Source organism: Cellulomonas sp. ICMP 17802, assembly GCF_041295535.1.
Lineage (GTDB): Bacteria > Actinomycetota > Actinomycetes > Actinomycetales > Cellulomonadaceae > Cellulomonas.
In genome coordinates, this window is the sequence record NZ_JBGFQZ010000001.1 from 219657 (window position 1) to 330600 (window position 110944).

A 110944-nucleotide genomic window follows, 5' to 3' on the forward strand; every position below is an offset into this window, starting at 1 on the left:
CCTCCGTCAACGACGCCGCGCTGCACGGCCTCCCCTCCGACTACGTGCTGGCCGACGGCGACGTGCTGAGCATCGACTTCGCCGCGCAGCTGCAGGGCTGGGTGGCCGACTCCGCGCTCACCTTCCAGGTCGGCACCCAGACTCCCGAGGTCACCGCCCTGATCCAGACGACCGAGCGCGCGCTCGACGCGGGCATCAAGGCGGCCCGGGCCGGCGCGCGGATGGGCGACATCTCGTCGGCGATCGGCACCGTCGGGCGGGCCGGCGGCTACGGGATCAACGCCGACTTCGGCGGGCACGGTGTCGGCCGCACCATGCACGAGGACCCGCACGTGCCCAACCTCGGCCGCGCCGGCACCGGCCTCAAGCTCAAGCCGGGCCTGGTCATCGCGATCGAGCCGTGGTTCATGGCCGGCGGCGACGAGTACACCATCGACCCCGACGGCTGGACCATCCGCACCGGCGACGGCTCCCTGGCTGCGCACGCCGAGCACACGATCGCCATCACCCCGGACGGCCCCCTGGTCCTCACGGCCCGCGACTGAACCTCCGCCGGCTGGATGCTGGCCCGGCCCGCCACGTGCCCAGACCGACGGATCGTCACCGGCCCGGCCTCGTCCCCCCGGCCCGACCCGCCGCCAGCCCGGCCCGCCTGACCGCGTCCCACGGGTGAAACGTTCCACAACGTCATGAGTAGCCTCAAAGGCACTCTTGACGGCACTAAAGACATGCTCGACGCGGTTGGGGCCCCCGGACTGGGAGCCGACGAGCGGTCTCGAGACCGAGCACGACCCGTGGACGTCGCGGTCGTCGTGGTCCGTTCCCTGTTCTTGACGGCGGACTTAGATTGGCTCGGTCCGGCAACGCCGTCGGATCCGGCACGAAAGAGGGCTCTGATGTCCGCGCTCGTCGAAACCGCTCCGCTCATCGGTCACGTCGTCGGGGGTCAGGTCACGACGCCCGACGGGTCCCGCACGCAGGACGTGTACAACCCGGCCACGGGTCAGGTGTCGGGTCGCGTGCTCCTCGCGGAGCAGGCGGACGTCGACGCCGCGGTCGCGGCGGCGGTCACGGCGGCGGAGAGCTGGTCGCAGGAGCCCGTGGCCAAGCGGGCCGCGGTGCTGTTCGCGCTGCGGGAGCAGATCATCCAGCACACCGAGGAGCTCGCGGCGATCATCACCGCGGAGCACGGCAAGGTGCTGGCCGACTCGCACGGGGAGATCGCCCGGGGGCTCGAGGTCATCGAGTACGCGTGCGGCATGCCGCAGCTGCTCAAGGGCGAGTACACCGACCAGGCGGCGACCGGGGTCGACGTGTTCTCGTTCCGGGAGCCGCTCGGCGTCGTCGCGGGGATCACGCCCTTCAACTTCCCCGCGATGGTCCCGCTGTGGATGTCGCCGATGGCCATCGCGACCGGCAACGCGTTCGTGCTCAAGCCCTCCGAGCGCGACCCGTCCGCGTCCCTGTTCCTCGCGCGGATGTGGAAGGCGGCGGGCCTGCCGGACGGCGTGTTCTCGGTGGTGCAGGGCGACCGGGTCGCGGTCGACGCGCTGCTCACGCACCCCGACATCGCCGCGGTGTCCTTCGTCGGCTCGACGCCGATCGCGCAGCACGTGCACGCGACCGCCACGGCGCACGGCAAGCGCGTGCAGGCGCTGGGCGGCGCCAAGAACCACGCGGTCGTGCTCGCGGACGCCGACCTCGACCTCGCGGCGACGCACCTCACCGGTGCGGCGTTCGGCGCGGCGGGCGAGCGGTGCATGGCGATCTCGGTGGCCGTGGTGGTCGACGAGGTGGCCGACGCCCTGCTCGAGCGGCTCACGGCCGCCGCGGCGAAGGTCCGCGTGGCGCCCGGGACGGACCCGGCGAGCGACATGGGACCCGTGATCACGAAGGCGTCGCAGCTGCGCATCGAGGAGATCGTCTCCGACGCCGTCGACCACGGTGCGTCCGCCCGGTTCGACGGTCGCGGGCACACGGTGGACGGTCACGAGGACGGGTTCTTCGTCGGCCCGACTGTGCTCGACGGCGTGACCACGGACATGCGCGCGTACGTCGAGGAGATCTTCGGGCCCGTGCTCGTCGTGCTGCGGGTCGCCGACCTGACCGAGGCGATCGCGCTGGTCAACGACAACCCCTACGGCAACGGGACCGCGCTGTTCACGTCGTCCGGCGACTCCGCGCGCACGTTCCAGCGGGCCGTGAACGTCGGCATGATCGGCATCAACGTGCCCATCCCGGTGCCGGTGGGCTGGCACTCGTTCGGCGGCTGGAAGAACTCGCTGTTCGGCGAGAGCCACATCTACGGCCCCGAGTCGGTCCGCTTCTACACGCGCGGCAAGGTGGTCACCAGCCGGTGGCCGAGCAGCCCGGCGTCGGCGAAGTTCCACTTCGGCCGCACCACCAGCCACTGACGCAACGTCCGCACTCGTGAGGGCTAGAGCCCGTCGGAGTGCGGACGTTGCGTGGGGTGGGTTGGCAACGTCCGCACTCGTGCGGGTCAGAGCCCTCCGGAGTGCGGACGTTGCATGGGGTGGATCGGTGACGTCCGCACTCGTGCGGGTCGGAGCCCCCTCGAGTGCGGACGTCGGGCCGCCGGTTACAGCGAGCGCTGGTACGTGCGCATCGCTCTGACCGACCACCACGCCACCAGGGTCGCCAGCGCCAGCAGCAGGGCGCTGCGGGTGCCGACGACGCCCCAGTCCACCGACTCCGACATCGCGGTCCGGGCGATCTCCGTCGCCCACGTCAGCGGGTTGTACCGGGCCGCGGTCTGCACCCAGTCGGGCAGCAGCGTGGCGGGCATCAGCGCGGTCGAGACGAACGTCGCCGGCAGCACGATCAGGGTCGAGATGCCGATCAGGGCGGTCTGGTCGCGCGCCAGCAGGGCGACGGCCGCGGACAGGGAGCAGAACGCGGCCGCGAGCAGCAGCGACGCCCCGATCGCGAGCGCCATCCCGCCGACGCCACCGGCGTACCGGGCGCCGGCCAGCGCGCCGATCCCGATCACGCAGACGCCCTGCACGACGCAGATCAGCAGCTGCTGCACCAGCTGGCCGGCGACCAGCGACGACCGCGAGACCGGCGACGTGAGCATCCGGTCCATCACCCCGGAGCGGATGTCGTCGATGAAGCCCGTCCCGGCCCAGGCGCCCGAGTAGAGCACCGTCATCATGAGGATGCCCGGGACCAGGAACGTCATGTAGTCGTCGGCACCGAAGCCCGGCACCGAGCCGACGGACGAGAACACGTTGCCGAACAGGACCAGCCAGATGACCGGCTGGATGATCGCGACGCCGAGCCCCCACGGCTGACGGATCGCGCCGACGGTCCAGCGGCGCGTGACCTCGGCGGTCTGCGTGACCCACGACGCGCGGGTGGGCGCGGCGACGGGGCGGGTGACGGTGAGCGTGCTCATCGGGCGACCTCCTTCGAGGAGACGGCGACGTCGGCCGACGTCCACGAGCGACCGGCGTGCCGCAGGTAGACGTCGTCGAGGGTGGGACGGGAGACGGCGACGGCCCCGTGCCGCACGCCGGCGGCCTGGAGCGCGGCGATGACTGCGCCGACGACGGCCGGGCCGTCCGCGGTCCGTGCGACGAGCCGGCCCGTGGGCCCCTCGACGTCGACGACGACGTCGCGCAGTCCCCGGATCGTGCCGGCGACGGACCGGACGAGCTCGGCGGACGGCTCGACCAGCTCGACCGTGACGGTGTCGCCCTCGAGGGTGGCCTTCAGCGACTCGGGCGACCCGGCGGCGACGACGCGCCCCCGGTCGACGATCGTGAGCCCGTCGGCCAGCCGGTCGGCCTCCTCCAGGTAGTGGGTGGTGAGCAGGACCGTCAGGGCGTCCTCCCCGGCCAGCCGCCGGATCTCCTCCCACATCGCGGCGCGCGCCTCGGGGTCGAGGCCGGTGGTCGGCTCGTCGAGGAACAGCACCTGCGGGGTGCCGACGAGGCCGAGCGCCACGTCGAGCTTGCGACGCGTGCCGCCCGAGAGCGTGCCGGCGCCCCGGTCGGCGGCGTCGGCGAGCCCGAACCGGTCGACCAGCGCGGCGGCGCGGGCCGACGACGCGGACCGCGAGAGCCCCCGCAGGCGAGCGGCCATGACGAGGTTCTCCCGCGGGCTGAGCAGCGGGTCGGCGCCGGTGCCCTGCGAGACGTAGCCGATCCGGCGGCGGACGGCGTCGGAGTCACGGACGACGTCGTGGCCGGCCACGCGGGCGGTGCCGGTGGTGGCGCGCGCGAGGGTGGTGAGCACCTTCGTCGTCGTGGACTTGCCGGCGCCGTTGGGGCCCAGCAGGCCGTGCACGGTGCCGCCGGGGATGGTCAGCGTGAGGCCGTCGAGGGCCCGGACGTCCGGTCGGCCGCGGCCGCCGGGGTAGGTCTTGACGAGGTCGAGCGCTTCGACCACGGGTGCTGTCGGCATGGTGCCGCCTTCTCGGTCGTGCCGTCTGTCCCTCGGGTCAGGACGGCGGGTGGTCCGACCGAGCTGCCACCTATGCTGATTCGTGCGGCGGATCGCACAGGTGCCCTCACGGGTCCCGGTCGGTTCGTGGTGGTCGGCCCGGGTGTTCCAGCACCTGGGCCGACCTTTCTCGTCACGGAGGGCTGAGGTACGGCGCGAGCGCCTCCGCGAGCTCGTCGGGGTCGAGACGGCCGTGCTCGGTGGCCCGGGTGTGCAGGTCGCGCCACAGCTCGACGCCCTCGAACGACCCGTCCGCGATGCTCGTGGCGAGCGTGGTGACGAACGCGAGCTCGGCGCGGACCATCGCGACCTCGTACTCGCTCTCGAGCGAGAAGATCGCCGGCAGTCCCATCGCCGCGGCGTCCGCGAGCGTCGCCTCGATCCCGGCGACCTGCCGCTCGAGCGACCCGAGGCGCAGCCGGAGCAGCCGGACGACGTCGTCAGGCCCGAGCAGGGGCAGGAACGAGAGCGCGGCCTCGAACTGCGGGAACTCCTTGACCGGCGTGCGGACCAGGTCGGTCAGCCAGTCGATGGCCTCCGTCGCGCCCGCGTCCGTGATCCGGTACACCGTGCGCGTCGGGCGGTTGCCGTCCCGTTCGGTGGACGACGCCTCGATCAGCCCGTGCTTCACCAGCGAGTCGACCACCGAGTAGAGCGACCCGAAGTTCAGCCGCACCGACTCGTCCTTGCGCCGCTCGCGCAGGGTCATCGACATCTCGTACGGGTGCATCGGACGTTCCCACAGCAGCGCGAGCACGGCCAGGGCCAGGGGGTTGTTGCGGCTGCGCGCTGCCATGGTGCCCTCCTGCGTCCGACTCCGAATGTTCGAACCAGAATATATCTCGACTATTACGCGTTTGCCAAGCACGACGGCCCGCGTCCTGCGAGAGGACGCGGGCCGTGACGGACGGGCAGGTCAGGCGACGCGGACGACGACCTTGCCGCGGACGTGACCGGTCTGGCTCGCCTCGTGCGCGGCGGCGGCGTCGGCGAGCTCGAACACCTCGGCCACGTCGACGCGCACCGTGCCGGCCTCGATCAGCGCCGTGAGCGCCTCGAGGTCCTCGGTGCTCGGGCGCACCCACACGTACTGGCCGCCCAGCTCGTCGCGCGCCGCTGCCTCGACGATCGACGCGACCGTGCCGCCGTCCGCCAGGAGGGCCTTCGTCGTCTCGACCAGGTCGTCGCCGCCGAAGTCCAGCACGACGTCGACGCCGTCGGGCGCCAGCGCGCGCACGCGGTCGACCAGCCCGTCGCCGTACTCCACCGGCGACGCGCCGAGCCCGCGCAGGTACTCGTGGTTCCGCGGCGAGGCGGTGCCGATGACGCGGGCGCCCAGCGACACCGCGATCTGCACGGCGAACGCCCCCACGCCGCCGGCCGCCGCGTGCACGAGGACGGTCTGACCGGCCGAGACGCCCGCGCGACGGATGGCCTGGTATGCCGTCAGCCCTGCCAGCGGGACGGCCGCGGCCTCCTCGAAGCTGAGGTTCGCCGGCTTGCGCGCCAGGGTGCGCACCGGTGCGGCCACGTACTCGGCGAACGTGCCGCCGTGCAGCCAGTCGCGGCGGACGTAGCCGTAGACCTCGTCGCCGACCTGGAGCTCGGGCGTGTCCAGGCCGACGCGCTCGACCACGCCGGCGACGTCCCAGCCGGGCACCGCCGGGAACGTGATGTCCATGATCGGGTCGAGGTAGCCGGCGCGGACCTTCCAGTCGACCGGGTTGACCGAGGCGGCGTGGACGCGCACCAGGACGCTGTCCGGGCCCACTTTGGGGGTCGGCAGGTCGGTGAGCTCGAGGACGTCGGGGCCGCCGTAGCGGGAGTAGGTGATGGCTCGCATGCTTCGCACAACCCACGTCCGCCGAGTGGTGTTTCGTGACGTCCGTCGCAGATCATGGGCGGATGCCCACCCCGTACACCGTCATGGTCGTCTGCACCGGCAACATCTGCCGCTCCCCGATGGCCGAGATCGTGCTGCGCGAGCGGTTCGCCGCCGCCGGCCTGGCCGACCAGGTGGTGGTCGACTCCGCGGGCACCAGCGACGAGGAGCGCGGGAACCCGGTCGACCGCCGCGCCCGGGCGGTGCTCGAGCGCCACGGGTACCCGGCGGGCGACGGGCACCGGGCGCGACAGGTCGAGCGCGGTGACCAGCGGGACCTCGTGCTGGCCATGACGAACGCCCACGCCAGGGCCCTGCGGCGGCTGGCGGTCGAGCCCGTGCTGTTCCGCTCGTTCGACCCGGACGCCGTCGGCGACCTCGACGTCGCCGACCCGTGGTACGGCGGTCCCGACGACTTCGAGGACTGCCTCGCGCAGATCGAGGCCGCCGCCGACGGCGTCGTCGAGCACGTGCGCGCCGAGCTGGGGAATGCGCGCCTGGCGCAGAATGGTTGACCGAGGCATGTCCCTCGACGAGATCCCGCTGACCACCCTCACGGGCGAGCCCACCACGTTCGGCGCCTACGCGGGCAAGGTGAGGCTCGTGGTCAACGTCGCCTCGCGGTGCGGCCTGGCGCCGCAGTACGAGAAGCTCGAGCAGCTCCAGAAGACGTACGGCGACCGCGGGTTCACGGTCCTCGGCTTCCCCAGCAACCAGTTCCTGCAGGAGCTGGGCTCGCAGGAGGCCATCGCCGAGTACTGCTCGACCACGTGGGGCGTCACGTTCCCGATGTTCGAGAAGACCAAGGTCAACGGCCGGCACCAGCACCCGCTGTACGCCGAGCTGACCAAGACGCCGGACGCCTCGGGCAAGGCCGGCCGGGTCACCTGGAACTTCGAGAAGTTCGTCGTCACCCCGGACGGGTCGGTGCACCGGTTCCGCCCGCACACCGAGCCGGACGCCGTCGAGATCGTCGGCCTGATCGAGGCGTCCCTGCCCGCCTAGAGCCAGAGGTTGCGGCGGAACGCGCGGTACAGCGCGAAGCAGACGGCACCGATGCCGGCGAGCACCACCCAGAACCCGAACCGGGTGTGCAGGGCCGGGATGTTGTCGAAGTTCATGCCGTAGAGCCCGGTGATCGCGGTGGGCACCAGCGCGATCGCGGCCCACGCGGAGATCTTGCGCATGTCGGAGTTCTGCTGGACCGTCACGCGGTTCTGCTCGACGGTCACCTGCGCCAGGTCGGCCTGCATGACGCCGGTGAGCAGCGCGTCGGCGGCCTCGATGAGCTCCGCGGCCCGCAGCGCATGGTCCTGGACGTCGCGGAAGTACGGCCGCGAGTAGCTCGGGACGCAGGGCACCTGCTCCTCGGCCAGCCGGGTCAGCGGCAGGACGAGCGGCACGACGGCCCGCCGGAACTGCTGCACCTCGCGCTTGAGCTTGTAGATCCGCTCGGCGTGGTCGCTGCCCGGGTCGTCGCCGAACACCTGGTCCTCGATCTCGTCGAGGTCCTCGTCGATCGCGGCCGTGACGTCGAGGTACTGGTCGACGACCTTGTCGAGGATCCCGTGCAGCACCGCCGGCGGGCCGTGCTGGAGCATCTCGGGGTCGGCCTCGAGCGCGGCGCGGACCTGCGCGGGGATCGTCGTGTCGCCGTGCCGGACCACGATGACGTAGCGGTCGCCCAGGAAGATCGCGAGCTCGCTGACCTCGACCACCTCGACGTGGTCGACGTAGTGCACGGGCTTCACCACGGCGAACGTCACCCCGCCGTAGTGCTCGAGCTTGGGGCGCTGGTGGGACGCGATGGCGTCCTCGATGGCCAGCTCGGGCAGGTCGAAGCCCTCGGCCAGCTGGTCGAACTCGTCGGCGGTGGGCGAGACCAGCCCGATCCAGACGAAGCCGTCCTCCTTCTCGGCCTGACGCAGCGCGGTGCGCAGGTCGTCGATCCGGTGGCGCCGGCGGCCGGAGGAGTAGAGAGCGCAGTCCACGATCACGAGTCGAAGGCTAGACCGAGCGGTATCCCGCGCGGCGCGACAGACTGGCGGTGCCGCCGACGCACGCCGACGGCACCGCGGAAGACACCCTCGGAGGCTGGCGTGAAGTTCGAGATCTACAAGGACAAGGCGGGCGAGTTCCGGTTCCGGATCGTCGCCACCAACGGCAACGTCCTCGCCGCGAGCGAGGGCTACTCGGCGAAGGCGTCGGCGAAGAGCGCCATCGACCGCATCAAGTCCGACGCGGCCGGGGCCGACACCGTCGACAACAGCTGACCGACGTGGCGGACGGACCCGGCACCGACGCCGGGCCCGTACGTCACGATGGGCGCATGAAGGTCGCCGCTCGTGCCCACGTCCCGCCGTTCGCCGTGATGGAGATCCTGGCCGCGGCCAACGCGCGCAGGGCCGCGGGCGAGGACGTCCTCAACCTCTGCGCGGGCGAGCCGTCCACCGGCGCCTCCGAGGTGGTCCGGCAGCGCGCGATCGACCTGCTGACCACCGGCGACCTGGGGTACACCGAGTCCCTGGGTGCGCCCGCCATGCGGGCCGCGATCGCCCAGCACTACCGGGACCGGTACGACGTCCCGGTGGATCCCGGCCGGGTCGCCGTGACCACCGGCTCCTCGGGCGGCTTCCTGCTCGCGTTCCTCGCCGCGTTCGACGTGGGCGACCGGGTCGCGCTCGCGGTCCCGGGCTACCCGGCCTACGCCAACATCCTCGCGGCGCTCGGGTGCGAGGTCGTCGTGATCCCGTGCGGGCCGGAGACCCGCTACCAGCCGACCGTCGCGCAGCTCGAGGCCCTGGACCCGCCGGTCGAGGGGCTGGTGATCGCCAGCCCGGCCAACCCGACCGGCACCATGATCGACCCCGAGGAGCTGGCGGCGATCGCCGGATGGTGCGGGGACCACGGCGTGCGGCTGGTCAGTGACGAGATCTACCACGGGATCACCTACGGCTCCGAGGCGACCGCGACGGCCGCCCGCTACCTGGACCGCGGCGCGGTCGTCGTGAACTCGTTCTCCAAGTACTGGGCGATGACCGGCTGGCGGCTCGGCTGGCTGGTGCTCCCGGAGGACCTGGTCGGCGTCGTCGGCGCCCTGGCCGGCAACGTGGCCCTCTGCCCGCCGGCGCTCGCCCAGCACGCCGGCGTCGCCGCCTTCAGCCCCGCCGGCTACGCCGCCGCCCGGGAGAACGTCGAGCGGTACGCCGCCGCCCGGACCCACCTGCTCGACCGGCTGCCCGAGCTCGGGTGGTCCCGCGTCGCCCCGGCCGACGGCGCGTTCTACCTGTACGCCGACATCTCCGCGAGCGGCCTGGACTCGATCACCTGGTGCGCGCGGCTGCTGGACGAGGCCGGCGTGGCGCTGACGCCCGGCACCGACTTCGACCCCATCGACGGGCAGCGGTGGGTGCGGCTGTCGTTCGCGTCGTCGGTCGACGTGGTGCGCGCGGCGGTGGACCGGATCGTCGCGTGGCAGGCGGGGCTGGCGGTCATCGATCCGCCCGTCTCGACGTAGGTTGGATCTCGTGCCGCTCCCGCCGCTGGTCCCCCTCGGGCCGCCCCTGACCCCCGCGCAGCTCGAGCGCGGGTCGCGGCACCTGCTGCTCGCCGAGCTGGGCGTCGACGGCCAGCGCCGGCTGCGCAACGCGCGGGTGCTCGTGGTGGGCGCCGGTGGTCTGGGTGCGCCGGTGCTGCAGTACCTCGCGGCGGCCGGCGTGGGGACGATCGGCATCGTCGACGACGACACGGTCGACGTGAGCAACCTGCAGCGTCAGGTCATCCACGGCACCGCGGACGTCGGGCGGCCGAAGGTCGACAGCGCGCGCGACGCGGTCGCGGCCCTCGACCCCGAGATCCGCGTGATCGTGCATCGCACGCGGCTGACCAGCGAGAACGTGGACCAGGTCCTGCGCGACTACGACGTCGTGGTGGACGGCACCGACAACTTCCCGACGCGCTACCTGGTCAACGACGCGTGCGTGCGGCTCGGCCTGCCGGAGGTGTGGGGCTCGGTGCTGCGGTTCGACGCGCAGACCACGGTGTTCTGGGGGCGGGCCGGCGTGCAGCTGCGCGACCTGTTCCCGACGCCGCCCGCGCCGGACGAGGTCCCGTCGTGCGCGGAGGCCGGCGTGCTGGGTGCCCTGTGCGGCCAGATCGGCTCGGTCATGGCTACCGAGGTGGTCAAGCTGGTCACCGGCACCGGCGAGACCCTGCTGGGCCGGGTGCTCGTCGTCGATGCCCTGCGCGGCCGCTGGACCGAGGTCCCGCTGGCCGCGCGCCCCACCGAAGCCCCGCCACACGAGGAGCCCGCCACCATGTCCGACGTCCCCGTCATCACGGCCCCCGAGCTGATCCAGCGCCTGGCCGCCCGCGCCGCGGGGACCGACGACTTCCTGCTCATCGACGTGCGCGAGCCGGCCGAGTACGCGGAGGCCTCGATCCCCGGCGCGGTGCTCGTGCCGCTCGGCTCGGTGTTCGACGGCACGGCCCTGGCGGACCTGCCGCGCGACGTCGAGATCGTGGTGCAGTGCCAGGTGGGCGGCCGCTCGCTCACCGCCGCCCGGATCCTGCAGGGCGCCGGCTTCGAGGCGAGCAACCTCGAGGGCGGCATCCTCGCCTGGATGGCTGCCCGCTGAGGATGCGCACCCTCGACGAGCACCGCGCGGCGACGCTCGCGCTGGGCACACCCCTGCCCGCGATCGAGGTGCCGCTCGACGACGCCGACGGCATGGTGCTCGCGGACGACCTGCGCACCGACGAGCTGCTGCCCCGCTGGGACAACTCGGCGATGGACGGCTACGCGGTCCGGCAGGCCGACGTCCTCGACCTCCCGGTGACCCTGCAGGTGGTGGCGGACCTGCCCGCGGGGTCCGCCGACGAGCCCGTCGTGGTCGCCGGCACGGCCGCCCGGATCATGACCGGTGCCCCGGTGCCGGCGGGCGCGGACACGATCGTCCCGGTCGAGCTCACGGACGCCGGCACGGTCACGGTGCTGGTCCGAGACGCGCCGCCGGCCGGGGTGCACGTGCGCCGGGCCGGCGAGGACGCGGTGCCGGGCGACGTGGTCGTGGTCGCCGGCACGCTGCTGGGCCCCGCCGCGATCGCCGCAGCCGCCTCGCTCGGCCGCCCGAGCGTGCGGGTGCACCGTCGCCCGCGGGTGGCCGTGGTCTCGACCGGCGACGAGCTGGTGGCCCCCGGCCGGCCCCTGCGCCGCGGGCAGATCCCCGACTCGAACTCGTGGCTGCTCGCCTCCGCGGTCCGCGAGGCCGGCGGGGTCCCCGTGCGGATCGGCCCCGTGCCCGACGACGTGGACGCGCTGCGCGAGCTGCTGCTGGGACTGGACGTCGACGCGGTCGTCACGTCGGGCGGCGTGAGCGTCGGCGCGTACGACGTGGTGAAGGCCGCGCTGGCCCGCGAGCCCGGCGTGGAGTTCGTCGCCGTCGCGGTGCAGCCCGGCAAGCCGCAGGGTCTGGGCCGGCTGCCCGGCGGCACCCCGGTCTTCACGCTGCCGGGCAACCCGGTGAGCTCGTTCGCGTCGTTCGAGATGTTCGTGCGGCCGGCGCTCCTGCGGATGCGCGGGCTGTCCCAGGTGGAGCGTCCGACCGTCGACGCCGTCGCCGACGACGGGTGGACCACCCCGCCCGGCCGCGCGCAGCTGATGCCCGTGCGGTGGGTGGCGCCGGGCCGCGTCGTGCGCGCGACGGCGGGCGGCTCCGGCTCGCACCTCGTCGCGCGGCTCGCGCTCGCGGAGGGTCTCGCCGTGATCCCCGCCGAGATCGACCGGGTCGCCGCCGGCGACCGCGTCACCGTCCTGAAGGTGAGCCCATGAGCGAGCAGTTCACGCACCTCGACCCCGCGGGGCACGCCCGCATGGTCGACGTCACGGCCAAGCAGCCGACCGTCCGGGAGGCCACGGCCTCGGGCCGGGTCGAGTGCGCGCCGGCCGTCGTCGCGGCCCTGCGGGACGGCGCCGTGCCCAAGGGCGACGTGCTCGCCGTCGCGCGCATCGCGGGCATCGCCGCCGCGAAGCGGACCCCCGAGCTGCTGCCGCTCGCGCACGTGATCGGCGTGCACGGCGTGGTCGTCGACCTCGAGATCACCGACGCGGGCGTCACCGTCACCGCGACCGTCCGCACCGCCGACCGCACCGGCGTCGAGATGGAGGCGCTCACCGCGGTGTCCGTGGCCGCCCTGGCCGTCGTCGACATGGTCAAGGGGCTCGACAAGTCCGTGCGGATCGCCGACGTGCAGCTCGAGGCGAAGTCGGGCGGCCGCTCGGGCGACTGGCGGCGCGGGGAGTGACGCCGGCGACGGGGTTCGACGCCGTCGTCCTCGCGGGTGGTCGCGGTCGTCGGCTCGGCGGCGCGCGCAAGCCCGAGGTCGTCGTCGGCGGGCGGGCCCTGCTCGACCACGCGCTCGCCGCGGTCGCCGATGCGGACCGGGTGGTGGTCGTCGGCCCCGGGGACCTCGCGCGGCCCGGCGTCGCGACCGTGCTCGAGGACCCGCCCGACGGCGGTCCCGTGGCGGGCCTGGCTGCCGGGCTCGCGTTCCTCGGGTCCGACGGGCTCGTGGCGGTCCTCGCGTGCGACGTCCCCCGCGCGGGCGCGGCGCTCCCGGCGCTGCTCGCCGCGGCGGCGGACGACGTCGACGGCGCCCGCCTGGTCAGCGCGGACGGTCGCCCGCAGCACCTCGTCGCCGTCTACCGGGCCGCGTCCCTGGCTCGCTCGCTCGCCGCGCTCCCCGCGGTCCGCGGCGCCTCGATGCGCGAGCTGCTGGCCGGTCTGCGCCTGGTCGACGTGCCGGACACGGGGGACGCGGCGGCGGACGCGGACACCTGGGCGGACGTCGAGCGCCTCGACGCCGAGCTCGGTGGGAGGATCGCCCCATGACCGACGACCCGCGCCGCGCGCCCGGCGCCGACCTCCCGGAGTGGATCGACCACATCACGACCGCGCTCGGCGTCGAGCGCGAGCTGGTCGACATCGACCGCCTGCTCCAGGTGGCCGCCGATGTCGCGCACCAGGTGGCCCGGCCGGCCGTCCCGGTGACGATGTTCGTCGCGGGACTGGCCGCCGCGAGCGCGAACCCGTCGGACGTCCTCGCCTGGATCGAGGGGCGCGCGCAGGCCTGGACCGCCGAGCCGTGATCACGGTCCGCTACTTCGCCGCCGCCGCGGAGGCCGCCGGCGTCGACGCCGAGCAGCTGCCCGCGGGGTCGATCGCGCAGGTCAGGGCCGCGATGGTGAGCCTGCACGGCGCCGCGCTGGACCGGGTGCTGAGCCGGTGCGCCCTGCTGGCGGACGGCACGCGGGTGGAGGGCGACGATCCCGTTCCCGCCGGGGCGGTCCTGGACGTCCTCCCGCCGTTCGCCGGTGGCTGACCGGGGCGCTCAGCCGCCGATGGCGCTCATGGGGCGGTCCGGCTGGAGGAACGCCGGGTCGTCGATGTCGTGCCCGGCCTTCTTGCCCGCGAGGCACCGGCGGTAGGCGTCGGCGAGCGCCGCGTCGACATCGACCGCGACGGGCGCCGACCGGGCGGGGGCGTCCGTGCCGATCCGCACCGCCTGCCCGGGTCCGATGCCGATCGCCGCGGCGTCCGGCGCGTCCGACGACCCGCGCAGCAGGTCCCGCACGTTCGTCTCCGTCTGCGAGAAGAGGCACGCGCGCAGCTGCCCGTCGGCCGTGAGTCGCAGCCGGTCGCACGCCCCGCAGAAGGGCGCGGTGACCGACGCGATGACCCCGACGGTCGCCGGGCCGCCGTCGACGGTCCAGAGCTCGGCGGGAGCGGCGCCCCGGCCGGGCACCTCGGTCAGCTCGAACTCCGCGGTCAGGCGCGCCAGGATCTCCGCCTGCGTCACCATCTCCGCGCGGTCCCAGGTGTGCCCGGCGTCCAGCGGCATCTGCTCGATGAACCGCATCTGGTACCCGCGCTCCACGGCGAACCGCGTGAGGGCGACCACCTCGTCGTCGTTCACCCCGCGCATGGCGACCGCGTTGATCTTGATCGGGTGCAGGCCGGCGGCGTCCGCGGCGGCGATCCCCGCCAGCGTCTCCACCAGCTTGTCGCGCCGCGTGAGCCCGAGGAACTTCGCGCGGTCGAGGGTGTCCAGGCTGATGTTGACCCGGGACAGCCCGGCGTCCTTGAGGTCGGAGGCCAGCCCGGGCAGGCGCAGCGCGTTCGTCGTCAGCGACACCTCCGGGCTGCCGCCCGACGGACCGGTCAGCGCGGTCAGCCGACGGACCACGTCGACGATGTCCACGCGCAGCAGCGGCTCGCCGCCGGTGAGCCGGATCTCCTCGATGCCGAGCTCCACGCCCACGCGCGCGACGTGCACGATCTCCTCGGTGGTCAGCATGGTCGAGCGCGCGAGCCACGGGACGCCCTCGGCCGGCATGCAGTAGGTGCAGCGCAGCGAGCAGCGGTCGGTCAGCGAGATCCGCAGGTCGCGGTGCACGCGCCCGAACCGGTCGACCAGCTGCTCCGCCATCACAGACCTACCCACACGTGCGACCCGTCCTCGAGCACCTCACGCTTCCACACCGGCAGCTCGGCCTTGACGGTCTCGACCAGCGCGCGGCACACCTCGAACGCCTCGGCGCGGTGCGCGGTGGCCACGGCCGCCACGATGGCCGCCTCGCCGACGGCCAGGTGCCCGACCCGGTGGCTGACCGCGACCCCGAGCACGTCCGGCGTGACGGCCGCCTGCGCGAGGCGCTCCAGCACGGACGCGGCCGACGGGTGCGCGGTGTAGTCGAGCCCGACCACCCTGCCCTCGACCGACGGGTCGTGGTCGCGCACGAGCCCGACGAACGTGGCGACGGCGCCGACCCGCGGGCCGCTGACATGTTCCACGTGGAACTGCAGGTCGAGGGGCTCGTCGACCACGCGGGCGAGGACCGTCATCCGTGGTCACCGCCCGACAGCTGGTCGAGCAGGTGCGGCACCAGCGGGAGCAGCACCTCGAGGCCCTCCGTGACCCCGCCCGGGGAGCCCGGCAGGTTCACGACGAGCGCGCCGCGGTCGGTGACGCCGGCGATCCCGCGCGACAGCACCGCCGTCGGCACGTTCCAGGAGCCGTCCCGGCGCAGCAGCTCGGGGATCCCGGGCAGGTCGCGGTCGATCACCGCGCGGGTGCCCTCGGGGGTGCGGTCGCGCGGCCCGACGCCGGTGCCGCCCGACGTGACCACCAGCCGGGCCCCCGAGTCGAGAGCGCTGCGCAGCGCCTGCTCCACGGACAGCTCGCCGTCCGGCACCACCGCGAGGCCGACGTCCGCGTAGCCGGCGGCCTCCAGCAGGGCGACGGCCGCCGGCCCGGAGGTGTCGGCGCGTTCCCCCGCGGCCGAGCGGTCGGACACCACGACGACCGCGGCGGTGACCTCGCTGGGCTGCATCGGGCCAATCTACGCACGCGCGTCCGCACCGCGGGCGGCGGGCCGCGGTCTGGACATCGCCGGGTACGCTGGGCGCACAACTTCACACGCTGCTCGAACCGCGGCGGGAGAGCTCCCGCAGAACGTGCGGGGCGCCGAAGGAGCAACCCTCCCCGGGAATCTCTCAGGCCCCTGTACCGCCACGGCGAGGCAACTCTGGAAAGCGGACCGGCTCCCTCATCGGACGAGGTCCCACCGACGGTGCAAGCCGGCGCGCCCCGACAGGCGGACCGGCAAAACTCTCAGGTTTGCGCGAATCTGCGCGGATGACAGAGCGGGGAGCCCACCCACCGTCCCGGCGCGTCCGGACGACCCCTGCGGAGCAGCTCGTGACCGATCTCAGCTCGTTGCACACCGCCGTCGTGAACGGCGTCCCGGCGATCCACCTGGATCCGTCGCGCGACGCGGTCCCCTTCACCAGCGTGGAGCACACCCCGGCCGCGGAGGTCTTCGCGGACCGGCACATCGGCCCGCGCGGCGGCGAGACCGCCCACATGCTCTCGGTCGTGGGCTACCAGTCCCTCGACGACCTCGTCGATGCCGCGGTCCCCGCGAGCATCCGCACGGACCGGCCCCTGGACCTGCCGGCCGCGCGCTCCGAGGAGGAGGTGCTGGCCGCGCTGCGCACCATCGCCGGCAAGAACCGCGTGATGACGCAGATGATCGGGCAGGGCTACTCCGACACGATCACGCCGGCGGTCATCCGCCGCAACGTGCTCGAGTCGCCCGCCTGGTACACCGCCTACACGCCGTACCAGCCGGAGATCTCGCAGGGCCGGCTCGAGGCGCTGCTCAACTTCCAGACCATGGTCACCGACCTCACGGGGCTCGACCTGGCCAACGCCTCGCTCCTCGACGAGGCCACCGCGGTCGCCGAGGCCGTCGCCCTGATGTGGCGCGCGGCCCGCGGCAAGGCCGGCACGGTCGTGCTCGACGCCGACCTGTTCGGTCAGTCGCTCGCCGTCACCCTCGGTCGCGCGGAGGCGATCGGCCTCCCCGTCGTCGTCGCCGACCTCACCGACGGGCTGCCCGAGATCGAGGGCGACCTCATCGGCGTCGTCCTCCAGCAGGTGGGCGCGTCCGGCCAGGTGCGCGACCTGCGCACCGTGATCGCCGAGGTGAAGGAGCGCGGCGGGCTCGTCACGGTCGCCGCGGACCTGCTCGCCCTCACGCTGCTCACGTCGCCCGGCGAGCTCGGCGCCGACGTGTCGGTCGGCTCGGCGCAGCGCTTCGGCGTCCCGCTGTTCGGCGGCGGCCCGCACGCGGCGTTCATGGCGGTCCGCAACGGCCTCGAGCGCATGCTGCCCGGCCGCCTCGTCGGCGTGTCCATCGACGCCGACGGCGCGCGCGCCTACCGCCTCGCCCTGCAGACGCGCGAGCAGCACATCCGCCGCGAGAAGGCGACGAGCAACATCTGCACCGCGCAGGCGCTGCTGGCCATCGTCGCGTCGATGTACGCGGTCTACCACGGGCCCGACGGCCTACGGGCGATCGGGCGGCGCGTGCACGCGCGCGCCGCGCAGGTGGCGTCCCTGCTGACGCAGGCGGGCGTCGAGGTCGAGCACGACGTCTACTTCGACACGGTCCGCGCCGTCGTGCCGGGCGGTGCGCGCGCGGTGGTCGCCGCCGCGGCCGCGCAGGGGGTCAACCTCTGGGCCCCCGACGACGACCACGTGCAGGTCGCGTGCGACGAGCGCACGACCGAGGCGGTGGCGTTCGCCGTGCTGGTCGCCTTCCGCGACGGCGGCGCCACGGACCTGTCGCTGCCGGCCACCGCGCCGGTCCCCGCGCCCGAGAGCGTCCTGCCCGCGTGGGCCCTGCGCACCAGCGCCTACCTGCAGCACCCGGTCTTCCACCTGCACCGGTCCGAGACCGCGATGCTGCGCTACCTGCGCCGGCTCTCGGACAAGGACCTGGCCCTCGACCGCACGATGATCCCGCTGGGCTCGTGCACCATGAAGCTCAACGCCACCGCGGAGATGGAGCCCATCTCCTGGCCGGAGTTCGCGACCATCCACCCGTACGCACCGACCGACCAGACCGAGGGCTACGCCGAGCTGGTCACGGAGCTGCAGGACTGGCTGGCGGAGATCACCGGGTACGCGGCCGTCTCGGTGCAGCCGAACGCGGGCAGCCAAGGCGAGCTCGCCGGGCTGCTGGCCATCCACGGGTACCACGCGAGCCGCGGCGACCAGCGCGACGTCTGCCTCATCCCCGCCTCGGCGCACGGCACCAACGCGGCGTCGGCGGCGCTCGCGGGCATGCGCGTCGTGGTCGTCGCCACCGCGTCGGACGGGTCCATCGACCTCGACGACCTGCGCGCCAAGCTCGAGCAGCACGGCCCCAAGGTCGCGGCGATCATGATCACCTACCCCTCGACGCACGGCGTGTACGAGGAGGGCGTCCGCACGGTCTGCGAGCTCGTGCACGAGGCCGGCGGCCAGGTCTACATCGACGGCGCCAACCTCAACGCCCTCGTCGGGCTGGCCCGACCGGGCGAGCTGGGCGGCGACGTCAGCCACCTCAACCTGCACAAGACGTTCTGCATCCCGCACGGCGGCGGCGGACCCGGCGTGGGCCCGGTCGCGGTCGCCGCGCACCTGGCCCCGTTCCTGCCGGGGGACCCGACGCCGACGGCCGCCCGGGAGGGCACCCCGCCGGTCAGCGCGGCCCCGTGGGGCTCGGCCGGCATCCTGCCGATCTCGTGGGCCTACGTCGCGCTCATGGGTCCCGACGGCCTGAAGACCGCCACCGAGACCGCCGTGCTCGCGGCGAACTACCTGGCCACGCGCCTGTCGGCCCACTTCCCCGTGCTCTACACCGGCCCCAACGGGCTGGTTGCGCACGAGTGCATCCTCGACCTGCGGGACATCACCAAGGAGACCGGGGTGACCGCCGAGGACGTGGCCAAGCGCCTGATGGACTACGGCTTCCACGCGCCCACGCTGAGCTTCCCGGTGGCGGGGACGCTGATGGTCGAGCCGACGGAGAGCGAGGACCTGGCGGAGCTGGACCGGTTCGTCGACGCGCTCGTCGCCATCCGCGGCGAGATCGACGCCGTCGAGGCCGGCCGCTGGCCGGTGGCCGACTCCCCGCTGCGGCACGCGCCGCACACGGCCGCGGCCCTGGCCGCCGACGTGTGGGACCACGCCTACCCGCGCGAGCTCGCCGCCTTCCCGGTGGGAGCGCTGCGCGAGGGCAAGTACTGGCCCCCGGTCCGCCGGATCGACGGGGCGCACGGCGACCGCAACCTGGTCTGCTCCTGCCCGCCCATCGAGGCCTACGCCGAGTGAAAGAGACCACCGTGCCCGACACGCTCTCCCCGCTGCACGACGAGCACGTCGCCCTCGGCGCAGCCCTCACCAGCTTCGCCGGCTGGCAGATGCCGCTGCGCTACACCTCGGACATCGCCGAGCACACGGCGGTCCGGACGGCGGCCGGCCTGTTCGACCTCTCGCACATGGGCGAGATCGCGGTGAGCGGTCCCGACGCGGGCGCGTTCCTGGACTACGCCCTCGTCGGCAACCTCAGCGCTCTGCGCGTGCTCGGCGCGCGCTACACCATGATCTGCGCCGAGGACGGCGGCGTGGTGGACGACCTGATCGTCTACCGCGACTCCGAGGCCACCTTCATGGTCGTCGCCAACGCGTCGAACCACGACACGGTGCTGGCCGCGTTCGCCGAGCGGGCGGACGGGTTCGACGTCATGGTCGAGGACCGCTCCCCGCAGACCGCGCTCATCGCCGTGCAGGGCCCGCGCGCGCTGGAGATCCTGCGGGCCACCGAGGGGCTGGCGGAGGCCGGTCACGACGCGGAGACGCTGAAGTACTACGCCGCCATCCCGATGACGTTCCAGGGCGAGCCCGTCTTCGTCGCGCGCACCGGCTACACCGGCGAGGACGGGTTCGAGTTCTTCCTCGACGCCGCGCTGGCCCCCGCCCTGTGGCGGGCGTTCCTCGCGGCGGGCGAGCCGTTCGGCCTGGTGCCCGCCGGGCTGTCGGCGCGGGACAGCCTGCGGCTCGAGGCCGGCATGCCGCTGTACGGCAACGAGCTCGACCGCCACACGACGCCCCACGACGCCGGCCTCGGTCGCGTGGTCAAGCTCGACAAGGTCGACGCCGAGGGCAAGCCGCTGCCGTTCGTCGGCCGCGCGGCCCTGGCGGCACGTGCCCAGTCGGAGCCCGCGAAGGTGCTCGTCGGCCTCGAGGGCCTCGGGCGCCGCGCCGCGCGACACGGGTACTCGGTCACGCACTCGACGGCCGCCGACGCCCCGACGGTCGGTACGGTCACCTCCGGGGCGCCGTCCCCGACCCTCGGCCACCCCGTGGCGATGGCCTACGTGACCCCCGAGGTCAGTGCCCCGGGCACCGAGCTGGCGGTTGACGTGCGCGGACGCCGGGAACCCGTCCGGGTGGTCGCTCTTCCCTTCTACCGCCGACCCCGGTAGACCAAGCCCTAGAGAAGTACCGACAGGAGCACACATGTCCGCGGAGCTGCCCACCCACCTGCACTACACGGTCGAGCACGAATGGCTGGATGACGGCGCCCCCGCGACCGTCGGCATCACCGGGATCGCGGCTGACGCGCTCGGCGACATCGTCTACCTCGAGCTCCCCGCCGTCGGTGAGGAGGTCATCGCCGGCGCGGTCGTCGGCGAGATCGAGTCGACCAAGTCGGTCTCCGAGCTGTACTCCCCGGTCTCCGGCACGGTCGTCGCGGTCAACCAGGCCGCCGTCGACGATCCGTCGGTGGTCAACTCGGACCCGTTCGGTGAGGGCTGGCTCCTCAAGGTCGACGTCTCGTCGACCGGCCCGCTGCTCACCGCGGAGGAGTACACGGCGCAGAACGCCGTGTGACGTCCTGCGGCGACTCCGCCGTTGCTCCGAGGCACGATCCGTGGCGCGTGCTGGTCAGCCATCTGGGTGAAACCGGGCGGTGCTCACACGATCGGCGTATCAGCGGCGCCAGGCGCCGTTCATTGTGGGTGGCAGGTGCGGTCGGCTCATGGCGGGGGGGAACCCGCGCATGACGAGATTGCTGGAAGTGGCGTCATGGTTCACGACCAGCCCTCTCTCATCCGGTACGCAGCCCAGAGCGTGACGGCCCGGACCCCCCGGGCCTCGCAGCACACCGGAGGACACCATGAGCATGTTGGAGACGAGCAGGACCGTCGGTCTCCCGAACGACGCACTGACGCGCCGCGAGCGGGTCGTGCTGGCGGAGCTGGCCGAGGACGTGACGCTCGAAGAGATCGCCACCCGCCTCTTCGTGACCCGCAACACCGTGAAGTCGCAGGTCCGCAGCGTGTACCGCAAGATCGGCGTCTCCACGCGGTCCGAGGCAGTCGCCTGGGCCGTGGCCCACGGCATCCGCTGATCGATGCTCCTCCGGCTCAAGAAACCGGGCCGGCCCAGGACCGCCTCCGCCCCACGCGGGCCTGGCAGACTCACCGCATGACATCACCCGTGCTCGTCGTGGCCGCCGCGATCGTGGACGACCTGGACGACCCCCGCGCGTTGCTGGCCGCTCGCCGGGCCGTCCCCGCCCGGCTGGCCGGCCGCTGGGAGTTCCCCGGCGGCAAGGTGGACGGTGACGAGTCCCCCGAGGACGCGCTGCACCGCGAGATCCGCGAGGAGCTCGGCGTGCGGATCGGCCTCGGCGAGGAGCTGGTCGGCCCCGACGACGGCATGTGGCGCCTGTCGGACACCTACGTGATGCGCCTCTGGCTGGCCGAGGTGGTCGACGGCACAGCAGAGCCGCTGGTCGAGCACGACGAGCTCCGGTGGCTCCCCACCCACCAGTGGCACGACGTCCCCTGGCTCGACGCCGACGTCCGCATCGTCGACCGGCTCGTGGACCGCTACTCCCGCCTGAGCTCGCGCGGCTGACGCCTCAGCGAGGCCCGCTGGTCACCAGCGGTGGTTGGCGTTCTTCATGCAGCACTGGCCCGTGCCGCGGCAGTAGCTGCACTCCCCCGACCAGCGCTTGCGCCCTGCTCCGTCGCACCGCTCGCACACCTGCACAGCAGAGCTGCACTCGTCGCACTTCGTCACGTGTGTCTCCACTACATCGTCGTAGACGCGGCCGTCGCCGGCTCGCACCTGGGAGATCGGCACGACCCGGGGGTCGACATGAGTCCCGCGGACGGGCGGATGGTCACGAATCGATCTCAGTCGGCCAGGGCGCGGGCCATCCGGTCGACGGCCTGGGTGAGCGTCGAGGTCGACGCCGCCAGGTTGAGCCGCGCGAACCCCGCACCCTCGGCCCCGAAGGTCGGGCCCGACATGAGGGCCACCCGGCCGCGGTCCAGGAGCAGGCCGGCGGGGTCGGCACCCGCACGGACCGCCGGGACCGCCCGCAGGTCGAGCCACGCGAGGTACGTCGCCTCGGGCGGGGACCAGCCGACGTCGGGCAGGTGCTCGGCCAGCAGGCGGGCGAGGAGCAGCTGGTTCTCCGCGAGCCCGTGCAGCACCTCGTCGAGAAAGGACCCGCACTCGCGGTAGGCGACCGACGCCGCCAGCACGCCCAGGTGCATCACGCCGTCGCCGACCACCCAGGGGAGCCGGGCCAGGTCGGCCACCGCCTCGGGCCCGGGCACGATCACCGCGGCCCGCAGGCCGGCCAGGTTGAAGGCCTTCGAGGCCGAGTGCAGCGCGAGCGCGTCGGGGATCTGCGTGGTCGTCGGCACGAACCGGCCCGCCCCGGGCACCAGCGGCGCGTGGATCTCGTCGGCGACCACGCGCACGCCGTGGCGCGCGGCGAGCTCGCCGACGGCCCGCAGCTCGGCCGCCGTGTGCAGGGTGCCGGTCGGGTTGTGGGGGTGGCAGAGCAGGAACGCGGGCCGCGCCCCGTGCGCGCGGGCGCGGGCGAACGCGCGGTCGAGCACCTCGAGGTCCAGCCGCCCGTCGGGGCCGAGCGGCGCGGTCACGACGGCGCGCCCGGCGTGCTCGACGAACGCGCGGAACGGCGGGTAGACGGGCGGGTTGATCACGACGGCGTCGCCGGGGTCGGTGACCAGCCGCAGCGCCTCGACGAGGCCCACCATGACGTCGGACGCCAGGCGGGAGGCCCCGGCGTCCGGCTGCCAGCCCCAGCGGCGGGCGGCGAACTCGGCGAGCGCCTCGGCGAGCTCACGGCCGTGCGGGTAGCCGGTGTCGCCGGTGCGCACGGCGTCGTGCAGCGCCCTGACCACCGGCTCCGCCTGCGGCACGTCCATCTCCGCGACGAACAGGGGCAGCACGTCCGGCGGGTACGCGCGCCACTTGGCGCTGGTCCGGCGCCGGAGCTGGTCGAGGGGGACGGTGTCGAAGATCGTCACCCGCCCGACCCTAGGACGAGACAGGTCGGCCCCGGACACCGTGGAGGGTGTCCGGGGCCGACGAGCTCGAGTCAGAGGGTCGCGCGGACCTTCCGGGTCGCCTCGAGGATGTGCTCCAGCGACGGGGCGACCTCCTCGTAGCGCCGGGTCTTCAGGCCGCAGTCGGGGTTGACCCAGAGCTGGTCGACCGCGATGGCCTTGACCGCCTCGGTGAGCAGCTCCTCGACCTCGGCCTCGCTGGGCACGCGCGGGGAGTGGATGTCGTAGACGCCCGGGCCGATGCCGCGCGGGTAGCCGGCCGCCGAGATGTCGCCGAGGATCTCCATCTTCGAGCGGGCCGCCTCGATCGACGTCACGTCGGCGTCGAGGCCGTCGATCGCGCCGATGATCTCGCCGAACTCCGAGTAGCACAGGTGCGTGTGGATCTGCGTGTCGGGGCGGACGCCCGCGGTCGACAGGCGGAACGAGCGCACCGACCAGTCGAGGTAGGCCGGGTGGTCCTCGACGCGCAGGGGCAGCAGCTCGCGCAGCGCGGGCTCGTCCACCTGGATCACGGCGATGCCGGCGGCCTCGAGGTCGGCGATCTCGTCGCGCAGGGCCAGGCCCACCTGGTTGGCGGTGTCGCCCAGCGGCTGGTCGTCGCGGACGAACGACCACGCGAGGATGGTCACCGGGCCCGTGAGCATGCCCTTGACCGGCTTCTCGGTGAGCGACTGCGTGTACGACGACCACTCGACCGTGATCGGCTTGGGCCGCGAGACGTCGCCCCACAGGATCGACGGCCGCGTGCAGCGCGAGCCGTACGACTGGACCCAGCCGTTCTGCGTGACCGCGAACCCGTCGAGGTTCTCGGCGAAGTACTGGACCATGTCGTTGCGCTCGGGCTCGCCGTGCACCAGCACGTCGAAGCCGATCTTCTCCTGCAGCTCGACGACGCGGCGGATCTCCGCCTTCATCTCGTCGTCGTACTGCGCCTCCGTCAGCTCGCCCTTGCCGAACGCGGCGCGGGCCGTGCGGATCTCGGTGGTCTGCGGGAACGAGCCGATGGACGTGGTGGGCAGAGGCGGCAGGTTGAGGCGCGCGGCCTGGGCGACCTTGCGCTCCTCGAACGGGCCGCGGCTGAACGCGGACTCGTCGAGCGCGGCGACGCGGTCGCGGACCTCGGGGTTGACCACGCCGGGCGCCGTGCGGCGCGAGCTCACCGCGTCGGTCGCGGCCAGCAGCTGCTCGTGGATGGCCTCGCGGCCCTCGGTGAGGCCCTCGGCCAGGGTGACGACCTCGACGACCTTCTCGTCGGCGAACGCGAGCCAGGTCTTGAGTGTGGCGTCGAGGTTCGGCTCGTCCTCGAGCGTGTGCGGGACGTGGAACAGCGACGTCGAGGTGCCGACGGTGACCGCGGCGGCGCCGAGGCCCTCGAGCTGCTCGAGGATCGCCAGCTTGGCGTCGAGGTCGGCGCGCCAGATGTTGTGGCCGTCGATGACGCCGGCGACGAGGGTCTTGGACTCCAGGCCCGGGACCTTCTCGGCGGGCGCGTGGCCGCGGACCAGGTCGATCCCGATCGCCTCGACGTCCGTCGCGGCCAGCACCGGGAACGCCGCGCCGAGGTCGCCGTAGGGCGCCGCGACGAGGATGGCCGGGCGGTCGGTCAGGTCCGTCGCCAGCGCGCGGTACGCCTCGATGACGGCGGCGAGCAGCTGATCGGCCGGGACCGTGACCGAGTCGGAGACCAGGGCGGGCTCCTCCAGCTGGACCCACGTGGCACCGGCCGCGGCGAGGGCCGTGAGCAGCTCGGCGTAGACGGGCAGCAGGTCGGCCAGGCGGTCGATCGGCGCGAAGCCCTCGGGGGCGTCCTCGGTGGCCTTGGCCAGCGCGAGGTAGGTGACGGGGCCGACGAGCACCGGGCGGGTGAGCACGCCGTCCGCGAGGGCCTCCGCGAACTCCCGGACCGGGCGGTCGCTGGCGAACCGGAACGTGGTCTCCGGGCCGATCTCGGGCACCAGGTAGTGGTAGTTGGTGTCGAACCACTTGGTCATCTCGAGCGGCAGGTCGTCGCCGCGGCCGCGGGCCACCGTGGAGTAGCCGGCGAGGTCGAGCGAGCCGTCGGCGCCGACGAGGTCCGCGAAGCGGGCCGGCACGGCACCCACCACGGCGGTGGCGTCGAGCACCTGGTCGTAGAACGAGAAGGCGCTGGGGATGGCCGGCACGTCGGTGGCCAGGCCGAGCTCGGCCAGGCGCGTGCGGGTGCGCTTGCGCAGGTCGGCGGCGGTGGCCTCGACCTCGTCGGCCGTGGTGCGGCCGGCCCAGAACGCCTCGAGGGCCTTCTTCAGCTCGCGGCGCGGGCCGATGCGGGGGTACCCGAGCACGGAGCTCGCGGGGAACGTGGGGGTGGTGTCGCTCATGTGTCTACTCAGTCCCTCGGGGGTCGGGCGGGTGCCGTGTCCTGCGGCCAGCCGGCCAGGTCCGGAGCTGTCCGAGCTCCGCCGTCGAGGTGTGCACCCTCGAGCAGGTCAAGTGCGGCATGGTGCTGGTTGAACGTGTACAGGTGGACGCCGGGCGCCCCGCCGTCCAGGACGCCGTTGACCAGGTCGACGCTGGCCCGGATACCCCGGCGGTGGCGGTCGAGCTCGTCGTCGGCGGAGCCGAGCAGGTCCAGCAGCCGGCCCGGCACGGGGACGCCGGTGAGCTCCTGGACCCGCAGCAGGCGGGCCGGGTCCGTGGTCGGGATGATGCCCGGGATGATCGGGATGGTCACGCCGGCCTCACGGGCCTCCGCCACGATACCCAGGTAGTCGTCGGCGTCGAAGAACACCTGCGTGATCGCGAAGTCGGCGCCGGCCTGCTGCTTGGCCAGCAGCGAGGCGACGTCCTGCGCGCGGGTGCCGCCGGTGGCGTGGTTGCCGCGCGGGAACGCCGCCACGGCGACCGACAGCGGGCGCACGCGTGCCCGGACGGCCTGCGAGGGGCTGTCCGCGCACCGTTGGGCCTCGATGTCGCGCAGCAGCGCGACCAGCTCGCCCGCGGTCTGGAGCCCGTCGGGGTGGGCCTCCCAGTCCGTCTGGTCGGTGGGCGGGTCCCCCCGCAGCGCGAGGAACGAGCGCAGACCCTCGTCGAGGAACTCCCCCACGATCTCGGTGATCTCCGCGCGCGACGTGCCGACGCAGGTGAGGTGGGCGATCGGGTTGAGCGTGGTCTCGCGCAGCAGCCGGCGGACCAGCGCGCGCGTGGTGACCCGCGTCTTGCCCGACGCCCCGTAGGTCACCGAGACGAAGTCGGGGTGGACCGACTCGAGCGCCCGGATGGTGGCCCACAGGCGGGGCGCGGCGTCCGGGTTGCGCGGCGGGAAGAGCTCGAACGAGACGGTCGGACGGTCGTTCGCGGTGTGCGCGCGAGGGGCCGGCGCGGCGTGCAGGCCGGGCGTGCGAGGCTCCACGGCGGCCGCGCTCACGACGCGACCAGCGAGGTGGTCGCCACCGGGGCGGTGGGGGGACACGTGGTCTGCGGGGACATTGCTCACTCCATCGTCCCTGGCGGAAGCACCCACACCCTCGGCGGGGAGGGGGGTTGCTGCGGCGTCGTCGAGCCAGGTCTCTCGGCCGCTCTGGATGGTAGGCGCGATGGTAGACCGCCGATCACATGCTGGGCAACAGTGCTCGACCCGTGAGACGACGATGTCCGACGGTTGTGCGGCACCACCGCGCGTCCAGGACGTGCGGCAGAGCGGGTGGCCGGAGCGTCAGTGCGGGCGGCGGGGGGCGAGGTTGCCGGTCTGCATGCGGCTGCGCTGCGACGGCACGTCGAACCACGAGGTGGGGGAGCCGGCGGGGACGGACAGGAGCCCGTCCTGGACCGCCGCGAGGACCCCGGCGTCCGGGGCGACGTTGTCCGTCAGCGCCTCGGCCGCCGCGCGCACGGCGTCACGCCGGGCGTCGGGGTCGGGCATCTCCGTCATGGGCGGCACTGTAGTCCGCGCCCATCCCGGTGCCGAGACCCCCGCGCGAGCGTCACCCGCCAGGAGTAGTCGTCACTCCGGAGGGTGAGCCACGGCGGCCGACGGGCAGGTGGCCAGGTGGTCGTCCACGACGCCGCAGGCCTGCATGGCCGCGTACGCGGTGACCGGTCCGACGAACCGGAAGCCGAGCGACTTGAGCTCGCGGGCGAGCGCGCGCGACTCGTCCGTCTGCGCGGGGACGCCCGCCCAGGTCAGGGGCCGGACGTACCCGGTTCGGTCGGGCGCGTGCGACCACAGCACCCCGTCCAGCGTGCGCCCGGCGGCGTGCAGCTCGCGGAGCGCGCGCCCGTTGGCGATGGTCGCCTCGATCTTCGCGCGGTTGCGCACGATGCCGGCGTCCGCCATGAGCCGGGCCACGTCGTCGTCGCCGAACTCCGCGACCACCTCCGGGTCGAAGTCGGCGAACGCCGCCCGGAAGGCGGGCCGCTTGCGGAGCACGGTGATCCAGGCGAGGCCGGACTGGAACCCCTCGAGCGCGAACCGCTCGAACAGGGCGTGCTCGCCGTGGACCGGCACGCCCCACTCCTCGTCGTGGTACTGCTCGTACAGAGGGTTGCCGTCGCCGAAGCAGCGGCCCGTGCGCACGTCGTCCGTCGTGGTCATGCGGTGAGTCTGCCCGCCGCCGCCGACACCACCGCCGCCGGCGTGTGGACGCGTCGGGGCTGTGGGCGGCTCACACGGCCTGCCCGGCGAGCGCCACGAGGCGCTCGATGCCGTCGAGGATCAGGACGGTCCCGAAGTCGAGCCCCTCGCGGTCCTCGTCCCGGTCGTCCGGGCCGAAGGAGAACGCCCCCGCGGCCGAGGCCCGCAGCAGGGCGGGGTGCGCGGACGGCGACGCGAGGACGTCGATGAGCGCGCCGAGGTCCGGGGCCTCGTCGACACCGCCCGCCGTCCCCACGGCCGAGGTCCGCGCGCTGCCCGTGAGCTCCTCGGTGACCCGGAGCTGGTCCAGCGCGTGCGTCGCCAGCAGGCCGATCGCGCCCACCTTCTGCCGCTCGGACAGCGGGGTCTCGTCGAGCGCGGCGAGCATCGCCTCCATCCACGCGAGCCGGCCCGGGCCCACGGCGTGCAGCACGGTCGTGGTCCGCGCGAGCCACGGGTGCGCCCGCAGGACCGGCTGCTGGATGGCGAGGATCAGCTCGAGCCGCTCGCGCCAGCCGCCCACCTCGGGCCCGAGCACCGGCGGCCGCCCGCCCGCGCGGTCGGACATGAGGCTCAGCACCTCGTCCTTCGACGACACGTACCGGTAGAGCGACATCGTCGTGAAGCCGAGCGACTCGGCCAGGCGCGCCATGGAGACGGCGTCGAGACCCTCGGCGTCGGCCAGCGCGATGCCCGCGTCGGCGATCTGCTCGAGCGTCAGGCTCGGGCGCGGGCCGGGCCTCCCCTCCGCCGGGGTGCGCCAGAGGACGGCGATGCCGGGGGGCAGCTCGACCGACGCGCTCTCGGAGCCCGCCACCCGCACGGCCTGCCGACGCGCCTTCTCGGCCTCGCGCGCGGCCTGCTGCTGGGCCAGCGCCGCCGCGCGCTGCGCCTTCTCGGCCTCGCGCAGCTGGCGGGCCGCCTCCTTGACCGCCTGCTGCGCCTCCCGCTCGCGCTCGGTGCGCCGCCGCTCCGCCTCCTTGGCCAGGTCCTGCTCGGCCCGCAGGCGGTCCCGCTCGAGCCGCTCGGCGTCCTTGCGCAGCCGCTCGGCCTCCTTCTGCGCGGAGCGCTCGGCGTCGCGGTCGATCTTCTCGAGCTCGCGGCGCAGCCGGTCGGCCTCCTTGGCCTGCGCCCGCTCGGCCCTCTCCCGGTCGCGGCGCAGCGCCTCGGCCTCTCGCGTGCCCTCGTCGTCGTCCACGACACCTCCTTGACGGTCGATCCTACAAGTGTGTATGAAGTACACACACAGTTTACGACATACACAGAAGGCGAGACCGCGATGACTGCTCCTGTCGTCGTCGCCCGAGGGCTGCGCAAGTCCTACGGCGACCTGACCGTGCTCGACGGCGTCGACCTCGAGGTCGCGCGGGGGGAGGTGCTCGCCCTCCTGGGACCCAACGGCGCGGGCAAGACCACGACCGTCCGCATCCTGTCGACGCTCCTGCGGCCCGACGGCGGCACGGCGCACGTGGCCGGCAAGGACGTCGTCCGGCAGGCGGCCGAGGTCCGGGCCGCGATCAGCCTGACCGGGCAGTTCGCGGCCGTGGACGACCTGCTGACGGGCGTGGAGAACATGCACCTCATGGCGAGGCTGGCGCACCTGGGCCGCGCCGAGGTCCGCACGCGCAGCGCCGAGCTGCTCGAGCTCTTCGACCTGACGGACGCCGGGCGGCGCGTGGTCAAGACCTACTCCGGCGGCATGCGGCGCCGCCTCGACCTGGCGGTGAGCCTGCTCGCGCGGCCGCAGGTGGTGTTCCTCGACGAGCCGACCACGGGGCTCGACCCGCGCAGCCGCAACGACCTCTGGGACGTCATCCGGGACGTCGTCGCGCAGGGCACCACGGTCCTGCTGACCACGCAGTACCTGGAGGAGGCCGACCAGCTGGCCGACCGCATCGCGGTGATCGACCACGGGCACGTCATCGCGGACGGCACGGCGCGCGAGCTCAAGCGGGCCGTCGGGTCGGCGCACGTCGAGCTCCGCCTCGCGGACGGGGGCGAGGAGCGCATCCTCACCGACGGCTCCGTGCCGGACGTGCGCCGGATCCTGGCCGACGTCGAGCGCCGCGGCGTCACCGTCGACACCTGGGAGGTCCGCTCCCCCACGCTCGACGACGTCTTCCTCACCCTCACGGGCCGGCCCTCCGAGCCCGAGTCCGCACCCGCCCTCGTCGCCTCCCGGGAGTACTGATGACCACGCTCACCACGACCGCCCCGCCGTCGCTCGGCTGGGGCTCGCACGACACGGCCGCCCTGATCGGCCGCTGCCTGCGGCGGTCTCTGCGACAGATGGACACCGTGCTGATGGCGGTGATCCTGCCGCTGGCCCTGCTGCTCATGTTCGTCTACGTGTTCGGCGGCGCGATCGAGACGGGTGGCGAGTACGTCAACTGGGTGGTGCCCGGGATCATCCTGCTCACCGCGGGCTACGGGTCCGCCAACACCGCCGTCGAGGTGGCCAGCGACATGACGGGCGGCATCATCGACCGGTTCCGGTCCCTGCCCATCCGCCCGACGGGGGTGCTCACCGGGCACGTGGTCGCCAGCATGGCGCGCAACGCGGTCTCCACGGCGCTGGTGATCGGCGTGGCCTTCCTCATCGGGTTCGACGTGCAGGCGTCCCTGCTGGACTGGGCCGCGGCGATCGGGCTCATCGCGCTCTTCGTGCTGGCGCTGACCTGGGTGGCGGTCGCCATCGGGGTGGTCGCGTCCGGGCCCGAGGCGGCGTCCGGGTTCACGTTCGCGATCCTCTTCCTGCCGTACGTGTCGAGCGCCTTCGTGCCGCCCGAGTCGATGCCGTCCGTGCTGGAGACCATCGCGACGTACAACCCGATCACGCCCGTGACCGACACCCTGCGCGGGCTCCTGCTCGGGCTCCCGGTCGGCGACTCGTGGCAGGCGGCCGTGGTCTGGTGCGTCGGGATCTTCCTCGTCGCGCGCGTGGCCGCGGGGATCCTCTTCCGCCGCACCGCCTGAGCGCGGTGTGCGCGGGGTGCGCCTGCGGTAGACCAGTGCCATGACGAGCCCGTTCCCGCCGACCGGTGCCCCCGAGCCTCCCGGTGAGCCTGTCGGCCGGCGGCGGGGCTGGACCGTCGCGCTCGCGGTGCTGCTGGTCGTTGCGATCGGGGTGATCGTCTACCTCGTCGTGCAGCGCGACGACGGCGGTTCCACCCCGGTCGCGTCGCCCTCGTCCTCGTCGTCGCCGAGCGCGACCCCGTCCCCGTCCGCCTCGGAGTCGTCGGAGCCCACGGCCGCGGCCGGCTGCGCGCCGAACGACGAGGCGGTCCCGGCGGGCGCGGACGTGGTCACCGTGATCGACGTCGACGGAGACGGCCGGCCCGACCAGGCGTGGCTCTCGGCGAGCGACACCCGCAGGTTCGGGATCACCACGGCGTCCGGCGCGACCTTCTCGGCGGCGATCGACTCCGCCTCGCCGATCGCCGCGTCGGCGGTCGTGAACCGGGTCCAGGCGGATCAGATCCCGATCGCGCTCGTCGACCTCGGGCGCGAGGCGCTCGTCTACTCGCTGGCGGGCTGCGCGGTGACGCCCGTGCTGAACGCCGGGGGCGAGCCGTACCGGTTCGACCGCGGGTTCGGGGACCAGGGCACCGGGGTCGGGTGCTCGTCGGACGCCGGGACGCTGCGGCTGGCGGGCCTGGACGCGGTCGCCGACGCCGCCGGGACGTACACCGTGACCAGGACGTTCGTGGACCTCGACGCGGACGGGCGGCACGCCACCAACGGCTCGCCGGAGCAGGTGGCCACCGGCGCGGCGGCCGACGACCCGGTGGTGAGGACCGCGCAGGAGGTCAGCTGCGGCGACCTGGTGGCCGGGTCGGACGCCGGGCCCGTCGAGCCGGTCGCGCCCTAGGACGCGGCCAGGGCCTTCTTGATGCGGGTGGTCGACACCGGCACGGGCGTGCCCAGCTGCTGCGCGAACAGGCTGACGCGGAGCTCCTCCAGCAGCCAGCGCACCTCCGTCAGCCCGGCGTCGCGGGGGCGCGTGGCGACCGCGTCGTCGTAGAGCGACTCGACGTCCCGCACCTGCCAGGCCAGGTCCGCGTCGCGCTGCGGGTTCTCCGCCGCCTTGACCAGCCGGTGGCGCGCGGCGCGCAGGTAGCGGGCGAGGTGCGGCAGCCGCGCGGCCCCCGTCTCGCTGACGAAGCCGTCGTGCACCAGGCGCGCGGCCTGGGCGCGGACGTCCTGCGCGGTCGCCAGCAGCGCGAGGCTGGACCGCGCGCGGATCTCGGCGTCGAGCTCACGCCAGGCGGTGAGCACCGCGACCAGGTCGGTCACGATGGCGAACACCGTGTCCTCGAGCCGGTCCCGGACCGTGGTGCGCAACGCCGCGTAGGCGTCGGCCGTGCGGACGGTGTCGGCCGGCGCGGTGAGCAGCGACTCGATCGCAGCGAGCTGCACGTCGGTGACCAGGGCCTCCGTGCTGGGATACGGGCTCGCGGCGAGCGTGAGGGCCTGGGTGCCGGTCCAGCGCGTCGTGACCCGGCCGGGCGTGAGGCCGACGTCGAGCAGCAGCAGGCGGCGCAGTCCGCGGCGGGCTGCCTCCGGCCTCGCGGACTCGTCGGCCAGCGCGCGCACGGCGACCGACCCCGACTCGTCGACCAGGGACGGGAAGGCGCGGACCTTGCCGACGTCGACGACCTCCGGAAGCTCGGGCAGGTCGGCGGGCCAGGAGGTGAGCCCGGTGCGCACGACGTCGACGCTCGGTGCCGGTGCGACGGACGGGCTCGTCGGCACCGGGGAACCGCCCCCCGGACCGGCGTCCGCGGTCGCGGCACCGGCCGTTCCCGCGGCGCGCGCCTCCTCCATCGCCGCCCGGACCGCCGTGCGCACGGCGTCGTCGACGGCCTTCTGCGTCCGGTCGGCGAGCCGGCGCTGCAGCACCAGCAGGTCCTTGCCCTCGTCCACCACTCCCCCGCGGTCACCGACCACGCGGAAGGTCATCCGCAGGTGCGGCGGCAGGCGGTCGTCGTCGAACGCGTCGTCGGGCACGTCGACGTCCCGCAGCTCGCGGACGGCCCGCCGGAACACCGCGCGGAACGAGGGCGCGGCGTCGCCCGCGCGGACCGTGTCCTCCCAGCCGGCGGTGTGCTCGGCCATCCAGGCGACGACGCCGCGGGCGACGTCGGGTGCCGGCACCAGCTGGACGCGGACCGGCTTGGGCAGCGCGCGGATGGTGGCGGTGACCAGCTCCTCGCGCAGCCCCGGCACCATCCAGCCGAATCCGTCCGGCGTGAGCCGCGCGAGGGTCGACAGCGGGACGTGCACGGTCACGCCGTCCGCCTCCGTGCCCGGCTCGAACTGGTAGGTCAGGGGCAGGCGCAGGTCGCCCTGCGGCCAGCGCGAGGGGAACGCGCCCTCGTCGATCGCGCCCGCCTCGCCCACCAGCAGCTCGCGGGTGAAGGTCAGCAGGTCGGGGTTCTCCCGGCGAGCGGTCTTCCACCACTGGTCGAAGTGCCGGTTCGAGACGACGTCGTCGGGGATGCGCTCGTCGTAGAAGGCGAACAGGGTGTCGTCGTCGACCACGAGGTCGCGACGTCGCGCGCGCGCCTCGAGGCCCTCCGCCTCGGCCAGCAGCCGGCGGTTCTCGTGGAAGAACGCGTGGTGGGTGGTCCACTCGCCCTGCACGAGCGCGTGCCGGACGAACAGCTCGCGGGCGTGCTCGGGGTCGACCTTGGCGTAGAGCACGCGGCGCTGGTTGACGATCGGGACGCCGTAGAGCAGCACCTTCTCGAACGCCGTGGCCGCGCCCTGCCGGGTCGACCACGCGGGCTCGGAGTACGTGCGCTTCACCAGGTGCGCGCCCACCTCCTCGGCCCACTCCGGCTGGATGCGCGCGACGTCCCTGCCCCACAGCCGGCTGGTCTCCACCAGCTCCGCCGCCATGACCCACGCCGGCGGCTTCCGGGCCAGCCCGGACCCGGGGAAGATCGCGAACCGGGCACCTCGGGCGCCGAGGTACTCGTTGCGCGCGCGGCGGTCCGGGCGCCCCGGGGTCTTGCCGCGCGTCGAGACCTCCGTGGCCTCCTGCATGCCGATCTGCGAGAGCAGCCCCGCCAGGATCGCGACGTGGATGCGGTCGCCGTCCCACTCGAGCCGGAGCGCGTCGTCGTCGGACGGCGGGCGCGGGGCGTTCATCACGATGCCCAGCGGCTTGGCCAGCTCGCGCAGCTGGGTGACCACGTCCTGCCACTCGCGGATGCGCAGGTAGTTGAGGTGCTCGGCGCGGCACATCCGGCGGAACGCCGACCCGGACAGGTCTCGCTGCTGGTCCTTGAGGTACTGCCAGAGGTTGAGGTAGGTGAGCAGGTCGGAGGTCGGGTCCGCGAACCGGGAGTGCGCGAGGTCGGCCTTCTCGCGGTCCTCGACCGGCCGCTCCCGCGGGTCCTGGATCGACAGCGCCGCCGCGATGATCATGACCTCGCGCGCGACCCCGCGGCGCCCGCCCTCGACGATCATCCGCGCCAGCCGCGGGTCCATCGGCAGCTGCGCGAGGGCCCGTCCGACGTCGGTCAGCCGGCCGTCGCCCAGCGCGCCCAGCTCGGTGAGCAGCTGCACCCCGTCCCGCACCGCGCGGGTGTCCGGCGGGTCGACGAACGGGAAGTCGCCGATGTCCTCGGGCGTGGTCGCCACGCCCACCGCGATCATCTGCAGGATGACCGACGCGAGAGATGTACGAAGGATCTCGGGCTCGGTGTACAGAGGGCGCGCGTCGAAGTCGTCCTGCGAGTACAGCCGGATCGCGATGCCGTCGGCGACGCGCCCGCACCGGCCCGACCGCTGGTTGGCGGAGGCCTGCGAGATGGGCTCGATGGGCAGCCGCTGGACCTTGGTCGCCTTGGAGTACCGGGAGATGCGCGCGGTGCCCGGGTCGATCACGTAGCGGATGCCGGGCACGGTCAGCGACGTCTCGGCGACGTTGGTGGACAGCACGATCCGGCGGTTCTGGTGGCGCTCGAACACCCGGTGCTGCTCGGCGGCGGACAGCCGGCTGTACAGGGGGAGCAGCTCGACGGCGCCCGGCGTGCGCGGGTCGGACACGCGCGGGCCGAGCGAGCCGCGCAGGGCGTCCTCGGCGTCCCGGATCTCCCGCTCGCCCGACAGGAACACGAGGATGTCGCCCGGACCCTCCAGGCAGAGCTCGTCGACCGCCTCGCAGATCGCTGTCATGGGGTCGCGGTCCTCCGCGCCCCGCTTGCGCGCGGGCGCGCCCTCCTCGACGTCCGGCGAGAGCGGGCGGTAGCGGATCTCGACCGGGTAGGTGCGGCCGCTCACCTCGACCACCGGCGCCGGCTCGCCGTCCGCGGAGGCGAAGTGCCGCGCGAACCGCGCCGAGTCGATCGTGGCGGAGGTGATGACGACCTTGAGGTCGGGCCGCCGGGGGAGCAGGCGCGTGAGGTAGCCGAGGATGAAGTCGATGTTGAGCGACCGCTCGTGCGCCTCGTCGATGATCAGGGTGTCGTAGGCCCAGAGCATGGGGTCGCGCTGGATCTGGGCGAGCAGGATGCCGTCGGTCATCACCTTGACCAGGGTCGACTCGCTCGACTCGTCGGTGAACCGCACCTGGTAGCCGACGACCCCGCCGAGCGGCTGGTCGCCCACCAGCTCCTCGTTGATGCGTTCCGCGACGCTGCGGGCCGCGATCCGGCGCGGCTGCGTGTGCCCGATCTGGCCGTCGCGGCCCCGGCCCAGCTCGAGGGCGATCTTGGGGATCTGGGTGGTCTTGCCCGAGCCGGTCTCGCCCGCGACGACGACGACCTGGTGGTCGCGCAGGGCGTCGGCGATCTCGGCGCGACGCGCGCTGACCGGGAGCTGCTCGGGGTAGACGATCGGGGGGAGCTCGACCGACCGACGCAGGTCGGCGGCACGGGCGCGGCGCGCGGCGGTGCGGGCGGCGTCGTCGCGAGCCGCCGGCGGCCGGGCCCGACCGCGCCCCCGGCGCGACGTCCTGCGGGGTCGCCCGTCGCCGGACCCGGGCGGGTCGGCGGGGGCGGGGGACGGCGTGCTCACGACGGCCCAGTCTCCCAGGTCGAGGGGAGGGACCGCGCGCTCATTCGTCGCGGGGGTTGTCGGACATGCCTGGTGTCTGTAGCGTCGACTTGTACAAGCAAAGACTTGTGGAGGATGCCATGGAGGTCGCCGCCGCGGCGCTGCGTGCACTGGCGGACCCGAACCGCCGCCGGATCCTCGCCGTCGTCCGGGACCAGCCGCACGCGGTCGGCGACATCGCCGAGCGGGTGGGGATGTCGCAGCAGGCGGTCTCGCACCACCTGCGGGTGCTGCGGGAGTCGGGCCTCGTCGACGAGGAGCGCGACCGCACCCGGCACCTCTTCGCGCTCCGGACCGATGGTCTGGCCGCGGCGCGCGAGCTCCTCGACGACTTCTGGCCCACCCGGCTGCGCGCGCTCAAGGCGGCGGCGGAGGCGGAGGTCCGCCGTGGCTGACTACACGACGTCCATCGAGGTCGAGGCGCCCGCCGAGGTCGTGTTCGCCCACCTGGTCGTGCCCGCGCGGATGGTGCGCTGGATGGGCCGGCGGGCGTCCCTCGACCCCGTCGTGGGCGGGGAGTTCGCCGTCGACATCGGCGGTTCGCTCGTGCGGGGCGAGTACCTCGAGGTCGAGCCGCCCCGCCGGGTCGTCGTGTCGTGGGGGATGGCCGGCAGCGCCGACCTGCCGCCCTCGGCGAGCCGGGTCGAGTTCGTGCTCACCCCGGTGCCGGGCGGCACACGAGTCGACCTGCGGCACTCCGACCTGCCCACGGCGCGCCTCGACGGGCACGCGGAGGGGTGGCAGCACTTCCTCGCCCGGCTGACGACGACGGCGGCGGGCGGCGACCCCGGCCCCGACACCTGGACCCGATGAACCCGACGCCCCCGCTGGAGGAGCCATGACGCAGGACGCACTCGACATCGTGACCGCCTACCAGGACGCCTGGACCTCCGGGGACCTCGACGCCGCGGCGACCTACCTGGCCCCCGACTTCTCGTTCGAGAGTCCCGGCGCCACGTTCACGTCGGCGGCGGACTTCCTGCCGTTCCTCGCGCGGTTCGGGTCGCGGATCGGGCACGGCTGGCGGCAGGTCGCGGCGTTCGGCGACGCCGACGAGACGCTGGTCATGTACGAGCTCCGTGGCCCGGCGGGGCAGCCGCTCCCGCTGACGGTCGACCACTTCGTCGTGCGCGCGGGCAAGATCTCCGCGGAGACGCTGGTGTTCGACACCGCCGCCTTCGGGCAGGCGATGGCGGGCGCGGCGCCGTCCGCCTGACGCGAGCGGCTCCTACAGTGGCGGCATGGGCGACGGAGCTGCACCGAGCGAGGGAGAGCGCCGCGCGATCGCCGGCCTCGAGGCGTCGGGGATCCAGTTCGAGGTGACCCGGCACGGCCCGGTGCAGTCCCTGGCCGAGGCGGCCGAGGCCCGCGGCATCGACCCGGCCGGCATCGTCAAGACCATCGTGGTGCGCCGCGGGGACGACGACTTCCTCTTCGTGCTCGTGCCCGGCGACCGGACGATCTCGTGGCCCAAGCTGCGGGCGCTGCTCGGGGTCACGCGGTTGTCCATGCCCGACGCGGACACCGCCAAGGACGTCACCGGGTACGTGCGGGGCACCATCACGCCGTTCGGCTCGCTGGTCGACTGGCCGGTGGTCGCCGACTCGCGGGTGCCGGAGCGCCGGGTGTCGATCGGGGCCGGGGCGCACGGGGTGGCCGCGAACGTGGACGGCGCCGCGCTGGTGCACGCGCTCGGCGCGACCGTCTCGGACGTCACCGAGCCCGAGGGCTGAGCGGCTACTTCACGACGAAGGTCGTCGGCCGGACCGTGAGGATCACGCGCTTGTACGCGTCGGTGATCTCGTAGTCCTCGCCGTACCGCTCCTGCAGGGACTTGTAGAAGCTGGCGACCTCGTCGTCGGGCACCGTCGACTCGACGACGCCGCGCACCTCGAGCGACCGGTACCCGTCCTCCGGGTCGTGGATCGACAGGGCGATCCGGGGCTCCACCTGGAGGTTCTTGAACTTCTGCCGGGTCGACGTGTGCGTGAACCGCAGCACCTCGCCGTCCCAGACGAACCACATGACGCTGCTGTGCGGGGACCCGTCCGGGGCGACCGTCGCCAGGTGCCCGAAGAGCGGGCGCTCGAGCAGGTCGGCGTGGCTGGCGGGGAGCTCGGTGGTGGCCATGGAACGAGGCTAACCGGGAACTCCGCGGGGCCGGCGGCCGTTCCAGCCTCGGGTGCCGCGTCCCTCGGAGGCGGGTAGCGTCGTCCCGCCGGAAGGCAGCTCCGGCGTCGGCCAGGGGGCGAGAACTGAGGAGCAATGGACCTGATCGAGCACTCGGCCGCGGCCGGGACCATCCGGGTCGACATCCAGGAGAACCGCACGGTCGTCGTCCTCGTCGGGGAGATCGACGCGGCGCTGCGCAGCGAGGCGAGCGCCTGCATGGGCGTGGCTCTGGTGGCCGGCGACCCCGTCGTCATCGACTCCACGCAGGCGACCTTCATCGACTCGTCGGGCATCGCGTTCGTGCTGCAGCTGCACCTCGCCGCGTCCGAGGCGGGCATCCCCGTCACGCTGCGCGACCCGCACCGCGTCCTGCGGGACGTCCTGGACATGGTCGGGCTGTCCGGAGAGCTGCCCTCGGCCGTGTGACCGACACCCCGGCTCGGTCGGCCGGTGTGTCGGTGGGCTGGTTTACGTTCGCCGCATGCGGTTGTTGCACACGTCGGACTGGCACCTGGGCCGGACGCTGCACGGGGTCGATCTGCTCGACCACCAGGCGGCGTACCTCGAGCACCTGGTCGACGTCGTGCGCGCCGAGCAGGTCGACGCGGTGGTCGTCGCGGGCGACGTGTACGACCGTGCGATCCCGCCCGTCGAGGCCGTGACGCTGCTGTCCGAGACGCTCGCCCGGCTGTCCGAACACACCACCGTGGTGGTCACGTCCGGCAACCACGACTCGGCCACGCGCCTGGGGTTCGGCTCGTCGTTGATGCGGGAGCGGGTCCGGCTGCGCACGCGGGTCGCGGGGCTGGCCGAGCCGGTCGTGCTCACCGACGACGAGGGCGACGTGCTGGTCTACGGCGTGCCGTACCTCGACCCCGACTTCGCGCGCGTCGAGCTGGCCGACGGCCCGGACCTGCTGGCCCGCTCGCACGAGGCCGTCGCGGCCGCGGCGATGCGGCGCATCCGGGCGGACGTCGAGTCGCGCACCGGGTCGGCGCGGCCCCGCACGGTCGTCGCCGCGCACGCGTTCGTCATCGGCGGGGCGCCCACGGAGTCCGAGCGGGACATCCGGGTGGGCGGCGTCGACCAGGTGCCGGCCGGGGTGTTCGCGGGCGCCGACTACGTGGCCCTCGGCCACCTGCACGGCCCGCAGGCGCTCACCGGCCCGTCCGGCACCACGCTGCGGTACAGCGGCTCGCCGCTGGCCTACTCGTTCTCCGAGCAGCACCACGCGAAGTCGACCGTCCTGGTGGAGCTGTCGGGCGCCGGCGTGACCACCTCGCTCGTCGTCGCGCCCGTCCCGCGCCGCCTGGCGGACGTGACCGGCACGCTCGAGGAGCTGCTCGGCGCGGCGGGGGAGCGGCACACGGACGCGTGGGTGCGCGTGACCGTCACGGACGCGCACCGGCCCGAGGACCTGTACCGCCGGGTCAAGCAGCGCTTCCCGCACGCCCTGGTGGTCCAGCACCGGGCGGCGGAGCCGGCGGGGGCGCGGCGGGCCGCGGTCATCACCGCGGCGCACGACCCCCTGGACGTGACCGCCGACTTCCTCGCGCACGTCACGGGCCGCCGCCCGACGCCGGCCGAGGTCGACGTGCTGCGGCGCGCCTACGAGGACGTCGCGGCGAGCGAGCGGAGCGCCTGATGCACCTGCGCTCCCTCACGGTCCAGGCGATCGGTCCGTTCGCGGGCCGGCACACGGTCGACTTCGACGCGCTGGGGCAGGCCGGGCTGTTCCTGCTGGAAGGGCCCACGGGGTCCGGCAAGTCGACGCTCATCGACGCGATCGTGTTCGCGCTGTACGGCAAGGTCGCCTCCAGCGAGGCGTCGGAGGAGCGGCTACGGTCGGCGTATGCGCCCGACGACGTCGAGAGCGTGGTCGACCTGGTGTTCGAGGTGCCGTCGGGGGTCTACCGCGTGCGGCGCACGCCCGCGTACCAGCGCGCCAAGCGGCGCGGGGTCGGGACGACGACCGCGAACGCGACCGTGAAGGCGTGGCGCCTGCCGGCCGGGGTCGAGCTCGACCCGGCGACGCTCGACGCGGTCGGCGTGCCGCTGGGCAACCGGCTGGACGAGATCGGCGCCGAGATCCAGAAGGCCGTCGGGCTCGACCGCACCCAGTTCGTGCAGACGATCGTGCTGCCGCAGGGCGAGTTCGCGCACTTCCTGCGCGCCAAGCCCGAGGAGCGTCGCGGGCTGCTGCAGAAGATCTTCGGCACCGAGGTGTACGAGCGCCTGCAGCAGCGGCTCGCGGAACTCCGCCGCGAAGGGGACCGCGCGAGCGAGTCGGCGCGGACGACCCTGGCGTCGGGCACGTCGCGGCTGGTCGGGGCGGCTCGGCTGACCGACGAGGAGGCCGCGGAGCTCCGGTCGGCCATCGACGAGGCCGTCATCCGGAACGACGGCCTCGTGGCCGCGGTGCGGGCTGCGGTCACCGTGCGGACGCGGGTGCTCGACGGCATCGCGGGCTCGGCGCGCGCCACCGCGACCGCGGCGGACGCGGCACGGCGCACGGCGCGCGCGCACCTCGACGAGGTGACCGCGACGGACGCGCTGCTCCGCCGCCGGGACGTGCTGCGGGCCGAGCGGGCGGCGCTCGAGGCCGCCGCCGACGTGAACGCCGACGCGATCCTGCGGCTGACGGCCGCTCGCGCGGCGCAGGCGGTGCGCCCCCTGCTGCTGGGCGCCGAGCGCGCCCGAACCGCGCTCGACGCCGCCCGCAAGACCGTGACCGCGGCGCTCGACGGAGCGCCGCACGACATCTCCACGCCGTCGCCCGGCGCGGACCTGCGCACGCACGTGCAGGCGGCGCAGCGCGCGGCGGTCGAGGCGTCGGCGGCGCTGGGCAGGCTGGTCGAGGTCGAGGCCGGCCTGGAGGCCCGGCGGCGGGCGGTGCGGCAGGCGCGGCACGCCATCGACGACCTGGTCGCCGCGATCGCCACCGACGACGGCTGGCTGGTCGCCCGGCCCACCGCGCGGGCCGCGCTCGTCGCCGAGCTGGAGGCCGCCCGCACGCTGGCCGCGTCCCGTGGGGACCGCGAGGCCGCCGTGGCGGCCGCCGTCGCGCTGGTGGACGCCCACACGGAGCTCGCCACCGCGGGGCTCTCGCTGACGGACGCCGTCGAGGTGCGGTCCGCCGCGGGCGCCGCCGCCGCGCTCGCGCTCGACGCCGAGCGGAACCTGCGCGCCGCGCGGATCGCGGGGCTGGCCGGCGAGATCGCTGCGTCGCTCGACGACGGGGACCCCTGCCCGGTGTGCGGGTCGCCCGAGCACCCGGCCAAGGCCGTGCTCGGCGCAGATCACGCGTCGGCCGAGCAGGTCGAGCGGGCCGAGGCCGAGCGCGTCGCCGCCGAGGGTCGGCTCCAGGCGGCTGCCGAGCGGTGCAGCGTGCTCGGCGAGCGGGTCGACGCCCTGCGCGACCGGGTGGGTGACGTGACCGCCGAGGGCGCGGCCGAGCGGACCGAGCTGGCGCGCGCGGAGCTCGCGCGGGCCCGGGCGGCCGAGGCGGACGTCGCCCGGCTGGCCCCGGCCCTCGACGGGTTCGACGCGCAGACGCGCGAGCGCGAGGGGGAGCGGTCGGCGGCGGTGGCCCGCCTCGCCGGCGACCGCGCGGCGCTCGAGGTGACGCTGCTGGACCTCGACGCGTCGGAGGCCGAGGTGGTCACGGCCCGCGGGGACCACCCAACGGTCGCCGCCCGTCACTCGGAGCTGCTGGAGCGCGCCGCCGCGTCGGCCCAGGTGCTGGACGCGCTGGTCGAGCAGGACGCCGCGCAGGACGAGTCCCGCCGGCGGGAGGTCGAGCTGGCCGAGGGGCTGGCCGACCACGGCTTCGCGTCGGAGGCCGAGGCGAGCGCCGCGGCGGTCGACGCGGCGGTGCTGGCCGAGCTCGACCGCGTGGTCACGGCGTACGCGGCCCGGCTCGACCGGGCGACCGCGGGGTTGGCGGAGCCGGGCATCGCCGCGCTCGCGGACGACCTGGTGGTCGACGTCGAGGCGGCGCGCACCGACGAGGCGACGGCGCGGGAGTCGGCGGAGCGCGCCGCGGGGGAGGCGCGTGTGGCCGAGGAGCGCTCGTCGGCGTCGGCCGCCGCCGCGGACGGCGTGGTCCAGGCCGCGACGTCGCTGGCCGACGCCCTGGAGGCGGCGGGCCCGGTGGCGCGGCTGGCGGACCTGACCGGGGGTGGTGGCGGCGACAACGCGCAGCACCTCTCGCTGGCCACGTTCGTGCTGATGCGGCGCTTCGAGGACGTCGTCGCGGCCGCCAACGACCGGCTGCTGGTCATGTCGGACGGCCGCTACGAGCTGGTCCGCAGCGACGAGAAGGAGGACGTCCGGGCACGCAACACCGGGCTGGCCATGCGGGTGGTCGACCACGTGACCGGGCAGCCGCGCGACCCCCGGACGCTGTCCGGCGGCGAGACGTTCTACGTGTCCCTGTGCCTGGCGCTGGGCATGGCCGACGTCGTCACCGCCGAGGCCGGGGGCATCGACCTGGGCACGCTGTTCGTCGACGAGGGCTTCGGCTCCCTGGACCCGCACACCCTCGACCAGGTGCTGGCCGAGCTGGGCCGCCTGCGCGCGGGTGGGCGCGTGGTCGGCGTGGTGTCGCACGTCGAGACGCTCAAGCAGTCGATCGCCGACCGCATCGAGGTCCGCCCGACGGCGGCCGGGCCGAGCACGCTCGCGGTGCGCGCGGGCTGACTCCGCTCACCACGCCCAACCGCGGGAGGCGAGCTCGACCTCCTCGCGGAAGCGCTCGGCGGGGTCGCCCTTGGCGACGACCTGGACCTCCACGCCGGCGAGGTGGCACGCCTCGGCGAGCAGCTGGTCGTAGGCCAGCTGCGAGGCGATGATCCGCTCGGCGCGCGCGAACGTGTGCGGGTCCAGCTCGAGGGAGCGGACGTGGTCGGCCACGATGCCCAGCCGCTCCTGCACCCGCAGCGCCATGAAGGGGTCGTAGTCGGGCTTGCGCTCGCGGCGGAGCCGGGCAGCCACGCGTTCGAGGCGGGCGGCCAGGAACGTCCGCCATCGCGGCGGCTCGTCGGGCGAGGGGAACAGCTGCCAGATCGTCCCGAAGACGAGCGCCGGGATGAAGAAGAAAGCGACCATCAGCAGCCAGCTCATCGGGCGTCCTTCATCGAGCGCGTACGTCCAGGCTAGGTCGCGCTTGTGACGCACGCCACACCATTGTGTCGATACCAGGTTGCGATGTGGTGACGGCGTCCCGGGGTCAGCCGGGGCAGGGCACCGCCTCGGGTTCACCCGCGGGCGCGCGGCCGGATCCCGGTCGGGACCGGGCCGACGCGAGCTCGCGTGTGCGGATGGAGGCGGCTGCCGCGTGCTCGCGGACCAGCGCCTCGGACTCGACGCCGGCCCCCGCGAACGGGACGGGAGCGAGGGCGACGTCGGACTCACGGGTCGAGGCGGCCGACACGACCGACTCCGCCTCGGCGACCGGGCCGCGCGCCCAGGAGCGGCGCACGGCGACCAGCAGGATCGTCGAGATCACGATGACCCCGGCCATCACGCCACCCATGGTCACGGCGGTCGGCGTCCCGCCGAGGCTGGTGAGCGGGGCGATGAACGCGCCGAGGCCGAACTGCAGGGCGCCCAGCAGCGCGGCAGCCGACCCGGCGCGGTGCGGGTTGGCGGCGAGCGCGATGGCGGGCGCGGAGGGCAGGACGAACCCGGCGGTGCCGAGGGTGAGCACGAGCAGGACCGTCACGGGCCAGAAGGGTGCGCCGAGCAGGGTCGCGACGAAGAGCGAGAGGCTGAGCACCAGGCCGGCGGCGACCGCGCCCGAGAGGACCTGCTCGGGGGTGAACCGGCCGACCAGCGCGCCGTTGACCTGCGACCCGGCGGTGATGGCGACGGCTCCGGCGGCGAACACCCAGCCGAACTGCTGTGGCGTCAGGCCGTACCCGTCCTGGAACACGAACGTCGACGACGCGACGTAGGTGAACATCGCCGAGAGGTAGAAGGCCGACATCAGCGCGAGGCCCAGGAACGGCAGGTCGGTCAGCAGGTCGCGGTAGGTGCGCAGCGCGGCGCTGGTGCCGCCGGTCCGGCGCCGCTCGACCGGGAGCGACTCGCGCAGCGCGAAGACGGCGACCACGAGCAGGATCGCGCCGGCCGCGGCCAGGAACACGAAGATCAGGCGCCACGAACCGAGCAGCAGCAGGTTGGCGCCGATCGTCGGCGCCAGGATCGGTGCGACGCCGACGATGAGCATCAGCCGCGCCATGACCTTGGAGACCGCGAGGCCCTCGTAGCGGTCCCGCACGATCGCCAGCGACAGGACCATCCCGGCGGCGGCGGTGAACCCCTGGACGAACCGCAGCGCGGTGAACGCCGTGATGCTCTGCACGAGCGTGAGCCCGATCGACGCCAGCACGTACACGGTCAGCGCGCCGAGCAGGGGCCGGCGCCGCCCGTACGCGTCCGAGATGGACCCGAACAGCAGCTGGCCCAGGGCGAGACCGGCCAGCGAGGCGGCGATCGTCAGCTGCACGGCGGCGGCGGGCGCGTGCAGGTCGTCGGCGATCTGGGGGAACGCCGCGAGGTAGGTGTCGAAGGTGAGCGGGCCGATCGCCGTGAGCGCCGACAGCAGGAGGACGAAGCCGACGCTCACACGCGTCGCGGGGATCCGGGCCATGACAGACCCAAGGTTGCGGGCCGCAAGCATCTTCCCGGGGTGTCCAGCCTGTGGGACGCCTGTGGCGCGGCGGGCGTCACGAGCCGCCCACCGGGTGCCGATACTCCTGGGGTGACGGGACCGGGCGACGCGTGGCCGGACGACGCCGGGACCTCCCCGACGAGGAGCCCGTGGGCGCCGCTCCGGCGCGTCGGCGTCGCCGGCCCGGTCATGGTGGCCGCGATCGTGCTGGTCATCTCGGCCGCGGTGGGGTCGGCTCCCGGTGCGCACGTGCCGTCGACCGCGACGCGGTCGGCGACCGCCGCGGCGGTTGTGACGCCGAGTCCCGGCGGACCGGCGAGCACGCCCGGACCCGAGGCGCCGGCGCCGTCCGCGCTCGCCGCCGTCGCGCTGCTGCCGGTCAAGGGTCGGGCGCCGAAGTCGGGGTACGACCGGGAGCTGTACGGCCAGGCCTGGAAGGACGTCGACCGCAACGGCTGCGACACCCGCAACGACATCCTGCGGCGGGACCTCACGGACCAGTTGCTCAAGCCCGGGACGAACGGCTGCGTCGTGGCGACCGGGACGTTGCTCGACCCGTACTCCGGCACGGCGATCGCCTTCGTGCGGGGGCAGGGCACCTCCTCGCTGGTGCAGATCGACCACGTGGTGGCCCTGTCGGACTCCTGGCAGAAGGGCGCGCAGCAGTGGGACGCGGCGACGCGTGAGGCCTTCGCCAACGACCCCCTGAACCTGCTCGCCGTGGACGGCGCCCTGAATCAGCAGAAGGGCGACGGTGACACCGCGACGTGGTTGCCGCCGAACAAGGGCTACCGGTGCGCGTACGTGGCGCGGCAGGTCGCGGTGAAGTACGCCTACGGGCTCTGGGTCACGCAGGCGGAGCAGGACGCGATGGTCCGCGTGCTGTCCACGTGCCCGTCGCAGCCGCTGCCGACAACGGCCCCGGAGGTCCCGGCGCAGAGCCCCTGACCGGCGCGCGTGACCGTCGCCCCCTAGCGTGATCCCCGTGAGCGCACGCGGTGTGGTGGTGGGGGTCGTCGCGGTCGTCGTCCTGGCGGGCGGCGCGGTCGTCGCCGACCGGGTGGCGGCGTCGACAGCGGAGCAGCGGGTGGTCGACGCCATCGAGCAGAACCTCGACGGCGTCGTCGGCACCCCGACGGTCGAGGTGGGCGGGTTCCCGTTCCTCACCCAGCTGCTGGCGGGGTCGGTCGACCAGGTCAGCGGCCAGGTGGACGGGGTGACGCTGCAGGGCATCAAGGCCACGGACGTCACCATCGACGCGCACGACGTCAGCACGTCCCAGCCGTACACGGTGGGCACGGCGACCATCCAGGCGACGCTGCCGACCGCGTCCATCGAGCAGATCGTCAAGGACCAGTCCCAGCTGGACGTCGCCGTGGCGGTCGACGGGGACGCTCTGACGGCGACGGGCACCGCGCTCGGCCTGAAGCTCGCCGCGAACCTGGTGCCCCGGGTGGAGGACGGTCGGCTGCTGGTCAACGTCGAGAACGTGCAGATCGCGGGCCTGACGGTATCGGTCAGCGACCTTCCCGGCGCGATCGGCGACCGCCTGACCGACATCGAGATCCCCGTCAGCGGGCTGCCCGAGGGGCTGGTCCTGTCTGCGGCGACCGTGGTGAGCACCGGCGTGCGGATCACCGCGACCGGCACGGACGTCGTGGTGCCCACCGAGGCACCGGCGGCTGGGTAGGGTCCGTCCTGCCCGACCGCCCGGTCGGGCTCCCGGCCGCCCGGTCGGACGACGACGGACCGAAGGACCCTGCCCGTGGACTGGCTCGGCGACGCCTGGCACGACATCACGACGCCGCAGCCGGTGCCGTCCAGCACCGCGGTGCTGCTGACCGCCGCGGGCGTGCTGCTGGTGCTGGTGGTGCCCACCGCGTGGCACGTGGCGCGGCACGGGCTGACGATCGTGCACGAGGCCGCGCACGCGGGGGTCGCGGTGCTCGTGAGCCGTCGGCTGTCCGGGATCCGGGTGCACTCTGACACGTCGGGGCTCACGGTCTCGGTGGGCAAGCCGCGGGGACCGGGCATGGTCGCGACGGCGGCCGCGGGGTACCTCGGGCCGGCCGTGCTGGGCGTCGGCGCGGCGTGGCTGCTGTCCCGCGGGTACGCGGTCGCGCTGCTCTGGATCCTGCTGGTCGTCCTCGTCCTCGTGCTCGTGCAGATCCGCAACTGGTACGGCCTGTGGTCGGTGCTGGTGACCGGCGCGCTGCTGGTCGGGATCACCGTGTGGGGGTCCGCGACCGTGCAGGGCGTCGCCGCCTACGTGATGACGTGGTTCCTGCTCCTGGGCGCCCCGCGCGCCGTGCTGGAGATGCAGTCGGAGCGCCGCCGGGCGAGGCGACGGGGGGCATCCGACACCTCCGACGCGGGCCTGCTGGCCCGGCTGACCCACCTGCCCGGCGGTGTCTGGGTGGTTATCCTCCTGCTGGTCTGCCTGGCCTGCCTCGCGCTCGGCGCGACCTGGCTGATCGGCCTGCAGCTCTAGCTAGCGCAGGACGTACCGCATGATCGGGCGCTCCGGCGAGCGCCGGGCCACCTCGACGAACCCGGCGGCGGCGAACGTCGTCGCGTAGCCCATGCTCGTCGCGCTGGGGGAGAGCGCGCCGTCGAGCGGGTAGGCCTCGACCGCCGGCGCGCCGGCCGCGCGCGCGAGGTCGAGGGCACCGCCGATCAGCGCCCGCATCACGCCCGCCCGGCGGTGGCCCTTGCGGACGTAGAAGCAGGTGATCGCCCACACGGGCACGTCGTCCACGGCGCGGACCCGCCACTGCCGGTCGAGGGCGGGGACGTCCGCGCGCGGGGTGACCTGGCACCAGCCGACCGCCACGTCGTCCCGGAACGCCAGCAGCCCCGGCGGTGGGCCGTCCTCGACGACCGCGCGCAGGTCGGCGCGGTTCTGCTCGGCGGGCCGGGTCCGGTACGAGGGGCCGACCCGGTACGCCATGCACCAGCACCGCGCGGCCGGGCCGCCGTGGTCGAGCAGCTCCTCCAGCGCCGGCCAGAGGTCCGGCGTGAGGGGGACGACGACGGTCACGCCGTGCGGCCGACGACGCGCGGGTGGTCCTTCCAGGCCGGCAGGGTCGCCATGTGCGCGAGGGTCTCGGCCTCGAGCTGCTCGCGCGGGGCCGTCGGGTCCTGCCGCGCCTGCCAGCCGACCATCCGCTCGAACCGCTCGTCGAACGCCTGCAGGTTGCCGTCCGCGTCGGTGCAGTACGCGCAGTACCGGCCGGACTCGATGGGCATGCCGCAGCTCTCGCAGTGCAGGTCGTGGGTCGTCATGGCCGTGCTCCTTCGTTGAGGGCTTCCAGGGTCTCGACGAGCGCGGCGCGCTGGTCGGTGGTCAGGCGGGCGGCGGCGTGGGCGATCAGGTCGGTCGACAGCACCTGGCGCTCCCGGTCGAGGGCGTCGAACCCGGTCGGGGTCAGCCACACGAGGGTGCGCCGGCGGTCGTCCGGGTCGGGCTCGCGGGCCAGCAGGTCCTTGGCCTCGAGCTGGCTGACGATGTCGCTCACCACGGACTGCGCGCGGTCGAGGTGCTTCGCGGCCTCGCCGACGGTCAGCGGGCCGGCGTGCGCGAGGTGCAGCAGGACCGCCCGCGACGCGCCCGACATCTGCGCCCGCTTGCCGTCGCGACGGTGGAACCGCAGGTAGGCCTGCTGGAACGCCGCCTCGAACGCGCGCGCGAAGGCCTGCGGGTCGTCGGCGGGCGTCGGTGCGGTCATGACGTCCACGCTGCTCCGTGACGAATCCATCGTCAATCCCGATGGATGATCGTGGTGTGCTCCTGCTGCGTGGTGGCCTGCTGGCCCGGGACGAGCTGGTCCGCGCGGACCTGCGGGTGTCCGGCGACCGGATCACGGAGATCGGACCGGACTTGCCCGTCGACGGCGCCGACGTGCTCGACGTGGGCGGCCTGGTCGTCCTGCCGGGGTTCGTCGACGCCCACGCGCACGGCGATGCCGCCGTCCTGGACGCCGACGCGCAGGCGGCGCTGACCCACCAGGGCGTGACCACGGTCGTGCTCGGCCAGGACGGCGTCTCGTTCGCGCCCTCCCCGCCGGGCACCGGCGCCGCGCAGTACGCCGAGCGGTACTTCGCGGCCATCAACGGCGCGCACCCGTCGTTCCGGGGCGGCACCGTGGCGCAGCTGCTCGACACCTACGACCGCACGACCACGGTGCACACCGCCTACCTGGTCCCGCACGGCACGCTGCGGTACGCGGTGATGGGGGCCGCCGACCGGCCGGCGCGGCCCGACGAGGTGGCGGCGATGGTCCGGCTGTTGGGGGAGGGTCTCGACGACGGCGCCCGCGGCATGTCGACCGGGCTCGAGTACGCGCCCGCGTCCTCGGCGGACCGGGCCGAGCTCGCCGCACTGTGCGCCGCGCTCGCCGCGCGGGGCCGACCGCACGTCTCGCACATGCGCGGCTACGAGGACCGGGCGCCGGCCGCGCTCGCGGAGCTGCTCGACCTTGCTCGCGAGACGGGAGTCGGCACGCACGTCTCGCACTACCACGGGCCCGCGGACCGGCTGGGCCCGCTGGTCGACGACGCTCTCGCCGAGGGCCTCGACCTGACCTTCGACGCCTACCCGTACCTGCGGGGCGCCTCGATCCTCGCGCTGGTGGCGCTGCCCGACTGGCTGCCGCTGGCCGACGCCGACCGCACGCTGGCCCTGCTGGCCGACCCGGCCGTCGTGGCCCGCCTCCCGCCCTGCGACGAGGTGTGGCCCCGAGTGACCCTGGCCTGGGTGCCGGGGATGGCCTGGGCCGAGGGCCTCTCGCTGCTGGAGGTCGCCGCGCGGCTCGGCATGGCGCCCGCCGAGGCCGCCCTGCACCTGCTCGTCGCGACGAACCTGCAGGTCGGGTGCGTGTTCGCGCAGCCCCCGACCAACTCCGACGCGTCGCTCCGCGCCCTGCTGCGCCACCCCGCCCACTGCGCCGGGTCCGACGGGATCTACCGCGGCGGGCACCCGCACCCGCGCGGGTGGGGCACGTTCGCGCGGCTGCTCGGGCGGCACGTGCGCGAGCTGGGCGACTGGGACTGGCCGACCGCGGCCGCGCACCTCTCGACGACGGCCGCCCGGCGGTTCGGGCTCGCGGACCGCGGTGCGCTGCGGGTCGGGTTCCGGGCGGACGTCGCCGTCGTCGACCCCGCGACCGTCGCGGACCTGGCCACCTACGAGGAGCCGCGCCGGCTGGCGACCGGCGTGCACGCGGTGCTGGTGGACGGCGTCCCCACCCTGCGCGACGGCCGCTTCACCGACGCCCTCCCCGGCCGTCCGGTGCGGTGAGGAAGACTGTCCCCCGTAGCGCTCACCACCCGAGAGGCAGTGCGATGACCCGCGAGAAGATCAGCACCCCCGATGCGCCGCAGCCCGCGGGCAACTACTCGCAGGGGATCCGGCTGGGCAACCTCGTGTGGACCGCCGGCTTCGGGCCGCAGCACCCGGTCACGGGCGAGATCCCCGAGTCGGTGGCGGACCAGACCCGGCAGGTGCTGCGCAACGTCGAGGCGACGCTGGCCGCCGCGGGGCTCGACCTCGGCGACGTGGTGAAGACGACCGTGCACCTGGCCGACCTGGCGGACTTCGCGGAGTTCAACGACGCCTACGGGGAGTTCTTCCCGTACCCGAAGCCGGCGCGCACGACGGTGGGCTCGGTGCTGGCGGGGATCAAGGTCGAGATCGACGTGGTGGCCGGGCGCCTGACGTCCGACGACTGACCCGGACGACGACCGGCTAGAACCAGGTGGTGACGACGTCGATCACGCGGTGGTCGGCGTCGAGGACCGGGATCGCCCGCCACTTGTCGAACGCCGTGCAGGGGTGGGAGATCCCGAGCTCGAGCAGGTCGCCCACCCGCAGCTCGGTGCCGGCGCCCTCCAGGTAGGCGTGCTGGTCGTTGGTCCGGGTGACCGTCCAGCCCTCGACGTCCACCGGGTCGCCGGTCGCCCGGTGCCGGCGCAGGGGGACCGGCAGGCCGGCGTCGTAGGGCACGTCGCGCTTGCCGGCGCCGACGAGGGCCAGGCCGTCCTCGGGTGTCGACGACACCTGCGCCCAGACCCGGATCGCCGCGTGCAGGTCGCCCACGATCCGGGTGTACGGCGTCGACGCGACATAGGTGCCGTGGTCGTGCGTGACGTACGAGCCCGACCGCAGGATCGTCGTGCTGGGCAGCCCGGCGACGCACGACCCGCCGAGCACGTCCGCGACGGCGTCGAAGTACGCAGAGCCGCCCGCCGAGAGGACCACGTGGTCGCGCAGCAGGCCCGCGCCGACGAGCATCTCGGCCACGGCGCGGACCTGGTCCAGGAAGGTCCGGGCGGCCGCGACGTCGGGCAGCCCGCCCTCGTACGCGCTCACCCCGACCAGCTCGACGCCGGGTGCCTCGGCGGCCCGTTGCGCGACCGCGAGCGCCTGGTCGCCCGTGCGCACCCCGGTACGGCCGGCGCCGTGCCCGACCTCCAGCAGCACCCGGACCCGCCCGCCGTCGAGAGCGGCCGCCGCGACGTCGACCGCCTCCACCGAGTCGACGCAGAACAGGATCTCGGCGTCGGTGGTGTGCGCGATCCAGCGCAGCACGGTCGGGTCGAGCACCTCGTTGGCCACGAGCAGCCGCCGCACCCCGAACGAGTGCGCTGCCAGCAGCTGGTTGCCGGTGGCCACCGTGATGCCCCAGGCGCCCGCGTCGAGCTGCGCGGCGAAGAGCTCGGGCGACATCGTCGTCTTGCCGTGCGGCGCGAACGCCAGGCCGTGCTCGGCCGTGAACGCCGCCAGCTGCGCGATGTTGTGCGCCAGCGCGTCGGCGTCGAGGGTCAGCGCGGGCCACGTGAGCGACCCGTCGAACAGCGTGTGACCTGCGGCGACGAACTCGGAGCGGGTCACGGGCGTCGGTGCCCAGACGCCCTTGGTGGTCGGGCCGAGCAGCAGGGGAGGGAGGCGCAGCGTCATGGTGACCTCACCGTACCGACGACGCACCGGCCCAGCTCCCGGTCCAGCGCGTCGTGCTCGGGGGCGGTGACCCACAGGCCGTAGGCGGCCTTCACGCGCACCTGCCGCAGCGCGTAGACGCACCGGTAGCCGCGGTTGGGCGGCAGCCAGGTCGCGGCGTCGGCGGCGCCCTTCTCCTGGTTGGCGGGTCCGTCGACGGCGAGCAGGTTGGCCGGGTCGTTGGCGAAGGCCTCGCGCCGCGCCGGGGTCCACGCCTGCGCGCCGGTCTGCCAGGCGTCGGAGAGCGCGACGACGTGGTCGATCTGCACGGCGGCGGAGTCAGGGCCGCGCGCGAAGGGGATGGGCACGCCCGTGTAGGGGTCGTCGAGCGTTCCCCTGAGCACGACGCAGCCGTCGACGACGGTCACCGCCAGGTCTCGGCGCAGCACGTCGTTGCGGGTGTCGCAGCCGTTGCGGTCGACGTCGGCCCACGCCTGCCCGAACCGCTCGCGCGCGTACCCGGTGGTGGGTGCCGGGCCGCGGACCGGCAGCCGGTCGAGGGCGGCGCGGCCGGCCGCGAGGTCGTCGGCCGTCACGGCGTACCGCGCGGCGACGCGCGCCTGGGACCACGCGGGCACGCCCGCGCCGACGGCCACGCAGACGAGGAGGGCGACGAGCCACGGCACCGGTCGCCGCCAGGCTGGGCTCGTCTCGTCCACGCGCTCAGGGTCTCCAGCCGAGCGGCTGGGCGTCGTCGGCCCTGGGGACGCCGTGGGGCTGTGGGCGGTCCGGCTTGACTTCGAGTGCGCTCGAAGAGCGACCATCGACGCATGAGCGTCGCCACCCAGACGGAACGGCCCCGGGTCAGCCTCAGCATCGCCGAGGCCGCGGAGGCCACCGGCCTGACCACCCACACCCTGCGGTACTACGAGCGCGACGGGCTGCTGCTCGACGTGGTCGACCGGGCGTCGTCGGGCCACCGCCGGTACACCGAGGAGGACCTCGGCTGGATCCGGATGGTCACGCGGCTGCGCGGCACGGGCATGCCGATCCGCGAGGTGCGTCAGTACGCCGACCTGGTCCGGGCCGGCGACGGCAACGAGGACGCCCGGCTCGCGCTGCTGCGGGCCCACCGCGACCGGGTCCGGCTGGAGCTGGCCGAGGTGGCCGCCCACCTGGACGCGATCGAGCTGAAGATCGACCTGTACGAGCGCAGGACCTCCACACCGACCTGACCCGGGCGCGGTCGCGCAGAACGTACGGTCGGGGCGTGCCCACCACACCCGGACCTCGGAGAGCACCAGGCGGGCGCGTACCGGCGCTGGTCGCGGCCGTCGTCCTGGTGGGCCTCGGGCTGGCCGTGAGCCGGATCGACTCCCCGCTCGCCGACCCCGCGGGCGACGCGGTCTACGCCGCGTTCGTCTACACGCTGCTGGTCGTCGTCGCCCCCCGCGCGAGGCCGTCGATCCTCGCCGCGGTCGCGTTCGGCATCTGCGCGGCGGTCGAGCTCGCGCAGCTCACGGGCGTCCCGGCGCGCGTCGTCGACGCCGTGCCCGCGGCCCGGTACGCGCTGGGCACCACGTTCGCGGCGGTGGACCTGGTGGCCTACGCCGTCGGCGTCGCGCTGGCGAGCCTGCTGCATCGGCGCACGACGGCTGTGCCACGCTGACGGTCTGAGCGCCGACGAGCGGGGAGCCGATGGATCCGTCCTACAGCCTGGCCGTCCGGCTCGCGTGCGAGTTCATCGGCACCGCGATCCTGATCATCCTGGGCAACGGCACCGTCGCGAACGTCCACCTCAAGGGCTCCAAGGGGTACCGCGGCGGGTGGTCGCTGATCGCCATGGGCTACGGGTTCGGCGTGATGATCCCCGCGATCATGTTCGGTGGGATCAGCGGCAACCTGATCAACCCGGCGTTCACGCTGGGCCTGGCCACGTGGGGGCTGTTCCCGTGGTCCGAGGTGGCGCCGTACATCGTCGCGCAGATGCTCGGCGCGATCGCGGGCCAGCTCGCCATCGTCGTCACCCACAAGCCGTACTACGACCAGACGACGGACCCCGAGGACATCCTGGCGACGTTCTCCACGATCAACGCCGCGCACTCGCGCCTGAACGGGTTCCTCAGCGAGGTGCTCGGGTCGGTGATCCTCTTCTCGTGCGCGCTCGCGATCGTGCACTCGCCCCTGACGGCGAACGAACCGGCGGTCGCGCACCTGGCCCTCGGGTTCCTGGTCTGGGGACTGGTCGCCGGCCTGGGCGGCCCCACGGGTCCGGCGCTCAACCCCGCGCGTGACCTCGGCCCCCGGCTCGTGCACGCGGTGCTGCCGCTGAAGAACAAGGGCTCGTCGCAGTGGGACTACGCGTGGGTCCCGGTTGCGGCCCCGATCCTGGGCGGGATCATCGGAGTCGGCGGCTGGTACCTGCTGCTGGGCTGACGGGCGCACGTGACCGCACGGGGGTGGGCACATGGCAGGCAGCACGAGCATCTTCCGGCGCAAGTCGGTCGAGGACTCTCTCGAGGAGTCGCTCGACCCGGATCGCGCCCTGCGGCGGACCCTGACCACGTGGGACCTCATCGTGCTCGGGGTGGCCGTGGCCGTCGGCGCGGGCATCTTCTCGGTGGGTGCCACGGCCGCGGCGAACTACGCCGGGCCCGCGGTCATCGCGTCGTTCGTCATCGCCTCGGTCGTCTGCGGGCTGGCCATCATGTGCTACGCCGAGTTCGCCTCGACCCTGCCCGTCGCGGGGTCCGCGTACACCTTCTCCTACGCGTCGATGGGCGAGTTCGTCGCCTGGATCATCGGGTGGGACCTCATCCTCGAGATGCTGCTGGGCTCGGCCGTGATCGCGAAGTTCTGGGGGGTGTACCTGGCCGACGCGCTCGGGCTGTTCGGCATCGACATCCCCACCACCCTGAGCCTCGGCCCGGTGGACGTGGACTGGGGACCGGTGGTCATCGTCGCGATCTTCACCGCGCTGCTCGCGCTCGGCACCAAGCTCAGCACGCGCGTGAACAGCGTGTTCACCATCATCAAGGTCGCGATCACGCTGTTCGTCATCGTGGTCGGCTTCTTCTACGTCGACGCCGCCAACTACTCGCCGTTCGTGCCCCCGTCGCAGCCCGCGCCCGGCCGCTCCACGCTCGAGCAGCCGCTGTTCGCGTTCTTCCTCGGGCTGGAGCCCACCGCGTACGGCGTCATCGGCATCCTGTCCGGCGCCGCGCTGGTGTTCTTCGCGTTCATCGGGTTCGACGTGGTGGCCACCACCGCCGAGGAGACCAAGGAGCCGCAGCGCACGGTGCCCCGCGGCATCCTGGGCGGCCTGGCCATCGTCACCGTGCTCTACATCCTGGTGACCGTCGTCGTCACGGGGATGGTGTCGTACCGGGACCTCGCGGCCGCCGACACCCCGTCGCTGACCACCGCGTTCGTGCTGGTGGGCGCCGACTGGGCGGGGCGCGTGATCTCCGTCGGCATCCTGGTCGGACTCACGTCGGTGCTCATGGTCCTGCTGCTCGGGCTCACGCGGATCGTGTTCGCCATGAGCCGCGACGGCCTGCTGCCGCGCGGCGCGTCCCGCACCTCGCACCGGTACGGCACGCCGGTGCGCCTGCAGGTCGCCATGGGGATCGTCGTCGCCGTGATCGCGGGGCTCTCCAAGGTGGAGCTGCTCGAGGAGATGATCAACATCGGCACGCTGTCGGCGTTCGTGCTGGTCAGCTTCGGCATCCCGATCCTGCGCCGGACCCGGCCCGACCTGCCGCGCGGGTTCCGCGTGCCGTGGTCGCCCGCTCTGCCGATCGTCGCGGGGGTCGCGTGCCTGTGGCTGATGGCCAACCTGACCACGCTGACCTGGCTGCGGTTCCTCGCGTGGCTGGCCGTGGGGGTCGTGGTCTACGCGACGTACTCGTACCGGCACTCCCTGGCCGCGCACCCCGACCACGACGCACGCACGGGGGCGAAGCTGTAGGTCCGGCTCAGGCCTCGACGGGCTCCAGGACGAACACCGGGATGAGTCGGTCCGTCTTCGTCTGGTAGTCGTCGTACGCCGGCCACACCGCGGTCGCCCGAGCCCACCACTCGTCGCGCTCGTCTCCGCTGCTCTCGTGCGCGACGTAGTCCTTCCGCACCGCGCCGTCCTGCAGCTCGACGTGCGGGTGCTCCACCAGGTTGCGGTACCAGGCGGGGTTCTCCGGGGTGCCGCCCTTCGAGGCGACGACTGCGTACCGGCCCTCGTGCTCGACGCGCATGAGCGCCGTCTTGCGCAGCCTCCCGCTGGTGGCGCCGACCGACGTGAGCACGATGACCGGCTTGCCCCGGAGGGTGTTCGCCTCCTGGCCGTCGGTGCGCTCGTAGGTCTCGGCCTGCGTGCGGGCCCAGTCGGACGTGCTCGGGAGGTACTCACCGGTCAGGGGCATACGGGCTGGAACTGCCGCACCCGTTCCCCTCATTCCCGACCGGCTCAAGTGTCATCATCGGGGCACCGATGACAGGGAGTCACAGGGCGCGCCCAGCGCCCGCACAGATAGGAGCTCCGTTGAAGTTCAACCCGCCCCCGAACTGGCCGTCGCCTCCCGAGGGCTTCACCCCGGAGCCCGGCTGGACCCCTGACCCGTCGCTCCCCGCGCCGCCGCCCGGCTGGCAGCTCTGGGTCGAGGACGACGTCGCGCTCGCGGGCGAGACCACGGAGGCGTCGCACCACTACAAGCAGGCCAGGACGGCGTTCTGGGTCGGCATCGCGTTCTTCCTCGCCGGCGCCGTCTCCACGATCGTCACGTCGAACTCGACCACGGGCGTGTACTGGTACGGCGGCATGATCGTCGGCGTCCTGTCGCTGGTCCGCGCGTTCACCGCGTACCGGTCCGCGCGCAAGGAGGGTGCCCCGTCGCTCTCCGGCGTGGCGAAAACGGTGGCGATCGTCGGTCTCGTGCTCGTCGTCGGGTCGGGCGCGACCGCCGCGGCGGCGTTCTTCGGTCAGGAGACCCTGACGGAGACCACGGGCTCGTGCTGGCACATCGACTCGGACGAGTCGGCCGTGCTCGTCTCGTGCGACGACCCGCACGAGTACAAGGTCGTGTCGGAGGTCGACGACATCGAGAAGTGCCCCGCGGACGCCTACCTCGAGGGTGACGGCGGCACGTTCCTCTGCCTCCAGGAGGACTGAGACGCCGCGATGCCCCCGGTCAGGACCTCCTGACCGGGGGCATCGTCGTCACTTCTCCTGCTCGTCCAGGTAGTCCTTGGCCTTGTCGACGACGCTGTCGACGATCCCGTCCTGGCTGTCGCTGGTCCGCGCCTTGACGGCCTCGGCCGCCTTGTCGAGCGCGTCCTTGGCCTGGTCCTCGTGCCCGCCGACCGCGGCCTTGGCCTGGTTGACCAGATCCTCGATGCCCATGATCGTGCTCCTTCGCTCGGTGACGCCTCAGTCTGCCGCCGCGCCTGTCGGGCCGCCCGGTGAGTGCTCCACGGTGGTCCGCGGCATGACCGCCGACGCGGCGACGATGCCGAGGGCGACGACGGCGACGGCCGTGAACGCCACGGTCACGGCGTCGCCGAACTGCGCGGGGTCCTGCGCGGGGCTCTCCCCGCCGAACAGGGCGTTCACCACTGCACCCAGCGCGGCCACGCCGACCGCACTGCCCATGGACCGCGCGAACAGGTTGGCGCCCGTGACGACGGCCCGGTCACCCCAGCCGACGCTCGACTGGGCGGCGATCAGGCCGGGCGACGCGACGAGGCCGAGCCCGGCGCCGGCGACGAAGCAGGACAGCCCGACGGCCAGCACCGACGGGTGCATCGACGCGACCGCCAGCCCCGTGGTGCCGAGCACGACGATGCTCGACCCGATGAGCATCGTGGTCCGGAACCCGTACCGCAGGTAGAGCCGCCCCGACTGGGAGGCCGAGATGGGCCAGCCGATGGTGAGCGCGGCGAGCGTCAGGCCCGACGTCAGCGGGGAGACGCCGAGCAGCGCCTCGAGGAACGACGGCACGTACGACGTGAGCCCGATGAGCACCACGCCGACGCCCACCGACACCAGCGCGGTCGCCAGGAGCAGGCGCCGCGAGAACACCCACAGCGGCAGCACGGGCTCCTCGGCCCGCTGCTCCACCAGCACGAACGCGACGAGGAGCAGGGTGCCGACGACGATCGCCCCGATGCTCGGCACCGACAGCCACTCCCACGCGTTCCCGCCCTCGAGCAGCGCGAGGATCAGCAGGCTCATCCCCGTGGTGAGCAGCGCGCCGCCGGCCCAGTCGATGCGGTGGCGGGTGCGCTCGACGGTCTCGTGGAAGTACCGGACCAGCAGCCAGGCCGCCGCGAGGCACAGCGGGATGTTGACGAAGAAGATCCAGTTCCAGCTGAGGAACTCGGAGAACACCCCGCCGAGCGTCGGGCCGACCACCGACGAGACGCCCCAGACGCTCGCGATGTAGCCCTGCGCCTTGGCCCGCTCCGCCACGGTGTAGATGTCGCCGGCGATCGTGATCGCCATGGGCTGCACGGCGCCGGCGCCGAGCCCCTGGACCGCCCGGAACGCGATGAGCGCCGGCATGCTCCACGCGAACCCGCAGAGCACGGAGCCGACGAGGAACAGGCCGATGCCGAGCAGGATCACCGGCTTGCGGCCGACCGTGTCCGCCAGCTTCGAGTAGATCGGGACGCTGACCGCCTGGGTCAGCAGGTAGACGGAGAACAGCCACGGGAAGCTGGTGAAGCCGCCCAGGTCGGCCACGATCGTCGGCACCGCGGTGGCCAGGATCGTCGCGTCGATGGCGACCAGGCCGGTGGTCACCATGATGGCGACGAGGATGGGGCCGCGCTCGGTGCGGAAGCCGACGCCGGTGCCCTCGGCGGTGCGTGCGGTGGTCAGGACGGACCTCCCGGTGGGTAGGCCACCAGGATGCGTCAGGGGACCGACCGGAGCCAGTCGATGTCCACGGGGGCCACCTAGGCTGCGCTCATGGCCTACGCGATGACCGGGTTCACCGTCCGCGACCACCGGGTGCAGGTGCCGGTCGACTGGTCGGCACCGGAGAGGTTCGGCTCGATCGAGGTGTTCGCCCGCGAGCTGGTGGACCCGGAGAAGGCGTCCGAGGACCTACCCCTGCTGCTGTTCCTGCAGGGCGGACCTGGGCACCACGGGCCGCGACCGCTGGGCGGCGGGTGGATCGCCGCGGCGCTGGCCACGCACCGCGTGATCCTGCTGGACCAGCGGGGGACCGGGCGGTCGTCGCCCGTGGACGGCCGCGTGATCGGCGGGTTCGCCGGTGCGGCGCAGGCGGCGGACTACCTGGCGTGCTTCCGCGGCGACGCGATCGTGGCCGACGCGGAGCACCTGCGCGCGACGGTCTTCGGCGGCCGGCGCTGGGCCACGCTGGGGCAGTCGTACGGCGGGTTCCTCACGCTCACCTACCTGTCGCGGCACCCGGACGCGCTGACCCGCTGCTACGTGACGGGCGGGCTGCCGCCGGCGACCGCGACCGCCGAGGACGTCTACGCGGCGACCTACCGGCGGCAGGCCGCGCGCAACCGGGAGTTCGCCCGGCTCCACCCGACCGACGTCCCGCTGCTCGGCTCGATTGCCGACGACCTCGGATCGACCGCTCTGCCCACCGGCGAGCCCTTCACGGTCCAGCGCCTGCAGCAGCTGGGGCAGCCGTTCGGCATGAGCACGGGTCTCGACGAGGTCCACTGGCTGCTCGACACGGCGCGCACACCCTCCGGTGACCTCTCCGACGCCTTCCTCGCGTCCGTCGTGCGGTCGACGGGCTTCGAGAGCGGCCCGCTGTACGCCGTGCTGCAGGAGGTCATCTACCACCAGGGCTCCCGCGAGCCGGGATGGGCGGCCCAGGCGGAGCACGACCGCTGGCCGTCGTTCGCTGCGGACGCCCGGCCGCTCCAGCTGACCGGCGAGGTCGTCTTCCCCTGGATGTACGAGCAGCACCGGGTGCTCCGACCGTTCCGGGCCGCAGCCGAGGAGCTCGCCGCCCGGACCGAGTGGCCCCTCCTCTACGACCTCGACCGGCTCGCCGCCAACGAGGTGCCGGTCGCGGCCGTCCAGTACTACGACGACCCGTACGTCGACCTCGACCTCGCACTGGCGACGTCCGTCGGCAACCTGCAGGTGTGGATCACCAACGAGCACCTGCACGACGGGCTCCGCGTGGCGGGCGACACGATCCTGCCGAAGCTGCTCGACATCGCCGCGGGGAAGGCCCGCGTGACGGGCCGCTGACCGACCCGTCGCGCCGCCGACTCGCTCCGTCGGAGCCTGCCGCGCTCGGTGCCGTGGTGGCCTGCGAGGCAGTCCGCGCGCACCCTCCGTCACTCCCGCACCCAGTGCGGCAGGATCGGACGGCGTGATGCAACCCGAGGGTTGCGCGGAGGTTCGACCGGGCTTACCGTGATGCAACCGAAAAGTTGCAGAACGAGGAGAACTCATGGACGACTTCACGACGACCTACCTGGTGGACCAGACGCCCGACGAGGTGTTCGCGGCCGTGACGGACGTGCGCGGCTGGTGGGTCGACGCCATCGAGGGCGGGACCGCTGAGCTCGGCGACGAGTTCGTCTTCCACAACGAGCCCGTCCACGTGTCGCGGCAGCGGCTGACCGACGTGGTGCCGGGGGAGCTGGTCGAGTGGCTGGTCCTCGAGGCCGAGCTGACCTTCGTCGAGGACACCGCCGAGTGGGTGGGCACGCGGGTCCGGTTCGAGATCACGCCCGAGGGCGGTCGGACCCGGCTGCGGTTCACGCACGTCGGGCTGGTGCCGGCGCACGAGTGCTTCGAGATCTGCCACAACGCGTGGAGCTGGTACATCAACGTCAGCCTGCGGCGCCGGATCACCACGGGGGCCGGGCTGCCGGGCCAGGTCCCGGCCGCGGCCCTGGAGGTCGCGGTCCTCGCGTAGCCCCGCAGCGCCGAGCCCGGCCCGCGGACGGGTCGGGCTCGGCGTCGGCGTCAGGGGCGCGTGCCGGGGCGTCCGCCGGGGCCGCCGCCCTGGCCGCCCCCGCCGCCCATACCGGCGAGCGCCTGGCCGGCGGTGCCGGTCGTCGCCACGGTCGATCCGCCGCTGTCGCCGGCTGCCGCCAGTCCGCCCACCGTGTCGCCGCTCACCGAGCCGCCGGTCGCCGCCGAGTACGTGTCGCCGGAGACGATGTCCGCCGACGCGTAGACCAGCGACGTGAAGTCCTTGGACGACTCGAACGCCGCGATCTCGGTGCCGTCGGCGTCGAGGATGTGGACCACGGTGCCGGCCGCCTGCGTCGAGGAGAACGTGAAGGCGACGAACGACTGCGACGAGTCGGCGCCGGGGGTCATCGCCATGCCGGACGCGCCGGCCGCGAGGATGGTGCCTCCGGAGACGTCGAACGTGCCGTCCACGTCGAGCGCGCCGTTGCCGTCGTTGGTCGGCCCGTTCACCACGGCGGTGCCGCCGGTCATGGTGAGGAAGCCGTTGGCGTCCAGGCCGTCGCCGCCGGAGTCGACCACGATGGTGCCGCCCGTGATCGTCAGGCCGACCGTCGTGCTGGCCGTCCCGCCCGGCGCCTGCTGCCCGGTCGCGTTCGGGTCGGAGGCGTTGACGCCGTCGTCGCTCGAGGTGACGTTGACCGACCCGCCGGCGATCGTGATGAGCCCTGCCTCGACGCCCTCGTAGGAGGTCGTGACGTCGACGGAGCCGTCGGTGATCTGCAGGGCGTTGTCGGCGTGCACGCCGTCGTCGCCCGCGGCCAGCGTGAGGTCGCCGCCCGCGATGCTCACCACGCCGTCCGAGCCGATGGCGTCGTCGGCGGCGTCGATGAGCAGCTGCCCGTCGCCGACCACCACGGAGACCGTCCCGGAGATGCCCTTGGGTGAGGCGTCCTCGGCCACCGTGGTGCCGTGCCCGCCGCCCGCGACGATCGTCAGGGTGCCGTCGGCCACGATCGCGTCGGTCCGGGCGGCGATGCCGTCGTCGCCGGCGGTGACCTTGACCGACCCGCCGGTGATCTCGACGTAGCCGAGCGTCTCGTCCTGGTCGTTGTCCGACTTGAGCCCGTCGCCGCCCGCCGCGACGTCGAGCGAGCCGCCGGAGACCACCAGGTAGTCCTTGCCGCGGATGCCGTCGTCGACCGCGTCGACGGTGATCGTGCCGCCCGCGACGACGAGCCCGTCCTTGACGGCGATGCCGTCGTTCGCGTTGCCCTGGACCGACAGGGCGCCGTCGCCGGTGATCGTCAGGTCGGCGGTGCTGAACAGCGCGGCGCTGGCCTCGTCGGTGTCGGCGTAGGACGTGGTGTCGGACAGGTGGTTGTCGCCGACGAGCTCGACCACGACCTGGTCCGCGTCGAGAACCTGCAGCGGCGAGGTGGTCGAGCTGGTCAGCGAGGCGTCGTCGAGGATCAGGTGGACGACGCCGTCGTCGGCGGTGTTCACCACGACGCTGCCGTCGGCGAGCGTGCCGCTGAGCCGGTAGGTGCCGGCGGCGGTGATCGTGACGGTGCTGCCGTCGACGGTGACGCCGTCGGACGCGGTCGGGTCGTCCAGGTCGATGGCGACCTCGTCGCCCGATGCCGTGAGGTCGACGTCGTCGGGCGCGGTGTTCGCGGCCATGGCCTGCTCGACGGTGACGTTCGCGTCGCTGGTCGTGGTGGTGCTGCCGGTGGAGTCCGTCGTGTCCGCGGCGTCGGCCGTGGCCGTGCAGCCGGCCAGCAGGGCCGCGACGAGGGCGGCGGGGACGAGGATCTTGGCGTTGATGCGTCGCATGGGGGGCTCCTTCAGAGGGCGGTGACGTGCCGGTCGAGGACGCGGCGCCACGGGTGGGACGGGAGGTCGGCGTGCAGCGCGGCCATGCCGGTGCCGTACTTGGAGATGCGCACGGGGCGGTGGCCGTGCCGCCAGAGCAGGCGGTCGGTGGAGCTCGGGGTGGAGCCGGTCTTGGTCTCGATGACCACCCGGTCCGGCAGCGCCCGGCTCGCTCCGGTGAGCGCCGACGTCCACACCAGGCCGGTGTCGATCGTCGTGCGGCTGTCGGTGCGGGGCAGGTAGAGGGTCGAGCGCCGGTACGTGCTGACCAGGGTCGGCTGGTAGAGGCCGGTCTCGTGCAGGACGTCGTCGGCGAACCGGCGGCCCTCGTCCGTCAGGGTGTCGCGGTCGTCCGGGTCGTACGGCAGCCGCGTCTTGACCGTGCTGCCGCGGGGGCCGCGGGTCTTCACCTCGACCCAGCAGAGCTCGGAGTCCACGTAGGTGCGGGTGCGGATCTTGAACCGCCGCCGGCGCCGGTGGGCCGCCCCGAGGTAGCTGGTCAGGTCGGGGGTGTCGAAGTAGACGGACTCGTAGGCGAAGTCGCGTTCGTCGCCGATCTGGAGGATCCGCGCGCCGGGCTCGAGGCCCCGCAGGAGCACGGCGACCGCCTCGGCCGGGACCACGTACTTGCGGTCCATCCGGGTCTGCAGGCTCGCCCGCTCCGTCAGCTCGACGACGTCGATCGGGTCGAGCGTGTCGAGCGTCATGCCGCCACCAGCTGCCGGGCCGGGCCGAGCTCGTAGCGGACGTCGACGGTCGTGGTGTCGTTCACCAGGTCGACCCGCTGCACCAGGGCGGTGTGCACCGTGGCGCCGAGCAGCCGTTCCAGGTGGGCCACGAGCGCGGTCTCGTCGGTGATCGCCGAGTCGAGGACCATCGTCTGCTGCCGGTACTGCCGCAGCATCGCCGGGTGGTCGACCACCCCCATCACCACGACCACCAGCACCATCAGCGCCGCGTTCAGCGCGACCGGCGTGACCGCCAGCCCGCCCAGCAGGCCGAGAGCCAGCGCCGAGAAGTAGTAGGCCACCTCGTGCTGCGTGAGCTCGGTGGACCGCAGCCGGATGATCGACAGCACGCCGAACAGCCCGAGCCCGAGGCCCGCCCCGACCGCGCTCTGCGCCAGCGCCGCCGACACCGCCAGCACCCCGACGTTGACGCCGAGGTAGGCGACCACGAGGTCGCGCCGGCGGTGCCGGGGAAAGTAGACGCCGAACGCGAGGGCGCTGATGGCGACGAGATCGAGCGCGAGGAGCGCGTACTGACTCATGGGAACCCTCCTAGTGGGACGGGTTCCATTCAGGCGGGCGGTCCTGTGGCACTGCTGTGCGGAGGCTTTGCCTCAGGCGTGGCTCGGGCGGTCGGCGTGAAGACTTCGTTGCGGTAGGCGCAACGAAGTCTTCACGCGATCAGCCTCGGGCCGGCGTCCAGCCGAGCCGCGGCGCGACGCTCGTCGCGACGTTCTCCAGGATCCGGCGGCTCATCGCGTGCGTCGCGTTGGCGGGCAGCACGATGTCCAGGCCGGTGGCCTCCCGCAGCGCGACGTCGGCCTGCAGGCTCGCGACGACCTCGTCGGGCGACCCGTGGTGCGTCGGGCTGAACACCCCGAACCCGGTGCCGGCGGGCGGGCGACCGGTCGCGTCGAAGCGGCCGGCGTACCAGGCGATGTACTCGGCGAAGAGCTCGTCGTCGGCCGGCGTCACGCTGGGCAGCACGATGCGACCGGCGACCGCGCGCGGTGTGCGGCCCGGGACGTCGAACGCCTCCTTGTACGAGCGGATCTGGTCGCGCTGGGTCTCCTCGAACGAGCGGCCGTCGTCCTCGCTGTTGAGCGTCGAGACCAGCAGGTCCATGCCCTGCTCGGCGGTGCGGACGGCGGTGGGCTTGGAGCCCGGGCCGTACCAGACGCGGTCGGCCAGGCCGGGGCTGTGCGGGGTGACGGTCAGGGGCGTCCCCGGAGGCGCGATCGGGAAGCCGCCTTCGGGGGCGACGGCGACGGGCTCCCCGGCCAGGGCCGCGCGGAGGCGGGCGATCCGGTGCTGGGACTCGTCGTCGAACGACCGCTCGACCGCGCCGTAGACGCCGTCCAGCAGCGACGCGGAGGGCTTGATGCCGCCCGCCACCCCGAGCTCGAGGCGCCCGCCCGACAGCAGGTCGACCGTCGCGGCGTCCTCGGCGACCGCGATCGGGTCGGCGTAGCGCATGGGCAGGACGGCGGTCCCGAACCGGATGCGGGTGGTCGCCTGCCCGATCGCCGCGAACAGCGGGAACGGCGACGAGAGGAACTTCTCCAGGTGCCGCACGCGGACCCAGCCGATGTCGAAGCCGAGCTCCTCCGCGTACCGGAACAGGTCGATCGCGTCCCGCAGGGACTGACCGGCGTCGGCCGGGTCGTCGTAGGGGACGAAGGTGAGGAAGCTGAGCTCGAGGCGCGGGGCGGTCACGGGGCGCATCGTACGAGGACCGCACCCGAGCGGTGGCACGAGGACGCCGGCATCTCAGCAGCCGACCTGGACGGTCCGTCGTCACCGGTGCCACGATGCCCAGGGGCCCGATGAGCCCGCCACGGCTCGCCGCGCCCGGGAGGATCGGTGCGCCCGGAGACTCGCTTCACCCTGTCCGGCGACGTGTACCTCGCCTACGCGGTGCTCGGCGCCGGCGAGGCCCAGGTGGTGGCCGCGCTGGCAGGCCCGACGCACCTCGAGGCGATGTGGGACGTCCCCGAGCTGTCGGGCTCCCTCGAGCAGCTCGCGGCGGTCGCTCGGGTTGCCGTCTTCGACAAGCGCGGGGTCGGGCTGTCGGACCGGGTCTCGGGGGACGTCGACGTGGCCACCGGTGCCGCGGACATCATCGCCGTGATGGACGCCGCGGGGTTCGACCAGGCCGTCCTCCTGGGTGGCGTCGACGGTGGCTTCGCGTGCCTGGCCGCCGCGGCGCTCTACCCGGAGCGGATCCTCGGCATCGTCGGCAACGAGCTCGTCGCGACGTTCGTCGTCGACGAGGACCACCCGTTCGGTCTGATCCCGGAGACGGTCCAGACACTCCAGCAGATCAGCTCGGAAGGAGGGTGGGGAGAAGGGCGGATCCTCGAGCTGTTCGCGGGGCGGCGCATGAGCCAGGACGCGCGGGTCGTCAGTGCGTGGCAGCGGTGGGAGCGGATGGCGGCGACCCCGGCCACGGCGGCGTGGGCGCTGCACTCGATGCTGGCCGCCGACGCCCGCCCGTTCCTGGCGGACGTGCACGTGCCGGTCGTCCTGCTGCACGTCAAGGACAACCCGTTCATCGACGCGCGCGCCGTGCAGTGGCTGGCGGACCATCTCGATCAGGGGAGGGTCGTGGAGCTCGACGGCGACTTCTTCGAGCTCATCCAGGCAGGTGGCGCGGTCCCCGCCGAGCTGGAGGAGATGCTCCTGGGCACGCGAGTGAGCGACGGGGCGCGTCGCGAGCTGGTCGCGCTGCTGGTGACGGACATGTGCGGGTCGACCGAGACCGCTGCACGCGTGGGCGAGAACGCTTGGCGGCGGATCCTCGAGGATCACCGCCGGGTGGTGCGCAACGCCCTGGTCCGTCATGGGGGCACCGAGATCGACACCGCAGGCGACGGTTTCCTCGCGTCCTTCCGCCTCGCCAGCCAGGCGATGAGGTGCGCTGCCGACATCCGCGACCGGTGTCGCGCGGACGGTGTCGACGTCCGGCAGGGCATCCACGCCGGCGAGGTCAGCGTCGTCGACGGCGGCATTGCGGGCCAGGCGGTCCACGCCACTGCCCGCGTCGCCGCGCTCGCAGTGGCCGGAGAGGTGCTGGTGTCCGACACGGCCGTGACCTTGGCCGCCGGTGACCACGTGCATGTCGAGCCCGCGGGCACCCGCACTCTGCGCGGCCTGCCGGGCCGGTGGCGCCTGCACCGGCTCGGAGCGTCGTCGTGAGAGGACCTACGCCACGGTCGCCGGCACCCGCGGGTACTGGACCTGCGCGACCCGGTCCAGGATCGCGTCCAGCACCGCCCCGCGGTCGAACTGCAGGGCGTGCAGGCGTGCGCGGGTCTCCCACCCGGCGCGCTCGTCGGGGGACATGGCCAGGACGCGGTCGAGGGCGTCGGCGATCGCGGACGGCGACTCGACGGGCACGATGATCGCGGCGTCGCCGACGGCCTCGGAGATGCCCCCGGTGTCGGTCGTGATGACCGGGCCGCCGCCGGCGAGCATCTTCTCCGCCAGCGCGATGCCGAAGGTCTCGACGAACTCCGGGCGGGGCTTCGACGGCAGCACGTAGGCGGCGGACGAGGCCATCAGGTGCGCCTTCTCGTCGTCGTCCACGTCGTCGAAGAACACGATCCGGTCCGCGGCGTCGGACCGGGCGGCGAGCTCCTGCAGCCGCTCGGCGTCCGGGCCGTTGCCCGCCACGACCAGGCGCAGCGACGACGCCGCGCTGCTGGCGGCGAACCCGGCGATGAGGTCGTCGACCCCCTTCGCGTGCGCCAGGCGCGACAGGAACAGGACGTAGCCGTCGTGCTGGAGGCCGCGGTCGGCGAGCACGCGGGCGGTCTCGCGGATGTCGAGGTCCAGGTAGGACGCGACGTCGATGGCCGGGTAGGAGACGGTGACGCGCTCGCGGCACTGGGCGGCGAACGTGGTGCCGTGCTTGGCGTCGATCGCCGCGGCCTCGGCGATGATCAGCTCGCGCGTGTAGTCGCTGACCGCGAGGCAGACGTCGTGCTCGAGGTAGCTGGACAGCACGTGCGCCGCGGCGCCGAACTCGTCCTTCTCGACGCAGGCGCGCACGACGTTGGTGACGTCCGACCCGACGGCCTCGGCGACCGTGGTGACGTTGACCGGCAGGCCCGTGCGGCGCGCGACGTGCACGGCGTCGGCGACGGCGAGCGAGTGCGGGCTCAGGTACAGCGACATGGCGACGGTCGGGACGCCGTCGGTGAACAGCTCGACCAGCCTGCCGACGATGCCCGCGAGCCAGCGGCCGTCGGGGACCTTGTAGTCGCCGACCGGCTCGGGGCGCTCCACCGTGATGCCCGGCGAGTAGGGCAGCACGCCGTCGAGGGGCTTGAGCGGCAGACCCGTCTGCTGCAGCCGGTCGATGGGCCAGGTGACGATGCGAACGTCGTCGAAACCCCGCTGGAGGGCGGCCTCGGCGAGGTTGCGGGCCTCGCCCGAGTGCCCGCAGATGACCGGGTCGGCTCGGACGACGATGACGAGACGGCGGGCAGTGGTCACGTCGACTCCTAGGTCAGCGCCGCAGCGCGGTGGTCGGGACGGTGGTGCTGACGGACGGGGGCCGGACGGTGGTGCCCCAGTCGCCGGGCTCTGGGCCGAGGGTCAGGTGGAGGCGTCCCCCGCGGTGGAGCTCCGTGCCGGTGAGCCAGGTGCGGTCGAGCCGCTCCCCGTCGAGGTGCACGGACTGTACGTACTGAACCGGTCCGCCAGGTGTCGGCTCGGTGAACCCTGAGGTCTCGATGGTGAGGTTGCGGTCGCCGACGTCGATGCTGGCCTCCCGCCAGGCCGGCGCGCTGATGAGGAAGAGGTTCTGGCCGGCGACCGGGAACAGCCCGAGCGACGCCCAGACGTACCAGGACGAGAGGCCGCCGGAGTCGTCGTTGCCCGGCAGGCCGCCGCGCCCGACGCCGAACTGGTTCTGCACGATCGCTTGCACCACCTCGGCGGTCCGGTCGGGCCGGCCGGCGTAGTGGTAGGACCAGGGAGCCTCCATGTCGGGCTCGTTGTTGAGGCCCTCGAACCGGTTGAGTGCGTACCCGGCGGCCATCTCCTCGATGCCCGGGCGGTGCCCCGGCTGCGTCACGGGCGGCGCGCCGAACCCGAAGAACTGGTCGAGCTGTGCGACGAAGGCGTCGTCGCCACCCGAGAGCTTGATGCGCGCCGCCATGTCGTGCAGCAGCCGGAACGAGTAGTTCCACCGGCCGCCCTCGTAGTACGTGGAGTCCTCGAGCAAGCCCGTCGATTCGTCGAACGCGTTGACCCAGCGCGCGGCCAGGGGCGCGAACTGGTCGACCAGCGCCGGGTCGCCCACGTGGGCCGCGATCTGCGACGTGCACCAGTACCCGAACGCCAGGTCGAGCGTGTGGCTGATCGGGTGCACCTTGCCGCGCAGCAGGAAGTCCTCGCCGTAGGTGCGACGGAGGTCGTTGTGCATGTGCACCAGCGCCCAGTCCCAGTCCACGCCGGGCAGCCCCAGCTGGCACAGGTCGGAGAGGAACGTGTGCGCGAGTGCCGACGCCTGCCGGCTGAACTGGTCGGCGCCGCGCGCCATCCGGTAGCCGATCGGGAGGTTGCCCTCCTCCTCGGAGATGTACAGGAGCGCGTTGGCCAGCTCGACGGCGCGCTCCGGCATGAGCGCCGTGAGCAGGGGGAGCTGGGTGCGGTAGATGTCCCACATGGTCGCGATGTCGTACGCGAACGGGCCGTTGGCGGGCCAGAACGGTGACTCGTCGGGAGCCAGGCAGGGCTTGATCAGCGAGTGGTAGAGCGCCGTCGAGAAGACGGTCTGCTTGTCCTTGCTCGGGGTGTCGATGCGGATCTTGCCCAGGCTCGACTGCCAGGCCTCGGCGGTCGCCGCGCGCCTGGTCGCGAAGCTGGACGGACCCGGGCCGCACTCGCGCTCGAGGTTCTCCCGGGCCTGGTCCACGCCCCGCAGCGAGAACCCGAACCGCAGCTCCACCACCTGCCCCGGCTCCGACGGCCCGGCCCACATGAGCCCGAACGGCCGCAGGGTGGTCGGCCGGATCCGGTCGAAGTCGAGCCGCGTGCCGCCCGGCATGAGCCGGCGGTCGTACCAGAGCATCTGCCGCCAGCGCGGGTCGTCGCACTCCACGTGGATGGCCAGCGGGGCGCCCTCGACGACGATCTCGCCCTGCGCGATGCCCGGGCTCAGCGAGTGCAGGTGCGCGCGCAGCGGCACGGTCCGGCCGTGGGGGATCGTGAGGCCGCCGAGCGAGAAGTCGATGACCAGCCGCGCGTCGCGGTGGGCCGGGAACGTGTACCGGTGGACGGCGCTCTTCGGGCCCACGGTGATCTCCGCGCGGATCCCGGAGTCGAGCGTCGCGGCGTAGTACCCGGGCTCGGCGGACTCGTCGACGACGTCCCACAGCTGACCCAGGTCGTCGAGCGGCTGCAGCATCGGCGTGACGCGGAAGTAGTTGTAGTACTTGCGGATGGCGCCCGTGCCGGACTGCTGGAAGTGCGTGAACCCGCTGGCCACCTGCCGGTCGTGCATCTCCGTGGGGAGGCCCTCGGTGCCGAGGTCGTAGCGGCCGTAGCCCGTCGGATACGCGCCGCTGTACGCGCACACGCTGACCATGCCGAGCGGGTGCGTGGCGCCCGGGTGCGTGTTGCCGACCTGCGGCTTGGGCCACCACCAGCTCGCTGCGATCCCCTGCTGCGGCGGCAGGTTCGTGGCTTCCGTGCCGATGAAGGGGTCGACGCGTTCGAACATCGTGCCGCTCCTCGCACTCGTCCTGGGGGGTCACAGGGTCGCGTGCGGGCGACGCCTGCGTCCATGCCTCGTTCAGGGGACGGTACGGGGGGAGTGTTGCCGGGGGGTTTCGCGAACGGCTCGGGGTGACCGGCAGCGACTAGCGGGCGCGCTCGAAGCGCTCCCAGCGCCGGGCCAGCGGATCGCGGTCCGCGCTATCCGAACGCGCCGGAACCTCAGACGCCGCAGCGATTGCGGCCACGCCCTCGCCGGGGGAGCGTTGTCGGCGGCGCGCACACGGCGGCGCCCCGACCCGCTCGAAGGGCTGAGCTGATGACCGAAGCGGCAACGACACCCGCGTGGCAGCCCCCCACCGTCCCCCGCAGCGCCTGGAACGCCCTCGTCGTCCTCATGGCCGGCATGTTCATGGCCCTGCTGGACACGACGATCGTCAACGTCGCGCTGCCGACGATCCGGATGAGCCTGGACGCGAGCGAAGCGACGCTGAGCTGGATCATCAGCGGCTACGCCCTGGCGTTCGGCATCGCGCTCATCCCGGCGGGGCGGATCGGCGACCGCATCGGGCACAAGTGGGTGTTCTTCACCGGGTTGGCGCTGTTCACCCTGGCCAGCCTGTTCTGCGGGTTGGCGCAGACCAGCCTCCAGCTGATCGTCGCGCGGGTGGTCCAGGGGCTCGCGGGCGGCATGTTCGTGCCCGGGGTCACCGCGATGATCCAGCTGCTGTTCCCGGGGCGGGTGCGGGGCAAGGCGTTCGCGATCATGGGGTCGGTGATCGGGGTGTCGACGGCGCTCGGGCCGATCCTCGGTGGGTTGATCATCGAGGCGTTCGGCGACGAGAACGGCTGGCGGCTCGTCTTCTGGGTCAACATCCCGATCGGGATCATCGCGCTGATCGCCGCCGCGAAGATCCTGCCGGCCGGGTCGGAGGGGCAGGCGAAGGAGGGCTACGACCTGGTCGGGCTCGTGCTGCTGACAGCCGGGTTGGTGGCGCTGCTGGTGCCGCTCATCGAGGGGCAGGACAAGGGCTGGCCGGCGTGGACGTTCATCACGCTGGCGGCCGGCGTCCTGCTGATCGTGGCGTTCGCGCTGTGGGAGCTGCGGATCGTCGACCAGAACCCGATGGTGCCGCCGCACCTGTTCTCGCACCCGCAGTTCACCGGCGGGACGATTCTCGCGCTGGTCTACTTCGCGGCGTTCACCAGCATCTTCTTCACCATCTCGTTGCTCTGGCAGGCAGGCCTCGGGCACACCGCGCTGGAGTCCGGCGTGGTCGGGGTGCCGTTCGCCCTCGGCAGCATCCTCGGGGCGTCGCAGAGCAACCGGCTGTCGCAGCGGCTGGGCCGCACCGTGCTCATCGTCGGCACCGCCATGGTCTGCGTCGGGCTGGTGTGGGTGTGGCTGGTGCTGCGGATCGAGCCGGCGCAGGACCTGGCCAACTGGGACCTGCTGGCGCCGCTGCTGATCGCGGGCATCGGCAGCGGGCTGTTCATCGCGCCGAACGTCCAGTTCATCGTGGCGACGGTCGACCGGTCCGAGGCCGGCTCCGCCAGCGGCGTGATCAGCGTGATGCAGCGCGTCGGCTCGGCCATCGGCATCGCGGTCATCGGCAGCGTCCTGTTCGGCACCCTGCACATCACCGGCCCCGCGGACGTCCAGCAGGCCTTCGTCGACAGCGCCGCGCACGCCATGGCCGTCAGCGCCGCACTGTCGATCGTCGCGTTCGCGCTCGTCTTCGTGCTGCCCCGGAAGGTCAACGCCTACGGCGGTCCGCCCGCGGCGGAGTGATCGCGAGATCGTCATCCCCCCGTCGGGTGTCCTTCACGCCCGCGCCACGTCCGGCGCGTGTGCTGGTGGTGCCGACGAGAGGACCACCGATCATGGCCGCCACGCTCGCCACCACCCGCCTCTACGACGTTGCCGACGACCACCAGCCGGAGGTGGGTGCCACGGTCTGGGCGGTGGCGCACCCGATCGGCGAGGCCCCCGACGGCCCGGACCAGCGCTGGGTGCTGGTCATGGGAGAGGTCATGGGCGTGCGGCTGGACACGCCGGGCTGGCCCAACGGTCAGGTCTGGTCGACGGAGCGGCTGTGCCGGGAGCACGCGTGGTCGCGGCACGTGGTCGGGCGCCGACGCCACACCGGGTTCGAGGTGCTGCGCCTGGACGTGGTGACGCCGAGCCTGTTCCGGCTCGCCACCGACTGATCCGCCGGTAGCGTGAACCTCGCCCGCACCGACGAGGGAGCACGCACATGAAGGACTTCGACCAGGCGCTGAGCACGGCGGCTCCCGGCACCATCGACGGCGCCAAGCTGCTCGCACGGTTCGCCTACGAGCCGCTGGCGGTGCCCAGCGGCGGGCCCGTCGGCGAGCACTTCGAAGGGTTCATCCCCGCGATCCTCGACCGGGACGGCGTGCACCACCTGGTCGCGTTCTCGTCGGTCCAGCGGTTCCGCGACGAGGGCCGGATCGGTGGCGACGCCGTCGCGATGCCGGTGCGCGAGGTGCTGCTGCGGATGCCGTCGGACGTGGGCATCGTGGTCAACCCGGGCAGCTCGCAGGGGTTCGAGCTGGGGCCGGACGTCGTCGCGACCCTGCGCGACGAGCTCGCCCGGCCCCACGACGAGTGATCAGGCTGGCACCTTCACGGTGGTGAGGAACGCGGCCGCCTGGGTCAGGTCGTCGAAGCCGTCGCCGGCCAGGTCGACCAGCAGGTCGTTGCTCCACAGCGCCAGCCGCCCGATGGTGAACTGCTCCTTGGCGACGTCCGGCAGCGCGAGCCCGTAGACGCGCTTGGCGATCTCGCGCTTGCCGCCGCGGGCCGCGCCGTACGTCGAGACCGGCAGGTACGCGTCCGGGGACATCGCGCACAGCACGCGCGTGAGGGCCGGCTCCTTGAAGCCCGTCATCCCCAGGCCGCCCTGGCCCAGGATCAGGCGGGTCAGGCGGTCGGGCAGCGGCACGGTCTCGGGCCCGTAGAGCAGGTACCGGATGGTGTTGCGGGTGCGGGCCGACGCCTCGTGCTCGCCCATCGACGCCCACGCGCGGTTGAACGACGCCGTCGTGGCGTTGGTGGCGCCGGGGGTGTCGTTGACGAACGCCTTGAGGTCGCGCGGCTCGCACGTGGTGATCTCGTCGCGGCTGAACACCTGCTGGTAGTGGGACCAGTCGGGGCCCGGGTCGGTGGGGGCGGCCTCCGCGGCCAGCTTCTCCACGCGCTCGAGACGGGCCGGGTCGACGGCCGTGCGGTCGGGGAACCGGGCCTGCAGATCGGCCGACGAGGCGGGCAGCGCGGCCTGCGACTTCGCCTCCCCGCGGGTCCACTGGTGGTCACACGCCGTGCAGCGGACGGTGCGGCGGTCGTCCGCCAACCGTTCGACGAGTTCGAGCTCTCCGGATCGACAGACCGGGCATGTCAGCATGGGTGCTCCTTCGCCTCTACAGAGAGTGTGACGCACCGGAGAGCCGCCCAGGTCCCGTGCGCCGGTCGCACCTTCCACGAGGGGACGCGACGGCCCGCAAATACGGGCTCTGACCTGCGACGACGTACCGCGCGACCGCAGGGCGGCAGTTCTGTTCGTCACGACGGCAGGTGCAGCCACCACGTGATGCCGGTCCCGATCCGCTGCAGGCCGCACCTCCGGTACAGCGCGTAGCCCGCCGGCGTCGAGTTGAGCACGACCTGCCGTGCCCCCGCCGACGCCGCCGCCGCGCAGACCGCCTGCATGAGCCCGGTGCCGAGCCCCCGCCTCTGGAACGGCTCCGGCACCTCGACGTCGAACACCCCGGCCAGGTCGTCGACGAGGTGCGCCCAGGCTCCGCCCGCCGCCTGACCGCCCTGCCGCGCCGCGGCGAACCAGGCGCGCGGAGGTCGCCCGTCGGCGCCGGGCGCATCCTTCCGCAGCTCGACCCGCGGATCGGCGGGCAGCCCGAGGTCGATCGGCCCCGCCATCCACCAGGGCGCCCAGCCCTTCTTGAACCCCGCGGCGGCCAGCGGCCTCGGGTCCACGTCGAGGCCCAACCACGCACCGACGATCGACGCTCCCTCCGACCGTGCGCGCTCGACGCCACGGGCGAGCGCGGCCGGGTCGATGACCCGCGGGAACATCAGGTCGCCGTTGGCCCAGGTCAGGCCGTCGTCCTCCCAGGAGCCGCTGCCGAGCACCTGCGACCGTAGCTGGAACCAGCTGGTCTGCACGCGCTCGCAGTCCGCGACCGTCACGGTCACCCCGGCACCGGGCCCCGGCGGATCCGCTCGAGCAGGGCGTCGGGCGTGACGGTGTCGAAGTCCCAGTTCGAGTCGATCCACCACGTCACGCCGGCGTCCTCCAGCGCGGCCACCTGCGCCTGCGCGCCGTCCGCCAGGACCCCCTCGACCACCATCTCGAACGGGCGGTCGGGCCCGCGCTGCCCGGCGACCCAGTCGTGCACCTCCCGCAGCTCGTCGGGCGTCAGCGGGGCGAACGCGTCCTCCCGGCGGACGGGCAGGACGCCGTCCCAGGCCGCCGCGCGGCGCATCGACCGCGGCGCGTTCCACGAGCCGACCACCCACACCGGGATGCGCCCGCGCACCGGCCGCGGCCGAAAGACCAGGTCGGTGAGCTGGTGGTAGGTGCCCGCGTGGCTGACCGGCTCGCCGGTCCATGCGCGCTCCAGGATCTCGAGGCTCTCGTCCAGCAGGTCCGCGCGCTCGCGGGCCGCGACGTGCTCGCCGGAGACGCGGGAGTAGGCGCCGTCGTCGATCGCGCCGAGACCCACCGGGAGCACGAGCCGACCGCCCGAGAGGTGATCGACGGTCAGCGCCTGGCGCACCACCTCCCACGGCTTGCGGCGCGGCAGCGAGAAGACCATGGCGCCGAGCGTGAGGCGCGTGGTGGACACGGCCGCGGCGCCGAGGATGGTCCAGGGGTCGAACGTGTCCATCGGTCCGACGCTGATGCCGTCCCACGTGAAGAACCCGTCCCAGCCCGCGTGCTCGGCGGCGACGGCCATCTCGATCGACTGCTGCGCGGACCCGCACGTGGCGGTGACACCGAACTTCATGCCCAGCGACGCTACGCCGGACCCCCGACACTCAAGGGCCCGCACGGATCTGCCGATCCGAGAGCAGCGCACGGATCGCGCGACCCACCGCCGAAGAGGAGCCCGGAGTTGAGCAGCAGCGCGTCCCCGCAGCCGGCCGCGGCCTGGCTCCCGGAGCCGCGCGAGCCCGGCGACGAGCTGCCGGTCCTGCCGCCGAGCGACTCGCTGCCCGACCCGGAGCCCGTGCCGCCACGGCCACTCGCGGGCGCCGCGCTGCCCGACTCCGATCTAGTTCCGCCGGATCGGCACGCCGACCCCCTGCTTCCCGACCTGGAGCTCGTGCCGCCGCGGCCACCCGCCGGCACCGCGGTGCCCGACGCCGACGACGGGACGGGGCAGACCGCGTCCGTCGCGACGGTCGTCGAGAGCCCCGTCGGGGTGTCCGAGCTGCCGCTGCTCCCGTTCGCCCAGGTGCTGGAGACGTACGTGGGCTGGGGCACGCGGCTGTGTGCGCTCGCGATCGACCTGGTCGCGCTCGTGCTGCCGTTCGCCGCGGGCGTGCTGGTCGACTCAGCGCTCATGGCCTACGGCGTCCCCATGGTCCAGGGTCAGCTCACCGTGATCCCGCTGGTGCTGGCCGCGATCGTGTGGAACCGCGGCGTCTGGCAGGGGCGCACCGGGCAGTCGCTCGGCAAGAAGGCGATGGGCATCCGGCTGGTCCGGGAGTCCACGAGCCTGCCGGTCGGCGTCGGGGTCGCGCTGCTGCGCGAGCTGGCGCACCTGGTGGACACGGTGTCGCTGGTCGGCTGGCTGAACCCGATGTGGAGCGGCAAGCGGCAGACGTTCGCGGACCAGATCGTGCACACGGTCGTCCTCGGCTGACCGGTCACACCGGCACGGCGGCCTGTCGGCGGGCGGCGAGCGTCTCGGCGATCGCGAGGTCCCACGGGGTCGCGACGACGCCGAGCACCCGCGCCGACGCCGCGGTGTCCATGACATACGGCCGCGAGAAGTGGTCCGACACGGACGCGATCTCCCGCAGCATCGGCGACACCACGCCGAGCGCGCGCACGACGGACGCGGGCACGGGCCGGATCCGCGGAGCCGGGGCACCGGCCGTGCCCGCGATGCGGGTGCCCAGCTCACGGAACGTCAGCGGCTCTGCGGTGGGCACGTGCCACGCCTGCCCCCACGCCGCCGGCGTGCTGCCGGCGGAGACGAGCGCGCGGGCGAAGTCCGGGAGGTACGTCCAGCTGTGCGGCTGGTCCACCGCGACGAGCGTCCGCGCCACCGCGCCGGCGACGACCGCGTCGACGAACCGCGGACCGGCGTGCGCCTGCGAGTCGGCGAGCGGCCCGAGGTAGTCAGCCGCCCGGACCTCGGTCACGCGCAGCTCGCCGCGGCGGTGCCGGCGCTCGGCCTGCTGCCACATCCGCGCGCGCACGGCGCCCTTGGTGTCGGTCGCGGCGAGCGGCGAGTCCTCTCGCATGACGGCGCCGTGCGTGGCGTAGCCGTAGAGGTTGCCTGCCGTGACCAGCACCGCGCCCGTGCGGGTGGCGGCGTCGAGGAGGGAACCCCAGAGCGGCGGCCAGTCGGTGGCCCAGCGGTGGTAGGCGGGGTTGGCGCAGTTGTAGAGGACGTCGGCCCCTTGGGCTGCCCCGGTGAGCGCGTCGGTGTCGGTGGCGTCGAGGGCGGCGTGGGCGACCCGGTCCGTGGACGTGCCGCCGGACCGGCTCAGCACCAGGACGTCGTCGCCCTGGTCGGCCAACAGCTGGGCGAGGGTGGCGCCGACGGCGCCCTTGCCGAGGATCACGTGGCGGGTCATGAGAGCTCCTTCGTCGGAGAGAGCACTGCTCTCTGTTGTGATCAATGCTCGCAGAAGGAGAGCGGTGCTCGCAAGAGTGATCGGTGCTCGCGTTGTCGTCGGCGAGGCGGCACACTGGCGGCGTGACCGAGCCGACCGCCGCCCCCCGCGTCCCTGTCTCCGCCCGGGAGCGAGCCCGTGCCGAGGTGATGGCCGAGCTCCTCGCCGCCGCCCGGGCCCGGCTCGAGAGCGACGGCTCCGCGGAGCTGAGCCTGCGTGCCGTCGCCCGCGACCTCGGGATGGCGTCGTCGGCGGTGTACCGGTACGTCGAGTCCCGCGACGCCCTGCTGACGCTGCTGATCATCGAGGCGTACGACTCGGTCGGTGCGGCCGCCGAGGCCGCCGCCGAGGCGCGCGAGAGCGGGGCCGACCCCGCCGGCACGTGGCTCGAGGTCGCACGCGCGGTCCGCCGGTGGGCGCTCGCTCAGCCGTACTCGTTCGAGCTGATCTACGGCACACCGGTGCGCGGCTACCGGGCGCCCGAGGACACGGTGCAGTCCGCGCTGAGGATGTGGGGCGTGATCGTCGGGGTCGTCATGGCGGCGTACGGCGACGGGTCCCTGACCCCGGCAGGGCCCGCGTTCGACCCGGCCCGTCGCATCGCGCCCGAGGTCTACGCGTTCGTCGGCTGGACCGACCCCGCGGCCGTGCCGCCCGAGCTGGCCCGCACGGCCGCGCGCTCGGCCACCCTGTTCACGTCGCTCGTCGGCGCGATCTCGGCCGAGCTGTTCGGCCACCTCCACCGCGTCGCCGACGACTACGCCCTGCTGTTCGACGTGACGATCGCGACCGCGGCCGCCGGCGTCGGCCTGCACGTGACGCTCGACTGACCTGCGCCGACCGGGTGACGCGTGCCGGACCTGACGGTGCGGCCCTCAACCGTCCGCCGTCGCGTGTCGATGAGGGCACGACGCCCCCGCCCGATCCGCACCGCAGGAGACCCGTGAGCACGTACGACCCGTACCAGCCGCCCGCCAGCGACGGCTGGAACCAGGGACAGGTCCCGCCTGCCAACCCCTACGCCGCGCCGCCCGGCTACCCGCAGGCGCCCGCCTACGGCGCGCCCCCGGCCTACGGCGGGCCCCCTGCCTACGGCGGGCCCCCTGCCTACGACGCGGCGCCCGCCTACGGGGCCGCTCCCGCCTACGGCGCCCCCCCGGCCTACGGGGCTGCTCCCGTCTACGGCGCCGCGCCGGCCTACGGAGCTCCGGCCTACGGCGCCGGTCCGGGGTATCCGTTCGCCGGCTTCGGCGTCGGGTTCGCGCCGAGCTACGCCACCTGGATCCAGCGCGTCGGCGCCTACCTGCTCGACTCGCTCGCCCTGATCCCCTACCTCGTGGGGCTCGTCGTGATGTCGGTGACGTCCGTGCCGGGCGTCGACGCGTACGGCGCCCCGACCGACGACCCGACGACGTCCGGGATCCTCGCCCTCCTCGTCGGGGGCCTGGTCTCGCTCGTGCTCTGGGGCGGGAACCGGTGGGTGGTCGGTGGCCGGACCGGCCAGTCCTGGGGCAAGCGGGTCGTCGGGTTGACGCTGCAGCGGGAGGCGACGGAGGCGCCCCTGGGTGTCGGGATGGCGTTCGTCCGCGACCTCGCCCACTACGTCGACGGCTTCCTCTACCTCGGCTACCTGTGGCCGCTGTGGGACGCCAAGCGGCAGACGTTCTCCGACAAGATCACGAAGTCGATCGTCGTCCACTGAAGCCCGGGGCAACTTCTGCCGATAGAGGGGTCGTGACTGCGACTCCACCCCCCGGCTGGTACGACGACCGAGCGACCCCCGGGGTCGTGCGCTGGTTCGACGGCGCGGGTTGGACGCCGCACGTCGCGCCGGTCATGGTCGCCCCGCCTCCCGCGACGGGGGACGGCACCACGCCCGGCGACCCGCTGCACTGGATCGTCCCCGTCGGCCGGTCGTGGCAGTCGGTGGCGGCCGGGTACGTGGGGCTCTGCGCGTTGTTCATCTGGGCGCTCGGCCCGGTCGCGGTCTGGCTCGGGGTGCTGGGCCTGCAGCGCGCGCGCTCCGGGGGCCACGGCTCGGGGCGGGCCGTGTTCGCGATCATCGCCGGGGTCCTCGGCTCGGTGGCCGGCGTGGCTTTCCTGGTCAACCAGCTCTAGGCGCTCTGCGGGCTCATCAGCCGGTCGCTGACCGCGAGGGTCACGCGGCGCGGGAACAGCCGGGACGCGACCGCGGTCAGCCCGTTGGTTCGCCCGGAGACGATGCTGGCGGGGGTCCGACGCCGGTCCAGCGCGCGCATCGCCAGGCCGACGACGTCCGCCGACTCCTGCATCCGGCCGACCTGCGCCTCGCGCCCCGCGATGTCGAAGAACTCGGTCCGCGTGGCGCCCGGCGACAGGGCGAGCACGCGCAGGCCCGACCCGCGCGTCTCGGCGTGCAGCGCCTCGGTGAACGACAGGACGAACGCTTTGGTCGCGCCGTAGACCGCCAAGTGCGGGCACGGCTGGTAGGCCGCGGTGCTCGCGATGTTGACCAGCGCGCCCCTGCCCGCGAGCAGGTCCGGCAGGAACGTGCGCGTGAGGTCGACGAGCGCCGCGACGTTGAGCGCGACCATGCCCGACGCCACGGCCGGGTCGGTGTCGGCGAGGTCGCCGAAGTGCCCGAAGCCGGCGTTGTTGACCAGGGTGTCGACGTGCACGCCGTCGAGCTGCGCCCGCAGCGTCGCCGCGGCACCGGGCAGCGTGAGGTCGGCCGGCAGCACGCGGACCTGCACGCCGTGCTGCGCGCGGAGGGTCGAGGCCAGCTCCTCGAGCCGGTCGGCGCGGCGGGCGACCAGGACGAGGTCGGCGCCGCGGGCGGCGAGCTGGTGCGCGAAGTCGACGCCGAGGCCCGAGCTGGCGCCGGTGATGAGGGCGGTGGTGCCGTGGTGGTCCATGTGGCCCAAAGTAGGCGGTGACATCATTGTTGTCAACGCCTACATTCGGCTAGGATGACGCCATGCCCCTCGCCGCCCCGGTCGTGTCCCCGCGGACCTACCACCACGGCAACCTCCGCGCCGAGCTGCTGGAGCGGGCCGAGCAGACCCTGGCGACCGACGGCGTCGACGCCCTCTCGCTGCGGGCGCTGGCCCGGGACATCGGCGTCAGCCACGCGGCACCCGCCCGGCACTTCCGGGACCGGCAGGCGCTGCTCGACGCGCTGGCCATCGACGGGTTCCAGCGGCTCAACCGCGCCATGCAGTCCGCGGCGCGCGACGACGCCGCGCTGCGGGACCGGTTCGAGCGGGTGGGCGCCGCGTACGTCGAGTTCGCCACCACCCACGCCGCCCTGCTCGGCCTGATGTACGCGCACAAGCACGCCGAGGGCGCCCCCGAGGAGCTGGTCGAGGCCGGGCACGGCAGCCTGGCGGTGGCGGTCGACCTGGTGGTCGAGGGCCAGGCGGCCGGGCAGGTCCGCGAGGGCGACCCGCTGCGGCTGGCCCAGCTGGCCTTCGCCACGGTGCACGGCCTGGCCGCGCTGGCCGCCGGCGACCTGCTCGAGGGCGCGCCGCTGGACGAGATGGTGGCGCTCGCGGCCGACGGTCTGTGGCGGGCGCTGCGCGCCTGACTCAGGACGTGTGCAGCCAGGGCGTGTAGGTCACGCCGACCAGCAGCCCCTCAGGGCTCTGCAGGCGCGCGGTCGTCTGGCCCCACGGCTCCTCGGCGGCCGGCTTGAGCAGCCGGTGCCCCTTGGCCTCGAGCTCGGCGACCCCGGTGGCGACGGCCTCGACGGTCGGGACGTCGAGCTCGAGCCACGCCTGCGGGACGGGCAGGTCCGCGGGCCACTGCGGGCTGCCGAACGTGGACTGCGCGGCCTGCGCGAGCGGCCAGAGAGCGAACGCCTTCACGCCCTCGAGGTCGTCGTTGGTGAGGTACCCCGGAGCGGGCTCCTGGAGCCCGATGCCGAGGCCGCCCTCCCAGAAGGCGCGGGCGGCGTCCCCGTCCCGCGTGATGGGGCCGAAGCCCGCGACGAACGAGATCTCCATGCTCCGACGCTAGCCGCCGCCCCCGACAGCCCGCGCCCGGAGCAGCACGGCGTCGAGCATCTCCGGCGTCAGCCGCCCGGTGAAGGTGTTCTGCTGGCTGACGTGGAAGCAGCCGAGCAGCACCAGCGCGGCGCCGCCGGGTCCCGCCACCGTCACCTCGACGCCGTGGCCGAACCTCGGTCGGGGGCGCGGCACGTCCCAGCCCTGCTCGGCGAGCGTGGTGAGCAGGGCCTGCCAGCCGAACGCGCCGAGCACCACGACCACGCGCGGCCGGACCAGCTGCAGCTCGCGCCCGAGGAAGGGTCCGCACGTCCGGCGCTCGTCGGGGGTCGGGTCGTTGGCGGGCGGGGCGCAGCGCACGGGCGCGGTCACGCGGATGTCCGTGAGCGTCAGGCCGTCGTCGCGGGACACCGACGTCGGCTGGTTGGCGAAGCCCGTGCGGTGCATCGCCGCGAACAGGAAGTCGCCCGAGCGGTCGCCGGTGAACATCCGGCCCGTGCGGTTGGCGCCGTGGGCCGCGGGGGCCAGGCCGACCACCAGCACGCCGGCGTGCGGGTCGCCGAAGCCCGGCACCGGCCGCGCCCAGTACGTCTGGTCGCGGAAGGCGGCACGCTTCTCGGCGCCCACCAGCTCGCGCCACGCGACCAGCCGCGGGCACGCGCGGCACGTGGGGACCACGGCGTCGAGACCGGCCAGGTCCGGGGCGGCCGCCGCGGCGCGCGCGACGTCCGCCGCGCTCGTCGGCACCGCCGTCATCGGCCCAGCGTCTCGACGGCCTCGAGGGCGGCGTCGACCGTCGCGACCGGGTGCAGCGCGGGGTCGCCCGGCAGGGGCCAGCCCCGCAGCGCCACCACCGGCACGCCCGTGCGCACCGCGAGCGCGACCTCACTGAGCGTGCCCCACGAGCCGCCGACGCTCACGACGACGTCGCTCGACCGCACCAGCAGCGCGTTCCGCATCTCCCCGAGCCCGGTCGGGATCGCGACCGTGACGTGGGGGTTCGCCGCGGTCCGGTCGGTGCCGGGCAGGAGGCCGACGACCGTGCCGCCGGCGTCCGCGGCTCCGCGGGCCACGGCCTCCATCACGCCACCGTGCCCGCCGCAGAGCACCACGTGCCCGCGCTGCGCGAGCCCGCGGCCGACGGCCTCCGCGTCGGCGAGCTCGTCGGCGGAGGCCTCGGACGGCCCGACGACCGCGACGTAGCCCATCGGCTCAGAAGCGGTCGGGGTCGCCCGCGCCCACGCGGACCACCTCGGGCGTGCCGTCGGTCCAGTCGACCACCGTGGTCGGCTCGGTCCCGCAGTCGCCGGCGTCGACCACGGCGTCGAGCACCAGGTCGAGCTCCTCCTTGATCTGCCAGCCCTCGACCATCGGCCACTCGTGGCCGGGCATCAGCAGCGTGCTGGACAGCAGGGGCTCGCCCAGCTCGCGCAGGATCGCCTGGGCCACGGGGTGGTTCGGGATGCGCACGCCGACCGAGCGCTTCTTCGCGTGGGCCAGCCGCTTGGGCACCTCGGGGGTGGCCAGCAGGATGAACGTGTACGGGCCGGGGGTCGCGGCCTTGATCGCGCGGAACGCGCTGTTGTCCAGGTGCACCAGCTGGCCCAGCTGCGCGAAGTCGGAGCACACCAGCGTGAAGTGGTGCCGGTCGTCGAGGTGCCGGATCTTGCGGATGCGGTCGGCGCCGTCGTGGTTGTCGATCCGGGAGCCCAGCGCGTAGCAGGAGTCGGTGGGGTAGGCGATGACCGCGTCGTTGCGCAGCAGCTCGACCACCTGCGCGATCGACCGCGGCTGGGGGTTCTCGGGGTGGACGTCGAAGTAGCGCGCCATGGTGACGAGGCTACGGCTTGTGCGGAGCGACGCCCCGGACCTGGTCGGCCGCGAACCGGACGTGCGACGCCGCCAGCTTGGCGCGCGCCGCCGCGCCCAGGTCCACCCCGAGCACGTCGGCCAGGCACACCAGGTACACCAGGACGTCGGCCATCTCCTCGGAGGCCCGCGCGTGCCGGTCGGGGGCGGCGAACTGCGCGACGGCCTGGTCGGCGGGCACCCACTGGAACAGCTCGGCCAGCTCACCGACCTCGCCCACGAGCGCGAGGATCACCGACTTCGGGTCGTGGAACTGCTGCCAGTCCCGCTCCGTGCTGAACTCCCGGACCAGACGCGTCAGCTCGGCCAGCTCGGGCTCGTCGCTCACGCGGGGACCAGGTGGTCCGGGCAGACCTCGAACCGGTCGGACTCCATCGACAGCTCGGCGCGCCCGCCGGTGATCGAGCGCAGGTCCAGCACGTACCGCGCGAGCTCCGCCTCGGGCACCGACGCCTCGATCAGCACCAGCCCGTCGTCCAGCGACGTCGTCGCGTTGATGTGCCCGCGGCGGGCGGACAGGTCGCTCATCACGTCGCCCTGCGCCGAGATCGGCACGGTGACGGACACGCGGCTGATGGGCTCGAGCACGATGGTGCCCGCGGCGTGCAGCGCCTCCCGGACGCCGTTGCCGGCGGCCGTGCGGAACGCCATGTCGGAGGAGTCGACCGAGTGCGACTTGCCGTCGTAGACCTCGACGCGCAGGTCCACCACGGGGTACCCGTGCGGGCCGCCCGACGCCATCGCCTCGACGACGCCCTTGTGCACGGCCTGGACGTAGGTGCGGGGGATCGCGCCGCCGACGATCGCGTCGACGAACTCGAACCCGGTCCCGTGCGGCAGCGGCGACACCCGCAGCTGCACCACCGCGAACTGCCCGTGCCCGCCCGACTGCTTCTTCACCTTGCCCTCGGCCTCCACCTGCCGGCGGATGGTCTCGCGGTACCCGACCGGGACCGGCGACGTGCTCACGTGCACACCGAACACGCGCGCCAGCCGCTCGAGCGCCACGGCGAGGTGCGTGTCGCCGAGCCCGCGCAGCACGGTGCTGTCGCCGGAGCGCTCGATCTCGAGGGTCGGATCCTCGGCGGTCAGGCGCGCCAGGGCGGCGGAGAGGCGGTCGTCGTCGGACTGCGTCACGGGCTCCAGCGCCAGCCCGTAGACGGTGTCCCGGACGCGCGGGGGCCGGGCGGTCATCGACGCGCCCGGCCCGGTCCGTTCCGCCAGCAGGGTTCCCGACGGGGTCCCCGTGAGCTTGGCGACGGCGCCGATCTGCCCCGCCGGGACCGCGTCGACCGGCAGGTGCTCCTTGCCGCGCAGCCGGAACAGCCCGGGGATCCGCTCCTCGGTGCGCGTCGCCGTGTTGACCAGCCGGTCGCCGTTGCGGACCGTGCCGGACAGCACCCGGAACATGGTCACCTGCCCGACGAACGGGTCCGCCAGGGTCCGGAACGCGTACAGCAGCGTGGGGCCTGCGGGGTCCGCGGCCACCTCGACCTCGGTGGTGCCGGCCTGGACGCGGGACGTGCGGTCCTCCGGCGACGGCCCGAGCTCGCACAGCAGGTCCGCCAGCCGGTCGACGCCCACGCCGGTGACGCCCGACGCCAGGAGCACGGGGAACGCCTCGCAGAGCCCGACCTCGCGCGCGAGCGTGCTCTCCAGCTCGCCCGTGGTCGGCACGTCGCCCGACAGGTAGCGCTCGAGCTGGTCGTCGTCGTGCGCGACGATCTCCTCGGTCACCTCGTCGTGCAGCCGGTGCTCCTCGTCGGCGAGCCCCGCCGGGAGCGCCTCGGTGTGGTGCCGGCCCTCGCCGTCGTAGGCCAGGCCCTCCTCGGTCAGGACGTCGGCGACGCCCGTGAACGCCGTCTCCTCGCCCAGCGGCAGCTCCAGCGGGACCAGGCCGTCGCCGAACGCCTCCCGCAGGTCCGCCAGCACGTGCCGGAAGTCGGCCCGCGCCTTGTCCTCCTTGGTCACGACGACCATCCGCGGCACCCCGGCCTCGGCCGCGAGCCGCCACGCCGCGTGGGTGCCCGCCTGCACCCCGTCGACCGCGCTCACCACGATCAGCGCGAGGTCCGCGGCCGCGAGCGCGGCGTCCACCGCGCCCGCGAAGTCGGCCGACCCCGGGGCGTCCAGGAGCGTCACGTCGTACGCGTTGCCGTCCGCTGCGGTCCACGGAAAGGGGGCGACGCCCAGGCCCAGGGAGATGCCGCGCGCGATCTCCTCGGGCTCGTGGTCGGTGACGGTCGAGCCGTCCTCCACCCGGCCCGCGCGGGTCAGCACACCGGCGCGGTGCAGCAGCGCCTCGGTGAGAGTCGTCTTGCCCGACCCGGCGGCGCCCAGCAGCGCCACCGTGCGGATCCTCGGCGTCGCTGCCTGGTCCATCGTCCACTCCCGGTCTCCGGAGCCGTCCCTTCCCGCCACCCTAGGACGCGACGAGCCCGGGACGCGAGGTGCGTCCCGGGCTCGTCGGTGGAGCGGTCGGTACTAGGAAGCGGCGAGGATGTCCACGACGAACACGAGCGTGGAGTTGGCCGGGATCTTGCCGCTGGCCGTGGCGCCGTAGCCGAGGTCCGGGGGGATGATCAGCAGCACCTGGCTGCCGACCGTCTGACCCGTGAGGCCCTGCGTCCAGCCGGGGATGACGCCGCTCAGCGCGAAGGTCGCGTGGTCGCCGGTGTCCCAGGACGAGTCGAACTGCGTGCCGTCCCAGAGCCAGCCGGTGTAGTTGACCGTGAGGGTCTGGTCGGCCGTCACCGGGGCGCCGGCGCCCTTGATCAGGGTCTGCGAGACGAGCGTCGTGGGCGCCGCAGTGGTGAGCGGCGTGATCGACGGCTTGCCGTCGGCGTCGAGCGTCACGGTCGGCAGCCCGGCGGGCGGCGTCACGGCCTCGCCCTCGGCGCGAGCCGGGACCGGCGGGGTGTCCTTGGCGTCGACGACCTCGGCGAAGTAGACGTTCGTGCCGGAGTCGCCGGGGGCGGCGATGAGGATGCGCACGCCGACCTTCTGGCCGACGAGCACGTCGTGCAGCGGGGGCGCCAGCTGGTCGTCGGCGACGATCGACTCGGGCGTGCCCGAGTAGGTGTCGCCGATCGCGCTGCCGTCGGTGCCGGAGACCGCGAGCTCGTGGACGGAGACCGTCTGGCCCTCCGTGATCTCGGCGCCGGTGCCCTCGTCGACCACGCGGGCGACCAGCGAGGTCACCGTGAACGGCGTCGAGGGGAGCGTGACGGTCGGCTTCGCGCCGGCGTCGCCCTCGACGGTCACCTTGGCGAGCGCGGCGGTGTCGGCAGCGGACGCGGCCGAGGTCGACGACGCCGAGGGCGACGCGGACGGGTCGGCGCCGGCGTCACCGGAGCAGGCGGCCAGCGACAGGCCGAGGGTCAGGGCAAGAGCTGCGGCCGCGAGGCCGCGGCGGGCGGTGGTCGTGCGACGCACGAGGGTCCTCCGTCGGGTTCGGGTCCCGCCCGGGGAGGCGGCGGTCCTCGGCACGGTACGCGAGATTCCTGGGAGTGCGCTGAGCGGGCCGCAGGCTGGTCGGCGCGGACCGCCTCAGAAGAGCACGTGCGGGACGGTGAGCCTCGACCTTCACAACCGCTGGTGCGGGATGGTTGCTCTGTGACCAGTCTCGACGTTGCTCGCGCCCTGCCCGAGATCTCGGTGCTCCGTGACCGCTGCCGCGCCCTGGCGATGCTGGACGCTGTGATGAGCCCGGAGTGGGACGGCCGGTACTACTCGTTCGACTCCGGCTGGGGGCCCGGTGAGGAGATGGCGTCCCTGCGCAACGGGTCCGGTGACGAGTGGTCGATCGTGTTCTCGCCGGCCGGCGCATTCATCCGGGGTTTCGACCACGAGTCGGAGATGAGCCCGTTCGTCCGCGGCGGCGAGCTCTGGCCCGGTCTGGTCGAGGGCGTGCCCGACGCGTTCGCCAGCTGCGTCACCGAGCCCGCGTTCAGTCGTGAGGGCACGTTGTCGGCGACCATCTGCCTCTGGCGAGAGAGCGGCGATGACGGCTGGCGTGCCGGCCCGGTCGCCCTTCCGCCAGGCGAGGATCCGGACGGCGCCGACTGGCTCTTCGAGGTGCTGGTGGACGGAACCCCGTCGGGCTATCAGCGCTTCGCCGAGGAGTACTACGAGACGCCGGCAGATCTCCGGGCGATCAGCGCCGTCTTCGCGCTGGATCCCCTCACGGAAGCTCTGGTCGAGCGGCTCAACCCCGAGACCACCGTGGAGGAGCTGGCGGGGGACATCGTCCAGATCGGCTACCCGAGACTCGCCTGAAGTCGGTTCAGATCAGCCGGCGGTCGTCCACGCGGACCACGCGCAGCCAGCGGTAGCCGTAGCCGTCGAGGTCCACCTCGGTCCGTCCCTGGGCGTCGATGGTGCAGGAGCCGTCCTGCAGCAGGTCGACCAGCCGGACGGTGTCGTCGCAGTCGGCGAACTGCAGCGGCACCGTGACCGCGTCCGGGCCGAGGTTGTGCAGCGCGATCGTCGAGCCGTCGCCCCAGGTGCTGCGGTGCGCGAGGACCGCGGGGTGCGGCTGGTCGAGGATCTCGGCCCGCGCCGACCAGCCGAGCTCCGGGCTCTCGCGGTAGCGGCGGACCAGCAGCTGCACGAAGTTGAGCATCGAGTCCGGGTCGCGGCGCTGGTCGGCCACGTTGACGTGCTCGGGCGAGTACCCGCCCTCGGTGACCGGGCCGGGGAGCGCGCGCTTGGGGGCCTGTGAGAAGCCGCCGTTGGTGCCCGCCGTCCACTGCATCGGCGTCCGGACCGCCATGCGGCCCTCGGCGGCCAGGTTCTCGCCCATGCCGATCTCCTCGCCGTAGAACAGCACGGGCGTGCCGGGCAGCGAGAACAGCAGCGAGTAGACCATCCGGATGCGGCGCGGGTCGCCGTCGAGCATCGTCGGCAGCCGTCGTCGCAGGCCCCGGCCGTACAGCTGCATGTCGGGGTCCGGGCCGAGCGCGTCGAACACCTCCTGGCGCTCCTCGTCGGACAGCTTGTCCAGCGTGAGCTCGTCGTGGTTGCGCACGAACGTGGCCCACTGCGCGTCGTGGGGGATGTCCGGGCGCTGCGAGAGGGCCGTCGCGATCGGGCGCGCGTCCCGCCGGGCGAGCGCGAGGTACAGGCTCTGCATGCCGATGAAGTCGAACTGCAGCGTGAGCTCGTCGCTGTCGGCCTCGCCGCCGCCGAAGTACAGCCGCTGCTCCGGGTACGGCAGGTTGACCTCGCCCATGAGGATCGCGTCGCCCACCCGTCGCGTGAGGAACGAGCGGAGCTCCTTGAGGAAGTCGTGCTTGTGCACCACGTCGTCGCCCGGCGTCTTGGCGGCGTCGGCGAGGAAGAACGGCACGGCGTCCACCCGGAAGCCGCTCAGCCCGAGCTCCGCCCAGTAGCCGATCACCTTCGCGATGGCGTCCCTGACCTGCGGGTTCGCCGTGTTCAGGTCGGGCTGCTGGTGGTAGAAGGTGTGCCGGTACCACTCGCCGGTCGCGTCGTCCTTGGTCCAGATGCCCGTCTCCTTGTCGGGGAAGACCACCTTGTCCTTGGTCGACGGCGGCTTGTCCTTCCGCCACACGTAGAAGTCGCGGTACGGGTTGTCGACGCTCTTGCGCGCCTCCTGGAACCACCGGTGCTTCCACGAGGTGTGGTTGACGACGAGGTCCGCGATCACCCGGATCCCGCGGTCCCGCGCGGTCCGGATCACCTCGACCAGGTCACCGACGTCGCCGAGCCGCGGGTCGACCCCGAGGAAGTCGGAGATGTCGTAGCCGTCGTCGTAGTCCTCGGTCGGGTAGAACGGCATCAGCCACAGGCACGTGACGCCCAGGTCGGCCAGGTGGTCGATCCGCTGCACCAGGCCCGGCAGGTCGCCGACGCCGTCGTCGTTCCAGTCCATGAACGTCTCGACGTCCAGGCAGTAGATGACGGCGTTCTTCCACCACAGGTCACCGGTGTCATGGATCCTCATGGGGTCCGTTCCTACCGGCTGGCGGGCTCCTCCGCGCGGTGAGCGGCCGCGCACAGCCCGATGAACGCCCCCAGCTCGGCCAGCTGCTCGGGCCGGGTGGGCAGGTAGTCGGTCAGGTGGCGGGAGCGCACGAGGACCGCGCACCACTGGGCCCTGGACACCGCGACGTTGAGCCGGTTGCGGTTGAGCAGGAACTCCATGCCGCGCGGCACCTCGTCGGCCGACGACGCGCACGTGGTCACCAGGACGACCGCCGCCTCCTGGCCCTGGAACTTGTCCACCGTGCCCACGCGGACGCCCGTGACGCCGGCGGCCTCGAGCGCGCGGCGGACGGTCCACACCTGCGCGTTGTACGGCGCGACGACCAGCACGTCCTGGCCGGTCAGGGGCCGGTCGGTGCCGGTGTGCGGGTCGGACCAGCGCCGGCCGAGCAGGTCGCGCACCAGGTCGACCACGACGGCCGCCTCCTGCGGGGAGGACACGGCGTTGCCCTCGTGGTCGACCACGACCGTGCGCAGCCCGGGTGCGACTCCGTCGAGCGACCGGTCGGCGGTGTGCGGCACGGCGGCCAGCCGGTCGTCGTAGGAGAGCCGGGACACGGGCGCGCACAGGTCCGGGTGCATCCGCCAGGTGCGGTCGAGGAAGTAGCCGAGCTCGTCGGGAAGGGTCTCGTGGCCCTCCGCCAGCCAGCCCAGGGCGGAGCGGTCGACCGGCGCCGGATGCCGCCCCTGGGTGACCTGGGGCAGCTGCTGCGGGTCGCCCAGCAGCAGCAGGTTGCGGGCGGCCGTCGAGACGGCGACGGTGTCCGCCAGCGCGAACTGCCCGGCCTCGTCGACCACGAGCAGGTCGAAGCCGCCCTCGGGGACGCGGTCCTGGCTGGTGAAGTCCCACTTGGTGCCGCCGACCACGAAGCCGCCCGGCTGCCGGGCGTGGAACGCGGCGGCATGCTTGGCCTGCGGCAACGACTCCCAGACCGCGTCGTCGGGGTGCTGGTCCTGGGCCTTCTTGCCGATCCGGTCCGCGGGGAGCCCCGCGCGGTTCACGGCGCGCAGCATGTTCTCGACCACGGCGTGGGACTGCGCGACGACGCCGACCTTCCAGCCCTGCGCGGCCAGCGCCGCAATGACGTGCCCGCCGGTGTAGGTCTTGCCGGTCCCGGGCGGCCCCTGCACCGCGAGGTAGGAGCCGTCGAGGTCGAGCACGGCGTCGATGATGGCCTCGGTGGTCGCTCCGGCGTCGTCGGGCCGAGGCAGCGCGAGCCCGGTGCGGGACCGCGGGGGGACCCGGCGCAGCAGGTCGACCACGGGCAGCGGGGGGAGCGCGGGCAGACCCGCGGCCACGCCGCCGACGAGCCCGCGGATGGCCTCGACGATGCTCTTGACGCCCGGGCCGGCGGCCGGGGCGAGCGCCATCGGCACGTCCGGCTGCGGGACCGCGCCCGTGGGCAGGCGCTCGCTCACCAGCAGCACGTCCCGCGTGCCCGATGCCGAGTCGTCGGCGGGGCGCGCCGTCACCTCGAGGATGTCCACGCTCGCGGTCCATCCGCGGTGACCCGTGCTGGACGTCTGGGCGTACGGGGGCGGCGGGTCGTACAGCGCGTACGCCGTCCCGCCGGCACGCAGGTCGCTGCCGGGCTCCAGCTGGCCGGTCAGTCGCAGCAGCCGCGCGTAGGTCCGCTTGCCGGCCCCGATGCTCCAGTCCGCGACCACCTCGGGCTTCCCGTCCACGAGCAGCGTGCCCCGGGGGTCCATCCACTCGGCCGGGTCGGCCTGCAGGCGGTCGAAGTGCGCCCACCAGAACGGCTTCGCCTCGCGGGCGTGGTAGCCGACCGCCGCGGCGAGCATCTCCACGGCCTGCCGGTCGCGGAGGTCGGGCAGCGAGCCGGCGCGGGACAGCAGCTCGGTGACCAGCGGGTCCTCCTGCGCCTCCTCGGGCGGCGGCGGGGCGTCGCGATCCGACGGCACCGCGCCCACCGACGCTCCCTGCGCCACCAGCCAGTCGCGCAGCCGCAGGGTGGACACGCAGTCGTACCGGTTGTAGTCGGCGATCTGGTCGAGGCGCTCCTGCCAGGCCGCCCGGTCGCCCGCGTCCCGCAGGTCGCACGCCTCGGCGTACTCGGTGATCGAGTCGGTCGCCGTCGTGACGGCGCCGGTGCGCCCCTCGGACCCCATGTAGAGCGGCTCGAGCTTCTTCAGCGAGTACGAGTCGCTGCCCACCCGCAGGCCGCGCCGCACGGTGGCGTACAGGTCGACGAGGACACCGTCGCGCAGCAGCTGGTCGACGGCGTCCTCGCCCACGCCGTGCCGCCCTGCCAGCCGCAGCAGCGCCGTCCGCTCGTACGGGGCGTAGTGGTAGACGTGCATGCCGGGGTGGGCGGCGCGTCGCTCCGCCACGTAGGCCAGGAAGTCGAGGAACGCCGCCTTCTCCTGCGCCCGCTCGTGCGCCCAGAACGGCCGGAACGCCCCGTCGGCCTCGACCACCCCGAACAGGTACTCCAGCCCCCAGTCCGCCGGCTGGTCCGCGGGGACCGTGTCGTCGGTCCACAGCGGGTCGCCCTCGAAGTCGAAGAAGATGTCGCCGGGGTCCGGCGCGGGCAGCGCCCGAACCGCGTCGGCGTCGACCAGCTCGAACACCAGCGGCTCGGTCGCCGTCGCCTGTCGCACCTGGAGCGCCGCCTGGCGCCGCAGGTTGGCCAGGGTGGCGACGCCGATCCCCGGTACCGGTTCCGCGCTCGCGGCCAGCTGGTCGATCGTGCCGATGCCCGCGGCGGCGAGCCGGGTGCGCTGCGTCGACCTCATCCCGGCCACCAGGAGCACGTCGCGGTGCGCGGCGACCTGCGCGGCGCACACGTCGCACCGGCCGCACGCCCGGTACCGCGGGTCGCCCCAGACGACCGGGGACGCCGACGCGCGGTGCTCGTCGAGGAGGTGCTCGAGGCGCGCGCGGCGCTCGCGGTAGAGCGGGAGCAGGTCGGCCAGGCGGTGGCTGGACCGCGACCGGTCGCCCAGGATCAGGTGCACCTCGGGGGTGGTGGGGACGCCCGAGGTGATCAGCTGGTCCGCGTACGCGGCGAGCTGGAGCAGGGCCGTGACCTTGACGCTCCGGGCCAGCTTGGTGTCGAGCACGGTCCAGCCCCCCGGCTCCCGCACCACGAAGTCGGCCCAGCCGGTGAAGCGCCCGTCGAAGAACCCGGCCTGGTAGACCACATCGGTGGCCGACGACCTGAGCGCCGCGAGCGTCGAGGCGTGCACACCCTCGAGCGCAGCCCGCTCCGACGCCGCGTCGTACCGGGGGCGGGCGATCGTGACCACGCGCTGCGTGGACCGGAGCTCCTGGAGCACGCGGTTCTCGTGCGCGGTGCCGAGGGCCGAGACCCGCTCCAGCATCGCGTCGGCCGCGATCGGCGTGGGCTCCGCGAGGCCGAGCCGGCCGTCGAGGTGGCGCAGCACGGCGAACTCGCAGGCGGCGGCGTTGGCCAGGTCGCTGGGGGACAGGACCAGCGCGCCACCGTCGCCGTCGAGAAGGAACATGCCGCGAGACTAGGTCCCGCCCCGGACATCTGCGGTGCTGCGGCGCGGCCGGGGTCAGGCGCCGACGAACCACGCGGCGATCGCGGCCGCCGACGAGTCCGGGGCGAACGTGTGCACCTCGGTGGCGACGGACGCCAGGTCCTCCAGGTGCCCCTCGGCGTGCCCGGACGACGGGTCCTCCACGGTGTCCCGCGCGTAGACGACGACCGCCGCGGGGAGCCGGTCCGCCTGCGTGGGCCGCAGGATCGGGCTCATCCGCTGCACCGCCTGCCGCGCGGAGCGGCTGCCCGCCAGCACGACGACCACGTCCACCGCGGGCAGCTCGACGCCCTCCTCGATGACCTTCGGCGCCGCGAGGGCCTTGAGGCTCCCGTCGGCGAGCGCGCGCAGGCTGTCGCGTCGGGTCTCCAGGCCGTGGTGGAACGCCTCGGCGGCGATCCCCGCCGACCGGAGCCGGTTCGCGGCGGCGTCGGCGTCGCCCTTGGTGTGCGTGAACACGACGGCGTGGACGGACCGCGCCACCGTCGGCGCCAGACGCGCGAGCGCGTCGAGCTTGGCGGACGAGGTGGCGAGCAGGTCGCGGCGCGTGCTCACGGCGCGCAGGTACGCGCTCGCGCCGGTGGCCGCCGCGCTGTTCTGCTGCCACCGGCCCTGGCACGCCCGCACGTCGTCGAGGAACGTCTCCGGCGCGCAGCCGTGGACCAGCGTCAGGCGCGCCTCGAGCTCGGCGATCTGCGTCGACAGGGCGTCGTGCTCGGCCCGCTCGGTGGCCGGCAGGTCGACCGGGACGAAGGCCAGCCGGAACCGCGCGAGCACGTCCTCCTTGCGGCCGCGCCGGAGGTCGCACCCGTGGTGCACCGTGCCGAAGTACGGCTGCAGGATGTCGTCGACCCCCGCGTCCTGGCGCTCCATCGCCGTGGTCAGCCCGAGCCGCGCCCCGAACCCGGCGCGCAGCGTCTCGGCCGGCCGCGCCGACCCGTACTTGTGCACCTCGTCGGCGATGAGCAGCCCCGACCGCTGCTGCAGGAGGTCGTGCCCGAACGCGGCGCTGACCAGAGACACGAGCACGTCGCACTCGTCGAACGTGTGCGACCACCCGTCCCCGCGGCGCCCGATCGACAGGCCGGGCAGCTGGAGCTCGAGTGCGGCGAACCACTGCTCGAGGAGGTCCGTCGTGGGCACCAGCACCAGGACCTTCTCGCCGCGGGTCAGCGCGTCCCACGCCGCCAGCACCCCCACGACCCCGCGGCCCGGGGCGCTGACCGCCTCGACGATGCCGCGCCGCCCGGTGGCCAGCCACGCGTCCAGCACGTCCTTCTGCCACCGGCGCAGCTGGGGGCCGACGTAGCGGACCTCGCCGCCCGGCGGGAGCGGCCCGCGCTCGACCGGCGGGGCCGCCGCGGGCTGCGGCGCCGGCACCGGGTTGGTGGTCGCGGTCAGGACGACCGGTGGCGCAGCGGCCGGCTCGACGGGAGCCACGGCAGCGACAGTGGGCGGCGCGACGACCGGCGCGGGAGCGATCGGTGCCGGAGCGGGCGGCGTCGCGACGACCGGCGCCGGAGCGGGGGGCGCGGCGACGGTCGGCGCCGGAATGACGGGCGCCGGAGCGGGGGGCGCGGCGACGGCCTGCACCGGAACGAACGGCGCCGGCGCGGGAGGCGTCGCGACCGCCTGCACCGGAACGATCGGCGACGGCGCGGGAGCGGGGGCCGGAGGTGCCGCGACCGGGAGCGCGGCGGGCGGTGCCATCGGGACGGGTGGCGCCGCGGCCGCCACGATCGGCGGCGCGGCCGCGGCCGGACGCTCAGGCGGCACGACCATGACAGGGGGCGCCACGGCGGCGGGGACGGGCGCGACAGGTGCGGCCGGGGCCGGTGCCGCTGCGGCGGCAGCCAGCGCGATCGGCGGGACGAGGTCGGCAGCGGGGACCCGAGCAGCCGCCACCGAGGGCGCAGCGGCGGGCGCCGGTGGCGTCTCGGGCCGGGCGAGGGCCGGGACTCGGACGGGCGGCCGGGCGGCCCGCGGCGGCGTGATCGGCTCGGGCGCGAGCACCGGGATCTCGAACTGGGCGGGCGGCGGGGGCGTGGGCCGCTCCTGGATCCGCACGGACGGACGCCCGGCGAACGCGGCGGCGGGCAGGATGCCGCGCGAGGCGATCGGCTGCTCGACCACGCGGGAAGGGGCCTTCTCACCGAACGACGCCGCGGGCGCCAGGACCTGGGGCGCGGGGTGGTGCGGCGTCGGGATCTGCAGCAGCGACCCGGGGTGGCCGGCGCCGAGGGCCCGCCAGCGCGGCGGCCGGCTGTCGTCGTGCCGGAGCCGGGGGTCGCGGTGCAGCAGCTGCTCGACCTCGGCGGTGGTCAGCCCGGGGTGACCCGCCCGCGCGAGCGCCTGGGCGAGCTCGCGGGCCGTCTGCTCCGGCCGCGCGCTGAGGGCGGCGTGGAGTGCGTCGCTCGGCGTGGACACGACCGCCCTCCTCGACCTCGATCTCCGGGGGCGTCGAGACGGCGCCCACTTGTCTTGTCGGCACCGAGGGGGTCGGAGTTCAGTCGCGCACCGCAGTTTTCGCCACGATCTCGTCGGCGTTGTCGGCGATCCACACCATGAGCGGCAGAAGCCGCGCGACGAGCTCGCCACCCCGCTCGGTGAGCGAGTAGTCGACGCGCGGGGGGATGCTCGCCGTCACCTCGCGGTGCACGATGCCGTCGGACTCGAGGGTCCGCAGGGTCTGGGCGAGCATCTTCTCGCTGATGCCCTCGACGATGCGGCGCAGCTCGCCCCAGCGCATGGTCCGCTCGGACAGGGCGACCAGCAGCAGGACCCCCCACTTGCTGGTCACGTGGTCGAGGACGATCCGCGACGGGCACGCCGCCGGGAGGATTCCGTCCGTCAGGAGCCGGTCCAGTGCGCTGACCTCGTTGCTTACCGTCACGTGCGTACCTTACGCCAAAGTGGGTACCGCCAGTCGGGAAGGTCCTCGACCTCTCGCCGGTTGCGGCCGACGACCAGCAGTCGCACCTCCGAGAGGAACCACCCATGTCTGTCGTCGTCACCGGTGCCACCGGCCATCTCGGCCGCCTCGTCGTCCAGCACCTGCTTGCGGGCGGTCTGCCCGCCGACCAGATCGTCGCCACGGGGCGCCGCACCGAGCGCCTGGCGGACCTCGGGGTGCGGACCGCGACGGCCGACTACGCGGACCCGGCCACGCTCGCGGCGGCGTTCGCCGGCGCCGAGACCGTCGTCCTGGTCTCCGGCAGCGAGCCCGGCGCGCGCGTCGCCCAGCACGCGAACGTCATCGAGGCCGCCCGGGCCGCAGGCGTCCGCCGGCTCGTCTACACCAGCGCGCCGCACGCCGACACGTCCGCCCTGGTGCTCGCGCCCGACCACAAGGCCACCGAGGAGCTGGTGACGGGCTCCGGCCTGGCGTGGACCATCGTCCGCAACAACTGGTACACGGAGAACTACGTGGGTGCGCTCGAGCAGGCGCGGGCCACGGGCGTCCTCCTGTCGAGCACCGGCGACGGCCGCGTGGCCAGCGCCTCGCGCGACGACTACGCGGCGGGCGCGGCGGCGGTGGTGCTCGGCGACGGGCACGAGGGCCGGGTCTACGAGCTCAGCGGCGACGTCGCGTGGACGTTCGACCAGCTGGCCGACGCCATCTCGACCGTGATCGGCGCGCCGGTCGTGCACAAGCACGTCTCGTCCGACGAGCACCGCGCGATCCTGCTCGACGCCGGCCTCGACGAGGGCACGGCGGGGTTCGTCGTGACCCTCGACGCCGACATCCGCCGCGGCGACCTCGCCGACGCGACCGCCGACCTCCGGACGCTCCTCGGCCGCCCGACGACGCCACTGGTCGACGGGCTGCGCGCCGCCATCGGCTGAGCACCCGCTCGGCGGGAATCAGGAGGCGCGCGGCCGGCGGGACCGCGTACCTTCGCACCTCCGCCGAGCAAGGAGAATGACCGCATGACCGCCACGGTGCAGGCCAAGGGAGTCGGGGCCGGCTTCGGCGATCGGGAGCTGTTCTCGGGCGTCGACCTCGTCGTCGCGCCGGGTGACGTCATCGGGCTCGTCGGCCCCAACGGCGCCGGCAAGTCCACGCTGCTGCGGATCCTCGGGGGGAGCCGTCAGCCCGACCAGGGCTCGGTGAGCGTGTCGCCCGCTCACGCGCAGCTCGGGTTCCTGGCGCAGGAGATCGAGCGGCTGGACGGCGAGTCGGTGCGCGCGCACCTCGAGCGCCGCACCGGCGTCGCGCCGGCGCAGGTGGCCATGGACGCGGCCGCGGAGGCGCTGGGCGCGGGGGAGCCGGGCGCCGACGACGCGTTCTCCGAGGCGCTCGAGCGCTGGCTGGCGCTGGGCGGCGCCGACCTGGAGGCGCGGCTGGGCACGGTGGCCGACGACCTCGGGCTCACCGTCGACCTCGACCACCCGATGGCCGCGCTGTCGGGTGGCCAGGCCGCGCGGGTGGGCCTGGCGGCGCTGCTGCTCTCGCGCTACGACCTCTACCTGCTGGACGAACCGACCAACGACCTCGACGCGGCCGGCCTGGACCGGCTCGAGGAGTTCGTCGAGCGGTCGGAGGCCGCGATCGTCGTCGTCAGCCACGACCGCGAGTTCCTCAGCCGCACGGTGACGGCGGTGGTCGAGATCGACCGCAGCCTGCAGCGGGTCTCGACGTACGGCGGCAGCTACGACTCCTACCTCGAGGAGCGCTCGATCGCGCGGCGCCGGGCGCGGGAGGCGTACGAGGGGTACTCGTCGCGGCTGGACGCTCTCAACGCGCGCGCCCGCATGCAGCGCGCGTGGATGGAGAAGGGCGTGCGCAACGCCCGGCGCAAGGCCACGGACAACGACAAGCACGTCAAGCACCACCGCGGCGAGACGTCGGAGAAGCAGGCGGCCAAGGCCCGGCAGACCGACAAGATGATCGCCCGCCTCGACGTGGTCGAGGAGCCCCGCAAGGAGTGGCAGCTGCAGATGACGATCGCCGCCGCCGGCCGGTCGGGGTCCGTCGTCGCCGTCGCGCGGCACGCCGTCGTCACCCGCGGCGGGTTCACGCTCGGGCCGGTCGACCTGCAGCTGGACTGGCGCGACCGGGTCGCGGTCACCGGCCCCAACGGCTCCGGCAAGTCCACGCTGCTCGCGGTCCTGCTCGGCCGGCTCGAGCTGACGTCGGGGGCCGTGGACCTGGGGTCGGGCGTGCTGGTGGGCGAGGTCGACCAGGCGCGGCGGGCCTTCGAGGGTGACGAGCCGCTGGGTGAGGCCTTCGCCCGCGAGGTGCCCGACTGGCCCACCGCCGACGTCCGCACGCTCCTGGCCAAGTTCGGCCTGGGTGGTCATCACATCCACCGTCCCGCGTCGTCCCAGTCGCCCGGCGAGCGGACCCGCGCCGCCCTCGCCCTCCTGCAGGCCCGCGGGGTCAACCTGCTGGTGCTCGACGAGCCGACCAACCACCTCGACCTGCCGGCGATCGAGCAGCTGGAGTCGGCGCTCGACACGTTCGACGGCACGATCCTGCTGGTCACGCACGACCGTCGCATGCTCGAGACCGTCCGGCTGACCCGCCGGTGGCACGTCGAGGACGGCCGGGTCACCGAGGTCACGCCCGACTGACCCCCTCGAGTACGCCGCGCGAGAGGCGCCCAGGCCGGGGATACGCTCGGGCGGTTCGCAGGAGCGCCGACGACGAGGACGGTTCATGACCCAGCAGGCCCCTATCCGGTTCGGCGTGGTCGGCAGCGGCTGGCGGGCGGAGTTCTTCGTCCGCATGGCGCGGCTCATGCCGGAGCGGTTCCAGGTCACCGGCGTGGTCACGCGGTCGGCCGAGCGCGGCGCGGAGGTCGAGCGGTCGTGGGGCGTGCCCACCGTGCGGACCATCGAGGAGCTGGTGACCGGCGCCGTTCCCGGCGGTGGCACGGACCGCCCCGAGCTCGTCGTGGTCTCGACGCCCTGGCCGGTGACGCCCGAGGCGACCCGCGAGCTGGTGTCGCTCGGCATCCCGGTGCTGGCCGAGACGCCGCCCGCGCCCGACGCCGACGGGCTGCGCGAGCTCTGGGCGGACGTCGGCTCGTCCGGCCTGGTGCAGGTGGCCGAGCACAGCCCGTCGATGCCCTCGCACGCCGCCCGGATCGCCGCCGTGGAGGCCGGCGTGATCGGGCAGCCGACGAGCGTACAGATCAGCTCGACGCATCTGTACCACGCGGTCGGCCTCATCCGTCGGCTGCTCCGGGTCGGTCGTGACGAGGTCTCCGTGCGGGCCTCGGTGTTCACCGCACCCCTGCTGGCGCCCCTCGTCCGCGACGGCTGGACCGGGACCACCGAGCCGGCCGACGCCTGGAACATCCTGGCGACGCTCGACTTCGGCGACGGCCGCAGCGCGCTGTACGACTTCACGGACAACCAGTGGCACAACCCGCTGCGCACCAACCGGATCGTCATCCGCGGCTCGCACGGCGAGATCGTCGACGACGCGGTGACACGCTGGGTGGACGAACGGACGGTGCTCACGTCGCCGATCGTGCGCCGGGTCTCCGGGCTGGAGCAGAACCTCGACGGGTTCGACCTCGAGCACCTGAGCCTGGACGGGCGCGTGCTCTACCGGAACGCGTTCGAGGGGGCCCGGCTGGCCGACGACGACATCGCCGTGGCCGCGCTGCTGGACGCGACCGGCGCGTGGGTGCGGGGAGACGGTCCGCCGCCGTACCCCCTGGCCGACGGCTGCCAGGACCACCTGCTGGGGCTGGCGATCGAGGAGGCCGGGCGCACCGGCGCGACGGTCCGCACGGCCCGGGAGGCCTGGGCCGACGCGTAGGGGAGGGTGAGGTCAGCGCTCCGAGAAGCGGCCGACCTCGCTCACGTCGTCGTGCCGGAGCTCGAACCAGACGGCCTTGGCCGCCTCGCCCTGCTCGACGGAAGTGCCCCAGCTCGAGGCCAGGCGGTCGACGAACATCACCCCGCGGCCGCCGAGGGCGGTCGGGGAGGGGTCGCGGACCACGGGCACCTCGCGGACGCCGTCGGTGACCTCGACCCGCGTGCGCTCGTCGTCGACGTGCACGCGCAGGGTGACCGGCGGGTCGGCGTGCGCGACGGCGTTGGTGACCAGCTCGCTGACCAGCAGGACGAGCAGGTCGAGGCGCCCGTCGTCGACGCCGGCCTCGGCCAGCCGGTCCCGCGCCCAGTGCCGGGCGGGCGCGATCGCGGAGAGCGCGGGCGTCACGGCCGTCTCGGCGTACATCGGGAGCCTTCCGGTGAGTGGGACGGGCACGAAGGGCTCCACGGCCTTCCGTCGGTCCCCGCCACGGTCGTGCACATCCGATGATTCGGCAACCTGAACACCTCCCTGACGGCCGTTTCGGCGCATCACGGCTGCGACCATGGAGCAGTGCCACCCACTCCCACCGCACGTCAGAGCCCGTCGAAGTCCCAGATCCGGCGCTGGCGCCAGTACCTCGCCGACGAGCGCGCCGAGGCAGCCGTCTACCGGGACATCGCTTCGCGCCGCACCGGCGAGGAGCGCGAGATCCTGCTCGCCCTGGCCGACGCCGAGGGCCGCCACGAGCAGCACTGGCTGGACCTGCTGGGCGACGACGTCGGCCGGCCGCTGCGCGGCGACTTCCGCACGCGCACCCTCGGGTTCCTGGCTCGCCGGTTCGGCTCGGTGTTCGTCCTGGCGCTCGCGCAGCGGGCCGAGGCGCGGTCCGGGTACGACGGCGACGACGACGCCACCCCGACCATGGCCGCCGACGAGGCGATCCACGAGGAGGTCGTGCGCGGCCTGGCCACGCGCGGGCGCAACCGCATCTCGGGCACGTTCCGGGCCGCGGTGTTCGGCGCCAACGACGGCCTGGTGAGCAACCTCGCGCTGGTGCTCGGCATCGGCGCCAGCGGGGCGTCGACGGCGACCGTGCTGCTCACCGGGCTGGCCGGCCTGCTCGCGGGCGCCCTGTCGATGGGTGCCGGCGAGTACGTGTCGGTGCGCTCGCAGCGGGAGCTGCTCGAGGCGTCGCGCCCCGGGCAGGCCGCCCGCGCCGCGCTGCCGCACCTGGACGTCGACGCCAACGAGCTCGCGCTGGTCTACCGGGCGCGGGGCATGGAGCCCGCGGACGCGCAGGCCCGCGCCGACGAGGTGCTGCGCTCGCTGGACCAGGCCGACGCGCTCGTCGAGGCCGCGCCCGACGACGAGGTCGACGAGCACGAGTCGGTCGGCACGGCCGTGGGCGCCTCGGCCGCGAGCTTCTGCTTCTTCGCGTCCGGCGCCGCCATCCCGGTGCTCCCCTACCTGCTCGGTGCCGAGGGGCTGACGGCCGTCGTGTGGGCCTCGCTGCTGGTCGGGCTCGCGCTGCTGGCCACCGGCGCGACCGTCGGCGTGCTGTCGGGCGCCTCGCCGGCGAAGCGTGCGCTGCGGCAGCTGGCCATCGGGTACGGCGCCGCCGCGGCCACCTACCTGCTCGGCCTGGCGTTCGGCGGGACCGTGTGACGTGCACCATGCGGATTAGGTTTGGCAAACCTTAGTTAGGTCACGCTAACCTGCACGCGTGACCTCCTCCGACGCCCTCCGCGGCGACGACCTGACGCTCGCGTACCACGGCACGGTCGTGGTCACGTCGGCCCACCTGCGGCTGCCGCCCGGCCAGGTCACGGCCCTCGTCGGCCCGAACGGCTCGGGCAAGTCGACGCTGCTGCGGGCGCTCGCCCGGCTGCACACCCCGGACAGCGGGACGGTCAGCCTGCCCGACGTCCCCGACGCGCACACCCTGTCGGCCAAGGACTTCGCCCGCCGCGTGACCCTGCTGTCCCAGTCGCGCCCGACGCCGTCGGGGGTCAGCGTCCGCGACGTCGTCGGCTACGGCCGGCACCCGTACCGCGGGCGCTGGCGCCAGGACGACGCCGACGGGCCCCGCGCGATCGCCTGGGCCCTGGAGGTCACGGGCGTCGAGGCCATGGCGGACCGAGCCGTCGACGAGCTGTCCGGCGGCGAGCTGCAGCGCGTCTGGCTGGCCACCTGCCTGGCGCAGGACACCCGCGTGCTGCTCCTCGACGAGCCCACGACGTACCTCGACCTGCGCTACCAGGTCGAGATCCTCGACCTGGTGCGGGACCTCGCCGACGACCACGGCGTCGCCGTCGGCGTCGTCCTGCACGACCTCGACCAGGCCGCGGCCGTCGCCGACCGCGTCGTGCTGCTGCGCCGCGGTGTCGTCGTCGGCTCCGGCCTGCCGCACGAGGTGCTCACCGCCGACGCCCTGACCGAGACGTACGGCATCCGCATCGAGGTGACCCGCGATGAGGGCAGCGGGCGCGTGCGCACGCACCCCGTCGGCAGGCACACGCACCGCTCGCACCTGACCACGGTCTAGCCACCCCGTTCACCCGACCCAGAGGACACCCCTGTGCGCACCCTGACCCTGCCCGCCCTGCTCGTCGGCACCGCCCTGCTGCTCGCCGCCTGCGGCACCACGGACGAGGCGGCCGCCGACGCGCCGTCCGGCTCGGCGTCCGCCGCCGGCGGCCCCGTCACGATCACCGACGACCGCGACACCGTCGAGCTCGACGCGCCCGCCACCCGGGTGGTCTCGCTGGAGTGGGGCCTGACCGAGAACCTGCTCACGCTCGGCGTCACGCCGGTGGGCGCCGCCGACGTCGCGGGCTACAACACGTGGGACACCGTGGTGCCGCTCGACGCGTCGACGCCCGACGTCGGCTTCCGCGGTGAGCCGTCGCTGGACGCCATCGCGGCGCTCGACCCCGACCTCGTGGTCACCACGACGGACCTGCCTGCCGAGGTCATCGAGCAGATCGAGGCCCAGTACCCGGTGATCGCGCTGCGCGGCTCGGACGCCACCGACCCGATCGGCAAGATGCGCAGCACCCTCGAGATCCTGGGCGACGCGACCGGCACCGCGGACGAGGCCGACGCGGCCCTGGCCGAGTTCGACGCCACCGTCGCCGACGCCAAGGACGAGCTCGCCGCGGCGGGCAAGGCGGGCGCGTCCTTCACGTTCGCCGACGGCTGGGTGGCCGACGGCGCCGTCTCGATCCGCATGTACACGCCCGGCTCGTACCTCGGCGGGGTGGCGGAGCTGCTGGGCCTGAGCAACGCCTGGACCGGCGAGGGCGACCCGGACTACGGCCTCGCGCAGACCGACGTCGAGGGACTGACCGGCCTGGGCGACCTCCACTTCCTCTATGTGGGGAACGACACCGACGACGCCTTCAAGGACGGCCTGACCGGGAACGCGATCTGGGAGCAGCTGCCGTTCGTCGTCGCCGGCCACACGACGCGCCTGCCGGACGGCATCTGGATGTTCGGCGGGCCGCGGTCGGGGGCGGCGTTCGTCGACGCCGCGGTCGACGCCGTCACGGCCTGACGCCCAGCCGCCACGCCCTACCCGACCGCTACCGCAGCCAGGGAGCCCACACGCATGAGCGTCGATGCACCGATGGATGCGGGATCCGCCGTGCCGAATACCGCGAGTCCTGCCTCCATCCCTGCACCCACGGCACCCGTGGCCGACCCGTCGAGTCCGTCGCGGCGCCGCGGGCGGGTGGTCGCGGTGTTCGTCGTCGCGCTCGTCGCGGTGCTGCTGCTCGCGGCCGCCGACCTCACGCTCGGCACCTCGCGCGTCGGGCTGGGGGACCTGCTCGGCCTGCTCACGGGCTCGCGGGACGACGAGGCCCTGGCAGTGCTGGTCGCGTCGCGCGCGCCGCGGGTGCTGGCGGGGCTGCTGGTCGGCGGCGCGCTGGGCCTGTCCGGCAGCGCGCTGCAGTCGGTCGCCCGCAACCCGCTGGCCTCGCCCGACACCCTGGCGGTCAACGCCGGCGCCTACTTCACGGTGGTGCTCGCGGCGGTCACCGGGTTCGCGCTGCCGTTCGCGGTCAACGGTGCGCTAGCGTTCGTCGGCGGCCTCGCGGCGGCGGCGCTCGTGCTCGCGATCGCGCGCGGTGGCGCCGAGGGGCCGACCCGGCTGGTGCTGGCGGGTTCCGCCACCATGCTCGCGCTCTCGTCGCTGACGATCCTGCTGATGATCCTGTTCGAGCAGGAGACGCAGGGCATGTTCGCCTGGGGCGAGGGCTCCATCGTGCAGTCGGGCACGGACAAGGTGGTGCAGGCCGCTCCCGTGGTCCTCGTGGTCGGGATCGCGCTGGTGGCCTGGGCGCGCCGGCTCGACGTGCTGGCGCTCGGCGACGACACCGCGTCGGTGCTCGGGCTGGACGTCCGGCGCACGCGCGTGGTCACCGTCCTGCTGGCCGTGCTGCTCGCCGCGCTCGCGGTCACGGTCGCCGGGCCCATCGGGTTCGTCGGGCTCAGCGCGCCCGTGATCGCCCGGCTGGTCGCGGCGCGCATCCCGGGGCTCGCGCGGCACCGGCTGCTGCTCCCGCTGGCGGCCCTGAGCGGTTGCGTGGTGGTCCTGGCCGCCGACGTGCTGCTGCGGGTCGCGGTCCCGGGCATCGCGGGCGTCGCCATCCCGACCGGCGTCGTCACCACGCTCTTCGGCGCGGCGGTCATGGTCTGGCTCGCCCGCCGCCTGCGCGACTCCGGCCCGGCGCGCAGCACCGCCGCCGTCGGGGCGCACCCGGCGTCGCGGACGCGCGTCGCGGTGGTCGTCGGCACCCTCGTCGTCGCCGTGGTCGCCGCGCTCGTCGCCGGCTTCCTGCTGGGCGACCGGCTGCTGCTCCTGGGCGACGTGGCCCAGTGGTTCGGCGGGGTGAGCGGTCGCCAGGTCACCTTCGTGCTCGACCAGCGCACCCCGCGGGTCCTTGCGGCCCTGCTGGCGGGCGCGGCCCTGGGGCTGGCCGGCACCACGGTGCAAGCCGTCGCGCGCAACCCCCTCGCCGAGCCGGGCCTGCTCGGCATCACCGGGGGCGCCGGGGTCGGCGCGGTGCTGGCGCTCGTGCTCGTGCCGGGCGCGAGCATCTGGATCGTGTCGGCGGCGGCCTGCGTCGGCGCGCTGGCCACGTTCGCGCTCGTCTACGCGCTGGCCAACCGGCGCGGGCTCAGCTCCGACCGGCTGGTGCTCGTCGGCATCGGCGTCTCGGCGGTGGCCACGTCGCTCATCACGCTCGTCGTCGTGCTCACCAACCCGTGGAACACGACCATGGCGCTGACGTGGCTGTCGGGCTCGACGTACGGCCGGACCGCCGCGCAGGTGTGGCCGGTGGCGATCGCGCTCGTGCTCCTGACCCCGCTGGTGCTCCGCTGGCGTCGGGACCTCGACGTGCTGGCGGTCGACGACGACGTGGCCCGCGTGCTGGGCGTGCAGCTCGAGCGGACGCGGCTCGGCCTGCTCACCGTGACCGCGCTGCTCACGGCGGCGTCGGTGTCCGCGATCGGCGTGGTCGGGTTCGTCGGGCTGATCGCTCCGCACCTGGCGCGGTCGCTGGTCGGCTCGTCGCACACCCGCGTCGTCCCGGTCGCCGCGCTGCTCGGCGCCCTGCTGGTCAGCATCGCCGACACCCTCGGCCGCACCGTCATCGCCCCCGCGCAGATCCCGGCCGGCCTGCTCACGGCCATGATCGGCGCGCCCTACTTCATCTCGCTGCTGTGGCGGACCCGGAGGAGCGCACTGTGACGAACACCCCGGTGAGGGAAGCCTCACCTTCCTCTACCCTGGACCCCGTGTCCGCCCCGGTCGAAGCCCCCGCGCTTCCCTTCCGCATGTTCGCCGTGCAGGTCGCCGCGGTGCAGACCCTGTGCCCGAGCGTGCTCCGCGTGACGTTCACCGGCGACGACCTGGACCGGTTCGCCGACAACGGCTTCGACCAGCGCATCAAGTTCTTCCTGCCGCTCGAGGGGTCGTCCTACGACGCGCTGCTGAGCCTGTCGGACAGCGCCGACTGGTACGGCCGCTGGCGCGCGATGCCCGACCACCTGCGGCACCCGATCCGCACGTACACGGCCCGGGGGGTCCGCCAGGACCGCCGCGAGGTCGACGTCGACATCGTGCTGCACGGCGACCTGGGCCCGGCCTCCCGCTGGGCCCTCGGCGCGGCGCCCGGCGACGACCTGGTGATCCTCGGTCCCAACGCCGAGGCCGGTGGGCCGCACGGCGGCGTCGACTTCGTGCCCCCGCCCCGCACCGACCGCCTGCTCATCGCCGGCGACGAGACTGCCCTGCCCGCCATCGCGGGCATCCTGGAGCGACTGCCCGCCGACACGCGCGGCGAGGCGCTCATCGAGATGCCCCTGTCCGGCGATCGTCTGCCGCTGCACACGCCGGACGGGGTGACGGTCCGCTGGTACGGCCGAGACGGCCGCGCGCACGGCGAGCTGCTGGTCCCCGCGGTGCAGGCCGCCTGCGCCCGCCTGCTGCCCGGCCAGGCGCCCGTGCCCGACACGGAGCTCGAGGACGTCGACATCGACGCCGGGCTGCTGTGGGAGGTGCCGGTCGACGCGTCCGGCGCACCCCTGCGGGCAGACGCCGCGCTCTACGCCTGGCTCGCCGGCGAGGCGGCCGTGATCAAGACCCTGCGCCGGCACCTGGTGGCCGAGTGCGGGGTGGACCGCAAGGCCGTGGCGTTCATGGGGTACTGGCGCGCGGGGCGGTCGGAGGCGAACTGAGCGACTGACGGCGTGACCGTGGGTGTCAGTCGCCCGGCTGGGCGTGCGCGTCGGCGTTCCGCGCCTGCCACTGCGCCGCCAGCAGGCGCAGCACCTGGATCGCCATCGCCGCGAGGATCCACCAGCTCGCCGCCCAGACCGCGACGGCGCCGACGGCGAGGCCGACGACCAGCCAGATCATCCGTCGGCGGGTGCTCATGTCCGCGGGACGGGTCATGCGGGAAACCTATCCGGAGCGGCCGCCGCGCACGGGGGCTTTCGTCACGCTGGCGCCCCCGTAGCATCGGCGGGTGCCCCCCAGATCGCCGTTGCCGGCTCGGCACGGCCTCAGCGCCGCCTGGCTGCGCACGCCGGACCGCTCCCCGGAGCACGCGTGGCCGACGATGGGCGACTGGCTGCGGGACCGGCTGCCCGAGTTCGTCGACGTCGCCGGCATGCTCGAGGACGAGCGGTTCGTCACCGGCGACGGCCTTGCGGTGCGCGCGGAGGACCCCTACGCCCCGCACCAGTTCGTGTGGTTCCACCGCGACCTGCGCGACGAGCCCGAGGTGACGGCGCCGATCCACGTGGTGCACCGCGACGAGCGGCTCGTGGTCGTCGACAAGCCGGCGTTCCTGTCCTCGATCCCGCGCGGGCGGCACGTGCGGCAGAGCGTCGTCGTCCGGCTGCGGGCCGAGCTGGGCCTGCCGGACCTGTCCCCGCTGCACCGGCTTGACCGGGTGACGTCCGGCCTGCTGATGCTGGCGACCGAGCCCCGGTGGCGCGGGCCCTACCAGAGCCTGTTCGAGCACCGGGCGGTGGCCAAGACGTACTGGGCGCTGGCGCCGCTGCGCGAGGACCTGACCCTCCCGGTCGTGGTCCGCAACCACCTCCACAAGGAGCGCGGGTCCTGGCAGGCCGAGGTGGTGCCGGGCGCCCCGGTCAACGCCGAGACGCTCGTGGAGCTGGAGTCGGTGGTGGACGGCCGCGGGGTCTACCGCCTCACGCCCCGCACGGGCCGCACCCACCAGCTGCGCGTGCACCTGTGGGGGCTCGGCATCCCGATCGTCGACGACCCGCTGTACCCCGAGGTGCGCGACGTCGAGGTCGACGACTTCAGCCGACCGCTGCAGCTGCTCGCCGGCGAGCTCGCGTTCACCGACCCGGTCGACGGCAGCCCGCGGCGGTTCCGCAGCGTGCGGCGCCTGCCGGTCAGCGCCTACGCCTGAGGCAGGGTCGCGGCCCACGCGCGGGCGCGCTCGGTCTCGCCGTCGGTGAGCGGCCCGGTGGTGCCGGCCACCACGAAGTCGGTGCCGTGCCGGGCGGGCACGCCGCGGCGCCGCAGGAGCTTGACCGCGGCCTTGCCGGCGGACCCCGAGAACGCGCCGGGGACCTTCGTCGCGAACGTGACTACTGGGGTGCTCGACGCCGGCAGCGTGCCGATCCACTCGCGCAGGCCTGAGCCCGCGGGTGGCGCGCCGCGGTCGACCGCCTGGCCCCGCGACCGGGGCGTCGGGAGGCCCAGGTTGTGCGTCGGCGCACCGGCCAGCACGAGGTCGGCGCCGGACAGGTCCGCCGGGGCCGACGCCGCGTCGGCCAGCTCCGCCTCGACGCCGTCCTCCCGCAGCCGGTCGGCGACGGCCTGCGCGACCGCTCGGGTGTTGCCGAACAGCGACTCCACGACGATGAGCACTCGCATGTCAGCCCGCCTGCCAGGCCGGGTTGCCCGCCGTGACCGCCTCGAGCGCGGCACCGAGCACCACGCCGGCGCAGACCAGCGTCGTGACGGCGATGGCGGCGACGACGACCGCCCACACCCGCCGGCCGTCGCTCGCCGGGCGCAGAGGCCCCCAGACGGTCGCCAGGGCCGCCACCAGGAGGAAGAAGACCGCCGTGGTCAGCGCGTCGGAGCCGTGGCCGTGCGCCCGCGCGGCTGTCACCTCCGCCGGCTGCCCCACGTCCTCGACGGAGGACAGGAGCGTCGCACCGGCCTCACCCGCGACGATGACCGCGGCGAACGCCAGGACGACCAGCGCGACGAGCGGCCAGCGCAGCACCCGGCGGGTCGGGGGAGCGGCGGCGTAGACGAGCGCGGCCAGCGCCGCGAGCACGGACAGCAGCAGGGCGAGCAGGCCGGCGACCGCATGGGCAGGCACGGGCGCCTCCTGGGATGTTGAGACATGATGTCTCATGCAGAATAGACATCATGTCTCAGACCAGTCAACGGCCCGGCGGGGCCGGCGGTCGCGTGCTCGACGCGGCGGTCGACCTCATCCGGCAGCGCGGCCTCACCGTCGGTCTGGACCACATCAGCCTCGAGGAGGCCATCGCCGCGTCCGGGGTGTCCCGCGCGACCGCCTACCGGCACTGGCCCACCAAGGCCGACTTCCTGCGCCAGGTGCTGCTCCGCGTGGTGCGCGACGCCGAGCTCGAGCCCGAGTCGGACGCCGACATCGCCGCGATCCGCGACCTCGTCGCCCAGCACCGGGACATCCTCGCGACGCCAGAGGGCCGGCGGACCCTCGTCGTCGAGAGCCTGCGGGTGGCCACCGAGGGCGACTTCCGTCGCCTGGCGGGCTCGACGGCGTGGCGTGACCACCTCGCGCTGCGCGCCACCTGCTCGAGCCTGCCACCCGGCGAGCTGCGCGACACCGTCGCCGCCGAGCTGGCCCGCTCCGAGCGGGCCTTCACCGAGCGCCGCGCGCGCGTCTACGCCCGGCTGCCCGGCGTCGTCGGCTACCGCCTGGTCCCGTGGCTCGACCCGGGCACGGGGTTCACCCTCATGGCCGAGGCCACCGGCGCGCTCATGAGCGGCCTCGTCGCCCGCGCGGCGATCGTGCCTCCGCGTCCGCCGGCGCTGATGCGCGCGCTGGGGTCCGCCACGCAGTCGTCGTGGACCACCGAGTCCTACGCCGTCGTCGCGACCGTCCTGTCCTACCTCGAGCCGGACCCCGACGTCGTGTGGGACGAGCAGCGGGTGGACGCGGCGATCGACCGCTCGTTCGACCTCGAGAACGAGGCCCGGCGCCTGCGGTCCCGCTAGCCCGCGGGCCCCGATCCGCCGCGCGCTGACGCGGATCCCTGCCTACGCTCGGACCTTCGGACGAGCGACGGAGGTCACGCATGAAGAGGGTCGTGTTTCTCGCCGGCGTCGGCGCGGGGTACCTGTTCGGCACCCCGTCGGGCCGGCGTCAGCTGGCGAAGTTCAAGGTCTGGGCCACCGACGTCTGGCAGGACCCGCGCGTGCAGGAGTACGTGCAGGAGTACGAGGGCAAGGCGACCGAGTTCGCGAAGCAGCAGGGCGCGGCGCTGTGGGAGAAGGCCGTCGACACGGCCTCGGGTGCGATGTCCGGCTCGACCACCAAGTACGACGCGGACGAGATCGTCGTCGAGCCGCTCCTGGACGCCGACGACGCGAACCCCGGGCGGCCGTGACCCCCACCCCGCTGCCGGTCGCGCCCGGCCAGGAGTCGGTCTGGGACTACCCCCGGCCGCCGCGCGTCGAGGCCACGACCGAGCTGGTCGTCGTCACGTTCGACGGGCACCCGGTGGTGTCGACCACGGACGCGGTGCGCGTGCTGGAGACCAGCCACCCGCCCGTCTACTACCTGCCCGTCGACGCCTTCGAGCCCGGCGTGCTCGAGGCCGCCGTCGGGTCGTCGGTCTGCGAGTACAAGGGCGTCGCCGCGTACGTGTCGGTGCGCGTCGGCGACCGCCTGCTCTCCCGCGTCGGCTGGACGTACCCGACGCCGCTGCCGGGCTACGAGGTGCTGGCCGACCGCGTCGCGCTGTACGCGAACGACCTCACCTGCACGGTCGACGGCGAGCGGGTGCAGCCCCAGGCCGGCGGGTTCTACGGCGGGTGGATCACGTCCCGCGTCGTCGGCCCGTTCAAGGGAACGCCGGGCTCGCGCGGCTGGTGACGCCCCTCCCGGCCAGGTCAGTGCGCTGCAGCCAGCAGGCGGAGGGCCTCGTCGGCGACCTGGTCCGGGGTCCCGACGACGGGCACGACGACGCCGTCCTCGTCGGGACCCAGCGGCTCCAGGGTGGCCAGCTGGCTCGCCAGCAGCGTCGGTGGCATGAAGTGGCCCTCACGGACGGCGAGCCGGCGCGTCAGCTCGTCGTCGGGGACCACCAGGTGCACGAACCGCACGCGGCCCTCGGCGGTGCGCAGGACGTCGCGGTACGAGCGGCGCAGCGCCGAGCACGTGACCACCGTCGACCCGCCCGCGGCGTTCATCGCGTCGCGGATCGCGCGCAGCCACGGGGCGCGGTCGTCGTCGGTCAGCGCTCGGCCCGCGCGCATGGCCTCGACGTTCGCGCGCGGGTGGAGGTCGTCGCCCTCGATCAGCGGCCGCCCGAGCCGCTCCGCGAGGAGTGCGGCGGTGGTCGACTTGCCGGTGCCGGACACCCCCATGACGACGAGGTGCTCGGGCGCGCTGGTCACGGTGCCAGCCTCGCACGCGCGACCCGTGCGCCGGGCCTTCGCGCCGGGCCTCGCCGCCTGCGCCGCGAGATCGTGAGTTTCCGACGAGGTCGTGAGTCGCAACTGACGACCTCGTCGGCAACTCACGACCTCGCCCCCGGGATCTCGCACGCCGCCCCGAGACCGCCGACCTCGCCCGCGGGACCGCCGACGTCGCCGCGGGACGCACCCCGTCGCCCCGTGACCGACGACGTCGACGCGAGCCGTGGACGCCGCCCCGGGCCGCGTCGCTCGGGCAACTAAACTCGCCCGATGCCCTCGTTCGTCGTCGACACGACACCTCTGCGCGCCAGCCCGGCGTTCCGGCGGCTGTGGTGGGGGCTGTCGATCTCGAACCTGGGCGCGCAGCTGACCGTCGTCGCGGTCGGGCTGCAGGTGTACGCGCTCACGCGGTCGACGGCGTCCGTCGGCATCCTCGGGCTCTGCGCCCTCGTGCCGCTCGTGTTCTTCGGCCTGTACGGCGGCGCGATCTCGGACCACTACGACCGCCGCAAGGTCGCGCTGGTGGCGTCGTTCGTCGCGTGGGGCGCCACCATCGGGCTGGCCCTGCAGGCGTGGCTGGGCAACTCGCAGGTGTGGGTGCTGTTCGCGCTGGTCGCTGTGCAGTCGGGGGCGTTCGCGGTGAACGCGCCGGCGCGGTCGGCCATCATCCCGCGGCTGCTGGACCCCAAGCTGATGCCCGCGGCGAACGCCCTGCAGACCCTCGGGTTCAGCGTGGCGTTCACGGTCGGGCCGCTGCTGGGTGCCGCGCTGGTCGCCGCGTTCGACTACGGCGTCGCCTACACGCTCGACGCGCTGCTGTTCACGGCGGCCCTCGCGGCGGTGTTCCGCCT

Annotated in this window: 115 protein-coding genes and 2 riboswitches (2 of these 117 only partly in view); of the genes, 62 read left to right on the forward strand and 53 right to left on the reverse strand. The window is 74.0% G+C overall.

All coding sequences use genetic code 11. The annotated features are described in order from the left end of the window. A protein-coding gene (gene map / locus AB5970_RS01150; protein WP_370502059.1) for a type I methionyl aminopeptidase crosses the window boundary here: on the forward strand, positions 1-545 show its 3' portion. Its footprint begins 220 nt before the window's first position; 545 of the gene's 765 nt are visible here — the last part of the coding sequence; the start codon falls outside the window, past its left edge; its stop codon occupies positions 543-545. A 351-nt stretch (positions 546-896) separates the two neighbouring features. After that, positions 897-2414: a CoA-acylating methylmalonate-semialdehyde dehydrogenase gene (locus AB5970_RS01155; protein WP_370502060.1), complete on the forward strand. Its 1518-nt coding sequence runs from the start codon at positions 897-899 to the stop codon at positions 2412-2414. A gap of 185 nt (positions 2415-2599) precedes the next feature. Here AB5970_RS01155 and AB5970_RS01160 read toward each other — a convergent pair whose 3' ends face one another. From AB5970_RS01160 to AB5970_RS01175, 4 genes are all read right to left on the reverse strand, one after another. Further along, on the reverse strand, positions 2600-3418 hold the full coding sequence (locus tag AB5970_RS01160) for an ABC transporter permease (protein WP_370502061.1): 819 nt from the start codon (positions 3416-3418) through the stop codon (positions 2600-2602). Continuing rightward, positions 3415-4428: an ABC transporter ATP-binding protein gene (locus AB5970_RS01165; RefSeq protein WP_370502062.1), complete on the reverse strand. Its 1014-nt coding sequence runs from the start codon at positions 4426-4428 to the stop codon at positions 3415-3417. The genes AB5970_RS01160 and AB5970_RS01165 overlap by 4 nt, the downstream gene beginning before the upstream one ends. Positions 4429-4600: 172 nt before the next feature. Continuing rightward, entirely contained in the window at positions 4601-5263 is a 663-nt protein-coding gene (locus tag AB5970_RS01170) for a PadR family transcriptional regulator (protein ID WP_370502063.1), read from the reverse strand. Positions 5264-5383: 120 nt separating this feature from the next. Further along, positions 5384-6310: an NADP-dependent oxidoreductase gene (locus AB5970_RS01175; RefSeq protein ID WP_370502064.1), complete on the reverse strand. Its 927-nt coding sequence runs from the start codon at positions 6308-6310 to the stop codon at positions 5384-5386. A gap of 62 nt (positions 6311-6372) precedes the next feature. Here AB5970_RS01175 and AB5970_RS01180 point away from each other — a divergent pair, with 62 nt between their 5' ends. Beyond that, positions 6373-6864 carry a low molecular weight protein-tyrosine-phosphatase gene (locus AB5970_RS01180; RefSeq protein ID WP_370502065.1) on the forward strand — a complete coding sequence of 164 codons (492 nt, stop codon included), beginning with the start codon at positions 6373-6375 and terminating at the stop codon, positions 6862-6864. A 7-nt stretch (positions 6865-6871) separates the two neighbouring features. Next, the gene (locus AB5970_RS01185; RefSeq protein ID WP_370502066.1) at positions 6872-7354 is read left to right on the forward strand and encodes a glutathione peroxidase; all 483 of its coding nucleotides are present in this window, start codon (positions 6872-6874) and stop codon (positions 7352-7354) included. On the opposite strand, the gene AB5970_RS01190 is transcribed toward AB5970_RS01185, so the two are convergent. Continuing rightward, positions 7351-8346, reverse strand: coding sequence for a magnesium and cobalt transport protein CorA (locus tag AB5970_RS01190; protein ID WP_370502067.1), 996 nt, complete (start codon positions 8344-8346; stop codon positions 7351-7353). The two genes, AB5970_RS01185 and AB5970_RS01190, sit on opposite strands and share 4 nt — an antisense overlap. 102 nt (positions 8347-8448) lie before the next feature. Here AB5970_RS01190 and AB5970_RS01195 point away from each other — a divergent pair, with 102 nt between their 5' ends. From AB5970_RS01195 to AB5970_RS01230, 8 genes are read left to right on the forward strand one after another with little or no spacing between them, the layout of a single operon-like run. Beyond that, positions 8449-8622 (forward strand): YegP family protein, encoded by a 174-nt coding sequence (locus AB5970_RS01195; RefSeq protein ID WP_370502068.1) that lies wholly within the window; start codon positions 8449-8451, stop codon positions 8620-8622. 56 nt (positions 8623-8678) lie between these two features. After that, positions 8679-9866 (forward strand): pyridoxal phosphate-dependent aminotransferase, encoded by a 1188-nt coding sequence (locus tag AB5970_RS01200; RefSeq protein ID WP_370502069.1) that lies wholly within the window; start codon positions 8679-8681, stop codon positions 9864-9866. A gap of 10 nt (positions 9867-9876) precedes the next feature. Continuing rightward, a complete protein-coding gene (moeB, locus tag AB5970_RS01205; protein ID WP_370502070.1) occupies positions 9877-10986 on the forward strand; it encodes a molybdopterin-synthase adenylyltransferase MoeB in 1110 nt (369 codons plus the stop codon). Positions 10987-10988: 2 nt separating this feature from the next. Further along, positions 10989-12179, forward strand: coding sequence for a molybdopterin molybdotransferase MoeA (locus AB5970_RS01210; protein WP_370502071.1), 1191 nt, complete (start codon positions 10989-10991; stop codon positions 12177-12179). After that, complete coding sequence (gene moaC, locus AB5970_RS01215) at positions 12176-12652, forward strand: cyclic pyranopterin monophosphate synthase MoaC (protein WP_370502072.1); 477 nt, start codon at positions 12176-12178, stop codon at positions 12650-12652. The genes AB5970_RS01210 and moaC overlap by 4 nt, the downstream gene beginning before the upstream one ends. Then, positions 12649-13239 carry a molybdenum cofactor guanylyltransferase gene (gene mobA / locus AB5970_RS01220; protein WP_370502073.1) on the forward strand — a complete coding sequence of 197 codons (591 nt, stop codon included), beginning with the start codon at positions 12649-12651 and terminating at the stop codon, positions 13237-13239. The genes moaC and mobA overlap by 4 nt, the downstream gene beginning before the upstream one ends. Beyond that, positions 13236-13496, forward strand: coding sequence for a DUF6457 domain-containing protein (locus AB5970_RS01225; RefSeq protein ID WP_370502074.1), 261 nt, complete (start codon positions 13236-13238; stop codon positions 13494-13496). The genes mobA and AB5970_RS01225 overlap by 4 nt, the downstream gene beginning before the upstream one ends. After that, complete coding sequence (locus AB5970_RS01230) at positions 13493-13729, forward strand: MoaD/ThiS family protein (protein ID WP_370502075.1); 237 nt, start codon at positions 13493-13495, stop codon at positions 13727-13729. The genes AB5970_RS01225 and AB5970_RS01230 overlap by 4 nt, the downstream gene beginning before the upstream one ends. 9 nt (positions 13730-13738) lie before the next feature. On the opposite strand, the gene moaA is transcribed toward AB5970_RS01230, so the two are convergent. The 3 genes from moaA to AB5970_RS01245 are packed head-to-tail and all read right to left on the reverse strand — an operon-like array spanning position 13739 to position 15740. Further along, positions 13739-14836, reverse strand: coding sequence for a GTP 3',8-cyclase MoaA (gene moaA / locus AB5970_RS01235; protein WP_370502076.1), 1098 nt, complete (start codon positions 14834-14836; stop codon positions 13739-13741). Further along, entirely contained in the window at positions 14836-15252 is a 417-nt protein-coding gene (locus tag AB5970_RS01240; protein WP_370502077.1) for a molybdenum cofactor biosynthesis protein MoaE, read from the reverse strand. Before AB5970_RS01240 ends, moaA begins: the two co-directional genes overlap by 1 nt. Then, positions 15249-15740 carry a MogA/MoaB family molybdenum cofactor biosynthesis protein gene (locus AB5970_RS01245; RefSeq protein ID WP_370502078.1) on the reverse strand — a complete coding sequence of 164 codons (492 nt, stop codon included), beginning with the start codon at positions 15738-15740 and terminating at the stop codon, positions 15249-15251. Before AB5970_RS01245 ends, AB5970_RS01240 begins: the two co-directional genes overlap by 4 nt. Positions 15741-15834: 94 nt before the next feature. Continuing rightward, positions 15835-15929, forward strand: a riboswitch (glycine riboswitch). Positions 15930-16201: 272 nt separating this feature from the next. Here AB5970_RS01245 and gcvP point away from each other — a divergent pair. The 5 genes from gcvP to AB5970_RS01270 all read left to right on the forward strand — a co-directional run bounded on the left by gcvP (position 16202) and on the right by AB5970_RS01270 (position 21667). Continuing rightward, positions 16202-19072, forward strand: a complete 2871-nt coding sequence (gcvP, locus tag AB5970_RS01250; RefSeq protein WP_370502527.1) for an aminomethyl-transferring glycine dehydrogenase — start codon at positions 16202-16204, stop codon at positions 19070-19072. Between the two features lie 11 nt (positions 19073-19083). Further along, positions 19084-20226, forward strand: coding sequence for a glycine cleavage system aminomethyltransferase GcvT (gcvT, locus tag AB5970_RS01255; protein WP_370502079.1), 1143 nt, complete (start codon positions 19084-19086; stop codon positions 20224-20226). Between the two features lie 34 nt (positions 20227-20260). Then, complete coding sequence (gcvH, locus tag AB5970_RS01260; RefSeq protein ID WP_370502080.1) at positions 20261-20635, forward strand: glycine cleavage system protein GcvH; 375 nt, start codon at positions 20261-20263, stop codon at positions 20633-20635. A 286-nt stretch (positions 20636-20921) separates the two neighbouring features. After that, positions 20922-21155, forward strand: coding sequence for a helix-turn-helix domain-containing protein (locus tag AB5970_RS01265; protein ID WP_370502081.1), 234 nt, complete (start codon positions 20922-20924; stop codon positions 21153-21155). 77 nt (positions 21156-21232) lie between these two features. After that, positions 21233-21667, forward strand: a complete 435-nt coding sequence (locus AB5970_RS01270; protein WP_370502082.1) for a (deoxy)nucleoside triphosphate pyrophosphohydrolase — start codon at positions 21233-21235, stop codon at positions 21665-21667. A gap of 281 nt (positions 21668-21948) precedes the next feature. On the opposite strand, the gene AB5970_RS01275 is transcribed toward AB5970_RS01270, so the two are convergent. From AB5970_RS01275 to AB5970_RS01300, 6 genes are all read right to left on the reverse strand, one after another. Beyond that, a complete protein-coding gene (locus AB5970_RS01275) occupies positions 21949-23097 on the reverse strand; it encodes a MalY/PatB family protein (RefSeq protein WP_370502083.1) in 1149 nt (382 codons plus the stop codon). A 71-nt stretch (positions 23098-23168) separates the two neighbouring features. Next, positions 23169-25496: a 5-methyltetrahydropteroyltriglutamate--homocysteine S-methyltransferase gene (gene metE, locus AB5970_RS01280; protein ID WP_370502084.1), complete on the reverse strand. Its 2328-nt coding sequence runs from the start codon at positions 25494-25496 to the stop codon at positions 23169-23171. An 8-nt stretch (positions 25497-25504) separates the two neighbouring features. After that, complete coding sequence (locus AB5970_RS01285) at positions 25505-26542, reverse strand: methylenetetrahydrofolate reductase (RefSeq protein ID WP_370502085.1); 1038 nt, start codon at positions 26540-26542, stop codon at positions 25505-25507. A gap of 67 nt (positions 26543-26609) precedes the next feature. Continuing rightward, positions 26610-26706: riboswitch (SAM riboswitch) on the reverse strand. Positions 26707-26830: 124 nt separating this feature from the next. Next, complete coding sequence (locus tag AB5970_RS01290) at positions 26831-27046, reverse strand: hypothetical protein (RefSeq protein ID WP_370502086.1); 216 nt, start codon at positions 27044-27046, stop codon at positions 26831-26833. 72 nt (positions 27047-27118) lie between these two features. Then, entirely contained in the window at positions 27119-27709 is a 591-nt protein-coding gene (locus AB5970_RS01295) for a DNA-3-methyladenine glycosylase I (RefSeq protein WP_370502087.1), read from the reverse strand. A 70-nt stretch (positions 27710-27779) separates the two neighbouring features. After that, positions 27780-28946, reverse strand: coding sequence for a TetR/AcrR family transcriptional regulator (locus tag AB5970_RS01300; protein WP_370502088.1), 1167 nt, complete (start codon positions 28944-28946; stop codon positions 27780-27782). Positions 28947-29027: 81 nt separating this feature from the next. Between AB5970_RS01300 and AB5970_RS01305 the strand changes: the two genes are divergently transcribed. The 3 genes from AB5970_RS01305 to AB5970_RS01315 are packed head-to-tail and all read left to right on the forward strand — an operon-like array spanning position 29028 to position 31619. Continuing rightward, entirely contained in the window at positions 29028-29939 is a 912-nt protein-coding gene (locus AB5970_RS01305) for an ATP-binding cassette domain-containing protein (RefSeq protein ID WP_370502089.1), read from the forward strand. Then, positions 29939-30724, forward strand: a complete 786-nt coding sequence (locus AB5970_RS01310) for an ABC transporter permease (RefSeq protein ID WP_370502090.1) — start codon at positions 29939-29941, stop codon at positions 30722-30724. Before AB5970_RS01305 ends, AB5970_RS01310 begins: the two co-directional genes overlap by 1 nt. Positions 30725-30764: 40 nt before the next feature. Then, positions 30765-31619: a hypothetical protein gene (locus AB5970_RS01315; RefSeq protein WP_370502091.1), complete on the forward strand. Its 855-nt coding sequence runs from the start codon at positions 30765-30767 to the stop codon at positions 31617-31619. On the opposite strand, the gene hrpA is transcribed toward AB5970_RS01315, so the two are convergent. Beyond that, complete coding sequence (hrpA, locus tag AB5970_RS01320) at positions 31616-35776, reverse strand: ATP-dependent RNA helicase HrpA (RefSeq protein ID WP_370502092.1); 4161 nt, start codon at positions 35774-35776, stop codon at positions 31616-31618. The genes AB5970_RS01315 and hrpA overlap by 4 nt on opposite strands. A 119-nt stretch (positions 35777-35895) precedes the next feature. Between hrpA and AB5970_RS01325 the strand changes: the two genes are divergently transcribed. From AB5970_RS01325 to AB5970_RS01340, 4 genes are read left to right on the forward strand one after another with little or no spacing between them, the layout of a single operon-like run. Continuing rightward, positions 35896-36210: an ArsR/SmtB family transcription factor gene (locus AB5970_RS01325; RefSeq protein WP_370502093.1), complete on the forward strand. Its 315-nt coding sequence runs from the start codon at positions 35896-35898 to the stop codon at positions 36208-36210. Beyond that, positions 36203-36628: an SRPBCC family protein gene (locus tag AB5970_RS01330; RefSeq protein WP_370502094.1), complete on the forward strand. Its 426-nt coding sequence runs from the start codon at positions 36203-36205 to the stop codon at positions 36626-36628. The genes AB5970_RS01325 and AB5970_RS01330 overlap by 8 nt, the downstream gene beginning before the upstream one ends. A 25-nt stretch (positions 36629-36653) precedes the next feature. After that, entirely contained in the window at positions 36654-37031 is a 378-nt protein-coding gene (locus AB5970_RS01335; protein ID WP_370502095.1) for a nuclear transport factor 2 family protein, read from the forward strand. A 25-nt stretch (positions 37032-37056) separates the two neighbouring features. Then, positions 37057-37548, forward strand: coding sequence for an aminoacyl-tRNA deacylase (locus AB5970_RS01340; RefSeq protein WP_370502096.1), 492 nt, complete (start codon positions 37057-37059; stop codon positions 37546-37548). A 4-nt stretch (positions 37549-37552) separates the two neighbouring features. On the opposite strand, the gene AB5970_RS01345 is transcribed toward AB5970_RS01340, so the two are convergent. After that, positions 37553-37945 (reverse strand): PPOX class F420-dependent oxidoreductase, encoded by a 393-nt coding sequence (locus AB5970_RS01345; protein WP_370502097.1) that lies wholly within the window; start codon positions 37943-37945, stop codon positions 37553-37555. Positions 37946-38080: 135 nt separating this feature from the next. Between AB5970_RS01345 and AB5970_RS01350 the strand changes: the two genes are divergently transcribed. From AB5970_RS01350 to AB5970_RS01360, 3 genes are read left to right on the forward strand one after another with little or no spacing between them, the layout of a single operon-like run. Then, positions 38081-38413: an STAS domain-containing protein gene (locus AB5970_RS01350; RefSeq protein ID WP_370502098.1), complete on the forward strand. Its 333-nt coding sequence runs from the start codon at positions 38081-38083 to the stop codon at positions 38411-38413. Positions 38414-38468: 55 nt separating this feature from the next. Next, positions 38469-39632: an exonuclease SbcCD subunit D gene (locus AB5970_RS01355; protein ID WP_370502099.1), complete on the forward strand. Its 1164-nt coding sequence runs from the start codon at positions 38469-38471 to the stop codon at positions 39630-39632. Then, a complete protein-coding gene (locus AB5970_RS01360) occupies positions 39632-42688 on the forward strand; it encodes an AAA family ATPase (protein WP_370502100.1) in 3057 nt (1018 codons plus the stop codon). Before AB5970_RS01355 ends, AB5970_RS01360 begins: the two co-directional genes overlap by 1 nt. Before the next feature lie 6 nt (positions 42689-42694). Here the strand turns inward: AB5970_RS01360 and AB5970_RS01365 are convergent, their stop codons facing one another. Both AB5970_RS01365 and AB5970_RS01370 read right to left on the reverse strand, forming a co-directional pair. Further along, positions 42695-43111 (reverse strand): hypothetical protein, encoded by a 417-nt coding sequence (locus AB5970_RS01365; protein WP_370502101.1) that lies wholly within the window; start codon positions 43109-43111, stop codon positions 42695-42697. A 106-nt stretch (positions 43112-43217) separates the two neighbouring features. Further along, positions 43218-44642 (reverse strand): multidrug effflux MFS transporter, encoded by a 1425-nt coding sequence (locus tag AB5970_RS01370; protein WP_370502102.1) that lies wholly within the window; start codon positions 44640-44642, stop codon positions 43218-43220. Positions 44643-44753: 111 nt separating this feature from the next. Between AB5970_RS01370 and AB5970_RS01375 the strand changes: the two genes are divergently transcribed. The 3 genes from AB5970_RS01375 (at position 44754) to AB5970_RS01385 (ending at position 47154) form a co-directional block, all read left to right on the forward strand. Continuing rightward, complete coding sequence (locus tag AB5970_RS01375) at positions 44754-45611, forward strand: HNH endonuclease family protein (protein WP_370502103.1); 858 nt, start codon at positions 44754-44756, stop codon at positions 45609-45611. Positions 45612-45648: 37 nt separating this feature from the next. Beyond that, complete coding sequence (locus tag AB5970_RS01380; protein WP_370502104.1) at positions 45649-46353, forward strand: LmeA family phospholipid-binding protein; 705 nt, start codon at positions 45649-45651, stop codon at positions 46351-46353. 75 nt (positions 46354-46428) lie between these two features. Beyond that, positions 46429-47154, forward strand: a complete 726-nt coding sequence (locus AB5970_RS01385; protein WP_370502105.1) for a M50 family metallopeptidase — start codon at positions 46429-46431, stop codon at positions 47152-47154. Here the strand turns inward: AB5970_RS01385 and AB5970_RS01390 are convergent, their stop codons facing one another. The 3 genes from AB5970_RS01390 to AB5970_RS01400 are packed head-to-tail and all read right to left on the reverse strand — an operon-like array spanning position 47155 to position 48391. Further along, on the reverse strand, positions 47155-47703 hold the full coding sequence (locus AB5970_RS01390) for a GNAT family N-acetyltransferase (RefSeq protein WP_370502106.1): 549 nt from the start codon (positions 47701-47703) through the stop codon (positions 47155-47157). It lies immediately after the preceding gene. Next, complete coding sequence (locus AB5970_RS01395; RefSeq protein ID WP_370502107.1) at positions 47700-47948, reverse strand: zinc ribbon domain-containing protein; 249 nt, start codon at positions 47946-47948, stop codon at positions 47700-47702. Before AB5970_RS01395 ends, AB5970_RS01390 begins: the two co-directional genes overlap by 4 nt. Continuing rightward, a complete protein-coding gene (locus tag AB5970_RS01400; protein ID WP_370502108.1) occupies positions 47945-48391 on the reverse strand; it encodes a MarR family winged helix-turn-helix transcriptional regulator in 447 nt (148 codons plus the stop codon). Before AB5970_RS01400 ends, AB5970_RS01395 begins: the two co-directional genes overlap by 4 nt. A 41-nt stretch (positions 48392-48432) precedes the next feature. Between AB5970_RS01400 and AB5970_RS01405 the strand changes: the two genes are divergently transcribed. After that, entirely contained in the window at positions 48433-49962 is a 1530-nt protein-coding gene (locus AB5970_RS01405; protein WP_370502109.1) for an N-acyl-D-amino-acid deacylase family protein, read from the forward strand. Positions 49963-50006: 44 nt separating this feature from the next. Further along, positions 50007-50393: a RidA family protein gene (locus AB5970_RS01410; RefSeq protein ID WP_370502110.1), complete on the forward strand. Its 387-nt coding sequence runs from the start codon at positions 50007-50009 to the stop codon at positions 50391-50393. A gap of 16 nt (positions 50394-50409) precedes the next feature. Here the strand turns inward: AB5970_RS01410 and AB5970_RS01415 are convergent, their stop codons facing one another. Continuing rightward, the gene (locus AB5970_RS01415; RefSeq protein WP_370502111.1) at positions 50410-51621 is read right to left on the reverse strand and encodes an alanine racemase; all 1212 of its coding nucleotides are present in this window, start codon (positions 51619-51621) and stop codon (positions 50410-50412) included. Further along, positions 51618-52319 (reverse strand): HNH endonuclease family protein, encoded by a 702-nt coding sequence (locus AB5970_RS01420; RefSeq protein ID WP_370502112.1) that lies wholly within the window; start codon positions 52317-52319, stop codon positions 51618-51620. The genes AB5970_RS01415 and AB5970_RS01420 overlap by 4 nt, the downstream gene beginning before the upstream one ends. 111 nt (positions 52320-52430) lie before the next feature. Here AB5970_RS01420 and AB5970_RS01425 point away from each other — a divergent pair, with 111 nt between their 5' ends. From AB5970_RS01425 to AB5970_RS01440, 4 genes are read left to right on the forward strand one after another with little or no spacing between them, the layout of a single operon-like run. Further along, positions 52431-52835 (forward strand): MerR family transcriptional regulator, encoded by a 405-nt coding sequence (locus AB5970_RS01425; RefSeq protein WP_370502113.1) that lies wholly within the window; start codon positions 52431-52433, stop codon positions 52833-52835. Between the two features lie 35 nt (positions 52836-52870). Further along, positions 52871-53269, forward strand: coding sequence for a DUF2809 domain-containing protein (locus AB5970_RS01430; RefSeq protein WP_370502114.1), 399 nt, complete (start codon positions 52871-52873; stop codon positions 53267-53269). A 29-nt stretch (positions 53270-53298) separates the two neighbouring features. Then, positions 53299-54036 carry an MIP/aquaporin family protein gene (locus AB5970_RS01435; protein ID WP_370502115.1) on the forward strand — a complete coding sequence of 246 codons (738 nt, stop codon included), beginning with the start codon at positions 53299-53301 and terminating at the stop codon, positions 54034-54036. A gap of 31 nt (positions 54037-54067) precedes the next feature. After that, a complete protein-coding gene (locus tag AB5970_RS01440; RefSeq protein ID WP_370502116.1) occupies positions 54068-55570 on the forward strand; it encodes an amino acid permease in 1503 nt (500 codons plus the stop codon). Positions 55571-55577: 7 nt separating this feature from the next. On the opposite strand, the gene AB5970_RS01445 is transcribed toward AB5970_RS01440, so the two are convergent. Then, entirely contained in the window at positions 55578-56018 is a 441-nt protein-coding gene (locus AB5970_RS01445; protein ID WP_370502117.1) for a nitroreductase family deazaflavin-dependent oxidoreductase, read from the reverse strand. Between the two features lie 119 nt (positions 56019-56137). On the opposite strand from AB5970_RS01445, the gene AB5970_RS01450 reads away from it, so the two are divergent. Continuing rightward, positions 56138-56764 (forward strand): LppU/SCO3897 family protein, encoded by a 627-nt coding sequence (locus AB5970_RS01450; RefSeq protein ID WP_370502118.1) that lies wholly within the window; start codon positions 56138-56140, stop codon positions 56762-56764. Positions 56765-56812: 48 nt separating this feature from the next. Here the strand turns inward: AB5970_RS01450 and AB5970_RS01455 are convergent, their stop codons facing one another. After that, entirely contained in the window at positions 56813-56995 is a 183-nt protein-coding gene (locus tag AB5970_RS01455; protein ID WP_370502119.1) for an antitoxin, read from the reverse strand. A 27-nt stretch (positions 56996-57022) separates the two neighbouring features. Further along, a complete protein-coding gene (locus AB5970_RS01460; protein WP_370502120.1) occupies positions 57023-58399 on the reverse strand; it encodes an MFS transporter in 1377 nt (458 codons plus the stop codon). Positions 58400-58564: 165 nt separating this feature from the next. Between AB5970_RS01460 and AB5970_RS01465 the strand changes: the two genes are divergently transcribed. Both AB5970_RS01465 and AB5970_RS01470 read left to right on the forward strand, forming a co-directional pair. Next, positions 58565-59839, forward strand: coding sequence for an alpha/beta fold hydrolase (locus tag AB5970_RS01465; protein WP_370502121.1), 1275 nt, complete (start codon positions 58565-58567; stop codon positions 59837-59839). Positions 59840-60044: 205 nt separating this feature from the next. After that, positions 60045-60515, forward strand: a complete 471-nt coding sequence (locus AB5970_RS01470; RefSeq protein ID WP_370502122.1) for an SRPBCC family protein — start codon at positions 60045-60047, stop codon at positions 60513-60515. Positions 60516-60565: 50 nt separating this feature from the next. On the opposite strand, the gene AB5970_RS01475 is transcribed toward AB5970_RS01470, so the two are convergent. From AB5970_RS01475 to AB5970_RS01490, 4 genes are all read right to left on the reverse strand, one after another. Then, positions 60566-62350 carry a carbohydrate-binding domain-containing protein gene (locus AB5970_RS01475; protein ID WP_370502123.1) on the reverse strand — a complete coding sequence of 595 codons (1785 nt, stop codon included), beginning with the start codon at positions 62348-62350 and terminating at the stop codon, positions 60566-60568. Positions 62351-62361: 11 nt separating this feature from the next. After that, on the reverse strand, positions 62362-63096 hold the full coding sequence (locus AB5970_RS01480; RefSeq protein WP_370502124.1) for a polyphosphate polymerase domain-containing protein: 735 nt from the start codon (positions 63094-63096) through the stop codon (positions 62362-62364). After that, entirely contained in the window at positions 63093-63659 is a 567-nt protein-coding gene (locus AB5970_RS01485) for a DUF4956 domain-containing protein (RefSeq protein WP_370502125.1), read from the reverse strand. Before AB5970_RS01485 ends, AB5970_RS01480 begins: the two co-directional genes overlap by 4 nt. 139 nt (positions 63660-63798) lie before the next feature. Then, positions 63799-64833: an LLM class flavin-dependent oxidoreductase gene (locus AB5970_RS01490; RefSeq protein ID WP_370502126.1), complete on the reverse strand. Its 1035-nt coding sequence runs from the start codon at positions 64831-64833 to the stop codon at positions 63799-63801. A gap of 147 nt (positions 64834-64980) precedes the next feature. Between AB5970_RS01490 and AB5970_RS01495 the strand changes: the two genes are divergently transcribed. Continuing rightward, positions 64981-66315 carry an adenylate/guanylate cyclase domain-containing protein gene (locus AB5970_RS01495; protein ID WP_370502127.1) on the forward strand — a complete coding sequence of 445 codons (1335 nt, stop codon included), beginning with the start codon at positions 64981-64983 and terminating at the stop codon, positions 66313-66315. A gap of 6 nt (positions 66316-66321) precedes the next feature. On the opposite strand, the gene AB5970_RS01500 is transcribed toward AB5970_RS01495, so the two are convergent. Together AB5970_RS01500 and AB5970_RS01505 are read right to left on the reverse strand one after the other, a co-directional pair. Then, a complete protein-coding gene (locus AB5970_RS01500; RefSeq protein ID WP_370502128.1) occupies positions 66322-67617 on the reverse strand; it encodes a glycosyltransferase in 1296 nt (431 codons plus the stop codon). A 13-nt stretch (positions 67618-67630) separates the two neighbouring features. Then, positions 67631-69850: a glycoside hydrolase domain-containing protein gene (locus tag AB5970_RS01505; protein ID WP_370502129.1), complete on the reverse strand. Its 2220-nt coding sequence runs from the start codon at positions 69848-69850 to the stop codon at positions 67631-67633. A gap of 312 nt (positions 69851-70162) precedes the next feature. Between AB5970_RS01505 and AB5970_RS01510 the strand changes: the two genes are divergently transcribed. The 3 genes from AB5970_RS01510 to AB5970_RS01520 all read left to right on the forward strand — a co-directional run bounded on the left by AB5970_RS01510 (position 70163) and on the right by AB5970_RS01520 (position 72479). Further along, positions 70163-71635: an MFS transporter gene (locus AB5970_RS01510; RefSeq protein ID WP_370502130.1), complete on the forward strand. Its 1473-nt coding sequence runs from the start codon at positions 70163-70165 to the stop codon at positions 71633-71635. Positions 71636-71727: 92 nt separating this feature from the next. Next, positions 71728-72054 carry a hypothetical protein gene (locus tag AB5970_RS01515; protein WP_370502131.1) on the forward strand — a complete coding sequence of 109 codons (327 nt, stop codon included), beginning with the start codon at positions 71728-71730 and terminating at the stop codon, positions 72052-72054. Positions 72055-72101: 47 nt separating this feature from the next. Beyond that, a complete protein-coding gene (locus AB5970_RS01520) occupies positions 72102-72479 on the forward strand; it encodes an SseB family protein (protein ID WP_370502132.1) in 378 nt (125 codons plus the stop codon). Here AB5970_RS01520 and AB5970_RS01525 read toward each other — a convergent pair whose 3' ends face one another. From AB5970_RS01525 to AB5970_RS01535, 3 genes are all read right to left on the reverse strand, one after another. After that, entirely contained in the window at positions 72480-73271 is a 792-nt protein-coding gene (locus AB5970_RS01525; protein ID WP_370502133.1) for a hypothetical protein, read from the reverse strand. It abuts the gene before it with no gap. Positions 73272-73429: 158 nt separating this feature from the next. Then, the gene (locus tag AB5970_RS01530; protein ID WP_370502134.1) at positions 73430-74077 is read right to left on the reverse strand and encodes a GNAT family N-acetyltransferase; all 648 of its coding nucleotides are present in this window, start codon (positions 74075-74077) and stop codon (positions 73430-73432) included. Next, positions 74074-74892, reverse strand: a complete 819-nt coding sequence (locus AB5970_RS01535; RefSeq protein WP_370502135.1) for an LLM class flavin-dependent oxidoreductase — start codon at positions 74890-74892, stop codon at positions 74074-74076. The genes AB5970_RS01530 and AB5970_RS01535 overlap by 4 nt, the downstream gene beginning before the upstream one ends. A 108-nt stretch (positions 74893-75000) precedes the next feature. On the opposite strand from AB5970_RS01535, the gene AB5970_RS01540 reads away from it, so the two are divergent. Further along, positions 75001-75753: an RDD family protein gene (locus AB5970_RS01540; RefSeq protein WP_370502136.1), complete on the forward strand. Its 753-nt coding sequence runs from the start codon at positions 75001-75003 to the stop codon at positions 75751-75753. Between the two features lie 4 nt (positions 75754-75757). Here the strand turns inward: AB5970_RS01540 and AB5970_RS01545 are convergent, their stop codons facing one another. Then, positions 75758-76696, reverse strand: coding sequence for an NAD-dependent epimerase/dehydratase family protein (locus AB5970_RS01545; protein ID WP_370502137.1), 939 nt, complete (start codon positions 76694-76696; stop codon positions 75758-75760). Positions 76697-76818: 122 nt separating this feature from the next. On the opposite strand from AB5970_RS01545, the gene AB5970_RS01550 reads away from it, so the two are divergent. From AB5970_RS01550 to AB5970_RS01560, 3 genes are all read left to right on the forward strand, one after another. After that, positions 76819-77565: a TetR-like C-terminal domain-containing protein gene (locus tag AB5970_RS01550; protein ID WP_370502138.1), complete on the forward strand. Its 747-nt coding sequence runs from the start codon at positions 76819-76821 to the stop codon at positions 77563-77565. A 113-nt stretch (positions 77566-77678) separates the two neighbouring features. Further along, positions 77679-78437 (forward strand): RDD family protein, encoded by a 759-nt coding sequence (locus AB5970_RS01555; protein WP_370502139.1) that lies wholly within the window; start codon positions 77679-77681, stop codon positions 78435-78437. A 32-nt stretch (positions 78438-78469) separates the two neighbouring features. After that, positions 78470-78853: a DUF2510 domain-containing protein gene (locus AB5970_RS01560; protein ID WP_370502140.1), complete on the forward strand. Its 384-nt coding sequence runs from the start codon at positions 78470-78472 to the stop codon at positions 78851-78853. Here the strand turns inward: AB5970_RS01560 and AB5970_RS01565 are convergent. Next, complete coding sequence (locus AB5970_RS01565; RefSeq protein ID WP_370502141.1) at positions 78850-79629, reverse strand: SDR family NAD(P)-dependent oxidoreductase; 780 nt, start codon at positions 79627-79629, stop codon at positions 78850-78852. The two genes, AB5970_RS01560 and AB5970_RS01565, sit on opposite strands and share 4 nt — an antisense overlap. A 62-nt stretch (positions 79630-79691) precedes the next feature. Between AB5970_RS01565 and AB5970_RS01570 the strand changes: the two genes are divergently transcribed. Then, on the forward strand, positions 79692-80300 hold the full coding sequence (locus AB5970_RS01570; RefSeq protein WP_370502142.1) for a TetR/AcrR family transcriptional regulator: 609 nt from the start codon (positions 79692-79694) through the stop codon (positions 80298-80300). Position 80301: 1 nt separating this feature from the next. On the opposite strand, the gene AB5970_RS01575 is transcribed toward AB5970_RS01570, so the two are convergent. From AB5970_RS01575 to AB5970_RS01605, 7 genes are all read right to left on the reverse strand, one after another. Next, a complete protein-coding gene (locus AB5970_RS01575) occupies positions 80302-80718 on the reverse strand; it encodes a glyoxalase (protein WP_370502143.1) in 417 nt (138 codons plus the stop codon). Between the two features lie 9 nt (positions 80719-80727). Beyond that, positions 80728-81474 (reverse strand): uracil-DNA glycosylase, encoded by a 747-nt coding sequence (locus AB5970_RS01580; protein WP_370502144.1) that lies wholly within the window; start codon positions 81472-81474, stop codon positions 80728-80730. Then, positions 81471-81926 (reverse strand): TIGR00725 family protein, encoded by a 456-nt coding sequence (locus AB5970_RS01585; RefSeq protein WP_370502145.1) that lies wholly within the window; start codon positions 81924-81926, stop codon positions 81471-81473. Before AB5970_RS01585 ends, AB5970_RS01580 begins: the two co-directional genes overlap by 4 nt. Positions 81927-81930: 4 nt before the next feature. After that, on the reverse strand, positions 81931-82548 hold the full coding sequence (locus AB5970_RS01590; RefSeq protein ID WP_370502146.1) for an L-threonylcarbamoyladenylate synthase: 618 nt from the start codon (positions 82546-82548) through the stop codon (positions 81931-81933). Between the two features lie 10 nt (positions 82549-82558). Continuing rightward, complete coding sequence (locus tag AB5970_RS01595) at positions 82559-82915, reverse strand: nucleotide pyrophosphohydrolase (protein ID WP_370502147.1); 357 nt, start codon at positions 82913-82915, stop codon at positions 82559-82561. After that, entirely contained in the window at positions 82912-84969 is a 2058-nt protein-coding gene (locus AB5970_RS01600) for an elongation factor G (protein ID WP_370502148.1), read from the reverse strand. The genes AB5970_RS01595 and AB5970_RS01600 overlap by 4 nt, the downstream gene beginning before the upstream one ends. A gap of 102 nt (positions 84970-85071) precedes the next feature. Then, positions 85072-86022, reverse strand: a complete 951-nt coding sequence (locus AB5970_RS01605; RefSeq protein WP_370502149.1) for an FKBP-type peptidyl-prolyl cis-trans isomerase — start codon at positions 86020-86022, stop codon at positions 85072-85074. A 180-nt stretch (positions 86023-86202) separates the two neighbouring features. On the opposite strand from AB5970_RS01605, the gene AB5970_RS01610 reads away from it, so the two are divergent. Further along, positions 86203-86865: a hypothetical protein gene (locus tag AB5970_RS01610; protein ID WP_370502150.1), complete on the forward strand. Its 663-nt coding sequence runs from the start codon at positions 86203-86205 to the stop codon at positions 86863-86865. Positions 86866-86872: 7 nt separating this feature from the next. Here the strand turns inward: AB5970_RS01610 and AB5970_RS01615 are convergent, their stop codons facing one another. The 4 genes from AB5970_RS01615 to AB5970_RS01630 all read right to left on the reverse strand — a co-directional run bounded on the left by AB5970_RS01615 (position 86873) and on the right by AB5970_RS01630 (position 95017). Continuing rightward, a complete protein-coding gene (locus AB5970_RS01615) occupies positions 86873-88555 on the reverse strand; it encodes an alpha-amylase family protein (protein WP_370502151.1) in 1683 nt (560 codons plus the stop codon). An 11-nt stretch (positions 88556-88566) separates the two neighbouring features. Further along, positions 88567-92085 (reverse strand): TM0106 family RecB-like putative nuclease, encoded by a 3519-nt coding sequence (locus AB5970_RS01620; RefSeq protein WP_370502152.1) that lies wholly within the window; start codon positions 92083-92085, stop codon positions 88567-88569. A 54-nt stretch (positions 92086-92139) separates the two neighbouring features. Next, on the reverse strand, positions 92140-94551 hold the full coding sequence (locus AB5970_RS01625) for a helicase-related protein (protein ID WP_370502153.1): 2412 nt from the start codon (positions 94549-94551) through the stop codon (positions 92140-92142). Between the two features lie 79 nt (positions 94552-94630). Then, complete coding sequence (locus tag AB5970_RS01630; protein WP_370502154.1) at positions 94631-95017, reverse strand: winged helix-turn-helix transcriptional regulator; 387 nt, start codon at positions 95015-95017, stop codon at positions 94631-94633. 104 nt (positions 95018-95121) lie between these two features. On the opposite strand from AB5970_RS01630, the gene AB5970_RS01635 reads away from it, so the two are divergent. From AB5970_RS01635 to AB5970_RS01645, 3 genes are all read left to right on the forward strand, one after another. Beyond that, positions 95122-95970: an SDR family oxidoreductase gene (locus AB5970_RS01635; protein ID WP_370502155.1), complete on the forward strand. Its 849-nt coding sequence runs from the start codon at positions 95122-95124 to the stop codon at positions 95968-95970. An 84-nt stretch (positions 95971-96054) separates the two neighbouring features. Beyond that, entirely contained in the window at positions 96055-97701 is a 1647-nt protein-coding gene (locus AB5970_RS01640; protein WP_370502156.1) for an ABC-F family ATP-binding cassette domain-containing protein, read from the forward strand. Positions 97702-97786: 85 nt separating this feature from the next. Beyond that, the gene (locus tag AB5970_RS01645; protein ID WP_370502157.1) at positions 97787-98899 is read left to right on the forward strand and encodes a Gfo/Idh/MocA family protein; all 1113 of its coding nucleotides are present in this window, start codon (positions 97787-97789) and stop codon (positions 98897-98899) included. A gap of 12 nt (positions 98900-98911) precedes the next feature. Here AB5970_RS01645 and AB5970_RS01650 read toward each other — a convergent pair whose 3' ends face one another. Then, positions 98912-99322 carry an ATP-binding protein gene (locus AB5970_RS01650; protein WP_370502158.1) on the reverse strand — a complete coding sequence of 137 codons (411 nt, stop codon included), beginning with the start codon at positions 99320-99322 and terminating at the stop codon, positions 98912-98914. A 147-nt stretch (positions 99323-99469) separates the two neighbouring features. On the opposite strand from AB5970_RS01650, the gene AB5970_RS01655 reads away from it, so the two are divergent. From AB5970_RS01655 to AB5970_RS01675, 5 genes are all read left to right on the forward strand, one after another. Beyond that, a complete protein-coding gene (locus AB5970_RS01655; RefSeq protein WP_370502159.1) occupies positions 99470-100564 on the forward strand; it encodes a VIT1/CCC1 transporter family protein in 1095 nt (364 codons plus the stop codon). 58 nt (positions 100565-100622) lie between these two features. Then, entirely contained in the window at positions 100623-101444 is an 822-nt protein-coding gene (locus tag AB5970_RS01660; protein ID WP_370502160.1) for an ABC transporter ATP-binding protein, read from the forward strand. Positions 101445-101477: 33 nt separating this feature from the next. Beyond that, on the forward strand, positions 101478-102455 hold the full coding sequence (locus tag AB5970_RS01665; protein WP_370502161.1) for an ABC transporter substrate-binding protein: 978 nt from the start codon (positions 101478-101480) through the stop codon (positions 102453-102455). Positions 102456-102527: 72 nt separating this feature from the next. Continuing rightward, entirely contained in the window at positions 102528-104657 is a 2130-nt protein-coding gene (locus tag AB5970_RS01670; RefSeq protein ID WP_370502528.1) for an iron ABC transporter permease, read from the forward strand. Positions 104658-104743: 86 nt separating this feature from the next. After that, positions 104744-105646, forward strand: a complete 903-nt coding sequence (locus AB5970_RS01675) for a siderophore-interacting protein (protein WP_370502529.1) — start codon at positions 104744-104746, stop codon at positions 105644-105646. 25 nt (positions 105647-105671) lie between these two features. Here AB5970_RS01675 and AB5970_RS01680 read toward each other — a convergent pair whose 3' ends face one another. Continuing rightward, positions 105672-105863 (reverse strand): hypothetical protein, encoded by a 192-nt coding sequence (locus AB5970_RS01680; protein WP_370502162.1) that lies wholly within the window; start codon positions 105861-105863, stop codon positions 105672-105674. 73 nt (positions 105864-105936) lie between these two features. Here AB5970_RS01680 and AB5970_RS01685 point away from each other — a divergent pair, with 73 nt between their 5' ends. Next, positions 105937-106854: a pseudouridine synthase gene (locus tag AB5970_RS01685; RefSeq protein ID WP_370502163.1), complete on the forward strand. Its 918-nt coding sequence runs from the start codon at positions 105937-105939 to the stop codon at positions 106852-106854. On the opposite strand, the gene AB5970_RS01690 is transcribed toward AB5970_RS01685, so the two are convergent. Together AB5970_RS01690 and AB5970_RS01695 are read right to left on the reverse strand one after the other, a co-directional pair. After that, positions 106845-107324, reverse strand: coding sequence for a flavodoxin family protein (locus AB5970_RS01690; RefSeq protein ID WP_370502164.1), 480 nt, complete (start codon positions 107322-107324; stop codon positions 106845-106847). The genes AB5970_RS01685 and AB5970_RS01690 overlap by 10 nt on opposite strands. A gap of 1 nt (position 107325) precedes the next feature. After that, positions 107326-107781, reverse strand: coding sequence for a hypothetical protein (locus AB5970_RS01695; RefSeq protein ID WP_370502165.1), 456 nt, complete (start codon positions 107779-107781; stop codon positions 107326-107328). Between the two features lie 50 nt (positions 107782-107831). Here AB5970_RS01695 and AB5970_RS01700 point away from each other — a divergent pair, with 50 nt between their 5' ends. From AB5970_RS01700 to AB5970_RS01710, 3 genes are all read left to right on the forward strand, one after another. After that, the gene (locus AB5970_RS01700) at positions 107832-108668 is read left to right on the forward strand and encodes a TetR/AcrR family transcriptional regulator (protein ID WP_370502166.1); all 837 of its coding nucleotides are present in this window, start codon (positions 107832-107834) and stop codon (positions 108666-108668) included. An 80-nt stretch (positions 108669-108748) separates the two neighbouring features. Continuing rightward, positions 108749-109060, forward strand: a complete 312-nt coding sequence (locus AB5970_RS01705; protein ID WP_370502167.1) for a YtxH domain-containing protein — start codon at positions 108749-108751, stop codon at positions 109058-109060. Next, complete coding sequence (locus AB5970_RS01710) at positions 109057-109548, forward strand: DUF427 domain-containing protein (protein ID WP_370502168.1); 492 nt, start codon at positions 109057-109059, stop codon at positions 109546-109548. The genes AB5970_RS01705 and AB5970_RS01710 overlap by 4 nt, the downstream gene beginning before the upstream one ends. A gap of 17 nt (positions 109549-109565) precedes the next feature. On the opposite strand, the gene AB5970_RS01715 is transcribed toward AB5970_RS01710, so the two are convergent. Continuing rightward, positions 109566-110072 (reverse strand): gluconokinase, encoded by a 507-nt coding sequence (locus tag AB5970_RS01715; protein WP_370502169.1) that lies wholly within the window; start codon positions 110070-110072, stop codon positions 109566-109568. A 291-nt stretch (positions 110073-110363) separates the two neighbouring features. Between AB5970_RS01715 and AB5970_RS01720 the strand changes: the two genes are divergently transcribed. Next, on the forward strand, positions 110364-110944 hold the 5' end (the start) of the coding sequence (locus AB5970_RS01720; RefSeq protein ID WP_370502170.1) for an MFS transporter. The gene runs 703 nt beyond the window's last position; 581 of the gene's 1284 nt are visible here — the first part of the coding sequence; its start codon is at positions 110364-110366; the stop codon falls past the right edge of the window.

Coding starts and splice junctions, on each gene's coding strand:
- AB5970_RS01175 (WP_370502064.1), bottom strand. CDS start 6,310: ATGCGAGCCATCACCTACTCCCGCTACGGCGGCCCCGACGTCCTCGAG.
- metE (WP_370502084.1), bottom strand. CDS start 25,496: ATGAGCGACACCACCCCCACGTTCCCCGCGAGCTCCGTGCTCGGGTAC.
- AB5970_RS01690 (WP_370502164.1), bottom strand. CDS start 107,324: ATGCGAGTGCTCATCGTCGTGGAGTCGCTGTTCGGCAACACCCGAGCG.
- AB5970_RS01580 (WP_370502144.1), bottom strand. CDS start 81,474: ATGACGGCGGTGCCGACGAGCGCGGCGGACGTCGCGCGCGCCGCGGCG.
- AB5970_RS01200 (WP_370502069.1), top strand. CDS start 8,679: ATGAAGGTCGCCGCTCGTGCCCACGTCCCGCCGTTCGCCGTGATGGAG.
- AB5970_RS01440 (WP_370502116.1), top strand. CDS start 54,068: ATGGCAGGCAGCACGAGCATCTTCCGGCGCAAGTCGGTCGAGGACTCT.
- AB5970_RS01290 (WP_370502086.1), bottom strand. CDS start 27,046: ATGACGGAGATGCCCGACCCCGACGCCCGGCGTGACGCCGTGCGCGCG.
- AB5970_RS01350 (WP_370502098.1), top strand. CDS start 38,081: ATGGACCTGATCGAGCACTCGGCCGCGGCCGGGACCATCCGGGTCGAC.
- AB5970_RS01165 (WP_370502062.1), bottom strand. CDS start 4,428: ATGCCGACAGCACCCGTGGTCGAAGCGCTCGACCTCGTCAAGACCTAC.
- AB5970_RS01295 (WP_370502087.1), bottom strand. CDS start 27,709: ATGACCACGACGGACGACGTGCGCACGGGCCGCTGCTTCGGCGACGGC.
- AB5970_RS01310 (WP_370502090.1), top strand. CDS start 29,939: ATGACCACGCTCACCACGACCGCCCCGCCGTCGCTCGGCTGGGGCTCG.
- AB5970_RS01400 (WP_370502108.1), bottom strand. CDS start 48,391: ATGACCGCACCGACGCCCGCCGACGACCCGCAGGCCTTCGCGCGCGCG.
- AB5970_RS01650 (WP_370502158.1), bottom strand. CDS start 99,322: ATGTACGCCGAGACGGCCGTGACGCCCGCGCTCTCCGCGATCGCGCCC.
- AB5970_RS01510 (WP_370502130.1), top strand. CDS start 70,163: ATGACCGAAGCGGCAACGACACCCGCGTGGCAGCCCCCCACCGTCCCC.
- AB5970_RS01225 (WP_370502074.1), top strand. CDS start 13,236: ATGACCGACGACCCGCGCCGCGCGCCCGGCGCCGACCTCCCGGAGTGG.
- AB5970_RS01620 (WP_370502152.1), bottom strand. CDS start 92,085: ATGTTCCTTCTCGACGGCGACGGTGGCGCGCTGGTCCTGTCCCCCAGC.
- AB5970_RS01155 (WP_370502060.1), top strand. CDS start 897: ATGTCCGCGCTCGTCGAAACCGCTCCGCTCATCGGTCACGTCGTCGGG.
- AB5970_RS01160 (WP_370502061.1), bottom strand. CDS start 3,418: ATGAGCACGCTCACCGTCACCCGCCCCGTCGCCGCGCCCACCCGCGCG.
- AB5970_RS01325 (WP_370502093.1), top strand. CDS start 35,896: ATGGAGGTCGCCGCCGCGGCGCTGCGTGCACTGGCGGACCCGAACCGC.
- AB5970_RS01520 (WP_370502132.1), top strand. CDS start 72,102: ATGAAGGACTTCGACCAGGCGCTGAGCACGGCGGCTCCCGGCACCATC.
- AB5970_RS01240 (WP_370502077.1), bottom strand. CDS start 15,252: ATGACGGTCCTCGCCCGCGTGGTCGACGAGCCCCTCGACCTGCAGTTC.
- AB5970_RS01305 (WP_370502089.1), top strand. CDS start 29,028: ATGACTGCTCCTGTCGTCGTCGCCCGAGGGCTGCGCAAGTCCTACGGC.
- AB5970_RS01270 (WP_370502082.1), top strand. CDS start 21,233: ATGACATCACCCGTGCTCGTCGTGGCCGCCGCGATCGTGGACGACCTG.
- AB5970_RS01535 (WP_370502135.1), bottom strand. CDS start 74,892: ATGAAGTTCGGTGTCACCGCCACGTGCGGGTCCGCGCAGCAGTCGATC.
- AB5970_RS01570 (WP_370502142.1), top strand. CDS start 79,692: ATGCCCCTCGCCGCCCCGGTCGTGTCCCCGCGGACCTACCACCACGGC.
- AB5970_RS01585 (WP_370502145.1), bottom strand. CDS start 81,926: ATGGGCTACGTCGCGGTCGTCGGGCCGTCCGAGGCCTCCGCCGACGAG.
- AB5970_RS01365 (WP_370502101.1), bottom strand. CDS start 43,111: ATGAGCTGGCTGCTGATGGTCGCTTTCTTCTTCATCCCGGCGCTCGTC.
- AB5970_RS01590 (WP_370502146.1), bottom strand. CDS start 82,548: ATGGCGCGCTACTTCGACGTCCACCCCGAGAACCCCCAGCCGCGGTCG.
- AB5970_RS01435 (WP_370502115.1), top strand. CDS start 53,299: ATGGATCCGTCCTACAGCCTGGCCGTCCGGCTCGCGTGCGAGTTCATC.
- AB5970_RS01170 (WP_370502063.1), bottom strand. CDS start 5,263: ATGGCAGCGCGCAGCCGCAACAACCCCCTGGCCCTGGCCGTGCTCGCG.
- AB5970_RS01475 (WP_370502123.1), bottom strand. CDS start 62,350: ATGCGACGCATCAACGCCAAGATCCTCGTCCCCGCCGCCCTCGTCGCG.
- AB5970_RS01600 (WP_370502148.1), bottom strand. CDS start 84,969: ATGGACCAGGCAGCGACGCCGAGGATCCGCACGGTGGCGCTGCTGGGC.
- AB5970_RS01265 (WP_370502081.1), top strand. CDS start 20,922: ATGAGCATGTTGGAGACGAGCAGGACCGTCGGTCTCCCGAACGACGCA.
- AB5970_RS01565 (WP_370502141.1), bottom strand. CDS start 79,629: ATGGACCACCACGGCACCACCGCCCTCATCACCGGCGCCAGCTCGGGC.
- AB5970_RS01425 (WP_370502113.1), top strand. CDS start 52,431: ATGAGCGTCGCCACCCAGACGGAACGGCCCCGGGTCAGCCTCAGCATC.
- AB5970_RS01505 (WP_370502129.1), bottom strand. CDS start 69,850: ATGTTCGAACGCGTCGACCCCTTCATCGGCACGGAAGCCACGAACCTG.
- AB5970_RS01395 (WP_370502107.1), bottom strand. CDS start 47,948: ATGACGACCCACGACCTGCACTGCGAGAGCTGCGGCATGCCCATCGAG.
- AB5970_RS01405 (WP_370502109.1), top strand. CDS start 48,433: ATGGATGATCGTGGTGTGCTCCTGCTGCGTGGTGGCCTGCTGGCCCGG.
- AB5970_RS01545 (WP_370502137.1), bottom strand. CDS start 76,696: ATGACCCGCCACGTGATCCTCGGCAAGGGCGCCGTCGGCGCCACCCTC.
- AB5970_RS01340 (WP_370502096.1), top strand. CDS start 37,057: ATGGGCGACGGAGCTGCACCGAGCGAGGGAGAGCGCCGCGCGATCGCC.
- AB5970_RS01675 (WP_370502529.1), top strand. CDS start 104,744: ATGTTCGCCGTGCAGGTCGCCGCGGTGCAGACCCTGTGCCCGAGCGTG.
- AB5970_RS01210 (WP_370502071.1), top strand. CDS start 10,989: ATGCGCACCCTCGACGAGCACCGCGCGGCGACGCTCGCGCTGGGCACA.
- AB5970_RS01355 (WP_370502099.1), top strand. CDS start 38,469: ATGCGGTTGTTGCACACGTCGGACTGGCACCTGGGCCGGACGCTGCAC.
- AB5970_RS01480 (WP_370502124.1), bottom strand. CDS start 63,096: ATGACGCTCGACACGCTCGACCCGATCGACGTCGTCGAGCTGACGGAG.
- AB5970_RS01525 (WP_370502133.1), bottom strand. CDS start 73,271: ATGCTGACATGCCCGGTCTGTCGATCCGGAGAGCTCGAACTCGTCGAA.
- AB5970_RS01410 (WP_370502110.1), top strand. CDS start 50,007: ATGACCCGCGAGAAGATCAGCACCCCCGATGCGCCGCAGCCCGCGGGC.
- AB5970_RS01460 (WP_370502120.1), bottom strand. CDS start 58,399: ATGGTGACCACCGGCCTGGTCGCCATCGACGCGACGATCCTGGCCACC.
- AB5970_RS01515 (WP_370502131.1), top strand. CDS start 71,728: ATGGCCGCCACGCTCGCCACCACCCGCCTCTACGACGTTGCCGACGAC.
- AB5970_RS01335 (WP_370502095.1), top strand. CDS start 36,654: ATGACGCAGGACGCACTCGACATCGTGACCGCCTACCAGGACGCCTGG.
- AB5970_RS01465 (WP_370502121.1), top strand. CDS start 58,565: ATGGCCTACGCGATGACCGGGTTCACCGTCCGCGACCACCGGGTGCAG.
- AB5970_RS01185 (WP_370502066.1), top strand. CDS start 6,872: ATGTCCCTCGACGAGATCCCGCTGACCACCCTCACGGGCGAGCCCACC.
- AB5970_RS01415 (WP_370502111.1), bottom strand. CDS start 51,621: ATGACGCTGCGCCTCCCTCCCCTGCTGCTCGGCCCGACCACCAAGGGC.
- AB5970_RS01445 (WP_370502117.1), bottom strand. CDS start 56,018: ATGCCCCTGACCGGTGAGTACCTCCCGAGCACGTCCGACTGGGCCCGC.
- AB5970_RS01640 (WP_370502156.1), top strand. CDS start 96,055: ATGACCGCCACGGTGCAGGCCAAGGGAGTCGGGGCCGGCTTCGGCGAT.
- AB5970_RS01345 (WP_370502097.1), bottom strand. CDS start 37,945: ATGGCCACCACCGAGCTCCCCGCCAGCCACGCCGACCTGCTCGAGCGC.
- moaC (WP_370502072.1), top strand. CDS start 12,176: ATGAGCGAGCAGTTCACGCACCTCGACCCCGCGGGGCACGCCCGCATG.
- AB5970_RS01315 (WP_370502091.1), top strand. CDS start 30,765: ATGACGAGCCCGTTCCCGCCGACCGGTGCCCCCGAGCCTCCCGGTGAG.
- gcvH (WP_370502080.1), top strand. CDS start 20,261: ATGTCCGCGGAGCTGCCCACCCACCTGCACTACACGGTCGAGCACGAA.
- AB5970_RS01470 (WP_370502122.1), top strand. CDS start 60,045: ATGGACGACTTCACGACGACCTACCTGGTGGACCAGACGCCCGACGAG.
- AB5970_RS01700 (WP_370502166.1), top strand. CDS start 107,832: ATGTCTCAGACCAGTCAACGGCCCGGCGGGGCCGGCGGTCGCGTGCTC.
- AB5970_RS01485 (WP_370502125.1), bottom strand. CDS start 63,659: ATGAGTCAGTACGCGCTCCTCGCGCTCGATCTCGTCGCCATCAGCGCC.
- AB5970_RS01455 (WP_370502119.1), bottom strand. CDS start 56,995: ATGGGCATCGAGGATCTGGTCAACCAGGCCAAGGCCGCGGTCGGCGGG.
- AB5970_RS01615 (WP_370502151.1), bottom strand. CDS start 88,555: ATGAGGATCCATGACACCGGTGACCTGTGGTGGAAGAACGCCGTCATC.
- AB5970_RS01575 (WP_370502143.1), bottom strand. CDS start 80,718: ATGGAGATCTCGTTCGTCGCGGGCTTCGGCCCCATCACGCGGGACGGG.
- AB5970_RS01370 (WP_370502102.1), bottom strand. CDS start 44,642: ATGGCCCGGATCCCCGCGACGCGTGTGAGCGTCGGCTTCGTCCTCCTG.
- AB5970_RS01680 (WP_370502162.1), bottom strand. CDS start 105,863: ATGACCCGTCCCGCGGACATGAGCACCCGCCGACGGATGATCTGGCTG.
- AB5970_RS01645 (WP_370502157.1), top strand. CDS start 97,787: ATGACCCAGCAGGCCCCTATCCGGTTCGGCGTGGTCGGCAGCGGCTGG.
- moaA (WP_370502076.1), bottom strand. CDS start 14,836: ATGGCGGAGCAGCTGGTCGACCGGTTCGGGCGCGTGCACCGCGACCTG.
- AB5970_RS01635 (WP_370502155.1), top strand. CDS start 95,122: ATGTCTGTCGTCGTCACCGGTGCCACCGGCCATCTCGGCCGCCTCGTC.
- AB5970_RS01705 (WP_370502167.1), top strand. CDS start 108,749: ATGAAGAGGGTCGTGTTTCTCGCCGGCGTCGGCGCGGGGTACCTGTTC.
- AB5970_RS01245 (WP_370502078.1), bottom strand. CDS start 15,740: ATGCAGCCCAGCGAGGTCACCGCCGCGGTCGTCGTGGTGTCCGACCGC.
- AB5970_RS01670 (WP_370502528.1), top strand. CDS start 102,528: ATGGATGCGGGATCCGCCGTGCCGAATACCGCGAGTCCTGCCTCCATC.
- AB5970_RS01180 (WP_370502065.1), top strand. CDS start 6,373: ATGCCCACCCCGTACACCGTCATGGTCGTCTGCACCGGCAACATCTGC.
- AB5970_RS01360 (WP_370502100.1), top strand. CDS start 39,632: ATGCACCTGCGCTCCCTCACGGTCCAGGCGATCGGTCCGTTCGCGGGC.